Origin of the sequence: Streptomyces sp. NBC_00996 (assembly GCF_045162675.1) — a bacterium.
Classification (GTDB): Bacteria; Actinomycetota; Actinomycetes; order Streptomycetales; family Streptomycetaceae; genus Streptomyces.
The window spans coordinates 5,328,787-5,443,038 of the sequence record NZ_CP108723.1 but is presented as its reverse complement, the minus strand read 5'-3'; the positions used below and the strand labels follow the sequence as shown (position 1 = coordinate 5,443,038).

Sequence of the window (114,252 nt, the reverse complement as noted above, 5' to 3'; positions counted from 1 at the left end):
GGCGCGCAGCTGGGAGAAGAGGACCGCCGAGATCGCGGCCATGCCCGAGGGGAAGGCGAGCGTCTCGACGCCGTCCTGTCCGGGGGCCTCCAGCTCGCCGATGGCACGCTCCAGGAGCGTCCACGTCGGGTTCTCGTCACGGCCGTAGGTGTACGGGCCGGTGGGCTCGCCCGGCAGATGGAAGTGCGCGGCGAAGACCGGGCCCGGGAGCGTCGGCTCGTACTTGACGGGTTCGGGCAGTCCGGCCCGCACCGCGCGCGTGCCGTCACCTGTTCCCGTGACGAAATCCCCTGACGTCATGCCGCCCGTCCCTCCACTTTCTCCTGTATCGCGGCGACCAGTCCTGGGCTCGCCGCTACCACCATCTCAAGACACTCCTCGAAGCGGTCCATACGTCCGTAATACGGATCAGGGACGTCCAGGTCGTCGCCCGCAGCGGGGTCGTACGACCGCAGGAGCCGGATCTTGGTCGCGTCCTCCGGAGTAGGTGCGAGGCGGCGCAGCGCCTTCAGATGACCGGAGTCGAGGGCGATGACGAGGTCGAGGCGAGAGAACCACGAGACCTGGAACTGCCGGGCCGCGTGGTCGCTCTCGTAGCCGCCCGCCTCCAGTACGGCGACGGTGCGGGAGTCGGAGCCGTCGCCCTCGTGCCAGCCGCCCGTGCCCGCGCTGTCGACCTCGACCAGGCCATCGAGCCCGGCCTCTTCTATATGGGCCCGGAAGACGGACTCGGCCATGGGGGAGCGGCAGATGTTGCCTGTGCAGACGAAGCAGACTCGATAGGGCATCGTGCACTCAGTCCTTGCCGTCGGGCAACACGACGTTGAGCGCCCAGGACACGATGGAGATGATCAGGCCGCCGAGGACCGCGGTCCAGAAGCCCTCGACGTGGAAGCTCAGGTCGAGCTTGTCGGCCAGCCACGAGGTGAGCAGCAGCATCAGGGCATTGACCACCAGGGTGATCAGGCCGAGCGTGAGAATGAACAGCGGGAAGGTCAGCACCTTCACGACCGGCTTGACCAGGAAATTCACCAGGCCGAAGACCAGCGCCACGATCAGCAGCGTGCCGACCTTCTTGCCGGTGCTGTCGCCCGTCAGGGTGATCTTGTCGAGCAGCCACACGGCGACGGCCAGGGCCCCTGCGTTGGCGAGCGTCTTGACTACGAAATTCTTCATGTGTCTGATCGTGGCAGAAGAGATCGACGGGCGGACCAGGCTGGGGATACAGCCTGCGGCGTACGAGAGCGGACGAGGGCGATGAAGGCATTCCGGCTGGACGAACTGGAGGCGGAACGCGCCGCCAACGATGGCGCCTACCTGCAGTTTCTGCGCGAGCGGAACATGTCGGTGGGCCTGTACGCACTCGACGCGGGCGGCCTCGACCCGCAGAAGCCGCACCAGCAGGACGAGGTCTACTTCGTGGTGAGCGGGCGCGCATCGATCACCGTCGGTCTGGAGACCACCCAGGTGGCGCGTGGCAGCGTCGTCTACGTACCCGCCGGGGTCGCCCACAAGTTCCACCACATCACCGAGGACCTGAGGGTTCTGGTGGTGTTCTCTCCGCCGGAGAGCTGACCTCCGCCTCAGGGTTCCCTAGGGGAACGGTCAGGGGAGGACAAGGGGTGCGAGGCCCCCGCCCGGCCCCCTCTCGGCCTTAGCATCGAGTGCAGGACATCAACGCAGGACATCTGAGAACCCGTAAGCAGCGCTCCGGACTTGGGGCAACGGCAGAGAGGTAAGGACGAGGGCGATGCGAGAGATCTTCAACGGTATGCCGTGGTGGGTGAAGTGGGTCGCGGTGCCGGTCATCGCCCTGGTTGTGTTCGGCACGGTGATAGTCAGCGTGCTCAGCGTGGTCATCAGCCTGCTCTTCAAGGCCCTGGTCTTCGTCGCGCTGGTCGGCGGACTGATCTACATCGTGCGGAAGTTCATGTCGAGCTCGTCGTCGCGCAGTGACTGGTGAGGCTTCGCTCGGTGACGGGTGGGGCTTCGCTCGGTGACGGGTGAGACGCGAGAGGGTGAGCGACGGATAACGGGAACCTGAGGTTCCCTCGGGCGAGGGAAGTTTCCGGCGAGGCCGTCTGTGCGCGGTGGCAGGCGGTTAAAGTCCGGAATTCGACGCGGGGTCGACCCCCCGCGGGCAGCGCACAGCCCCCTCCCGTGTTCCCCCGCACGGGCGGTCCCCCTCGCGCCTTAGGGAGTGCCCCTTGGCCACGGTTGACACCGCACCCGCAGATTCCCCCACTCCGCCCGTCCAGCGATCGGGCGTGCCCGCGGGATCATGTGTCCCGCCCACCCAGCCGCGCACCACGCCCGGAGAGACATGCGCCCCGCGCACCTCTCCTGCGCAGGCCGCGCCCCTGGAGCCGCACGCCACGACCCTGATCGGCTCCGTGCAGCGCGCGATGCGTCTGCTGGAGGCCGTCGCTGCGCGCGATCACGGCGCCCCCGCCAAGCAGCTCGCCCGGGAGGCCGGGCTCGCGCTGCCGACGGCGTACCACCTGCTGCGCACCCTGGTCCATGAGGGCTATCTGCGCCGCGACAAGGGGCTGTTCTTCCTAGGTGAGGCCGCCGAGCAGCTGAGCAGCAGCGGAGCGCAGCAGAAACGTCGCAGCACGGTGAGCGACGCGCTCGCGCACTGGCGCGATTCGATCGGCGTTCCCGTGTACTACGCGATCTACCGCGACGGCGAGATCGAGGTCATGTGCGTCGCCGACACCCCGGGCAACCCCGCGGTCGAGGAGTGGGCCGACTTCCGGGAGACCGGGCACGCGCACGCGATCGGCCAGTGCCTGCTGTCCCAGTTGGACGAGAAGGCCCGCCGGGACCACCTCGACCGCTACCCGGTGCAGTCGATCACTCCGTACACGGTGCGTGACAATGACAGCCTGCTGCGACGCCTGGATCGGACGGGACGGATGGAGCCCGTCATCGAGCGCCAGGAATACGCGCTGGGCACCGTCTGCGCCGCGATCCCCATCACGGCAGGCTCAACTGCGGGGACGATGGCCATTTCTCTGCCTTCTCATCAGGCCGGGCGACTGCTGCCCGCCGCACGCCAATTGCAGAGCGAAATCGGCAAGTTGCTAGGGACACTCGCGATCTCTATCAGTATCTGAAAACTCACTCCTTGTGATCACTCGTGCACGTTGAGCAAGATTCCAGCAGTGTCAGGGGGACGATTCCTGGCCAGTCGACGGCAAACGACGGGGTAGGCGATGCGCGAGTCGGTACAGGCAGAGGTCATGATGAACTTCCTCGTGTCGGAGGAGTTGTCCTTCCGTATTCCGGTGGAGCTCCGATACGAGACCTGTGATCCGTACGCGGTGCGGCTGACCTTCCATTTGCCCGGAGACGCTCCTGTGACCTGGGCATTCGGGCGGGAGTTGCTGGTCGACGGCGTGGGCCGGCCATGCGGTGACGGCGATGTGCACATCGCGCCCGCAGACCCGGAGGCGTTCGGCGAGGTGCTGATCCGGCTTCAGGTGGGCGGCGACCACGCGCTGTTCCGGTCCGGCGCGGCGCCGCTCGTGGCATTTCTCGACCGTACGGACAAGCTGGTGCCGCTGGGGCAGGAGCGTTCCCTGGCCGACTTCGACACGCACCTCGACGAGGCGCTGGACCGTATTCTGGCGGAGGAGCAGAGCGCGGGCTGACGCACCGCCACCCTCCCAGTGGAGTAACGCTTCCTCACAAGGGGCGCGGCGCCGGATGCTCTCAGCGCTTGCGGCGACGGCCCTTCCCACTGCGTACCGGCGTCCTGGCTCCCGCGGGCTCCACAGGTCCGGCCTCGGTGTCCGTGCGGTCCGCGGATACCACCAGCGCGGCCAGCGCCGTGGTCACCGGCACCGAGGCGACCAGGCCGATCGAGCCGATCAGGGTGCGCACGATCTCCTCGGCGACCAGCTCGCTGTTGGCGACCGCGCCCACGCTGCTCTGCGCGATCGAGAAGAGCAGCAGCAGCGGCAGCGCGGCGCCCGCGTACGCCAGGACAAGGGTGTTGACGACCGATGCGATGTGGTCGCGGCCGATGCGGATGCCCGCGCGGTACAGGCCACGCCAGCCCATCGTCGGATTCGCCTCGTGCAGCTCCCAGACCGCGGACGTCTGCGTCACCGTCACATCGTCGAGCACACCGAGCGAACCGATGATGACACCCGCCAGCAGCAGACCGCTCATGTCGATGGACGGATACAAGCCGTGGATCAGGCCGGTGTTGTCGTCGGTGTTTCCGGTCAGCGCCGCCCAGCCGATGAAGACGGAGCCGAGCACGCCGATCAGTACCAGCGAGAGCAGTGTGCCGATGACGGCCACCGACGTGCGGGCCGAGAGGCCGTGGCACATGTAGAGCGCGATCAGCATGATGGCGCTGGCCCCGACGACCGCCACGATCAGCGGGTCCGAGCCGTGCAGGATCGCCGGCAGGATGAAGAAATTCAGGATCAGGAAGCTGATGGCCAGCGCGATGAGCGCCATGACGCCGCGCATCCGGCCCACCACCACGACGACCAGCGCGAAGATCCCCGCGAGCAGCGCCAGGGGGAACTTCCGGTTCACGTCGGTGACCGAGTACTGCAAGTCCTTGGGCGCGGAGGGCTCGTACGCGACCACGACCTTCTCGCCCTGGTGCAACTGCCGTGACTGGTCCGGCTGGACGATCTCGGTGAACGTACGGCCCTTGTCCTTGCCGGTGTCGATCCGAATCGTCGCCTTCTTGCAGTCACCCGTCGCCTGCTGCTGCGCGGAGGAGCCCTCAGCGGTGGACGTGTCACCGGTCGGGGTCTCCCCCGAGGCGTTCACGGACTTGCAGTCCACCTTGTCGACCTTGGCGACCGTCGCCTGCTGGGTCTGCCGGTCGAAGCCGACGCCGGTGCGCTCGTGGGACGGTGCGCCGCCGGGCCAGAGCACCACGAGCCCCACGACGACCGCCGTCGCGAAGGGGATCAGTACCGCGGCGATGACCTTGCGCAGGTGCTTGGAGACGGGCGTTGCAGGGCCGTGGCTGTGACTGTGCGAGTGGCCGTGCGCGCCGCCAGGACCGTGGCTGTCGCCGGGGCTCGGGCCATGGCCGCCACCGCCCGGTCCATGTCCGCGGCCGTCGCCGGAACCGTGTCCATGGCCGTCACCGGAGCCGGACCCGCGAGGCGGATCGGACGGTGGGAACGGAGGCTGCTGCATTGTGGTCACCGCCCGATCATCGCAAGAACGAAGGGGGCCCTCTGTTCAGCGCGCCAGATATGACGCTAGCGTGGAGGCACCTTTGCACACGCGGGAGCTCGGAGCACCGGGCTGAGAGGGCGCTGACCTTCGTCTCGGCGATGTTTCACATGAAACATCGACAGACGGAAGCCGCTGCGTCGACCGCCGAACCTGTTACCGGGTAATGCCGGCGTAGGGAGTAGGTCTCATGACCAACAAGGACGTACGCACGCCTGCCTCCAGCCAGACGGATGGGGCGCTTGCTCCGGCCGAGAACGGTGGGGCATCCGCCCCGGCCGAGAACGGCGAGGCCGGGAAGTCCATTGGCTGGCACAAGGCGTATGTCGGCGGCTCACGCCCTGATCTACGAGTGCCGGTCCGCCAGGTGCACCTCACAAACGGGCAGTCCGTCACGCTGTACGACACCTCCGGCCCGTACACCGATCCGACCGTCGACACCGACGTACGCAGGGGTCTGACGCCGCTGCGCGAGAACTGGATCATCGCCCGCGGCGACACCGAGGAGTACGCGGGCCGTCCGGTCCGCCCCGAGGACGACGGGGTCAAGCACACGTCGCCGCGCGGGGGGCTGCGCAACCTCGACGCGGTCTTCCCGGGGCGGCCGCGCCAGCCGCGCCGGGGCCGCCCCGGACAGGCGGTGACGCAACTTGCGTACGCCCGCCACGGTGAGATCACGCCCGAGATGGAGTTCGTGGCGGTCCGCGAGAACATCGACCCCGAGGTCGTACGCGAGGAGATCGCCGCGGGTCGCGCGGTGCTGCCCGCGAACGTCAACCACCCGGAGATCGAGCCGATGATCATCGGCAAGCGGTTCCTGGTGAAGGTCAACGCCAACATCGGCAACTCGGCCGTGACGTCCTCCATCGAGGAGGAGGTCGAGAAGATGACCTGGGCGACCCGCTGGGGCGCCGACACGGTCATGGACCTGTCCACCGGCCGCAACATCCACACCACCCGCGAGTGGGTGCTGCGCAACTCCCCCGTCCCCATCGGCACGGTGCCGCTCTATCAGGCGCTGGAGAAGGTCGACGGCCGCGCCGAGGAACTGACCTGGGAGATCTACAAGGACACGGTCATCGAGCAGGCTGAGCAGGGCGTGGACTACATGACGGTCCACGCGGGCGTGCGCCTGCCGTATGTGCCCCTCACCGCGAACCGCAAGACAGGCATCGTCTCGCGCGGCGGCTCGATCATGGCGGCCTGGTGCCTGGCGCACCACAAGGAGTCGTTCCTGTACGAGAACTTCGAGGAGCTCTGCGAGATCCTCGCGGCGTACGACGTCACGTACTCACTCGGCGACGGCCTGCGGCCCGGCTCCATCGCGGACGCCAACGACGCTGCGCAGTTCGCGGAGTTGAGGACGCTCGGGGAACTCAACACGATCGCCAAGCGTTTCAACGTACAGACCATGATCGAAGGGCCGGGACATGTCCCGATGCACAAGATCAAGGAGAACATCGACCTTCAGCAGGAGATCTGTGATGAAGCTCCGTTCTATACGCTCGGCCCGCTGACGACGGACGTCGCGCCGGCGTACGACCACATCACCTCCGGCATCGGTGCCGCGATGATCGCCTGGTGGGGCACGGCCATGCTCTGCTATGTCACGCCCAAGGAGCACTTGGGCCTGCCCAACCGTGACGACGTCAAGACCGGCGTCATCACCTACAAGATCGCCGCCCACGCAGCCGACCTCGCCAAGGGGCACCCCGGTGCGCAGGAATGGGATGACGCGCTGTCCGACGCCCGCTTCGAGTTCCGGTGGGAGGACCAGTTCAATCTGGCCCTCGACCCGGACACGGCACGGGAGTTCCACGACGAGACACTGCCGGCCGAACCCGCCAAGACGGCCCACTTCTGCTCCATGTGCGGGCCGAAGTTCTGCTCGATGAAGATTAGCCAAAGCATCACAGAGCAGTTCGGTGGTACAGCGGCTGCCGGGGCGTCTGCGGAGGAGGTCGCTGAGGGGATGCTCCAGAAGTCGAAGGAGTTCGCCGCGAGCGGTAACAGGGTCTACCTGCCGCTGGCGGACTGACTGCTGCAACGGCGGTGTTCCCTGGGGCAGTCGACCAAGGAGCGCCGCCGTAGTTCACTGTCGCTGGGCATTCCTGAGCCGCTCGACCTGCTTGTTGATCAAATCGGCGGGGAAGAAGGCGGGACTGCCACCCACCTTCATCGTGTCGAACGATGCGATGGTGGTACCGACTCGAACAACGAAGTATCGATCGATCCGGGGGACTGTCCTGTCTGGCCCGCCCTTCTTTGCCGGAGGGAGAGTGGCAGGGGTAGTCATGCGGAAGCGCACCGCTTCGTCGCCGATGTCCAGTGACTTCTCGGCAGTTATCTCCGCCTGGTACTTCCCGGTATAGCCCACCCCGGAGAAGGACTTGCATGTCTTGAGCCCGTTACGTACCTGTTTGAAGGCCTGTTGAGCCCCCGTGCCTTCGTAGGCCGCAAGTGTGGAGCCCCCTGGATAGATGTCGCCGTTCCAGTTGAAGATCTGGAGCACAACGGCAGACCTGGCCACACCGCTCGTGGAGTCAAACACCTTCTGACAGACAGGATCTGAGACAGGAGGGAACGACTCTTGTTCGCTCTTCGGGTGGGGCACCTGTATCGCTGTCCCGCCTTCATCGGCCTGAGGAACTTCTCCCTCTTGGAAGACAAGGGACTTCAACTGTTCCGTGGTCAGGGGACGTGCGGCGACTTCAGCCGAAGCTGATTCCCTTGCTGTCTCCTTTGAGGAGTGCGCCCCTTGATCCGTTCCGCAACTACAGATGGCTGGTGCGGCGGCGACCAGCATTGCGCTGGTCAGCTTCGGCCGCGATGAACCGGCGAGCATCTTCGCCCAGGGAGTGTGATCAGGGACGCAGACGCTACCGCGCCACCCAGCGCTTCGGCAGACGGTTTCAGGGTCCGACGTGCCGCTTCGCACCCAGGGTCGGCTCCGATCGGATGCGGGGTCTGCTCTTATCGGCCCATCTCAGGGGTGTGGTTGCCTTCGATGAAGATCTCGCAGGACATCCGCCGCGAGCACGGCGGTTCGCAGGTGGAGATCGAGGAGGACATGGCGCAGAAGTCCAAGGAGTTCGCGGCAGCGGGCAACCGGGTTTCTCTGCCGTTGGCGGACTGAGGCGCGCACGAGTGCGTGGTGTTCGGAGCCGTCCGAGGCTCGTGTATGTGCATCGGGCGGCTCCGGGACCGGGTTCTGTCGGCAGACTGGGCGCATGACAGCGACATCCATGAGCAAGGGCGCCAACCTTCCCGTGGCCGCCGAGGCTGTTGAGGTCGTGCTCGGCTGGGCCGGGGGGCCCGGTGCGCCGGACGCCGATGCCTCGGCGCTGCTGCTCGGTGCGGGTGGACGGGTGCGGGACGACGGGGACTTCGTCTTCTACAACCAGCCGCAGCATGCCTCCGGGGCCGTACGGCACCTCGGGAAGCGGCGGGACGGCGGAGCCACGACGGACTCGGTCGGAGTTGATCTGCGCGCCCTGGAGCCGGGCATCGAGCGGGTCGTCCTGTGCGCCTCGGCCGACGGCGGCACCTTCGGTCAGCTGTCCGGACTGATGCTGACGTTGCTCGACGCCGGGACGCGGCAGGAGCTCGCGCGCTTCGAGATGGAGGCCACGACGGAGACGGCGTTCATCGGTGGTGAGCTGTATCTGCGGGGCGGCCAGTGGAAGTTCCGCGCGGTCGGACAGGGCTACGCGTCCGGGCTCGCGGGCCTGGCCACCGACTTCGGGATCAGTGTGGACGACGAGGGTGGGGCCTCTGCGTCTGCCGCCGGCTCCGGATCCGGGGCGGGTGCCGCGTCGGCGGTGCCGCCCGCGGTGACTGCCGCGGGCCCACCGGTGGTGCCGCAGTCCGCGGGACCGCCCGTCGCGCCGCCTGTGGTCCCGCCCGCCCCGCAGGTTCCGTCGGCGCCCCCAGGACCCGTCCCCCGCCTCACCAAGGGCGAGGAGCAGTTGCCCGTGGACATGCGCAAGCGGCTCTCCCTGCGCAAGGAGCAGGTGGCGGTCAGTCTGCGCAAGCGGGGGGCGGAGGGGGTCATGGCGCGTGTCGTGCTGGTGCTCGATGCCTCCGGGTCGATGTCCTTCCTGTACTCGAAGGGCGTCGTGGCCGACGTGGTGGAGCGGATGGCCGCGGTGGCCGCGCAGCTGGACGACGACGGAGTGATGCAGGCGTGGACGTTCGCGTCCCATGCGGCCCGGCTGCCGGATCTCGGTCTGGGGGAACTGCCCGAGTGGCTGGAGCTCCACGTCCGGGTCGGTGAGCTGAGCCTGTTCCGACGGAGCAAGAAGCCGCGGAAGGGGCTGCGGCCGGGGCAGGTGGACATGCGCGCGGTCGGGATCCAGAACGAGGAGCAGAAGGTGATCGCCGAGGTCCGGACGTATGTGCGTGAGCACCCGGCCGCCGATCCCACCCTGGTGCTGTTCTTCTCCGACGGGGGTGTCTTTCGCAACAAGGAGATCGAGAAGGAGCTGCGGGAAGCGGTCGAGGAGCCGATCTTCTGGCAGTTCGTGGGCCTGGGCCGGTCCAACTACGGAGTGCTGGAGCGGTTCGACACACTGCCGGGCCGACGCGTCGACAACGTCGGCTTCTTCGCGGTCGACGACATCAGCAGCGTCCCGGACCCGGAGCTGTACGACCGGCTGCTGTCCGAGTTTCCGGCCTGGACGACCGCGGCCCGGCAGCTCGGCATCATCTGACCGTAGCCTTCCGGGTCGCGCGGCATCCGACCGGGTCCTGCCGGGCCGGGCATCGGCTGACGGCGCCCGGCCAGGGGGATTTCGGACGCGCCCGGCCAGGGAGCGTGCGGGCGTACGTCACTCACCGGTTCGGGCCCGCGCCCCATCAGCGCGGGCCCCCGGTTCCTCCCCGCATCCCGGCCCTCACCCTCGGTCATGGGCCACCCGGTCGGCCCGGGCGTCACTCCGGCTGGTGCTCCGGTCCTCCGAAGTCCGGGCTCGTGAAGTCCGGGCTGGAGAAGCTCGGGCGCGGGCCGGCCGCGGGTCCACCCTCGGGACTGCTGAACCCCGGCCGGTTGTAGCCGAGTTGCGGGATGCGGCTGGGCGTCGGTGCCGGACGGCCCAGTGCCGCCGAGCCCGGGTCGGCGAGGGCCTCCCGGAGGAACGGCAGGATGCCGCGCTCCAGCAGGGCCTCGTGCCAGGCTTCCCTGGCCCGGGCCACCTGTTCGTCCAGCTCGCCGCGCGCTCCGGCCTGGAGCGAGGACGAGCTGTTGCGCAGTGCTGTCAGCAGCAGTCCGACCGCGGCGACGAGAATCGCGGCCGCCGTGACCGCGCCGAAGACCCATCCGGTGGTGAGGAGGGTCTTGGCGAACGTCTGCTCGGGGTCGAGCATCTTCAGGAGGTACCCCACGAGCAGGAATATCGCCGCCGCTGTTCCGGCGAGGACGGGGGCTAGCACCGCGACGACGGCGATGGCGCCGGCACCGGCGGTCTCGGACACCTCCCCCACGGTGGCGGCGAGCCCGATCGCGGTCGCGCCCGGCTCCGCGGAGCCGGCTTCCTCGCTCACGACCCGGGTGGACGGCGCCGGCTGACGCAGTTCCTCGCGGACCCTCACGTAATGCTGGTATTCGGTCACCGCGGCCGCCGTGATGAGTGCGCTGGCGTTCAACGCCATGGTGCGCAGTTGTTCGGGGTTGAGCCGCTGGCCGACAGCGGCGAGTTCCGGACGGTGTGGTGCGGAGCGCAGCGCCTCATCGAGGATCCGCTCGTAATCCTGGCGGTCCTCGCTCAGCAGGTGCTGCGGAACGCTGTTCATGTGCATCCCCCGATGCTCCGTAGGGCTGGTGGCTCGCACGCTGACGAGCCGTCGGGCAGAAACGGAGGGGAGCCTGCTACGGATAAGCCGATGGTAGAGCGGTGACGGCACGCCGTGACAGGGGGTTTCCAGAAATTGCCCCCTGGCCAGCGCAGTCCTCCTGCGGGGACGCCTGCCCGGTGAACGCTCAGGTATCCAGAGGCAATTGCTGGACCAGTAGCTTTCCGGCCATGGTCACGCCGCCATCCATCGCGATGGCCAGCCCTTCGGCGTACAGATGCGGTCCCTCGACCACCGGACCGGCGCCGTCTTCGTCGTCCTCCGAGCCGACCTCACCCAAGAGGTACGGAATGGGGCTGTGACCATGGACGATGCGGGTGCCGCCGTACGCTCCCAGCAGTTCGCGGACGGCATCGGCGCCCCCGTCGTCGCGGAAGGCGAAGCGCTTGGTGAACTTGCGGAAGAGGTCCCAGCACTCGTCCGCGTCGTTGCGGGTGAGTGTCTCGCGGACGGTGTCGTTGACCGCTTCGATGGAGTCGCCGTAGTCGAGGTAGGCAGTGGTGTCGGAGTGCACCAGGAGGTGCCCGTCGACCTGCTCCATGGCATCGAGGCGGGCCATCCACTGCAAATGGTGATCCTGGAGGCGGTCCATGTCGGTCTTCTGGCCGCCGTTGAGCAGCCAGGCCGCCTGGAAGGTGGCGGTGCCCGCCCCGGAGTTGACGGGGGTGTCGCCGAACCGCTTGGCGCCGAGCAGGAGCAGCTCGTGGTTGCCCATGAGCGCCTTGCAGTAGCCGCCGGCCGCGGCCGCTTCGGCGGACAGCCGCATCACGAGGTCGATCACGCCGATGCCGTCCGGGCCGCGGTCGGTGAAGTCGCCGAGGAACCACAGGCGCGCGGTCCCGGCGGACCAGTTGCCCGCGGCGTCGATGAGGCCTTGCTCCTGGAGCGCGGCGACCAACTGGTCGAGATAGCCGTGCACGTCACCGACGACGTACAGCGGACCGGGTCCGTCGGTCGGCTGCGGGGCGGCCGCGGCGGCGGGGTCAACAGCGACCTCAAGCGTGTCACCCCGGTTGATGACGGGCAGATCGCGCCGGGTGGGGGTGTACGCCTCCGAGGGGTCCGCCGGGTAGGCAGGGGACTCCTCGGCGGGTCTGGTGCCCCCACCGTGGGGCGTGCTCTGCGCGTACGGACCGGTCTCGTGGACGTACGCGGGCACCCGGAAGTCGCGCAACGTCGCCGTCCGCACCGCCTCGGGTCCCTGACCGGCCCCCTGAGTCATCGACCCCTCCACCACCATCGCGCCGCATCTGCACCGGATCGGACTGCCTGGTCGCAGCGGCCCGCGGTGTCGTCCGCCCATCATAGGAATGCGGATCGCGCCATGTGATGACCCAGGGGTGGTGAATCGGAGGAGGAGCCCAGTTCACTGCTGTTTTCGCCCGAATTGGGCGGGGGCTTTCCCCGCCCTTTCTGCGCAGGGCGTCAACCCTCCTCGGGTGATCGGGGCGGACTGACTGTCGTACGGGGCGGACGGCGTTCGGAGGACGTCCGCACGATCAGCTCCGTCGGTATCACCTGCTGGACCGGTTGGTCCGATTCGACCCCCTCGATGGCGTCGATGAGGAGCTGGACCACCGCCGTGCCGATCCGGCGCGGCTTGAGGGAGAGCGTCGTGATGGGCGGCTCGGTGTTGGCGTAGACGGTGGACTCGCTGCAGCAGACCAGCAGCAGGTCGTCCGGTACGCGCAGGCCGTAGCGCCGGGCCGCGGCGAGCAGGTCGGTACCGTTCGGGTCGAAGAGACCGTAGACGGCGTCAGGGCGGTCGGGTCGGGCGAGGAGCCGGTCGGCGGCGACGGCTCCCGCGCACGGATCGTGCGCAGGATAGGCCTCGTACACCGGATCCTGGCCCACACGCTCGCACCAGCGCAGGTATGCGGTGGTGGAGAGGTGGGTGTACGTGTCGGTGGTGGTTCCGGTGAGGAGGCCGATCCGGCGGGCGCCGGCCTCGGCCAGGTGGTCGAGGATTCCCAGGACCGCGGCCTCGTGGTCGTTGTCCACCCAGGCGGTGACCGGGAGCGAGCCGGCCGGGCGGCCGTCGGAGACGACCGGTAATCCCTGCCGGACCAGCTCGCTGACGACCGGGTCCTGGTCGGACGGGTCGATGACCACGGTTCCGTCCAGAGCGACGTTCGACCACACGTCGTGGCGCGAGGTCGCGGGGAGGATGACCAGGGCGTAGCCCCGGGCGAGCGCGGCCGAGGTGGCGGCTCTGGCCATCTCCGCGAAGTACGCGAACTCCGTGAAGGTGAAAGGTTCATCCCCGTACGTCGTCACGGTCAGGCCGATGAGGCCCGACTTGCCGGTACGGAGGGTTCGGGCCGCGGCCGACGGGCGATAGCCCAGCCGGTCGGCGACCTCGCGGACGTGGCGTCGGGTGGCGTCCGGGAGCCGGCCCTTACCGTTGAGGGCATCGGACACGGTCGTAATGGAGACCCCTGCGGCCGCAGCCACGTCTCTGATACCCGCCCGGCCCGGTCGACCGCCTCGGCGGGAGGTCTCCGCCCGGCTCACCTGGTGCTTCCCTGCTGCTGTCATGGCGAGCCGATAGTAGGGCTCATGCGGTGGGGTAGTGCGGACGCATATGCACTCGTTGACAGGTACGTTTCTGCATGGTCGAAGGCAGTCAACTTCCTTGGAAATAAAGGTAGTTGAAGGATTCTACGGTAGTACGTGACTTGTCGGCGCGCATGGGCCTGCCAAGGGGGCCATGTTTCGAAGAGGTCTCAACTCACCTTCACGAGGGATGCGCGCCACGGCGTGAGCCACCGGCGCGTGCGCGGCCGCATGGCGCGCCCCCCAGTCGGTACGCCTTCGTATGTGGATGCCCGGCAGGCGGTACGAGGATGATCACCGAGGCGTACGAGGATCACCGCCACGCCGCGCGTGAGTGATCGCAGGGGCGCGGCCGGCAGTGGCCCGGTTACCGTTCGCTTGTCCACAGGCCATTCGCAGCGGCGCCGAATCCTCATAAGGTGAGAAGCATTGGTAGCCGGTGGTGGTCATGAGCCGGTGGTGGTCACGAGGAGGACTGCGGTGAGCGAGACGAACCCCAAGCTGCGTGCCGAGCTGGAGGGTATCCCCACCTACAAGCCCGGCAAGCCCGCCGCGGCCGCCGGTCCGGTGGCGTACAAGCTGTCCTCCAACGAGAACCCGTATCCGCCGCTGCCCGGTGTGATCGAGAGCGTGACCGCCGCGACCGGATCCTTCAACCGCTACCCGGACATGGCGTGCACCGGGCTGATGAGCGAGCTGTCGGACCGCTTCGGCGTCCCCCTCTCGCACCTGGCGACCGGCACCGGCTCGGTCGGGGTCGCCCAGCAGCTGCTGCAGGCCACGAGCGGGCCCGGAGACGAGGTCATCTACGCCTGGCGGTCCTTCGAGGCGTACCCGATCATTACGCAGATCAGCGGCGCGACCTCGGTGAAGGTGCCGCTGACGCCGGGCGAGGTGCACGACCTGGATGCGATGGCGGACGCGATCACCGACCGGACCCGGCTGATTTTCGTCTGCAACCCCAACAATCCGACCGGCACCGTGGTGCGCCGGGCCGAGCTCGAGCGGTTCCTCGACCGGGTACCCAGCGATGTGCTGGTCGTGCTGGACGAGGCGTATCGCGAGTTCATCCGCGACGTCGAGGTGCCGGACGGCGTGGCGATCTACCGCGAGCGGCCCAACGTCTGCGTGCTGCGCACCTTCTCCAAGGCATACGGGCTCGCCGGCCTCCGGGTCGGCTTCGCGATCGCCCATGAGCCGGTCGCCGCGGCACTGCGCAAGACGGCGGTCCCCTTCGGCGTGAGCCAGCTGGCCCAGGACGCCGCGGTGGCGAGCCTGCGCGCCGAGGACGAGCTGCTCGGCCGGGTCGGCTCGCTGGTCTGCGAGCGCCAGCGCGTGGTCGAGGCACTGCACGGTCAGGGCTGGACGGTACCCGAGACGCAGGCCAACTTCGTGTGGCTGCGACTGGGGGAGCGCACGCTCGACTTCGCCGCCCACTGCGAGCAGGCCGGTGTCGTCGTACGCCCCTTCGCCGGCGAGGGCGTCCGAGTGACGATCGGCGAGACCGAGGCGAACGACATCTTCCTGAAGGCGACGGAAGCGTTCCGCAAGGAGCTCTAGTCGCCCACGAGTTCTACGCGTACGGGGTCGCCGTCGCGCACGGTGGCGAGCGTGCGCGGGTCGTTGTCGAGGTGGCCGAGGACGTTGCACAGGCTCGCGAGGCGGCATTCGTCGCCCCGCGAGATCGGTGTGGGTCCGTAGGGGAGCGCGAGGGCGTCTCCGGCGGTCCAGAAGGCCACCGTGCCGTGCTCGACGACTTGCTGGGCGTCCGCCTCGGGGGCGACCGGGACGCCCGTGTCGAAGTAGACCTCCTCGCCCCAGGTGCGGGCGGTGGAGGCGAGCGGCAGTGCCTTGGCGAGGGCCCGGACGGTCGGGGTGTCGTCGAGGGTCGCGGTGAGGTGCCCCGCGGGCCAGGAGATCCGTATCTGCATGTGCGAATTCAACAATATGTTGAATATCTTGCCAAGGGTCCGGCCGGGTCGTTCTCGACGGCGGCCGCACGTGTGACCCGTCTCGCCACGCTTAGGCACCCCCGCCCGTCACCCCTCGAGCGGCCATGCGTCATAATTGCTTGTGAATGTGAACGCGTTCACAAACGTGTCCCGGTTGCTCCCGTGATGTACGTGACAAAGGGGGCAGACTGCCGCTGTACCACGGCGACGTAAGGAGACTGACGACGTGGAATTGGCTTTGGCGCCGGAGACTCTGGCGCGATGGCAGTTCGGCATCACCACCGTCTACCACTTCCTCTTCGTCCCCCTGACGATCTCGCTCGCCGGGCTCACCGCCGGCCTGCAGACGGCCTGGGTACGCACGGAGAAGGAGAAGTACCTCAGGGCCACCAAGTTCTGGGGCAAACTCTTCCTGATCAACATCGCGATGGGCGTGGTCACCGGCATCGTGCAGGAGTTCCAGTTCGGCATGAACTGGTCCGCCTACTCGCGATTCGTCGGTGACATCTTCGGTGCCCCGCTCGCCTTCGAGGCCCTGATCGCCTTCTTCTTCGAGTCCACCTTCATCGGTCTGTGGATCTTCGGCTGGGACAAGCTGCCCAAGAAGATCCACCTGGCCTGCATCTGGATAGTCTCGATCGGCACGATCCTGTCGGCGTACTTCATCCTCGCGGCCAACTCGTGGATGCAGCACCCCGTCGGCTACCGGATCAACAAGGTGAAGGGGCGTGCGGAACTCACCGACTTCTGGCACGTGCTGACCCAGAACACCGCGCTCGCCCAGGCGTTCCACACGCTCACAGCATCCTTCCTGACCGGCGGCGCCTTCATGGTCGGCATCGCCGCCTTCCATCTGCTTCGCAAGAAGCACATCTCCGTGATGAAGACCTCGCTGCGGCTGGGCCTGATCACCGTCGTCATCGCAGGACTGCTCACCGCGATCAGCGGCGACACCCTCGGCAAGGTCATGTTCAAGCAGCAGCCCATGAAGATGGCCGCCGCCGAGGCGCTGTGGGACGGCCAGAACTCCGCGCCGTTCTCGGTCTTCGCGTACGGCGACGTCAGCAAGGGACACAACTCCGTCGAACTGTCCATCCCGGGGATACTGTCGTTCCTCGCCGACGACGACTTCAGCTCGTACGTTCCCGGCATCAACGACACCAACAAGGCCGAGCAGGCGAAGTACGGTCCCGGCGACTACCGGCCCATCATCCCCGTCACCTTCTGGGCGTTCCGCTGGATGATCGGCTTCGGGATGGCGTCCTTCGCCATCGGCCTGGTCGGACTCTGGCTGACCCGCAAGAAGTTCATGCTGCCGCAGCACCTGAGGGTCGGCGACGACGAGGTGCCGCATCTCGTGCTCTTCAAGAACAAGGCGCTCGGCCCGACGCTCACCAAGTGGTACTGGCTCATCGCGATCTGCACCCTGGGCTTCCCTCTGATCGCCAACTCCTGGGGCTGGATCTTCACCGAGATGGGCCGCCAGCCGTGGGTCGTCTACGGCGTGCTGCAGACCCGGCATGCGGTCTCCCCCGGCGTCTCGCAGGGTGAGGTCCTCACGTCGATGATCGTCTTCACGTCGCTCTACGCGATCCTCGCCGTCATTGAGGTGAAGCTGCTCGTGAAGTACATCAAGGCCGGACCGCCCGAGCTCACCGAGGCCGACCTCAACCCGCCCACCAGGATCGGCGGCGACTCCGGTGACGCCGACAAGCCGATGGCCTTCTCCTACTAGGCCCAGGGAGCTGCTGAGTCATGGAACTTCACGACGTCTGGTTCGTGCTCATCGCGGTCCTGTGGACCGGCTACTTCTTCCTGGAGGGCTTCGACTTCGGCGTCGGCATCCTCACCAAGATGCTGGCCCGGGACCGCATGGAGAAGCGGGTGCTGATCAACACGATCGGTCCTGTCTGGGACGGCAACGAGGTGTGGCTGATCACGGCGGGTGGTGCGACCTTCGCCGCCTTCCCCGAGTGGTACGCCACGCTCTTCTCCGGCTTCTATCTGCCACTACTGATCATCCTGGTCTGCCTGATCGTGCGCGGTGTCGCCTTCGAGTACCGGGCGAAGCGGCCCGAGGAGAACTGGCAGCGCAACTGGGAGACCGCGATCTTCTGGGCCTCGCTGATCCCGGCGTTCCTGTGGGGCGTGGCCTTCGGCAACATCGTGCGCGGAGTGAAGATCGACCAGAACTTCGAGTACGTGGGCAACTTCTGGGACCTGCTCAACCCGTACGCGCTCCTCGGCGGTCTGGTCACGCTGACGCTGTTCACCTTCCATGGGACGGTGTTCGTCGGGCTCAAGACCGTCGGGGACATCCGGGAGCGGGCGCGGAAGCTGGCGCTGCGGCTCGGGTTGGCGACAGCTGTGTTGGCGCTGATCTTCCTGCTCTGGACCCAGGTCGAGAACGGCGACGGCAAGTCGCTGGTCGCGCTGGTCGTCGCCGTGGTCGCGCTGCTCGCGGCGCTCGTGGCGGTCAACGGCGGCCGTGAGGGCTGGGCATTCGCGCTGTCGGGGCTCACCATCGTGGCCGCCGTCGCGATGCTCTTCCTGACGCTCTTCCCGAACGTCATGCCGTCCTCGCTCAACGACGACTGGAGCCTGACGGTCACCAACGCGTCGTCGAGCCCGTACACCCTGAAGATCATGACCTGGTGCGCGGGGATCGCCACGCCGATCATCTTGCTCTATCAGTCGTGGACGTACTGGGTGTTCCGCAAGCGGATCGGCACGCATCACATCGCCCCGGATGTGGCGCACTGAGTCCGCAGGGCTGAAAGGCGCGCTGCGCACGGAGGTCCGCTGAATCGCAGGGCATGTTTCACGTGAAACGGTCGTTTCACGTGAAACATGCCGTATGAGCCAAGGGTGTGTTTCACGTGAAACCGATCGATCCGCGTCTGCTTCGGTACGCCCGCGCCACTCGCCTCTTTCTCGCGGCTGTCGTTGGGCTGGGGGCTGCCGGGGCGGCCCTGGTCATTGCTCAGGCGATGCTCATTGCCGAAGTAGTGGTCGGAGCCTTCCAGCACGGTCTCTCGGCCGGTGAACTCCGCACGCCGCTGGTGCTGCTGGCGGTGGTCGCGATCGGGCGGGCGATCGTCTCCTGGCTCACCGAGCTGGCCGCACACCGGGCGAGCGCAGCGGTCAAGTCGGAATTGCGGGGGCGGCTGCTGGAGCGGGCTGCGCTGCTCGGCCCCGGGTGGCTGAGCGGGCAGCGGACGGGCTCGCTGGTGTCTCTCGCCACACGGGGAGTCGACGTGCTCGATGAGTACTTCTCCCGCTATCTGCCGCAGTTGGGGCTTGCGGTGGTGGTGCCGGTGGCCGTCCTCGCCCGGATCGTCACCGAGGACTGGGTGTCGGCGGCGATCATCGTCGGCACGCTGCCGTTGATCCCGCTCTTCATGATTCTGATCGGCTGGGCCACGCGAGCCCAGATGGACCGCCAGTGGCGGCTGCTGTCCCGCCTTTCGGGGCACTTCCTGGATGTCGTCGCGGGACTTCCCACGCTCAAGGTGTTCGGCCGGGCCAAGGCGCAGGCCGAGTCGATCCGGAAGATCACCGGCGAGTACCGGCAGGCGACCATGCGGACGCTGCGGATCGCCTTCCTGTCGTCCTTCGCGCTGGAGCTGCTCGCCACCATCTCGGTCGCGCTGGTTGCCGTGACCATCGGGATGCGGCTCGTGCACGGCGAGATGGATCTGTACGTGGGACTCGTCATCCTCGTCCTCGCGCCCGAGGCGTATCTGCCGCTGCGGCAGGTGGGGGCGCAGTACCACGCTGCCGCCGAGGGGCTCGCGGCGGCCGAGGAGATCTTCTCGGTGCTGGAGGCCCCCGTACCGGCCTCCGGCTCGCTGCGTGCGCCGGTGGGGGAGATCCGCTTCGAGGGGGTCAGCGTGCGGTACCCCGGGCGCTCCGGCGACGCCGTCGCGGACGTCTCCTTCGCGGTCATGCCCGGTCAGACGGTGGCTCTGGTCGGGCCGAGCGGCGTGGGCAAGTCGACGCTGCTGAACGTTCTGCTGGGGTTCGTGGAGCCCGCCGCGGGTCGGGTGCGGGTCGGGGGAGTCGATCTCGCCGAGGCCGACCTGGCGGAGTGGCGCTCACAGGTGGCCTGGGTGCCGCAGCGGCCCCATCTCTACGCCGGGTCCATCGCCGAGAACGTACGGCTGGCGCGGGCCGACGCGGACGACGCGGCGCTGCGGCGGGCGCTCGTCGACGCGGGTGCGGCCGGCTTCGTGGACGCACTGCCCGACGGGGTCGACACGGTCCTCGGCGAGGAAGGCGCCGGCCTGTCGGCCGGTCAGCGCCAACGCCTTGCTCTTGCCCGGGCGTTCCTGGCGGATCGGCCCGTGCTGCTCCTCGACGAGCCGACGGCCTCGTTGGACGGAGCGACGGAGGCGGAGGTCGTGGAGGCGGTGCGGCGGCTCGCCGTGGGGCGGACGGTGCTGCTGGTGGTGCACCGGCCGGCGTTGCTGGGAGTGGCGGACCGGGTGGTGCGACTGGAGCCCGGGGCACCGGTCGAGGCGTCCGGTGCTGCGGAATCCGGCCCCGCCCAGCCGTTCCGGCCGGTCGAGCCGGAAAGCGTGCCTCTGAACGAGGGGGAAGAACCGTCTGCGGCGCCGCGTCAGCGTGGCGGTGTGCTCACCCGAGTCCGGGCCATGGCCGCTCCCCGGCGTGGACCGTTCGTGCTCGCTCTGCTCCTCGGCAGTCTCGCGCTCGGCAGTGCCGTCGGGCTGATGGCCACCTCCGGGTGGCTCATCTCGCGGGCGTCCCAGCAGCCGCCCGTGCTGTACCTGATGGTGGCTGTCACGGCCACGCGGGCCTTCGGCATCGGCCGGGCCGTGTTCCGGTACGCGGAGCGGCTCGTGTCGCACGACGCGGTGCTGCGGATGCTGGCCGACACCCGGGTCGCCGTGTACCGGCGCCTTGAGCGCCTCGCCCCCGCGGGGCTGCGGACAACCCGGCGCGGCGATCTGCTGTCGCGGCTCGTCGCCGACGTGGACGCGATGCAGGACTACTGGCTGCGGTGGCTGCTGCCCGCGGGTGCCGCGGTCGTGGTGTCCGCCGCCTCCGTCGGCTTCACCGCCTGGCTGCTGCCCGATGCCGGTGCCGCACTCGCTGTCGGACTGCTGGCGGCCGGCGTTGGCGTCCCGCTCATCACCGGCGCCGTGGCGCGCCGCGCCGAGCGGCGGCTGGCTCCCGCGCGCGGTGTTCTGGCGACCCGCGTGACCGACCTGCTCACGGGAACGGCCGAGCTGACCGTCGCGGGTGCGCTGCCCGCCCGAACTGCCGAGACACGGCAGGCCGACACGGTGCTCACCCGGATCGCCTCCCGGGCCGCCACCGCGACCGCGCTCGGCGACGGACTCACGGCACTCGCGTCCGGGCTGACCGTCGCGGCCACCGCCCTCGTGGGCGCCCAGGCGGTCGCTGCGGGACGGCTGGGCGGCGTGGCGATGGCCGTCGTGGTCCTCACCCCGCTGGCCGCGTTCGAGGCCGTCATGGGGCTGCCGCTGGCCGTCCAGTACCGGCAGCGGGTGCGCAAGAGCGCGGAGCGCGTGTACGAGGTGCTGGACGCCCCCGATCCCGTACGCGAACCGGAGCGTCCACAGCCGGCACCCGCGTCGGCGTTCCCGCTGTGCGTGCAAGGACTCCGGGCCCGCCACACCGGACGGGACCGGGACGCGCTCGCAGGGCTCGACCTGACTCTCGAGCAGGGCCGCAGGATCGCCGTCGTCGGCGCCTCGGGGGCCGGCAAGACCACGCTCACGCAGGTGCTGCTGCGATTCCTGGACGCGGGTACCGGGACGTACACGCTGGGCGGTGTGGACGCGTACGCGATGGACGGAGACGCCGTACGCCGCCTGGTCGGCCTTTGTGCTCAGGACGCCCACCTCTTCGACAGCACGGTCCGCGCGAACCTGCTGCTGGCCCGGAAGGAGGCGACCGAGGCCGAACTGCGCGACGCGCTCGCGCGGGCCCGGCTCCTCGACTGGGCGGACGGGCTGCCCGACGGACTCGACACACTGATCGGGGAGCACGGGGCCCGGCTGTCCGGTGGCCAGCGCCAGCGGCTCGCACTGGCCCGGGCACTGCTCGCCGACTTCCCCGTGCTCGTCCTCGACGAGCCCGCGGAACACCTCGACCTGCCGACGGCCGACGCGCTCACCGCGGATCTGCTGGCCGCGACCGAGGGCCGTACGACGCTGCTGATCACGCACCGGCTGGCCGGACTCGACGCGGTGGACGAGGTGATCGTGCTCGCGGAAGGGTGTGTGGTCCAGCGAGGCCGGTACACGGAGCTGGCGGCTGTGGCGGGTCCGCTGCGGGAGATGGTGGAGCGGGAGGCGGCGGGGGATCTACTGGTCCAGGCCGCATAGGCCGACTTTCCCTTGCAAATAGGACTAACTACGCTCAAGGCATGCCAGTAGCTCGCTCCTCGCCCGACCCGGACGGCAGTCCGGACGCGGCGACTCGGGCGACCCGGGACCTGCAAGGGTTGTCCACCGAGGTGACCGCGCGGGTGCCGCAGCTGCTGGGGGCGATGCGGTCGGTCGGATCGGGTCTGGAGCTGTACTCCACGCTGGACCGGATCTGCGAGACGGCGGCCGAGCTGGCGGACGCGCGGTACGCGGCCATCGGGGTCGTGGCAGAAGACGAAGAGGGCATCGCGGACCTGGTCTACTACGGGGTCGACGAGGGGACCGCCCGGCGCATCGGGCGGCTGCCCGACGGGCACGCGGGATTGCTCGGGGCGCTCATCCATGATCCGGAGCCGGTGCGGCTCGCGAACGTGGCCGACGATCCGCGCTCCTGCGGGTTTCCCGAGCACCATCCGCCGATGCGGAGCTTTCTCGGGGTTCCGATCCGGGTGCACGGGGAGATCTTCGGGAATCTGTACCTGACCGAGAAGCGCGGCGGCGGTCCGTTCGACGACGACGACCTCAATATGGTCCGGGTGCTGGCCGCGGAGGCGGGCATCGCCATCGGCAACGCCCGCCTGTACGAGGCCGCCCACCAGCGCGAGCGCTGGATCGACGGCTCGGTGGCCGTCACGACGGCGCTGCTGTCGGGCAGCGACGCCGAGGAGGCCCTCCAGGTCGTCGCCGAACAGGCCCGTCGGCTCTCCGGCTCAGCCGCCGGGATCGTGCTGCTTCCCGCGAAGGAGGGCGGCCTGGAGATCGTCGCCGTCGCCTCGGAACGCCGGTCGAAGGCGCTCGGCTTCGTCCTCCCGCCGGAGAGCGAGTTCGTCGCCGAACTCCTCGACGGAGAGGCGGTGTTCGTCGAGGACGCGACCAGCGACGCGCGCGTGCTCCCCGATCTTGCGCGCGACTACGGGCCGGTCATGATGCTGCCGCTGCAGAGCGACGGCCGACTGCTCGGGGCCCTCGTCCTGCCACGCACCCAAGGAGAGCGTTCGTTCACGAAGACCGAGCGCACCCTGGCCGCGCAGTTCGCCTCCCAGGCCGCGCTCGCGCTGATGATGGCCGAGGCCCAGCGGGACCGGGAGCGGCTCGCGGTGTACGAGGACCGCGACCGGATCGCCCGTGACCTGCACGACCTCGTCATCCAGCGGCTGTTCGCGACGGGGATGCTGCTGGAGAGCGCGCAGCGGCGGTCGGTCGTGCCCGAGGTTCAGGAGGGCGTCGGCAAGGCGGTCGACGAACTCGACGTCACCATCCAGGAGATCCGCACCGCCATCTTCGCCCTCCGCCAGGGCCCCGCCGAAGTGCCGTCCGGGCTGCGTACCCGCGTGCTGCGCGAGATCAACATGGCTGCGGTACCCCTCGGCTTCAAGCCGGGCCATCGCTTCATCGGGCCTGTCGACACGGTGGTCGGCGAACTCACCAGCAAGAACCTCATCGCCGCCCTGCGCGAGGCTCTCTCCAATGCCTTCCGGCACTCGGGGGCCTCCCGCATCGATGTCGTCGTCGACACGACCGTCCAACTGCCGGACGGTCGCCAGGCCGTGCGGCTCACGGTCGCCGACGACGGCATCGGCATCCCCCACGGCGGTCGGCGCAGCGGTCTGCGGAACCTCAAGCGGCGTGCCGAGTCGCTGGGCGGCGACAGCTGGTACGGGCCGGGGGTCGGCGACGAGGGGAGCGGCACGACGGTGGTGTGGCAGGCGCTCCCCTGAGTCTCACCGGGACCAGGCACCTGTTCGGCCCAGCCGACTGAGCCATTCGTGGCGACCGGTCCCCCAGGCGCGCGACGTGGACAAGACCGCGCCCGACGGCGCGGGGCACGATCGCTGCCATGCGCTCATCCCGCTGCCGTCCGCTGCTCGTGTCGGCGCTGCTGTGCGCGCTCGCCGTCCTCGCGGCCCGGCCCACGGCGGCCGAGGGCGGGCGCGGCCGCCCCATAGGAGGCGCGCTCGTGCTCCTACAACCTCTCGGCAAGGATCCGCTCGATCACGACCGCCACTCCGTCGTCGTTGTTGGCGACCGTGCGCCCGGAGGCCGCCGCGATCACCTCCGGGTGGGCGTTGCCCATCGCGTACGACTGGCCCGCCCACGTCAGCATCTCGACGTCGTTCGGCATGTCACCGAAGGCGACGACCTCCTCGTGGGAGATGCCGCGCTCGGCGCAGCACAGCGCGAGGGTGCTGGCCTTGGAGACGCCGGGGCCGCTGATCTCAAGCAGCGCGCTGGGGCTGGAGCGGGTGACGTTGGCCCGGTCGCCGATGGCCAGGCGGGCGACGGTGAGGAAGCCGTCCGGGTCCATCTCGGGGTGGTACGCGAGCACCTTGAGCACCGGCTGATCGGCGTCCAGGGCATCCTCGGCGAGGAGCTTCTCGGCGGGCGCGACGGTCTCCGGGGGCTCCATGTGCAGCGAGGGGTAGCCCGGTTCGAGATGGAGGCCGTACGTCCGCTCGACGGCGCACACGGTGCCGGGCGCCGCCGAGCGCAGCAGCTGGATGACGTCGAGCGCGATGTCGGGCGCCAACTCACGGATCTTCACGAAGCGGTGGGCGCCGGGGCCGCCATGCAGGTCGACCACGGCGGCGCCGTTGCCGCAGATCGCCAGGCCGTGTCCGTGGACGTGGTCGCTGACGACGTCCATCCAGCGAGCCGGACGGCCGGTGACGAAGAAGACTTCGATGCCCGCCTCCTCGGCGGCGGCAAGGGCGGCGATCGTGCGCTCGGACAGCGACTTGTCGTCGCGCAACAGGGTGCCGTCGAGATCCGTGGCGATCAGCCGGGGCGGAACGGTGGAGGCCGGGGTCTCGGGCTGTCGAGTCGCTGAGGTCACGCGCTCATTCTCCTGCATATGCGGGCACGGCCGTGCGGCGGTCCGCACACTTGAGTGGCTACCGTCCTCACCAGCACCGTTACGCCCCGTCGAACCGCAGACAGCTGAGCCGGACCCTCGGGACAGCTGAGCCGGACCCTCGGGCCGGCCGCGTCAGACTCCCGTGCCGGCCCGGGGCCGGGCTCCCGGGACAGCCGGGCCGGACCTCAAGGCAGCTGTGCCGCGGCCTCCATTGCGATCCGCTCGAAGACCTTCACGGCGGCCGCGAAGTCCGAGTCGGGGATCGGCCGGTGGATCACGATGTCGGTGAAGCCCAGCTCCGCGTGCCTGCCCGCGAAATCGACGAACGCGTCCAGGGATTCCAGCGGACGGCCGCGGTCCGGGGTGAAGCCGGTGAGCAGGATCTTGTCGAGCTCGTTCGCGTCCCGGCCGATCACGGCGCATGCGTCGGCCAGCTTGTCGGCCTGGTGGCGAATGGCCTGAATCGACTGGTCGGGGATGCCCGTTTCGTACAGCTTCGGGTCGCCGGTCGTCACCCACGCCTGCCCGTACCGGGCGGCGAGCTTCAGTCCGCGCGGACCAGCGGCGGCCACCGCGAACGGCAGCCGCGGGCGCTGGACACAGCCCGGGATGTTCCGTGCCTCGTGAGCCGAGTAGTAGTCACCGCCGTACGAAACGGAGTCCTCGGTGAGGAGCCGGTCGAGCAGCGGAACGAACTCGCCGAAGCGGTTGGCGCGCTCGCGCGGGGTCCACGGGTCCTGGCCGAGCGCCGTGGCGTCGAAGCCGGTGCCGCCCGCGCCGATGCCCAGGGTGATCCGGCCGTTCGAGATGTCGTCGAGGGAGATCAGTTCCTTGGCGAGGGTCACCGGGTGCCGGAAGTTCGGTGACGTGAACTTGTGCCTCCCGGCTTCCTGGTCTGGACGGTTTTCCTGGCGACTCACGGTGGCGGTCATATCTCGTTCAGGTCGGTGACCGCTGCTCCCAGACCGTGGTGAGTGCCGCGAGAGGGTCGGTGTTGGTTGGTGCCGCGGGCCACCAATTCGCCCTCGTCGTCCCGGAGGTGGGATACCAGCAGCGTCCTGGCCGCCCGGCGTCAGCCCGAGGGTCGCTAGTGTTGCCCCATGGGCGTGTTGGATACGGTCGAGCTTGAGGCCAGGATCGAAGAGGCGACTGTCGATGCCTACAACGAGGACGAGCAGCTGACCGGTCTGTTCACCATGCTTGAGGAGCACCTCGGCCTGCCCTTCACCACCGCGGTTCTCGGCGTCGAGGTAACCGTGGACGGCATCGACCTCACGCCGGACGGCAGGATCGTCGCTCTGTGCTCTCGCGGCGGCGTGCGGCAGTCGATTGGAATCCTGGAGCTGTCCTTGCCCCGCCCGGCGCCCGAGGGCGCGGAGTGGATCGAGGCGTACCGTCACTGGGCCGGTTGAGGCCGGGCACCTCACACCTCGCGCGGAACTGGCTTGTGTGGAAGGACTGAATGTGGCTGACGCCGTACATGGCACGCATCAGGGCGGCGGCGAACCGTCGCTGACCGACCTCATCGAGCGCAGTGCCGAGTTGAAAGGGCAGCTGGTCGCCTTCGGGCAGAGCGCCCGCTTCGACCGGTGGTTGACGCCCCTCCTGCTGGAGGCCGCAGGGCCTGAGCGGCAGTTGGACGAGGGCGAGGCGATCCGGATCATCGACCACTTCCTGCTGCGGTACCGCCTGCCGGACGGTTCGACCGTGGTGGACCGGTTCGTCGCCGGACGGAAGGACCTGACCGCGGTCGACCGGGAGACGCTGCTCGGCTGGCGTGACCCGGTCGAGGGCATCTTCGAGATCCAGCGCAAGGAGAAGGACGCCGTCGTCCTGCTGAACCTTGTCGACGACCTGGAGTACCGCACGTACTCGAATGTCGGGCGGGGAGCTTTCCGCGGAATGTCCAAAGGGGGCTTCCTCCACACCTGCCTGGTACCGGTCCACTCGGCCGGCGGGGCGTGGCTGGTGTCCGGGGCGATGTCGAGCTACCCCAAGTCCAGCGCCACCGAGATCGCCCAGGCCGCTCTCCACCTGGCCACCAGCCAACCCGAACTGGTTTTTCGCAACCCCGAGAAGATCGAGCAGGGATGGCAGCGGATGCGGGAGGACCGGGCGGCCTTCGTCGAGTTCTGCGGCGGCGACGAACTGGTCCTGCCACCCGCCGAAGCCGAGGACCTCCTCAACGCCTACTACCGCCACCGCCAAGAGGCAGCCGTCGCCGGACAGCCCGACCGTGCCCGGGGCAGGCGGCTGCCGGGCTTGGACCTGCCGTTCTTCGATCTGCCGCGAGAACTCGCGGAATCGGACACCATCGGTGTCATCTACGACCAGGTCGACGGGCTCAACTTCTACGCAGACTACGGAATGCTACGAGACCTCTTCGCGGACCCGGCCCTCGCGGGCCGCAGGCGGCACCAGGATCTGCTGCGCGCGTACCTGCGCGAGGAGTCGATCGCGCCACTGCCGATCCGTCGACTGACCGCCGCTCACTCGGAGACAGCCGACGCGGTGTTCCGGAAGCTGCTGCGGAAGCCCGGATTCACCTGGAGCGAGCACGGCGAGGCGCTGCTGCGCCGACGCAAGCCCTGGTACTACGCGAACAAGCCCCGCCCCGGTGTCTCCGTAATCGGCGACCGCCTCAGTGTGCTTGCTGCCGGCCGTCGATAGTCACCGTCCACACGGCCGCCACTGCCGCGCCACACTGCCCGTCCTCCGCCCATGCCGCGTTTCCGAGGACTCATCTCATCGAGGAAGCGCTCGGTCAGGTCGATGGCCACCTCTCACTTTCCGGTCTGCTGCCAGACCGAGGCGAGCGTGGTGACCGGGTGGGTGTCGCCCGGTGTCGCAGGCCACCATGCGCCGTCGTCGTCCTGCAGTAGAGGTACCAGCGGGCGTCGGGGCCCAAGCGAAGCTGAATGCGGCAGGTCATTCGGGTTGCCCGCGCCGGATCCGGTGGTCACCGTCGCGCAGGAACGCCTGAGGGTCCTCCAATAACTCTGCCGCCTGTCCGGGTGAGGCCGCGACTGCCGAATGGCCTACCCCAGCGGTTTTGAGCAGGCGTAGGCGGCCTTGCTGTTTACCGTCGCCCGAGGAGCAACTCCCGATCTTGATCATTCCGGGTCGGAGGGGTGAACCGGACAAAGCGTTCGAAGACCAGTAGCACTGCCATCGGAGAACGGGGTGCAGGGTGCCAAGGAGGTCGGCAATGGCGACGCCAGAGCTGCGGGCTGGCTGGGTACGAAGATGGACCCGCCGCACCGTCGGGGCCTGCATGCTCGCTGCGGGGTGTGTCGTCGCAAGCTGCGTGCCCCCTGCTGCGGCGAGTCCGCAAGCGGGCGACCACCTGTGCGCGACGGAGCCCTTCCCCCCGACAGAAAGTACCCCGCCCCCGATCCTGTCGGGCAGCGATGTGTGGAGCTTCATCTCGGAACCGGGCCTTCACCCCATGCGGGTGACCGTGACTGCGAACAAGCCGGGAACGGCTCGCGGAGACATCTTCGTGGGCCCGTTCAGTGCGGACAGGATGATCGGTCAGACCGGGGCGTTGATCAACGACAACTCCGGCGATCCGGTCTGGTTCCGCCCACTCCCCTCCACGAACCTCCAGAACGCCGACTTCAGGGTCCAGACCTATTACGACGCACGCAGGGACCGGGGACAACCGGTGCTGACCTGGTGGCAGGGAAGCCTCGCCCTGCCACCGGCGTACACGAACCTGCCGGCCGGTGCGCCGGAACCGGGCGGGTGCTACTACATCTACGACAGGAACTACCGCCTGCTCAAGACCGTCTTCGCGCATCACGGCTACTACCCGGACGAGCACGAGTTCACCCTGACCCGCAGGGGCACCGCACTGTTCATCGCGTCCAGACCCGTGCCCGTGGATCTCAGGCCCTACGGAGGCCCGAAGAACGGAGCCATCGAGAACAGCGAGATCCAGGAGGTCGACCTCGCCACGGGCAGACTCCTCTTCTCGTGGAACGCACTGGACCACCTTGACCCCGCGGATTCCGAGGAGCCGGTCTCCAGTGCGTCGTCGTCCGACGGGGTGTGGGATGCCTTTCACATCAACTCGGTCGACGAGGGCCCTGACGGCCAGTTGCTGATCTCGGCTCGGAACATGTGGGCGATCTACGACGTCACCAAGAGATCCGGGCGGATCCGCTATCAGATCGGAGGAAAGAAGAGCGACTTCACCTTCGGTCCGAACGCGGACTTCTTCTGGCAGCACGATGCCCGATTGCGGCCGGGAAACCGGATCAGCATGTTCGACGACGGCTGTTGCGACCTGCCCGACGGCGCCCCCGAACAGGTGTCGCACGGCCTGATCCTCAGGCTCGACTTCCGCAGCCGGAGGGCGACCGTGGACAGGACCTACTACCATCAGCCGCCGCTGGAGTCGCCGACCCAGGGAAACACCCAGGCCCTTTCTAACGGCAACGAATTCATCGGGTGGGGCCAGAGCCCGTACTACTCGGAGTACGCGGGCGCGGGGAACACTGAAGGCAACGGCTTGCAGAACCTGCTCTACGACGCGCAGCTGCCGGGCTCCAACATCTCGTACCGAGCGTTCCGGAACGAATGGATCGGCACTCCGTACTACCCCCCGAGTGCCGCTGCACGGGCCGACGGCAAGGGCAGCGTCGTCTACGCCTCCTGGAACGGCTCGACGCAGACCAGAGCATGGCGGGTACTCGCCGGGTCCGACCCCCACTCCATGTCGGTCATTGTCAGGCACGCCCCACGGTCCGGATTCGAGACAGCCGTCACCACGAACGCCCACGGACCGTATTTCCAGGTAAAGGCGCTGAATGCGCAGGGCAAGGTCCTTGGGGCCTCCCACGTCGTGACGCTCTCCGGCCAACGGTTGACGAGGGAGACCATGAAGGAGTCGCGGCATGGCTGAAGGGTCCGAACCACACCCCGATCCCACCCGCCGACCCCACCTGGGAATGCATGCCGGCGAACTCGACGGCAAATGGTACGCCAAGTATTGGAGCCCGGTGATGGCGCCGCTACCGGAGCACATCAAGGAAGCGATCGGTCTCGGCCCACAAGCACCCCCCTTGTGTCTGAGCCCGGACAATGCGGGAACGCTGAGCGACGTCGGCTATCAGGAACTCGAGAACGGATACAGTCTCTTCGACGACGGCTCCATGCACGTCGCCACACTGACCTGTATGCCGAGAGTGTCCCCGGCCATGGTGGACTGGTGGTTTTGGTGGCACGCCACGGAGGCCCAACGGTACAAGCTGTGGTATCCGCGTGCCCACCTGTACGCGGAATGGTCTGCAGGCGCGACGGATCAGAGTGCTCCCTACCGCGACAGGTATATCGGGGGTACATCGTTCGTCGATGAATACGTCGGCAGTGCGCTTGGCAAGCTCGCTGTCCGCTTCGTCCATCCCGGCAGGCTGGGATTCACCGATGACAGCCTCGATCCGGACGCGGCCACCGCGATCTGCGCCACTGTCGGGTTGTCCCGCGTCCCGCTCGACTGGGGCCATCTCGTCCACCATGTACGCCGGGTGAAAGGCGGCGCCGAGATACGCTCACGCTTTTGGATGGGCGGGAAATACGTCGCCCCACGCGCAGGAGCCTCCCTGACCGGTGAACTCGAAACGGTCGCAGAAGGTCTGCGACACCTCGGAGACGGGCACGCCCGCGCCATGGTCGTGCACTGCTCGCAGGAGATGAACCATCTCGCAGCGTTTCTCCCAGATATTTTCGACGAGTTCCGGCGATCTGAATAGGTCAGCCGCCTGGCCGGGCCGCCTGTTCTGCCGATAGGTGGAGGCCGGTCGGGTGGGCCAAACCTTCGGCGCCTGCTTCTTGTGTGAATTTCAGTCCGTAACGGTTGCGCCAGTGTACGAAAATCCTGAATGGAGAGGGCATGCCGACCCGGATCGAAGGCAGGGTGTTGCGCCGAGGGGACTACCGCTACGAAAGCCGACGTCGTGAGGCTTGCTGGCACGCCGGGGTGCCGGACCGCTATCCCGAGGTGATCGTGCTGGCGAACAACGAGGACGATGTCGTCGCCGCGGTGAAGCTCGCCAGGGCGGAAGGTCTGCAGATCGCGGTGCGTTCCGGTGGCCACAGTTGGTCGGGGTCGCACCTGCGCGACGGCACGGTGCTGATCGACCTGTCGAACTTGCGGCACGTGGCGGTCGACAAGGAGGCGATGACCGGCACCGCCCAGCCCGGCATCAAAGGATCAGAGCTCAATGCCATCCTGGCTGAGCACAACCTGTTCTTCCCCACGGGACACTGCACGGGTGTCTCCATCGGTGGGTACCTGCTGCAAGGCGGGTTTGCCTGGGCCGGGCGGGACTACGGACCGGCCTGCATGTCGGTCACCGGCATCGACGTGGTCACGACGAACGGCGAACGGATCCACGCCGACGAGACGCAGAACGCCGACCTGTTCTGGGCGGCTCGTGGCGCCGGCCCCGGCTTCTTCGCCGTGGTGACCCGGTTCTACATCACGCTGTATCCGCGCATGCGGGTCACGATGAACAGCGGCTACTTCTGGCCGGCCTCGGCCGCACAAGACGTCTACCGGTTCGTCCACGAGATCGGCCGTCAGACCCCGACGGAGATCAATCTCGTGTGCGGCCGCGACCCGATGACGAACGACGAGCCGCTCATCTCACTCAACGCGACGGCCTTCACCGATACCGAGGAAGAGGCCAGGGAACAACTGTCGATCTACGAGTCCTGTCCCGCACGCCCTCAAGCGCTCACCACTCGGCTCAACGAGGTGACGGACACCGGAACCCTGAGCCGCTTCGGCACCGATGCACGCTACGACGAGACCAAGCGCTACCTGGCCGACAACATGTGGACCCATGCCTCCTTCAATGACCTGTGGCCCAATTTCGAGGACATGCTGAAGACCTTTCCACCCGCGCCGTCGCACCTGGTGGTGTTCAACTGGGGAGGACACGAGGGACAGCCCGAACGCCCGTCGATGGCGTACTCGGTCGAAGACGAGCTGTATTACGGGCTGTATGCGGCCTGGACCGATCCAGCCGACGACCAGACGTACACGAACTGGGTAACCGACCACATGCGAGCGTGGGAGCCGTATGCCAGCGGCATCCAGTTGGCTGACGAGAACCTGGTCAACCGCCCGTATCGTTTCGTGTCCGTCGAGAACCTCCGGCGCCTCGACGCCCTCCGCGCCAGTTGGGATCCCGACGGGTTGTTCGTGTTCTGGCTGGGCCGACCTGAACTGCGAACCGATGCCACAGATACCGAGGAAAGCCCGGTCGCCGGCCCGAGCGAATGATCGGAAAAGCCTGCGGATGGCCCTGCTGATCTCCCAGCAGGAGCCGGCCACGTCCGCGGACATGGCCGAGTGCCTCGCGCGATCAAGGTGGAACTGCCGGTCGCGGCAGGGGGCGGTTCGGAGTCCCGTGGGTCTCGGGTTCGCCGAGCACCGCCGTAGGCTCTTGGGCATGAGTCTGCGCCTGAGCACCGTGATCCTGCCGTACCGCCGCTGGAATGAGGGGGGCCGTGCGGCCTGGCATCGCGCGGAGGAACTCGGCCACGTCCGCGGACATGGCCGAGTGCCTCGCGCGATCAAGGTGGAACTGCCGGTCGCGGCAGGGGGCGGTTCGGAGTCCCGTGGGTCTCGGGTTCGCCGAGCACCGCCGTAGGCTCTTGGGCATGAGTCTGCGCCTGAGCACCGTGATCCTGCCGTACCGCCGCTGGAATGAGGGGGGCCGTGCGGCCTGGAATCGCGCGGAGGAACTCGGTTTCCACGCGGCGTACATCTACGACCATCTGTCCTGGCGCAGCTTCCGCGACGGGCCCTGGTTCGGTGCCGTCCCCACCCTGACCGCTGCTGCGGCTGTCACCCAGCGCATGCGGTTGGGAACGCTCGTCACGTCGCCCAACTTCCGTCACCCGGTCACCCTCGCAAAGGAGCTCGTCTCCCTCGACGACATCTCCGGTGGCCGGATCACGCTGGGAGTCGGCGCGGGCGGCACCGGCTTCGACGCCACCGTGCTCGGCCAGGAGCCCTGGACCCCGCGCGAGCGTGCCGACCGGTTCGCCGAGTACGTCCTGCTGCTGGACCGGCTGCTCACGGAGCGCTCCGTCTCGTACGAGGGCGACTACTACACCGCGCACGAGGCCCGCAACATCCCGGGCTGCGTCCAGCGCCCCCGGCTGCCCTTCGCGGTGGCCGCCACCGGTCCGCGTGGGTTGAAGCTCGCCGCGCGGTACGGACAGGCATGGGTGACGACCGGCGACCCGAAACTGTACGAAACGGGCACTCCCGAGCAGTCGGTCCAGGCTCTGCGAGACCAGGTCGAGAAGCTGGGCAAGGCGTGTGCGGACATGGGGCGTGACGCTGACGCCATGGACAAGATGCTGCTCACCGGCTTCACCCCGGACCGCGGCCGTCCGCTGGGGTCCCTCGACGCGTTCGTCGACTTCGCGGGCCGGCACGCAGAGTTGGGTTTCACCGACCTGGTGATTCACTGGCCCATCCCCGACTCCGACTTCGCGGCGGACGAGAAGGTCTTCGAACGCATTGCCACCGAGAGCCTGGCTCAGTTGCGCTGAGGCACTCCTCGGAAACAACCGACCGGGGTGGCACGACGTCCTGCGTACATGCCACGAGCCTTATCGCGCCTTAACTTCCTGCGTTGACGCAGGTCACAGCTCGATAGGCGAAAAAGGCTTGACTGAGGTCACGAGCGTGCCGAGGCGGAGGCGCTCGGTGACGGCGGCCGCCGCGGTCAGCGTCGGGACGGCCCCGAACCACGGGCCGTCACGGAAGGTCCGCCACGACAGATGGTCGTACGTGAACGCGGTGTGGAAGCCGAGCTGCTCCGCACGCTGCCAGGCGGTACGCCCGCCCTCGTGCCGGCGGACGTACGGCAGGATCACGGTGCTCGGACGCAGACTCATGCATCGAGCGTCAGGGGAATCGCGGAGTGGTCGCGGCCACCGCATGATCACCGCACTGCCTGCCCGTGATCACCCGCACTGCCTGCCCGTGATCACCCGTACTGCTTGCCTGTTCAGTGCCCCGAGGGAAACCGCAGGTACTGCGGGGGTACGGCCTGGGTGAGCCAGACTCCGTTCGCGCTGACCCGGAAGACATGGCCGTCGCGGTGCATGGCGGCGGCGTCCACGGACAGCACGACCGGCCGGCCGCGGCGGGCGCCGACGCGGGTCGCGGTCTCCCTGTCCGGCGAGAGGTGCACGTCGTGCCGGTTCATGGGGCGCAGGCCCTCGGCGCGGATCGCGTCCAGATTGCGGGCCACGGTCCCGTGATAGAGGTACGCGGGCGGGGTCGCCGGGGGCAGTCCGAGGTCGACCTCTACGGAGTGGCCCTGGCTGGCGCGGATCCGGGTCCCCTCGATCGCGAAGCGCCGCTTGTCGTTGTGGGCCACCACGTGGTCGAGCTCCTCGCGCGTGAACCGGAAGCCATGCGCGGCCGCCGCGGCCATCAACGTCTCGATCTCGACCCACCCGCCCTCGCCGAGCGTGAGCCCGATCCGCTCGGGCTGGTGCCGCAGATGCTTCGAGAGGTACTTCGACACCTTCACGGTGCGTCTTTCATCCATCCGTTCGTTCATCTCTCCAGCGTGCCTGGCGAGAGACGGATCACGCATTTGATTTTGATTCGGAGGTTTGATCCACAGCCAAGTCCTGTTATCCACAGGGGAATTGACGATTCTGTGGACAACTCGCAAGCGCTTTAGGTCGTTTCATCAACTTTGCTTCTATTGCCTTGGTTTGATGCGAGACGGTTCAAGGTGCGGGCCTGCACCTCCCGTTCAGCGGCGGCCGCGACGAAGGCGGACACGTGTTCCACGCCAACCAGCCCCTCTACAGCCCGCATTGTGTCCACCGGAATCTCCACCGTGTGCGTCTCATTGCGGTGTTCCACCGCCTGCCCCGCGCCAAGGTGTTGATGCAGGTATCTGGTGGCGAACAGCCGCATGGCTCGGGCCAGTTCGGCGTCCACTGTCTGCTGCGCGAGCGGTCGCAGCCGTCGTACGAGCGAGGCCGCCTCGGCCGCGTCCGCGTCGGTGGGCGGGTGCTCCCCCAGATAACGCGCGAAGACGTGCTCGGTCGTGAACTCCAGGAAACGGGAGGCGATGTGCTCCACCTGACCCCTCAACTCCCGCAGATGGCCGGAGATCGCGGACAGCGGAACTCCCGCCGCGTGCAACTCGGCTGCCACGGCCAGCTCTTGAGGGCTCGGGACGAGGAAGAAGTCCTCGTCCCCGGGAATCGTCTCCAGCACGCCGAGCTCCACGGCGTCGGCCACCGCGGCGTCGTCCGGGCTGCCGCCGAACCGCTCGTCGAGCTCGGCCCGCGAGATCCGGGCCGCCTCCTCGTCGGTCCACGGCCCGTCGACCTCCGCGACCAGGCCCAGGATCCCGCCGAGGCCCCGACCCGCGTCCCAGGCCTCCAGGAGCTCCTTGATGGAGGCCAGCGTGTAGCCGCGGTCGAGGAGATCGGCGATCTGCCGCAGCCGGGCCAGATGGGCGTCCGCGTACACATTGGCGCGGCCGCGCCGCTCTGGGCGGGGGAGCAGCCCGCGGTCCTGATAGGCGCGGATCGTGCGGACCGTGGCACCGCTGTGGTGTGCCAGGTCCTCGATCCGGTAGGTGACACCGACCGACTCGTCGCTCACGCTTCCTGCCCTCCCACAGCGTCGGGCGACATCGCCACGCGATCGCCGTCCGACCGATCGCCCCCGCCGCCGACCGCGCCGCCGGCGACTGCGCCAGACCCCCAGTCGAAGGACACCCGCCTCGGGGCGATCGCGTAGTGGCCGTCGCCGGCGGAGTCGCCCACCGAGTCGCTCGGCATCTCGTTCACAGCGGTGGCTCCCATCGCGCGATCGCGCGCAGCGCCTTCGGCGTGAAGCGCGACATGAGGTGGGCGCCTCGCGCCTCCGGGGTGACCGGCACGACCGCCTGGTTGCGGACCACCGCGCGCAGGATCGCGTCGGCCACCTTCTCCGGCGGGTAGTTGCGCAGCCCGTACAGCCGCGCAGACTTCTTCTGGCGCCGCTTCTCCTCGAGGGCGTCGACCCCGGCGAAGCGCGCGGTCGAGGTGATGTTCGTGTTGACGAAGCCGGGGCAGATCGCCGAAACGCCGATGCCCTGCCCCGTCAGCTCCGCGCGCAGGCACTCGCTGAGCATCAGGACGGCCGCCTTGGAGGTGCTGTAGGCGGGCAGGGCCTTCGACGGCTGGTATGCCGCTGCCGACGCGGTGTTGACGATGTGGCCGCCCTGGCCGCGCTCGGCCATCTGCTTCCCGAAGAGCCGGCAGCCGTGGATCACGCCCCACAGATTGACGTCGAGGACCTTCTTCCAGTCCTCGGTGGTCGTGTCGAAGAAAGATCCCGACAGGCCGATCCCGGCGTTGTTCACCAGCACGTCCACCACGCCGTACTCGGTGGCGACCTTCTCGGCGAACTTCTCCATGGCCTGCTCGTCGGAGACGTCGACCGTCTCGGCCCAGGCTTCGGGGGAGCCGATCAGCCGGGACATCTCCGCCGTGCGGGCCGCGCTCTCGGTGTCCCGGTCGACGGCGATCACGCGCGCGCCCGCCTCGGCGAACGCGAAGGCGGTGGCCCGTCCGATGCCACTGCCCGCGCCGGTGACCAGCACGAGCTGGCCGCCGAAGCGATCCGCGTACTTGCCGGTGGCCACGGTGTCCTGCACGGGCACCCCGTCCTCGTTGGCGTGGACGAACTCCGTGATCCAGGCAGCCAGTTGATCCGGGCGTGTACGCGGAATCCAGTGCTTGGCAGGAAGCGTACGGCGCACCAGCTGCGGGGCCCACTGCTCCAGCTCGTCGTAGAGCCGCTCGGAGAGAAACGCGTCCCCCAGGGGCGTGATGAGTTGCACGGGCGCGTGCGCGTACGCGTCCTCGCGCGGTCGGTTCAGCCGGGCCCGTACGTTGTCGCGGTAGAGCCAGGCGCCGTGCGCCGCGTCGGTCGGCAGCGACGGGGTCGGGTAGTCGCCCGAGGGCACCTTCTCGACCCGCTGGAGGATCTTCGGCCACTGCTTGCCGAGGGGGCCGCGCCAGGCCAACTCGGGCAGGACGGGCGTGTGCAGCAGGTACACGTACCAGGATTTGGCGCCCTGGCCGAGGAGCTGCCCGACCTTGCGCGGGGTCGGCCGCTTCATGCGGTGCTTGATCCAGTGCCCGAAGTGGTCCAGGGACGGTCCGGACATCGACGTGAAGGACGCGATCCGGCCCTCGGTGCGCTGGACGGTGACGAACTCCCACGACTGCACCGAACCCCAGTCGTGCCCCACCAGGTGCACCGGCTTGTCGGGGCTCACCGCGTCCACGACCGCCAGGAAGTCGTCGGTCAGCTTCTCCAGCGTGAAGCCGCCGCGCAGCGGCTGTGGCGCCGTCGACCTGCCGTGTCCCCGTACGTCGTACAGCACCACGTGGAATCCGCAGCGGTCGGCGAGGCGCGTCGCGACCTCGGACCACACCTCCTTGGAGTCCGGATAGCCGTGCACGAGGACCACCGTGGGCTGCGTTTCGTCGCCCAACTCGGCGACGCACAGCTCGACTCCGCCCGTCCGCACCCAGCGCTCGCGCGCGCCCTGGAGACTCACTTGTCCTCCGCCCAGCGCCGCACGTGCGGCAGATCGTCGTCCAGCCAGAACGCGCTCGCTTCAGGGTCCTTGGAGTCGGTGACGACCAGGATCTCCTCGAACTTCGCGCCCGTACCCCGGAAGCCGAGGTGCGGTTCGACCGCCCACAGCCCCGGCCGGGGCGGATGGTCGGAGAACCTGTAGGGCGACCACAGCGGCGACCAGCCGTCGCGGTGCCCGTGGATCGCGTCGCTCGCCAGCCCCTTCAGGGACTGGGTGCCGAACCCGAACAGATGCGGCGACCAGGGGCGTTCCTTCACGCGGTCCACCTTGTGGGCGATCACGCCGAAGGGATACGCCCGGTGCCGGTTCGCACAGCCCTGGCGGACCATGAGGCGGTCCACGTCCTGGTAAATCTCGCGCAACGGCCGCCGCTCGCGCACCTCGCGCAGGATCAGCTCGCGGTGCGCCTCCAGGTCGGCGAGCAGCTTGTCCTGCACGGGGTTGAGCCCGAGCGAGCCCGAGTAACCGATGTCCGCCGTAAAGCCCTTGTGGACCGGGGCCATGTCGAGGATGAACGGCATCCCCGGCTCCAGGCGGCGGTTGGTGGGGAAGAACTGCAGCGGAATCCGGAAATTCACGAACGCCGTGCGGTCCCCGAACCAGGCGAAGGGCAGATGGAACCAGTCCCGCACCCCGCGCTCGCGCAGCCGCTCGCGCTGCATGCGTGCCGCCTCGCGCTCGGTCACACCGGGCTTCAGCTGCGCGGCCACGGCCTCCGCGCACTCGTACGCGAGGCGCTGCACCTCCCTGAACCCCCGCAGTTCCGCGGAGAGTTCACCTGTCACTGCCGTCGTCATGCCACCGTCCCACCCTGTGTCCACGCTGACTGCGGTACGTGCCCGTAACTTGACACTGGTGAATGTGACAGTTGTTAGAGGCTGCGTCAATAGACCCGCATGACGCCTGTGGACAACCGAGTCGGTGTGGATAACGGACCGCCGGTTGTTCGACCTCAGGGGGACCCCTACGGGCCCGTACGACTGGAGTCTGATGCGGATCCAGCTCCGTGGTCTGACGACCGCTGTGGCGTGCGCCACTACCTTCGAAGCGTGACTGTGATCGCGACCGAAAGCCTGAGCAAGCGGTTCCCCAGGGTGACCGCTCTTGACCGGCTCTCCGTGGACGTCGGGCCCGGTGTAACCGGACTCGTCGGAGCCAACGGAGCCGGCAAGTCCACACTGATCAAGATCCTGCTGGGTCTGTCCCCCGCCACCGAGGGCCGCGCACAAGTGCTCGGCCTCGACGTCGCCACCGAAGGCGGCGCCATCCGCGAGCGGGTCGGGTACATGCCGGAGCACGACTGCCTGCCGCCCGACGTCTCGGCCACCGAGTTCGTCGTCCACATGGCGCGCATGTCCGGGCTCCCACCGGCCGCGGCCCGCGAGCGCACCGCCGACACGCTGCGCCATGTCGGCCTGTACGAGGAGCGCTACCGCCCCATCGGCGGTTACTCGACGGGCATGAAGCAACGCGTGAAGCTCGCGCAGGCCCTCGTCCACGACCCCCAGCTGGTCTGCCTGGACGAGCCGACCAACGGCCTCGACCCGGTCGGCCGTGACGAGATGCTCGGCCTGATCCGTCGCATCCACACCGACTTCGGCATCTCGGTCCTGGTCACCTCGCACCTCCTGGGCGAACTCGAGCGCACCTGCGACCACGTCGTCGTCATCGACGGCGGCAAGCTGCTGCGCTCCAGCTCCACCACGGACTTCACCCAGACCACGACGACCCTCGCCATCGAGGTCACCGACACCGACGAGCACCCCGACGGCACCGGCGCCGTGCGCGACGTGCTCCACGCGCGCGGGATCGAGACCCACGACGGCAGCGGCCTGCCCGGTGCCGGACACATCCTGCTGCTCACCGCCGAGGGCGAGGAGACGTACGACCTCGTCCGCGACGTCGTCGCCGACCTCGGCCTCGGCCTGGTCCGGATGGAACAGCGCAGGCACCACATCGCGGAGGTCTTCAAGGACAGCGACGAACAGCGGGCGCGAGACGAACAGATGACGGGCGACGACCAGCGGAAGGAGGCGGTCGGTCATGGCGGTTGAGCACTCCCTCACCCAGCCCGGTGAGCAGACTCGTATCCACAACATCGGCTACCGCAACTACGACGGCCCGCGCCTGGGCCGCGCCTACGCCCGCCGCTCGCTGTACTCGCAGTCCCTGCGCGGCGCCTACGGACTCGGCCGCTCGGTCAAGTCCAAGGTGCTGCCGATGCTGCTCTTCGTAGTGATGTGCGTCCCCGCGTTGATCATGGTGGCCGTCGCGGTCGCCACCAAGGCGAAGGACCTGCCCGTCGACTACACGCGCTACGCGATCATCATGCAGGCCGTCATCGGCCTGTACGTCGCCTCCCAGGGACCCCAGTCCGTCTCGCGCGACCTGCGCTTCAAGACCGTCCCGCTGTACTTCTCGCGCCCTATCGAGACCGTCGACTACGTACGCGCCAAGTACGCGGCGCTGGCCTCGGCGCTGTTCATCCTCACCGCCGCGCCGCTGATCGTGCTCTACGCAGGGGCGCTGCTGGCCAAGCTCGACTTCGCCGACCAGACGAAGGGATTCGGACAGGGGCTGGTCTCCGTGGCGCTGCTGTCGCTTCTCTTCGCGGGCATCGGCCTGGTCATCTCAGCGGTCACGCCGCGCCGCGGCTTCGGCATCGCGGCCGTCATCGCCGCCCTGACCATCTCCTACGGGGCGGTGTCCACCGTCCAGGCCATCGCGTTCGAGCAGTCCAGCACGGGAGCAGTCCCGTGGCTCGGCCTCTTCTCGCCGATCACGCTCATCGACGGAGTGCAGACGGCCTTCCTCGGCGCCACCTCCGCCTTCCCCGGAGGGGAAGGCCCCTCGTCCGGGCAGGGTGTCGTCTACCTCATCGTCGTCCTGGGTCTCATCGCGGGCTGCTACGGCCTGCTGATGCGCCGCTACCGAAAGGTCGGGCTGTGACCACGCTCAACATCGACCACGTCTCGCGCTGGTTCGGCAACGTGGTGGCGGTCAACGACATCACGATGACGATCGGCCCCGGAGTCACCGGCCTGCTGGGCCCGAACGGCGCCGGAAAGTCCACCCTGATCAACATGATGGGTGGCTTCCTCGCCCCCTCCACGGGCACCGTCACCCTCGACGGCCGGCAGGTCTGGCGCAACGAACAGATCTACAAGCACATCGGCATCGTCCCCGAGCGGGAAGCCATGTACGACTTCCTCACGGGCCGCGAATTCGTCGTCGCCAACGCCGAGTTGCACGGCCTCGGCGTCAAGGCGGCCCAGAAGGCGCTCGCCACGGTCGAGATGGAGTACGCGCAGGACCGCAAGATCTCGACGTACTCCAAGGGCATGCGGCAACGCGTGAAGATGGCGTCCGCGCTCGTCCACGACCCCTCCCTGCTGCTGCTCGACGAGCCCTTCAACGGCATGGACCCGCGCCAGCGCATGCAGCTCATGGATCTGTTGCGGCGGATGGGCGACGAGGGCCGCACGGTGCTGTTCTCGTCCCACATCCTCGAAGAGGTCGAGCAACTCGCCGCGCACATCGAGGTGATCGTCGCCGGACGGCACGCGGCGAGCGGCGACTTCCGGCGCATCCGCCGCCTGATGACGGACCGCCCGCACCGCTACCTCGTCCGCTCCAGCGACGACCGGGCGCTGGCCGCCGCGCTGATCGCCGACCCGTCGACGTCCGGCATCGAAGTGGACCTGGCGGAGGGCGCGTTGCGCATCCAGGCGGTCGACTTCGGACGCTTCACCGCCCTGCTGCCGCGCGTCGCGCGTGAGCACGGCATCCGGCTGCTCACGGTCTCGCCGTCCGACGAGTCCCTCGAGTCCGTCTTCTCGTATCTCGTCGCGGCGTAGGAGGCCCAAGATGTACGACCCCACAGTCGCCCGGCTCACCTATCGGGGCCTGCTCGGCCGCCGCCGGGCCCTCATCCTCGGCGCCCTGCCCGCCCTGCTCATCGTCATCGCCGCGGCCGTACGCAGCTTCTCCGGAGCCGACGACCAGGTGGCCTCGGACGTGCTCGGCGGGTTCGCGCTCGCCACGATGGTCCCGATCATCGGCGTCATCGCCGGCACAGGCGCGATCGGGCCCGAGATCGACGACGGCTCGGTGGTGTATCTGCTGGCCAAGCCCCTGAAGCGGCCCGCGATCATTTTCACCAAGCTGATCGTCGCGGTCGCCGTCACCATGGCGTTCTCGGCGGTGCCGACGTTCATCGCGGGCATGATCCTGAACGGCAACGGCCAGCAGATCGCCGTCGCCTACACCGTGGCCGCCCTGGTCGCCTCGATCGCGTACGCGGCGCTGTTCCTGCTCCTGGGGACGGTGACCCGGCACGCCGTGGTCTTCGGGCTCGTCTACGCGCTGGTCTGGGAGGCCCTCTTCGGGTCGCTGGTGTCCGGGGCGCGCACCCTCAGCGTCCAGCAGTGGGCGCTCGCGGTGGGCCACAAGGTCACCGGTGGCGACCTCGTCACCTCGGACGTGAGCCTGCCCACCGCGACGGTGCTGCTGGCCGCGGTCACCGTGCTCGCCACCTGGTACGCCGGGCAGCGGCTGCGGTCGCTGACACTGGCGGGCGAGGAGTGAGCGGGGGCTCCACGCGTGCGTGCCGGTGGTCGCCGCGCACGCACGCGTGGAGCCCCTCTTTCTTGACAGCGGCTTCACGTGTGTCGGGGCACACTGAGCAAACGGGGACGTACGGCCGGGAGGAACGGGGATGGCATCCGAGGAACCACGAGGTGACGGTCGCGAGCAGTCCGGGGACGTCGGTGACGTCTGGGACGACCTCGTACTGGACGAGAGCTTCATACGCTCCGCGGAGACGACCGAGCCGTCGGCCCGTGCGCGTATGCTCGCCGCCCGCTGGCGCGAGGGCGGACCCGATCCGCAGCCCTGGCGGTCCGACGAGCCGCCCGCGGGGTGGTTCTTCAGCAAGGGACGTCGGCGCAGGTGGCGCCGCCGGTGACCCCAGCGGGGGCGGTCTTTGATCAGTGGCGCCCAAGTCGGTGTACGTGCACAGTGGGTTGTGCACGTACGCCGAGCCGGGCGCCACATTCTGGGAGAGAAGCCCGCAGCGGGCTCCGGAGTAGTTACCGTTCCTTGGCAGCAAGCAGGAGCAAGTCCCCTCACCGGCACACCCCGAACGGTCTTGGGCGCACTGGTCGTCCGCTTTCGCATCCCGGGCGGCGACACGGATCGTGTCCGTGGTCCGAGCCGGGCGGGCGGATCCCCTGACGACCTGGCTCGCCGAGTGCGGCCAGAGGCGAGGGGAAGGCCCTGAACATCTCTCCGGTGGAGCAGGCGTCCCGCACGCTGGCACCGCAACCGGCTTTCCAGATCGCCCAGTTACGCCATTCCGGCCCCCGCGTCGCTCCGCAACCCTGTAAGCCGACCATCACACGATCGAGCTAACCGAGCAACCGCTCCAGCACTACCGCGATGCCGTCCTCCTCGTTCGAGGAAGTCACCTCGTCCGCGACCGCCTTGAGCTCGTCGTGGGCGTTGGACATGGCCACGGCGTGGGCGGCCCAGGCGAACATCGGGATGTCGTTCGGCATGTCGCCGAAGGCGATGGTGTCCGCGGCCTTCACACCGAGCCGGCGGGCCGCCAGGGACAGTCCCGTCGCCTTGGAGAGCCCGAGGGGGAGGAGTTCCACTATCCCCGCGCCGGCCATCGTGACGCCGACGAGTCCGCCCGCGACCTCCGTGGCCACCGAGGCCAGCTCGTCGTCGGAGAGCGTCGGATGCTGGACGTACACCTTGTTCAGGGGCGCCGACCAGAGGTCGGAGGCGTCCCTGATCGGGACGACCGGCAGCGGGCCGTCCTGCACCCGGTAGCCGGGGCCCACCAGCACCTCGCCGTCGAGCCCGTCGCGGCTCGCCGCCAGCAGCAGCGGGCCGACCTCCGCCTCGATCTTGGCGAGCGCCAGACCGGCCAGCTGCCGGTCCAGGGTCACCGAGGTGAGCAGCCGATGCTCCCCCGCGTCGTACACCTGCGCGCCCTGACCGCACACCGCGAGGCCCTCGTAGCCGAGGTCGTCGAGGATGTGCCGGGTCCAGGGCACCGCGCGCCCGGTCACGACGATGTGTGCCGCGCCCGCCGCGGTGACCGCGGCGAGCGCGGCACGGGTGCGTTCCGAGACCGTCTCGTCGGAGCGCAGCAGCGTTCCGTCGAGATCGGTCGCGACGAGCTTGTAGGGGAACGAGGCGGTTGCCCCGGTCGACCCGGTGGTGCCGGTCACTTGGAGATCGGCTCCAGGACCTCACGACCGCCCAGGTACGGACGCAGCACCTCCGGCACCCGCACGGAGCCGTCCGCCAGCTGGTGGTTCTCCAGGATTGCCACGATCGTGCGCGGTACGGCGCACAGCGTGCCGTTCAGCGTCGCGAGCGGCTGGACCTTCTTGCCGTCGCGCATGCGCACGGACAGCCGGCGGGCCTGGAAACCGTCGCAGTTCGAGGCTGAGGTCAGCTCGCGGTACTTGCCCTGGGTCGGGATCCACGCCTCGCAGTCGAACTTGCGGGTCGCGGAGGAGCCGAGGTCGCCCGAGGCCACGTCGATGACCTGGAAGGGCAGCTCGAGGCCGGTCAGCCACTGCTTCTCCCACTCCAGAAGCCGCTTGTGCTCGTTCTCCGCGTCCTCGGGAGCGACGTACGAGAACATCTCGACCTTGTCGAACTGGTGCACGCGGAAAATGCCGCGGGTGTCCTTGCCGTACGTGCCGGCCTCGCGGCGGAAGCACGGGGAGAAGCCGGCGTAGCGCAGCGGCAGCTGCTCGGCGTCGAGGATCTCGTCCATGTGGTACGCCGCGAGGGGAACCTCGGAGGTGCCGACCAGGTAGTAGTCGTCCTTCTCCAGGTGGTAGACGTTCTCCGCGGCCTGGCCGAGGAAGCCGGTGCCCTCCATGGCGCGCGGGCGGACCAGCGCCGGCGTCAGCATCGGGATGAAGCCGGCCTCGGTGGCCTGCGCGATCGCGGCGTTGACGAGGGCGAGCTCCAGGAGCGCACCGACACCTGTCAGGTAGTAGAAGCGGGAGCCGGACACCTTGGCGCCGCGCTCGACGTCGATGGCGCCGAGCGCCTCACCGAGCTCCAGATGGTCCTTGGGCTCGAAGCCCTCGGCACCGAAGTCGCGGATCGTGCCGTGCGTCTCGAGGACGACGAAGTCCTCCTCACCGCCGACCGGGACGTCGGGGTGCACCAGATTGCCGAGCTGGAGGAGGAGCCGCTTGGCCTCCTCGTCCGCCTCGTGCTGTTCGGCGTCGGCCGCCTTGACGTCGGCCTTGAGCTGCTCTGCCTTCTTCAGCAGCTCGGCGCGCTCGTCCGGGGAGGCCTTGGGGATCAGCTTGCCGAGCGCCTTCTGCTCGGAACGCAGCTCGTCGAAGCGGACGCCGGACGACCTGCGCCGTTCGTCGGCGGAGAGGAGGGAGTCGACGAGGGCGACGTCCTCTCCACGGGCGCGCTGGGAGGCGCGAACACGGTCGGGGTCCTCACGGAGCAGGCGAAGGTCAATCACCCCTCAAGGCTACCGGTGCGCGGTTCCGGCCAACGACTCGATATTCCCGTCCGTCGCTTTTGTTGCGTTATGAGTGAAACGCCGGATTGAATCCCTTGATCGCCAATGAGGTCTCGACGGACGGTCGAGAGGTGTCAATAAAAAGGGCGCTACTCCCTGAAACGGGGCAGAGGGGAGTCTACCGGTTGACTGGATCTCCTTGTGGGGAGCGGGACTTGGGAGGGGGTTGTCCACAGGGATTCCCGCCTCGGCGAAGTTATCCACAGGCTGTGTGGAAGATCTGTGGATTGCGGAAGTGATCATTCCGAAAGCCGCATGTGGGGCAAGGAATTCCCGGTTCAAACCATCCCTACACCCACGTTCGAGTGGAAATGCTTCGCTCCAAAGGATTGATCAAGGGAAAAGAGTGGACGAGGGGTGACGTGCGGGTCTGTGGACGAAGTTGGGGCCTGTAGGGCGATTTGTCGACGATGTAGTGCTTCGTTGTCGACTTGTCCCCAGGTCGAGAAGCGCACCTGTGGATAACACCTGTGGATGACGAAAAATCAGCAGGTAGGACTGGTGGAAATCGGCCGCGTCACTGACGTGAGACCTGCTGGGAACCGGCCATGCCAACTCGGACAGGCCGTCCTGCACGGAGCCCATCGAGCCACTCGGACCAGCCGCGTACTCAGCGCCGACTGAGCTACTCGGACCAGCCCACGTGCTCAGCGCCGACTGAGCCACTTGGACGAGCCGCCCGCTCGGAGCCGACCGAGCCATTCAGACAAGCCGACTGCTCAGAACCGCCCGTCCTGGCAACGCGCCAGCCAGTCGGACGCGGCCGAGAACTCGCTGTCCGAGGTGCCGGCCCGGGGCGCGCGTACGTCCTTGGGGTCGACCTCGGCACGGGGGTACGAGCCGAGGAAGCGCACCTGTGGGCAGACCCGCTTGAGCCCCATGAGCGCCTCGCCCACTCGGCGGTCCGAGATGTGGCCTTCGGCGTCAATGGCGAAGCAGTAGTTGCCGATGCCCTCGCCGGTCGGCCGGGACTGCAGCAGCATCAGGTTGACGCCGCGCACCGCGAACTCCTGGAGCAGCTCCAGCAGGGCACCGGGGTGGTCGTCGCGCTGCCAGATGACCACGGACGTCTTGTCCGCGCCGGTCGGCGCCGCGGGCCGGGCCGGCCGGCCCACCAGTACGAAGCGCGTCTGCGCGTTCTCCGCGTCGTGGATCCCTGTCTCCAGCGGCTGCAGACCGTACTTGGCCGCTGCGAACTCGCCCGCGAAGGCGGCGTCGTACCGGCCTTCCTGGACCAGTCGTGCGCCGTCCGCGTTCGAGGCGGCGGACTCCCAGAGCGCGTCCGGCAGATTGTTCTTCAGCCAGTTGCGCACCTGCGGCTGCGCGGCGGGGTGCGCGGTCACCGTCTTGATCTCCGACAGCTTTGTGCCGGGCCTGACCAGCAGTGCGAAGGTGATCGACAGCAGCACCTCGCGGTAGATCATCAGTGGCGAGCCCGCGACCAGCTCGTCGAGGGTCGTGGTGATGCCGCCCTCCACCGAGTTCTCGATCGGTACGAACGCGGCCTCCGCCTCGCCGTTGCGGACGGCGTCCAGCGCTGCGGGAACCGACACCATCGGGACGAGCTCCCGGGTCGCGGCCTCCGGAAGCGTGCGCAGGGCGACTTCGGTGAAGGTGCCTTCTGGGCCGAGATACGCATAGCTGGCTGGCATGACCTCACCCTAATGGGCCTTGCACAACCCGGCTCCCGCCTGTGGAAACCGCGGCCCCGAAAGGCGCCCCCCCCGGCCGACCCGGAACCGCGTCACCGGAGGGTGCCCCCGGTCGACCAGCAGCCCCGGCCCCGGGCGACCGTCAGCCCTCCAGCAGCCGCTGCCCCACGTACTCCCCATTCGCCGCCCCACCCGGCACCGCGAACAGTCCGCTCGACTCGTGGCGGATGAACGTGGAGAGCGCGTCGCCGCGGTCGAGCTTGCGCTGGACGGGGACGAAGCCGCGCAAGGGATCGGCCTGCCAGCAGACGAAGAGCAGGCCCGCGTCGGGCACCCCGGCCGTGTCGATGCCGTCGTGGAAGGAGAACGGGCGGCGCAGCATCGCGGCGCCGCCGTTCTGGTCGGGCCGGGTGATCCGGGCGTGCGCGTTGATGGGGACGACCAGGTTGCCGTCGGCGTCGGTCTTGTCCAGGTTCATCGCGGTCGTCTCGGTGCCGCCGGACAGCGGTGCCCCGGTGGACTTCCTCCGTCCGATGACGTCCTCCTGGGCCTTGCCCGAGAGCTTCTCCCAGTCGTCGAGGAGCATGCGGATGCGGCGTACGACGGCGTACGAGCCGTTTGCCATCCATGCCGGGTCGGCCGAACCCGATGCGGGCACGAAGATCCGCTTGTCGAAGTCGGAGTCGGTCGGCTTCGGATTGCGGGTGCCGTCGATCTGGCCCATCAGGTTGCGGGCCGTCATCGGTTGCGCCGTGGCGCCGGGCGAGCGATTGAAGCCGTTCATCTGCCAGCGCACGCGGGCCGCGCTGCCCGTGTCCTTCTGGACCGCGCGCAGGGCGTGGAAGGCGACCAGGGCGTCGTTCGCGCCGATCTGCACCCACAGGTCGCCATTGCTGCGCGCCTTGTCGAGGTGGTCGGAGGAGAAGTCGGGCAGCGGGTCCAGGGCGACCGGGCGCCGCTTCTCCAGACCCGTACGCGCGAAGAAGCTGTGCCCGAAGCCGAAGGTCAGCGTCAGGGACGACGGGCCCGCGTCGCGGGCGACGTCCGTGTCGTCGTGCGTGGCGGCCTCGCCCGCCATCAGCCGCTGGGCCGTTGCCGACCAGCGGCGCAGCAGCGCGGCGGCCTCCTTGCGGCCGGCGCCCGCCGCCAGGTCGAAGGCAACGAGATGGCCGCGGGCCTGGAGGGCGGTGGTGATGCCGGGCTGATGTTTCCCGTGAAACATCACCGCGTCCGCGCCGAGCGAGGTCAGCGGTGTGGCCTTCTCGGCGGAGGGCGCCGCCGAGTATCCCGCGGCGCCTCCGGCCGCGCCCAGGGCGAGACCGGTGGCACCCGCGGTGCCGAGCAGCCGGCGACGCGAAAACACGCCCTTGGGGGAGGTGCCCTGGGAAACGTCGTCCCTGGGGAAGGTGTTTTCCGAAACGACCTCCCCGGGAGAGGTCACCTTGCGAGAGGTCTCCCGAGGGGACGCCTTACGAAAGGACGTCCCCGAAGAGGGGGTCTCCCGAGAGGACACCTTCGGGGAAGACTCTTTCGGAGAAGACGCGTCCGAAGAGGACGCCTCCGGAGTGGTGTGGTCAGCCATTGCGAGGTTCAGCCGATCTGCGCGTTCTTGTTCACGGTCGTCTGGTCGATGTCGGAGGTGCGCACGGTCACCGCGATCTTCCAGTCGCCCGCCATGGGGATCTGCACCCCGCTCGCCGACCAGTGTCCGGTGGCGATGCGGTCGGGGGTGACGGGCAGCGGGCCGATCTGCTTCGCGGCGAGAGTGAAGGCGACCTTCACCTCGGGGACGTCGAAGGCCTTGCCGTTCGGCCGCTCCACGAAGACGTGCATCTCGTTGCCGCCGACCCGGGCCGGGTCGAGGGTGAGCTCGACGGTGCCCTTGCCGTCCTCATCGCCGGTGTCGAACGGCATCTTCAGGGACAGCGGTCCGGACCGCTGGGAAGCGGTCGCGGTGGCCTGCTGGGCGGACTCCTCCGTACGCCCCGGCTCGGTCGTCGTCAGCACCGTCGTGACCGCCAGCAGGACGATGGCGACGCCCGCCTCGGCCAGCACCGAGCGGCGCAGCCCCGCGCGGTGCGGGTCGGCGTCACGGATGCGCTTCTCGCGGGTGGTGGCCACGGCGGCCCGCTGCCGGGCGAGCTGGGCGGCACGCCGGGAGTCCACGGGAACGGTCGCCCGCGCCTTCTCGCGCCGCGCGACCACGGTCGCCGCCACGGACTCCGGAGCGGCGACCTCCGACAACTGCGCGGTCCAGCGGCGCGAGATCGACGCGATGCCGACCAGGACCGCCACCAGGCAGATCTTGACGAGCAGCAGCTGCCCGTACGTCGTGTCGGTGAACGCCGACCAGGAGCCGAGCTGGCGCCAGGACTGGTAGATCCCGGTCGCTACCAGCGCGAGGACGCTGCCGAAGGCCAGGCGCGAGAAGCGGCGTACGGCCGCCGCGCCGATCTGCGCTTGCGCCGGCGCCCTGAACAGGGCCGTCAGCAGCGCCGAAAGACCGCCCAGCCAGATCGCAACGGCCAGCAGGTGCAGGACGTCGACGGGCATCGCGATGCCCGGCTGCAGGCCGGTCGAGGCGTGCTCGGCCATCGCCCAGGTCGCGGCGAGGCCCGACGCGACGACGGCACCGCCGATCGCGAGCCCGAACGCGAGGTCCTTCTTCTCGGCGGCGGCCTCCTTCTCGGCGGCGTCCTCGTCGGACTCGTGAGACCCGCCGGGCCCGCCGGACGCATCGGCCTCGTCCCGCTTCACATACGCCCCGAAGAGCACCGCGATGAACAGCGCCGCCGCGGCGAGCAGCAGCAGCCGCGACACCAGCGCCGCGCCCGACTTGGTCTGCAGCACCTGCCCGAGCAGGGTCAGGTCGAAGATGTCGCCGACCTTGCCCGAACCGACGTACGCACCGCGCAGGAGCAGCAGCGCGAGCGTGGCGCCGGTCAGAGCGAGCCATCCAGTGACCACGAGCCGCTGCACCGGCCGGACCCCGGCGCCGCGCTGCCAGCAGGCCAGCACGAAGGTCGCGCCGCCGACGAGGAGGATGAATCCCGCGTACGAGACATAGCGGGCGGTCCCGTAGAGCACGCCGACCACTCCGCCGCCCGCCGCTTGGCCGGACAACGAGACGGAAGTCTGCGAGGGCGCGCCGATGGAGAAGGTGAAGGCGCCCGAGACGGGGTGGCTGTCCGCCGACACCACCTGGTAAGTGACGGTGAACGTGCCGTCGGGCAGCCCCGAGTGCAGCTTCACGCCGTACGTGGTGCCGCTCAGGTTGGTCGCCCCGCCGGTGTCGACCCGCTTGCCCTTGGGGTCGAGCACGCGCAGCGAGCCGTCGTTCATCGCGACCTTCTCGGAGAAGGTGAGCGCGACCTGGGTGGGCGCCTTGTCGACCACCGACCCCTGCTTCGGGTCGCTGCCGGTCAGCGCGGCGTGCGCGGAGGCGGGCGCCGCGCCGGCCAGGAGCGCGCCGGAGACGGCGAGGAACAGCAGCAAGAGTGTCCGGAAGTTCCTGAGGCTCTGGAGGTTCCGGAAGCGGGAGGCGATGGTCTGCGTCAAGGTGATCCCTCCCTCAGTGCCCGGTCTCAGGGGTGTACGTCGCGGACTCCACCGGCATGGAGATCTTCACCGTGCCGGACTTGGCGAAGTGCAGCTCCACGGACACCTTCTCGCCCTGCTTCGGCTTGTGGGTGAGCTTTTCGAACATGAGATGGTTGCCGCCGCTCGCGAAGTCGAGCCTGCCGTCCGCGGGTATCGCGAAGGACTTCTCCTCCTCCATCGCGCCGCCGTTGGTGGAGTGCAGCGTGACGTCGTCCGCGAGGTCGCTGGTGACCGAGGTCAGGGTGTCGGCGCCACCGGAGTTGGTGACGGTGAAGAAGCCGGCCGCCATGGAGTCCATGCTCGGGGCGGGCATGTAGGCGCCGGTGACCTTCAGTTCGGGCTCGGCCGAGGAGTCCTTGTCGTCCGAGCCGCAGCCCGCCAGCGTCACCGCCGCGGCTATGGCCATCGCGCATCCGGCGAGAGACCGCGAGGGACGGCCGGGACGCCTCACGGGTTCTCCCCCCTGATGATCTTGGGGAGATCCTTGGTGTAGTCGTCGACGGTGGCGCCCTCGCCGTACAGCACGTAGCCCCCGTCGGTCTTCGGCGAGAACGCGATGACCTGGGTTCCGTGCACGGAGACGAGCTTGCCGTTCTTGTCCTTCGACGTCGGGTCGATCGAGATGCCCAGGGTGCGGGCACCGGCCTGGATCGTGGCGAAGTTGCCGGTCAGGCCGACGAAGTCGGAGTCGATGCCCTTGAGCCACTTGCCGAGCGCGGAGGGCGTGTCACGGTTCGGGTCGGTGGTGACGAACACGACGCGGAGCTTGTCCTGCTGGGCCTTGGGCAGCTGCTTCTTGGCCACGGCGAGGTTGTTCATCGTCAGCGGGCAGACGTCGGGGCAGTGGGTGTAGCCGAAGTAGATCAGCGTCGGCCGGCCCTTGGTCTGCGCGCGCAGGTCGTACTTCTTGCCGCTCGTGTCGGTGAGCACGAGGTCCGGCTTCTCGAACGGCTTGTCGAGGATCGTCGCGGCCTTGCCGGAGTCGGCCTCGGCGGACACGTCGGCGATCGGCTTGTTGCTGTCGTCGCCGCTGCCGCAGGCGGAGAGGGTCAGAGCGGCGGCGGCGAACAGGGCGGCCGCGGCATACGTCTTCTTGCGCATAGAAAAATGTCCCAGATGTGAGAACTCCGGTGCGCACCGGGGTCGTACGACGCCTGACGGCGAGGTCGTACGCCGCTCGTCGCGGAGATGTCGTACGACGTCCCGGTGCGCACCGAAAGCGGTAGGGCCTCAGGCGTTGGTACGCCGACGGCCGGCCACGACGCCGAACGCCACGCCCGCCACGCCGACGACGACGCCCACGACGCCGAGCACGCGCGCGGTGGTGTCACTGCTGTCGGAGGATGACGCTGCCTCGGTGGTGTCCTCGGCGGCCGCCTTGGAGTCCTCGGCGGTCGACGAGCCGTGGGAGTGGCCTCCCTCGGAGGCGTCGGACAGCGTCAGCACCGGAGCCGGGTTCGCGGGCTCCTCGGCGCCCTCCTTCTGCGGTTCGATCCAGCGCACGACCTCCTTGTTGGAGTAGGTCTGGATCGCCTTGAAGACAAGTTCGTCCGCGTCCTCGGGCAGCGCGCCGACGGAGAGCGGGAACTTCTGGAAGTAGCCGGGCTCGATGCCCTTGTCGTCGGCGGTCCAGGTGACCTTGGTGACGGCCTCGGAGATCTTCTTGCCGTGCATCTCCAGCGGCTTGTCCAGCTTGGACTTGGTGACCTTGACGGTCCAGCCGTTGATCGGCTGCGGCATCACCGAGGCCAGCGGGTGGTCGGTCGGGAAGTTCACCTCGAGCTGGGTGGTCGAGGCGTTGTCGCGCTCGTTCGGGACCTTGAAGTCGATGACCGCGTAGTCGCCCTTGGCGGCCGTGCCTTCCGGCTGCACGCTGACGTGCGCGAAGGCGGGGGCGGACAGGACGAGCACGGTCGAGGCGGCGGCGACACCGGCGGCGGCGATACGAGAAGCCTTCATGGCAGGGAACACTCCACTTTGAGCGATGAGTCCAGCGAGAAAGAGGGGTGCGCGTGCGAAACGGTGCCTCTGGGGCGTACGAAAAACGTCTCCGTGAGCGGGGCACCGAAAAAGGCAGGCACGCGCGCGTGCCGCACGACGGCAGCCCCTCGGTGGAGTGGCTCGTCGTGTCAGGCGGCGAGGGCGAGTGCGGTGGAGGAGGGCGGCCCGCGCCGGATGACGGTGTGGTGAAGCGCGGTCGTACGCGGCTTCGGGGGCGCGAGGAGCGCTGTGCAAGGGGTGGGCGCCACGTCGGGCGCACCCGGAAGGCCCGTGCGCAGGGCGCGTACGAGAGCGAACGCGGCGCGCAAGGACCGTACGAGCGCCCCTTCCGCAACCCCGTGCGCGGACAGCCGCATGAGACCCAGCAACGCCATGTCCCCGCGGCGCAGCACCCATCCGGCGGCGACGGCCGCGACGACGTGTGCGAGCAGCATCGGCAGGGAGGGCAGCACCGACATCGAGGCGCCCGCGGTGGCCGACATGGCGTCCGCGGGATGGTGCATGGACTGCGTCATGGCCGTGTCGATCCGCGCGTCGGCGAGGATCTTCTGGGCCTGCGCGGGGCTGATCGCCGCCGCAGTCGTGCCGCACACCAGGCGTGCGGCCCGCTCGACGAGCGAGGCGTCGGACATCGACATGCCCGAAGCCATGGACCCCATGGACGACGTACCGCCGAGCCTGCCGAGTCCGAAGAGCGTGTGCAGCACGGTCTGTCCGACCGCGAGGAGTGCCACGATGCCCGGCAGCGCACGCTCACGCCCCGCGAGCGCGACGGCGACGGCGAAGACCGCGAGGAATCCGGCGCCCAGCGTCCACAGCGGGACCGTGGCGCAGGAGGCGAGCCCATGACCGGCCGCGGCCAGCACGACGCAGACCGCGGCGAACACCGCGGCCCGCAGAATCCGGAGATCGCATCCGGAGCGCATCGTCCGGAGACCGTGTCCGGAGCGCGCCGCGCGCTGGTGGGGGGCAGTCATGGCGGGCTCATCATCGCACTGGCCCCACCCACTCCTGACGGCAGGTCCGCAAGGTGACGTTCAACCCGCAAGATCACTATATGCGGTGAGCCGAACGCACATACACCGATTTCTGTCGCGCGCGCATCCGCCGTATGGGCGGTATCACGTCAAGTGGGCGATTGCGCACGGGTGCTTGCGGCAATACGTAACGGTATGTCGAGCCGCGGCCGGGAGGCTGGAGCATGAGCATCTGGTGGTCACTCCATTTGCGGCGCGAAGCTGCGAGCGTTCCGCTCGCCAGACGCCTGCTGCTCGGCACGATGGAGAGCGCGGGCGTCGACCCGGACGTTTCCTACGACCTCTCCGTCGCGCTCACCGAGGCATGCGCGAACGCCGTCGAGCACGGCGGGGACGTGGCGCACGGCGCATCGGCCGAGGCCTACCGGGTGACCGCCTACCTCGACGGCGAGAAGTGCCGCATCGAAGTCGTCGATTCCGGCCCCGGTTTCCCGGTCGGCCGTGCCCGCACCCCCCTGCGTCCGGCGCGCGGCGATGCGGAGCACGGGCGCGGCCTGTGTCTGATCCAGGAGCTCGCCGACCACGTCCACATCGGCAACGAGCCGGGGCGGGGCGGGGCGGTGGTCAGCTTCGACAAGATCCTCAAGTGGAAGAAGGACCCTTCTTTGCTGACGGCCTAGGGCTCTGAGCGGCGGTGGAGCCCCCACTGGCGCCGCCCGCCCAAAATGGAAGACAACTTTATATTGGTAGTGGACTCTCATTTGGTAGTAGCCTCTCGTTAGGTTGCTCCCTCTTGGAGGTCCGCATGTCCTTGCCCAACCTGCCTGCCCTGCCTTCGTCCGCTCCCGTGTCGCCCCGCCGTTGGCTGGCCCTGGCCGCCCTCACGCTGAGCGTGCTGATCGTCGGGCTCGACGGCACGATCATCAATGTCGCCCTGCCGACCCTGGCCTGTGATCTGCGTGCCGACAGCGCGCAGTTGCAGTGGATCGGCGGCGGCTATCTGCTGGCCCTGTCCGTGGCGATGCTTCCCGTCGGGCTGCTCGGCGACCGGTACGGCCACAAACGGCTGCTGCTCTCGGGGATAGCGCTGTTCGGACTCGCCTCGCTGGGCGGCGCGTTCGCCGACTCGCCCGGGACGGTCATCGCGGCTCGGGCGGTTCTCGGCCTCGGCGCCGCCACGATCATGCCGTTGTCGATGGCGATCCTGCCGCGCGTCTTCGCCAAGCAGGAGCTGCCGAAGGCCATCGCCGTCTGGACTGCCGCCACCGCTCTGGGCATGCCGGTCGGCCCGCTCGTCGGCGGCTGGCTGCTCGACCACTTCTGGTGGGGCTCGGTCTTCCTCTTCAACGTGCCGGTCACGCTCCTCGCCCTGGCCGCCGGTCTGTGGCTGCTGCCGAGCGACAACAAGCGCGCGGCCGCCGACAGGGAGTACGCGGTGGCCGACCAAGAGCGCACGGCCGCCGACAGAGAGCGCGCCGCCGGACCCTTCGACGCCCTCGGCACCGCACTGAGCGCCCTCGGCATCACCGCACTCGTCTACGGAACGATCCTGATCCCGCGCGACGGCTGGACCGACCCGACCGTCCTCGCCACCCTCGTCGCCGCGGCCGCCCTGCTCACCGGGTTCGTGCTGCGCGAGCGGCGCCACCCGCACCCGCTCGTCGACCTGAAGCTGTTCACCGACCGCCGCTTCCTGTGGGGCACGTTGATCGCGGTCTTCGTCAACTTCGCGGTGATGGGCATCCTGTTCGTCGTCCCGCAGTACCTGCAGGTCGTGCTCGGCCACGACTCTTTCGGCACCGGCATCCGCGTACTGCCCCTGATCGGCGGGCTGATGGCCGCCGCCACGGCGAGCGAGGCGCTCGTGCCCCGGCTCGGCGCCCGCACCGTCGTCCCGCTCGGCATGGCCATCCTCGCCGGCGGAGTCCTCCTCGGGGCGACCACGGACCTTTCCAGCGGGTACGGCTTCACCGCCCTGTGGCTCTCCCTCACGGGACTCGGCTTCGGCCTCGCCGTCGTGCCCGCGACCAGCCTGGTGATGGGCTCGCTGCCGGACGGCAACGCCGGGCAGGGGACCAGTCTCCTGGAGACCGTCCAGCAACTCGGCGGAGTCCTCGGCGTGGCCGGCCTCGGCAGCCTGCTCGGCTACGGCTACCTGGCCCGGCTCACCACCGACGGTCTCCCGGCGCCCGCGGCCGACGCGGCCCGCGATTCGGTGTCCGGCGCGGACGAGGTCGCCCGGCAACTGCACGACACAGGTCTCTCAGTCAGCGCCCACGAGGCCTTCGTGCACGGCATGAACCTGGTCCTGACGGCCTGCGGGATCATCTCCCTGCTGGCCGCCGTACTCGCCGCGATCTACCTGCCGAGCCGGTCGACGGCGCCCCGGAAGGTGGCCGAGGACGCGCCCGAGCACGCAGAATCGATGGCATGACGAAGCAGGAGAGCATGGCATGACGACGCAGGAGACCTCGGCCGCGCCTCTCGGTCTGCGGGAGCGCAAGAAGCAGAAGACCCGCGACCGCGTCCGGCGCGAGGCGTACCGCCTGTTCGCCGAACACGGGTACGAGGCGACCACGGTCGACCAGATCGCGGAGGCGGCCGAGATCTCCCCGAGCACGTTCTTCCGGTACTTCCCCACCAAGGAGGATGTGGTCATCCAGGACGAGTACGATCCCGCGCTCGCCGAGGCACTGCGCGCCCGTCCGGCCGACGAACCGATCGTCGACTCGATCCTGCAGGCCCTGAGGGGCCCCCTGGGCCGGATGCTGGACCAGGACCGCGAGGAACTGCTGCTCCGCACCCGGATCACCTTCACGGACCCCGCGATCCGGGCCCGCTCGGTCGGCGAACAGGAACGCAGCGAGCAGGAGATCGCCGCGATCATCGCGGAGCGCAGCGGCCGGAACGCCTCGGACCTCGACGTGAAGTGCGCAGCCGCGGCGATCATCGCCGTCTTCACGACCCTCGTACGGCACTGGGTCGAGGGCGGCGGCACGGAGGACCTCGCGCAGTTGTACGAACGGCATCTGCCGCTGCTGTCGAACGGCCTGGAGTTCTAGGGCAGGCCGTCGCGCGGTCTCCCGCCTACTTCAGCTTTCTCAGAGTCCACAGGTCAATCACAGTGCACCCCCATGTCTTTGAGGGCTGACGTTCCTAATTTCCCCAGCATGACGGGAAGCCACAAAGACAGGTCGATCACCCGGCGCCGCGCCATCGCGGTGACCGGAGGCACGGTCGCCGCCGGAGGCCTCGCGGTCGCCGGATACCAGGCGGCGTTCGCCGACGAAACGACCACGACCGACGCGCAGGCCACCGCCTCGGCGAGCTCGAGCAGCGGCACCTGCGCGCTGATGTCCAGCGTCACCGAGGGACCGTACTACCTGGACGGCGCCCTGGTGCGGAAGGACATCACCGAGGGCAAGAGCGGCGTTCCCCTGACGCTGCGCATCACCGTTCAGGACACCACCGATTCCTGCAACCCGGTCCCCGGCGGCGCCGTGGAGATCTGGCACTGCGACGCCTGGGGCTACTACTCCGACTACACCACCGCCGATCCCGGCGGCTCCGCGCCCGCCGAGAGCGAGGACGGCTCCACCGCCAACGACCGGCCCACCCGCCTGGACCACTGTTCCCTGCGCTGGTCGGCCAAGGCGCTGGAGCCCGGCCTCGCGGCCATGGCGGCCGCCGCTCGCCGCACCGGTCAGCCCACGCCCGAGCTCCGTGCGGAGCTGGGGGCGATCGGCCGGTCCACCGAGCACTCGGTGGCCCTGGCGGGTGGTGGCCACCGCGGCGCCCTGTGGGCCCTCGGGCTCCTGGTCGCGGGCGCGGCCCTGAACCCCTGTGCCAGGGGGAACGACGTCGCCGCGACCGCCAAGCGGATAGCGGCGCACGCCGACCGGCGGGCGCCGCGGCGGCCCTCCCGGGGGTCGTCCGTGTCGGCGAAGTACGGTGCCGCCGGGGCGCGGGGAGAGGCGCGAGCGGGATTCCCCCACGTACGGCGGGCGTTGGACGCGCTTGCCACGGCCCGCACGGCAGGTGCGCCCGAACCGTACGCCCGGCTCGACGCCCTGCTCACCGTCGTGTCCACCCTCCAGGACACGGAGTTGCTGTACACCGCCGGGCCCCTTGGGCTCCGTCATGTCCAGGCGGGTGCCCGTGGGGTGCTGGAAGCAGGCGGGACCTTCACGGAGGCGGGTCGCGAGGCGCTGTCCGCGTTCGACGACGACCTCCACGCGCGCGCGTGGAGTCCGCGTGGGAGCGGGGCGCTTCTTGCCGGGGCGCTGTTCGTGGACTCGTTGCCGGTGGTGGTCAACTCAGCGGTGCGGGCTGCCTGAGGGGGGGACCCAACGCTGGTGCTGAGCTCGGGGCGGGTGCGCTTGCCGGTGCTGACAGGGTGCCGCTGCGCCCACCCGTGCCGCCCCGGCGGCACGATTGCCCGCAGCTGGGACGGGTGGGTCGGTGTCCCAGCGGCACGATTGCCCGCAGTTGGGACGGGTGGGTTGGTGTCGCGGCGGCACGATCGCCCGCGGCTATGTACGGGCGTTCGCCGACCCGCCTCGTGGCAGCCCACCTCGTTGCCGGCCCCGTCCCATACGAAGCCCCCACCATCAAGCCCCCCAGCAGCAGCCACCCCGGAGTCCCCCAGCTCACCAGCAGGGTCGTCAGAACGAGCGGGCCCATGGTGCGGGCCACGGTGACGCCGGTGCCGAAGAAGCCCTGGTATTCACCCATGCGGTCCGACGGGGCGAGGTCGAAGGCCAGTTGCCAGGAGCCCGCGGACTGCTGCATCTCGGCGACGACTTGGAGGACCGCGCCCACCACGAGGATCCCAGCGGCGACAAGCGGGGAGGCGCCGGACGACAGGGCGAAGACCGTGCAGGACGCCAGCATGACCCACCCGGAGCGGCGTATTGCGCGTGTGGCGGTGGCGAGGCCCGTGACACCGCGGGCCATCCGTACCTGGAAGACCATCACCGCACCCGTGTTGAGAACGAACAGCGCGGAGACCAGCCAGGCGGGCGCTTCGGTGCGCTCGGTGATCCACAGCGGGATGCCGAGGCTCAGCAGCGGCATCCGCAGCAGCAGCACGGTGTTGAGGAATGTGACCAGCACGTACGGGCAGTCGCGCAGGACGACGAGTCCTTGTCCCCGGCGCACGGCCACGGGTGCCGCGTCCGGCACCGAAGGCAGCCGCAACAGCAGTGCCGCGCACAACAGGAAGCTCACCGCGTCCAGTGCGAACACCCCGAGATACGCGGCCCGCGTGCCGAAGTGCAGCGCGAGTCCGCCGAGGCTCGCGCCCACCGCCAGACCGGCGTTGAGCGTCGACTGGAGATGGGCGAGCAGCCCGGTCCGATCCCCGGCCGGCACCAGTCGCGCGAGCAGCGCCTGCCGGGCCGCAGCGAGCCCTGACTGCGTCGACGCGTACGCGCATGCCGCGAGGACGAAGGGGACGAAGCCGCGGACGACCAGGAAAGACGCCACCGCCGCAGCGGTCGCCAGCGCCAGCAGTATCGCCGTGCCACGCGGCCCGCGCCGGTCGGCGAGCCGGCCCAGCGGCACTCCCACCAGCGAGCCGACCGCCCACGCGACGGTCAGCCCGAGCCCCACGCGTGCGGGGGCGAGTCCCACGACATGCGTGAAGTACAGAGCGGACGTCACATAGTAGGCACCGTCCCCCACGGAGTTGCCCAATTGAGCAAGGGCGAGGACGCGCTGCGGGCCGGCCGGCGGAACGAGGCGGCTCGACGTGGGACGTGCTGCCGGATTCTTCATGCCTTCGACGCTACGGGCCGAGTGGACCGCTCAACAGGCCCATTCATCACGCCTTTTCATGACCCAATCCATGGTCGTCACATGACATCCGTCAGCTCCGGCTCGGACTGGGCTCACACCCCGTCGAGCACCCGCCCCAACACCTCCAACGCCTCGGGATACAGCCGCTCCCGAGGCGTCCCGTACCCCACGACCAGCCCCTGCGGCCGCCCCTGACCGGGCGCGTGCCAGTGGTCCCCGAGACGGCCGACCGCGAGCCCCTCCTCCTGCGCCCGCGCCAGTACCTCGGCCTCGTCCGCCACCTCCACCAACGCGTGCAGCCCGGCGGCGATCCCCCGTACGCTCCTGCGCGGCCCCAGCCGATCCAGGAGCTGGTCCCTGCGCCGCCGGTACCGCAGTCGGCACGCGCGCACATGGCGGTCGTAAGCGTGGCTGTCGATCATCTCGGCGAGCGCCAACTGGCCGATGGACTCGGTGTGATGGTCGCTGTGCAGTTTGATGTCGGCGACCGCGTCGACCAGGTGCGGCGGCAGCACCATCCAGCCGAGGCGCAGCGCCGGCCCGAGCGTCTTGGAGGCCGTCCCCAGGTACACGACATGGCCCGACGCCATCCCCTGCAGTGCGCCGACCGGCTGCCGGTCGTAGCGGAACTCCCCGTCGTAGTCGTCCTCGACGATCAGTCCGGCACGCGCGCGTGCCCAGTCGGTGAGTGCCCGCCGCCGCTCGGGGTGCAGGGTCACGCCGGTCGGGTACTGGTGCGCCGGCGTGACGACGACCGCGTCCGCGCCAACGGCAGCCAACTCGCCCGCACAGGCGCCGCGTTCGTCGACCGGCAGCGGCACCACGGTTCCGCCGCTCTTGCGCACCACATCCCGGTGGAACGGCAGCCCCGGGTCCTCCATGGCGACCGTCCCGCCGTCCAGCACCCGCGTGAGGAGCGCGAGCCCCTGTACGTACCCGGAAGTGACGACGATCCGCTCGGGTGGCGCGATCACCCCGCGTGCCCGCCCCAGGTAGCCCGACAGCGCCGTCCGCAGTTCGATCCGGCCGCGCGGATCCCCGTAGTCGTACGCCAGGGAGGGTGCCGTCGCGATCGCGCGGCGCAGGGATCGCAGCCAGGCCGCCGCCGGGAACGTACCGACGTCCGGGCTGCCGGGGCGCAGATCGAAACGCGGTGCACGCGTGCGTGCACGCCCGTCCGGCGCCTCCAAGGAGGTGGTCGGCAACCGGGCGACCTCGGTGCCCGAACCCTGCCGCGCGGTCAAATACCCCTCGGCGATCAGCTGGTCGTACGCCCCCTTCGCCGTCCCGCGCGAGAGGCCCAGCTCGGCCGCGAGCCGTCGGGTCGCGGGCAGTCGGGTGCCCGGAGCGAGCCGTCCGTCGCGCACGGCGTCCCGCAGAGCGCGCTCGAGCCCGGCCCTGCGCCCCGCCGCGGCGTCCGGTTCCAGATGCAGGTCCACGCCGACGCCGGACCAGAAGTCGTCCACGAAAAGCCGCCCCCTAGGCACACCAAAAACGCGGGGGCCACAGGAACCCCCCTGGACACACCAATGGCCGGGTACCCAGAAGGGCACCCGGCCAGCAGTCTTGTATCAGCCCTCGCCGGGCACTATGTCAGCCCTTCAGGGATGCCATCCAGGTCTCGACCTCGTCGGAGCGGCGCGGGAGCCCCGCCGACAGGTTCCGGTTGCCGTTCTCGGTGACCAGGATGTCGTCCTCGATGCGGACGCCGATGCCCCGGTACTCCTGCGGAACCGTCAGGTCGTCCGCCTGGAAGTACAGGCCCGGCTCGACGGTCAGGCACATGCCCGGCTCCAGCGTGCCCTCGACATACGTCTCGGTCCGCGCGGCGGCGCAGTCGTGGACGTCCATGCCGAGCATGTGGCCGGTGCCGTGCAGGGTCCAGCGGCGCTGCAGGCCAAGGTCCAGGACGCGCTCGACCGGGCCCTCGACCAGACCCCACTCGACGAGCTTCTCGGCCAGCACACGCTGCGCCGCGTCGTGGAAGTCGCGGTACTTGGCGCCCGGCTGCACGGCCGCGATACCAGCCTCCTGGGCCTCGTACACGGCGTCGTAGATCTTCTTCTGGATCTCCGTGTACGTGCCGTTGATCGGCAGCGTGCGCGTGACGTCGGCGGTGTAGAGCGTGTGCGTCTCGACGCCCGCGTCGAGCAGTAGCAGGTCGCCGGAGCGGACCGGGCCGTCGTTGCGCACCCAGTGCAGGGTGCAGGCGTGCGGCCCGGCGGCACAGATCGAGCCGTACCCGATGTCGTTGCCCTCGACCCGCGCGCGCAGGAAGAAGGTGCCCTCGATGTAGCGCTCGCTGGTCGCCTCGGCCTTGTCCAGGACCCGTACGACGTCCTCGAAGCCGCGCACGGTCGAGTCGACGGCCTTCTGCAGTTCGCCGGCCTCGAACTCGTCCTTGACCAGCCGCGCCTCGGAGAGGAAGACGCGCAGCTCCTCGTCGCGCTCGGCGGTCACCTTGTCGGTGAGTGCCGCCTCGATACCGGCGTCGTAGCCGCGCACGACACGAACCGGACCGGTGGCTTCCTTCAGCTTGTCGGCCAGCTCGCGCACGTCCGAGGCGGGGATGCCGTACAGCTGCCCGGCCTCGGCGAGGGAGTGGCGGCGGCCGACCCACAGCTCACCCTGGCCGGACAGCCAGAACTCGCCGTTCTCTCGGTCGGAGCGCGGCAGCAGGTAGATCGTCGCCTTGTGGCTGCCCCTCCCGTCCGGAGAAGTGGTCGGCTCCAGGACCAGGACGCCGTCCTCGGTCAGGTTGCCGGTGAGGTACGCGTAATCGACCGAGGCGCGGAAGGGGTACTCCGTGTCGTTCGAGCGGGTCTTCAGGTTGCCCGCGGGGATCACCAGGCGGTCGCCCGGGAAGCGCGCGGAGAGCGCGGCGCGGCGGGCGGCGGTGTACTCGGCCTGTGCGATCGGCTCCAGGCCGCGCAGCTCCGTGTCGGCCCAGCCGGACTTCATGTTCTCGGCCAGCTCATCGGACACGCCCGGGTACAGGCCGTTCTTGCGCTGCTTGATCGGCTCCTCTTCGCCCGCTTCGTCAGCGGCGTCGTCGAGTACGGCTTCCGGGGTCTCCGGGTTGAGCGCCTCCGACACGGTCTGCCTCCTAGATACGACTCTGGACCCCCACCATCGTACGGTCGTGCTGAAGGGGGCCCAGGGCCGGAAGACCTGTTACGTACGGCTCACTCGAATCGTGCCGCCAGGAGTACGACGTCCTCCTGGCTGTCGGCCTCGTCGAGCCCGTCAGGCAGCACACTGCGAAGGACGTGGTCGACGATCGCGCCGGGGTCCTCGCGCAGCGCCCGGGGGACGCTCGCCGCCGCCGCGTGCAGCCGGGCGAAGGCGCGGTCCATGGGGTCACCGGTGCGGTGCAGCAGGCCGTCGGTGTAGAGCAGCACGGTCTCGCCGGGCCCGGTGGTCAGTTCGACGCTCGGCGCCTCCCAGCAGGCGAGCATCCCCAGCGGGGCCGACAGCGAGGTCTCCACGAACTCCGTGCGCCGCGCGCCGATCACCAGCGGCGGGCTGTGTCCGGCCCCGGCCAGCGTGAGCTTGCGCAGCGCGGGCTCGCAGTACGCGAAGAGAGCGGTCGCGGAGCGGGCGGGCTCGGTCAGCCGCAGCAGCAGTTCGAGATCGGACAGGACGGCGACGGGGTCCTCGCCCTCCATCACGGCGTACGCCCTCAGGGATGCCCTCAGCCGGCCCATCGCGGCCACCGCGCTGGGCCCGCACCCGGTGACCGAGCCGACGGCGAGGCCGAGCGCGGCGTCGGGCAGCGGCAACGCGTCGTACCAGTCGCCACCGCCGCGCGGCCCCGTGCGGTGCCGTGCGGCGAGCTGGACGCCGGAGACCCGGGGAAGCCGTGGGGGGAGCAACTCCTCGGAGATCGTCGTCATGCACGCGCGCGTGCGCTCCAGTTCCACCAGGCGTGCCAAGTGCTCGGTCGCGTAGCGGGCGTAGAGGCCGATGAGATGGCGCTGGCGCTCGACCGGTTCGGCGGGCTCGTCGTAGAGCCATACGGCGGCGCCCAGTCGGCCGGCCGCCTCGGTGGCCAGAGGGAGTGCGTAGCTCGCGGCGTAGCCGAGCCGGGCGGCCACCTCGCGGTGGCGGGGGTCGAGGCCGTCCTCGGAGAAGAGATCGGGCTGGGCGATCTCGCCCTCGCCGCCCGGTAGTCCGTCCAGGATCTTTCCGTACGACATGGAGCTGCGCGGCACGGTCTCGATGTGGCCGAGATCCGCCCGGGCGAGGCCGAGGCCGATCGTGGTGTCGGGGCCGAGTCCGTCGCCCGGTTCCAGGACGACGAGGCCGCGCCGGGCGCCTACGAGGGCGGCTCCGGCGCGCAACAGTTCCTGCAGCGCGTCGCTCAGTGTCGCGGTGCGCGCCAGGCGCTCGGTGAGTTCGTGGAGCGTGGTGAGATCCGAGACCCAGCCGGCGAGGCGATCTTGGAGAACGGCTCCGGCGCCGGTGGAGCAGGTGGCCGAGGAGGCACCCGTGGCGGCAGGCGTCGGCGTGACAGTGTGTGCGGGCGAGGGAACCGTTGAATCGATTCCAGCCACTTTCGGAAGGTGAGGGGCGTTCATGGCGTCCGGCTTTCCGACCGGTGCGTATTGCTCAATAGCATCGCAAACCCCCATGTCGTTCTGCGCCGCTAGCAGTGTCTCCACATGTACACGCACTCGTGAGGGGATGTCCAGCATTGTCCTGCTGGGATTCCTGGTGTCCATGAGACCGTCGGTAACCCTTGCGGGAAAGCAAAGTTGGCTTAAAACTGACTCGGGCAACGGCTTATTGAGGTCGACTGGCCTAGTTCGACGGAGCGTCACAGCGGTCGTGATGGGTACGTACTCGGAGAAGGCCAGGGGTGGTTGAGATCAGCCCGGAACCTGGCAATGGACCCGGGCGTCTTAACCACCGACGACCGTGCCCCATCCTCCCGTGGCGGAGGCGGCAAGAAATACGCGGGACAGTAAAACGCCAGGCGCCGCCACCCCACGCCATGCCCATGCTTTAGATAGACGCAGTATGGACGCGGACGCAGCCAAACGCTCGGCCCAGAGGGGTTCCCCTTGCCTCCAGCAGGGGTGTGATGCGCCAGCAGGTACGCACAGTGAAGTGATCGACACATGGTGTGATGTGGTCCTCGGTGTTGCCAGGCGTGCAACGGAAAGGAACGAGCGCTCATGCGCGAGATCCTCGGAAGGCGACGCAGGCTCCTGTCCAGGCGAAACAATGGGAGGCCTGAGGTGCTCGGCGCGGCCCTGACCTTCGCGACCGAATGGCGGTGGCCCGTACTCCCGGGTGTGGCGGCGGACCCGCAGGGGCGCGCCCGCTGCGGATGCCCCGACCCGGAGTGCACGGTGCCCGGCGCCCATCCCTTCGACCCCGGCCTCCTCGCGGCCACCACCGACGAGCGCATGGTGCGCTGGTGGTGGACCAACCGACCGTCGGCATCCATCGTGCTGGCCACCGGCGGCACGGCCCCCTGCGCGGTGAGCCTGCCCGCCCTCGCGGCGGCCCGCGCCCTCGACGCCCTCGACCGCAAGGGCATGCGCCTCGGCCCCGTCGTCGCGTCCCCCACGCGCTGGTCGATCCTCGTCGCGCCCTACTCCATGGAGCAGCTCGGCGAGCTGCTCTACGCCAAGGACTTCGTTCCCGGCTCCCTCCGCTTCCACGGCGAGGGCGGTTACATCGCGCTGCCGCCCTCCGAGACCGGCCAGGGACAGATTCGCTGGGAGCGCGCCCCGTTGCCCGGCTCGGCCGCCCCCTGGGTGCCGGATGTCGAGGCCGTGGTGGACGCCGTGGTGGAGGCCCTCACTCGTACGGGTGTGAGCGCACCCGAGTTGTAGGGGTGTCGGGCGCGCGGCGAACCGAGCGCCCGCTCCCGCTCGTTATCGTCCGCCCTATGCTGCGTCATTCCGGGGGGTGGCCCCCAGACCCCCGAAGAGTTCGCCTGGCGGCGCTGGTAGGCGTCGTGGCGTTCATCGTCGCCCTGCCACTGGCTGTGGCGTCCGCCGGCCCCGTGGGCGACGCGGACCCCGGAGACGTACGCAGGTCCGCGCGTGCCGATGACCGACCGCAGACTCCCGAGCCCACGCGCTCCCCCCTGCTGGTCGGTCTCGGCCTCGCCACCGCCGCCCGGTGCGGACCCGAACTGTCCTCGCCCGACGGTATCGAGGCGCAGACCTGTGTCCTCACGCAGGGTGAGGACACCTGGGCACGCACCTACTACCGCAACGCGACCGGCGACGAGCTGAGCTCCGTGCTGAGCGTCATGGGACCCGGTGGCCGCACGGTGCAGATCAACTGTGCGGTGGGGGCTGACGACGATCCGGGGGTGTGCGAGACGCCCAGGGAGCGGACGACGGGCGATGCGGGGGCCTACACGGCGGTCGCGGAGTTCGCGAAAGGCAGCGGGACCCGTGGGCCGCTGTTGCTGCGCTCGGGGAGCAACTCGGGCCAGTAGCAAGGCCGTTGACGTCGCAGGGGATGCCGCACATGGAAAGACCCGGTTGCTGGCGACGGGGGATGCACCAGCAACCGGGCTACTCGAACCGTAACAAGAGATCGGCGGTTCGCAAATTCGATCTCGGCTATTCGGACACGGATTTACCTGTCGCAACGGGGAGTTGTGACAGGAGTCACCCGTTTGTGAGGTCCTGACCGGCTGACCGGCCGGTCAGTTCCCCCGTCTGTGTGTCAGCTGAGAGTCACCTGTCGGTTGGTGAGGCCGCCGCGAGCGCGGCGCTCCTCCGCGGTGAGCGGTGCGTCCGTGGCCAGAGCAGTGGCGAGGCGCTCGGCGAACTCGGCCGCCGGCTTCTCGGTGTCGTCCGCCGTGACGCCCGTCGGCAGGTCCCAGACCGGCACCGTGAGCCCGTGCGCACGGAAGGAGCCGACCAGCCGGGTGCCCTCTCCGAGGCTCGACCGACCGGCTGCGTGCAGCCGGGCCAGCGCGTCCAGAAGCTGCTCCTCCGGGTGGGGCATGACCCAGCGGAGGTGGTTCTTGTCGGGGGTCTCGCACCAGTAGGCGGCGTCGACCCCGGAGAGCTTCACGGTCGGGATGGCGGCGGCGTTGGCCCGCTCCAGAGAGGCGGTCACCTCCGGCGTCGCGTTCTCCGCGTCCGGGACCCAGAATTCGAAGCCCGCGTGCACAACTGGCTCGAACGCGCCTTCGGGGTCGAGCAGGTCCTGCAGCCGCGGACCGTCGGCCGGGGCGCGGCGGCCCTCCACCGGAGTGCCGGGCTGCGCGGTGAGTGCGCGCTGGAGGGTGTCGGCCAGGTCGCGGCTGATGTCGCCGGACGCCGTGTCGTTCTGCAGGCCGAGCAGGACCGAGCCGTCGTCGCGGCGCAGCGCGGGCCACGCCATCGGCAGGACGGTGGCGAGCGTGACCGAGGGGACGCCCTCGGGAAGCTTCTCCTTGAGCTTCAGCTCGACCGTCGCGGCGGGCACCAGCTCGCGCAGCGCGACCCAGTCGCCCTCGCCCGGCAGGCCCTCGAAGGGGCGGTGCACCAGCTCGGTCACGGCGTGCGCGGCCGCTCGGCCGTGACAGGCCTTGTAGCGGCGGCCACTGCCGCAGGGGCAGGGCTCGCGAGCGCCGACAACCGGGATCTCGCCGCCGTCCTTCAGCTGCGGCTGCTTGGCCTTCGTCTGGGGTCGCTTCTTGGCCATCGTGGGTGTCTCCCGATCACGGCTCGTCTCGTACGGGCGCGAGCCTAGCCGTTCGTGCGAGGGCCGACGGGACCCTGTGGACAACGCACCGAGTCGTCCCGGAACGGACGCTTCGGCCGAGGTCGTTGTCGTGGCGAACCGAGCCCGCTCGGCGTGGCGCGGTCGGGTTCAGTCGAGGTCTTCGAAGGCGTCCGCGAAGTCCAGCTCGGGTATCGCCGACACGGTCGGTGACGCGACGCGCGTAGCGAAATCGTCACGCCGACGCGCGGCTGCCGTGTCGCTCACGTCTTCCTGCACGACGACCCACACCGTGACCTCGCCACGGGCGTCGTCCCGTACGCCCCAGTCCTTGGCCAGCGCCCTGATGATGTTCAGCCCGCGGCCGCCGTGTGCGGTGACCGAGGGCGTGGCCGGAACCGGGCGGGTCGGACCACCGCCGTCCGTCACTTCGACGGTGAGTCTTCCGGACGGATCGATGCGCCACGCGGCCCGCACGTCGCCGTCGCCGGCAAGGGCGTCGCCCAGTGGCCTGCCGTGTCTGCACGCATTGCTGAGCAGTTCGGAAAGGATCAGTACGGCATCGTCGACGACCGATTCCGCCACGCCACCGGAGCGCAGCTGATCACGCATCCGGTGTCTTGCTTTCCCCACGCCCGCAGGGCCATGGGGTACGGCCATGCTCGACGACGTGGGCACCTCCTGTGCCACCACCAACGCCACCCCCGAGACCTCCTTTGCCCCACGCCACGGTGTGGATGCCCCTTTGGACTGGACCGGAAACCGGCCAATCCACGTCTGCTGACGCACTCGTAACGATCGAACACGGAACGAACGCGCCGGTGCACTCCCTGTAATGGTGTGGCCCGAATTCGACGACGGATTAGGGGATTCCGAAGGCGGCTTCCTGGAAGCGGTGCGCCGGAGTCAGCTGCCCAGCTGGCGCAGCACCGCGCGCGGGCGGTTGGTGATGATGGCGTCGATGCCCAGCTCAACGCAGAGATCGACGTCCTCGGGCTCGTTCACGGTCCAGACGTGTACCTGGTGTCCGGCTCGTTTCAGCCGTTCGACGTACGCGGGGTGACTGCGCACGATCCGCATCGAGGGGCCCGCGATCCGGACACCCGCCGGCAGCCGTCCATCGCGCAACCGGGGCGAGATGAACTGCAGCAGATAGACCGTGGGCAAGGTCGGGGAAGCGGCGCGGACGCGCGACAGCGAGCGTGCCGAGAAGCTCATGACGCGTACGGGCGACTCGGCGGCGGACTCGGGGGCGTCCAGGCCGAAACGCTTCAGCAGAATCAGCAGCCGCTCCTCGACCTGGCCCGCCCAGCGGGTCGGGTGCTTCGTCTCGATGGCCAGCTCGACGCGGCGCCCCGCGTCGGCGACGAGTTCGAGCAGCCGCTCCAGGGTGAGGACGGAGGTGTCCTGTGGGTCCCCGGGGCCGTACTCCCAGTCGGGGGACTCGTCGCGGTTCTTCCACGAGCCGAAGTCCAGCGCGGCGAGCTCGGCGAGCTCCAGGGCCGAGACCGCTCCGCGGCCGTTGGACGTACGGTTGACGCGGCGGTCGTGGACACAGACGAGATGGCCGTCCGCGGTCAGCCGTACATCGCACTCGAGGGCGTCCGCACCGTCCTCGATCGCTTTCTTGTACGCGGCCAGGGTGTGCTCGGGGGCCTCTTCGGAGGCACCCCGGTGGGCGACGACCTGAATCGGGTGCTTTCGTGCGAGGGTCACCGCGTCATGGTGCCACCGTCGCGGGGTGGATGTGAGGTCCGAGACATCATGAATGCATCCATTTCGCCAGACGTGTCCGTTATAAAGGATGGCCCCGGACCCACAGGCACCGCTTATGGTGCTCTGACGTCCGGTGGGAAAAGCTGACGGCGTACAAAAGCACATGCACAGCTGAATCGCGCCGGACCGTCGACAAGCGTGAGTGAGCGTGACCGAGTGCGACCGAGAACAACAGCCGTGGATCGAGGAGAAGAGCTGTGAGCACCGAGAACGAGGGCACTGCAGTACCCCCGGCCCCGTCCGCACCTCCTGTGCCGGTGGAAACTCCCGCTGCTTCCGCGCAGAACGTTGCGCCCGACGGGGGCGCACCGACCGCCCCGATCCCGGCGGTGCCTCCGAGCGCCCCCGGCGCGCCGGAGCAGGCACCGGCGCTCGCGGGGCAGCCGGCGTACGCGTCCGTCGGGGCCGGACAGGGCGCCGACCCGCACGCACAGGGCACCGGAGCCCCCGGCTCCGCGGCCGAGGCGGCCTGGCCGCCTCCGCCGCCCGCCGTTCCGTCGTACGCGGACGGCGGCGGCTCGGGGGCCGGTGGCTGGGGTTCCTCCTACCAGCAGCCCGCGCCGAAGCCGAAGAACGGGCGCGGCGGCCTGGTCGCCGCGATCCTGGTGGCCGCGCTGGTCGCGGGCGGTGTCGGCGGCGGCATCGGCTACTCACTGGCCAAGAACAACGACAACCCCACCGACTCGACGACGGTCTCCGCCCCGAGCAGCAGCGGCGACGTGAAGCGCGCCTCGGGCACGGTCGCGAACGTGGCCGCCAAGGCGCTGCCGAGCACGGTCACCATCGAGGCCGAGAGCACCAGCGGCGAGGGCGGCACCGGCACCGGCTTCGTGTTCGACACCCAGGGCCACATCCTCACCAACAACCACGTCGTGGCGGACGCGGTCGACGGCGGCAAGCTCACCGCTACCTTCCCCGACGGCAAGAAGTACAACGCCGAGGTGGTCGGCCACGCGCAGGGCTACGACGTCGCGGTCATCAAGCTCAAGAACGCCCCGTCGGACCTGAAGCCGCTCGCCCTCGGCGACTCCGACAAGGTGGCCGTCGGCGACTCCACCATCGCGATCGGCGCGCCCTTCGGTCTCTCCAACACGGTGACCACGGGCATCATCAGCGCCAAGAACCGCCCGGTGGCCTCCAGCGACGGCAGCGCCAGCAGCAAGGCCTCGTACATGAGCGCCCTGCAGACGGACGCCTCGATCAACCCGGGCAACTCGGGTGGCCCTCTTCTTGACGCACAGGGCGCGGTCATCGGCATTAACTCGGCGATTCAGTCGTCGAGCGGCGGCGGCCTCGGCGGGACCAGCCAGTCCGGCTCCATCGGCCTCGGCTTCGCGATCCCGATCAACCAGGCCAAGCACGTGGCCCAGCAGCTGATCAAGACGGGCAAGCCGGTCTACCCCGTGATCGGCGCGTCGGTCTCCCTCGAAGAGGGCACCGGCGGTGCGAAGATCACCGAGCAGGGCGCGAGTGGTTCGGACGCGGTCACCCCGAACGGGCCCGCCGACAAGGCCGGCCTCAAGCCCGGCGACGTCATCACCAAGCTCGACGACCAGGTGATCGACAGCGGCCCGACCCTGATCGGCGAGATCTGGACCCACCAGCCCGGCGACACCGTCAAGCTCACCTACACGCGCGACGGCAAGACCCACACCGTGGACGTCACCCTGGGACAGCGCGAGGGCGACCGCTGACCGGCTAGTCTTGTCCCCGCGCCGTCGACGATCGTGGGCGGCGCGGGGTGGGTTGCCCGAGCGGCCTAAGGGAACGGTCTTGAAAAACGTGAGGACGCGAAAGCGTCTCCGTGACTTCGAATCCCACCGCCTACACAGGTCAGCAGACGTACAGGTCAGAAGGGGTGTCTCTCATGAGAGACACCCCTTCGGCGTGCAGGCTGTCTCACCTTGATATTGGTCTGTCACGCCGTAGATCAGTGCGTGTGGACCACGTGTGGACCAGATTCGTGCCGACGCCCGACAGCTCATCAGGTGCACCCTTGGCCAGCCAGCTCAGGCGCTCGCGGGCCAGGCGACAGCGGTCTGCACGGGACGGAAGTCAGGCCGACGTGTCGTTTTCACCCTCCTGGCGCGTCCAGTGCGGATGTAGCTCGCTGACCCGCTCATATGCCTTCCTCACGCGCTCAGGATTCGAACCGCGCTCAAACACCGAGATCAGCAGTTCTTCCCGAGCTTTGGCTGAGGTCTGCACCTTGCGCGCGCTTAGGGCGCCAAACTCCGGGACGCTCATCCCCGCCTCGTACGCCCCCTTGATGGCAACCTTCACACACTCGAACAGGTAGTCCTCGCCGCCGCAGAATTCGAGCTGCCCCCGTCGTGCAAGCTCCGCAGCGACTTGAGGTACGCCTACTGGCTTTCCTGCCTTGTGGAGGTCGACGATCGCCTCGTAGATCAGCCGGTTCCGGCTGACGAACGCGCCAGGAAGGAAGGTTGAGCCAACGCTGTCAGACCCGGACGCTCGTTCGCTCGTTGGCGATGGCTCTCGATCATCAGGAACCGGTGGGAGCACCGAAGTTGAGGCATGAGCCTTGTCCCAAAGGGCCTTGAAGCGGATGACTTCCGCTTCCGACACAAGGCGAGGGCGAGCCAGGTGAGCTAGTTGCTCGACAACCACTTCGACCACGCCCCACGACGGCAGCATTGGTTTGATGAAGGCGTGGTGGATATTCGTATGGCTGACGACCTTGTTCACGGCCAGGTAGAGCCTTCGAGCCGAGGGGTACCCCGCATGGCCATGCAGAGCGTGGAGCTCGCGGTTGAAGGTCAGTAGGGGCCCCTCGGAAAGTTTTGGCCTCAGCCACTGCGCCACGTGATACCCCCTCGTCGTATCCCCATATGACCCGCTCATGATGTCACCTAGCGTCATGGCGTGTCAGAGGCTGTAAAAGATCACGAGGGGCTGTCAGAAACCGTCAACCGAGACAGAGGAGCGCTGACGCTGGATCCAAGTCACCTACTTGGAGAGGGCAATGAAACACATCAGCACGCGCACCGTTCTGCTCATGCTCGTCGGGGTCGTCACCGTTTATTTGGTGTGGAACCACCCGGCTCTGGGGGCAGCCCTTGGGGTGGCCGTCGCCGTCGTCACCCTTCTGCACGAGCTTCTGCGGAAGTAGCCCGCGCGTCGGGTTGGTCCATCTCGAAGCCTTGGGCCACGTAAAGGGTGAGTGCCAATCCGAGACATAAAGGCGCCGCCTCGCCAGAGATGGCTAGAGGCGGCGCCTTGTGATGAAAGGTTTCCTACTCCTCGTCGGCAGCGCCCAGGGCACGCTCGATCTGCTGGTTCGCCCGCTGCTGGTTGCGGTGAATCGCCTTGGCGTAGAAGCGGAACAGGACCGCGATGCTGTGGCCTGCCCGGCGTGCGACTTCGGCCGGGGAGACGCCGGACTCAAGCCAGAGTGAGACGCCCGCGTGGCGCAGGGAGTACGGCACGTCAGCCAGCGGCGAGGCCGCCTCGGACCCCGTCAGCGCGGCGAGCCGGGCGGCCTTCCACGCCTCCCCGTATTCCTTGGAGAGGAGGAGGCCACCCTGGGCCGCACGAAAGAGCCGGCCATCCTCCGCGGTGCCGAACTCCTTGACGTGCTCGCGGACCAGGCGCACGAGAACCGGCGGAATCGGCACCGGCCGGGTCGCCTTGCGGGCCCGCTTCTTCAGGCCGCGCGTATCGAACGGCTCGCCCGTGTCGGTCCATCCGGAGCCGACTCGGGGCATGCTCGTGGAGAGCAGGACTTCACCCCAGCCCTCTTCGGGAAGGGTGAAGTCATCCGCACGGAGACTGGCCGCCTCGCCAGGTCGGTTGGCCGCGTAGTAGAGGCAGCCGAAGAACGCCATCAGGTGCCGTCCGCGTTCGCCCTGCTCACCGACAGCGTCTATCAGCGCCTTCTGAGGGGCCACGAAGTTTCCGGACAGGGACCCAATAGGGCTGTCCTGAACAGGAAATGAGGAAGCAGTGGCGCCACCCAGCAAGTACTCACCGGAGTTCCGCGAGGAAGCCGTCCAGATCGCGTTGAGGTCGAGCAAGACGATCTCCGAAGTCGCCCGGGAGCTTGAGCTGAACCCGGAGACGCTACGCGGCTGGGTCAAGAAGCACCAGAAGCAGCAGGAACCGGCCCCCGACTCGGAACTGACAGTGAACGAGCGGGCGCGCCTGAAGGAACTCGAACGACGCAACCGCGAGCTGGAGATGGAAGTTACCTTCCTGAAAAAAGCCGCAGCGTACTTCGCGAAGGATCCCCGGTAGCAAGCAAGTACGAGTTCATCGACGAGATGCGGCTCGACACCGAGGAGTACGCATACAGCGTCGAGTTCATGTGCGGCCGACTCGGCGTATCCAGATCCGGCTACTACGACTGGCGAGCCCGCCCGGAAACCGCGACCGGCCAACGGCGCGACGAACTGAAGCTGCTCATCGAGAAAGCCTTCGATATGTCCGACAGCACCTACGGACATCGGCGCATCCAGGCCCAGCTGCACCGCTGGGGCGTCACCGCCGGCCTGGAACTGGTCCGCCGGCTCATGCGCGAGCTGGGCCTTGAGCCCTGCCAGCCGCGGCCGAAGAGGTTCAGCCTCACCCGGGCCGCGGCCGGTCAGGTGCCGGACCTCGTCGGCCGCAACTTCACCGCTGACGCGCCCGGCGAAAAGCTCGTCGGCGACATTACATACATCGCGACTGGGGAAGGCTGGCTGTACCTCGCAACGGTCATCGACTGCTGCACGAAGGAAGTCATCGGTTACGCGATGGACGACCACTACCAAACCCCACTGATATCCAGGGCGATCCGCAACGCGGCACGGAACAGGAACCTCTCGGCCGGCGCAATATTTCACTCCGACCGCGGAAGTAACTACATGTCAGCCGAGTTCGGGAAGACGCTCGACCGGTTCGGGCTCCGCAGATCTTCCGGCCGCACCGGGATCTGTTTCGACAACGCCATGGCCGAATCATTCTTCGGCGCACTGAAGAACGAGCGTGTATCAAGGGTGACTTACCTGACCCGCGAGGCCGCCCGGCAGGACATCACTCGCTACATCGAATTCTGGTACAATCGCAAGCGCCTCCACTCGTCGGTGGGTTACCGCCCTCCACGCGAAGTCCACGCCGAGTACGAGAAGTTGCGAATCGCCGCGTGAAATAGACGGTCAGATACCTGTCCGGAAAACGCGAGGCCCCTCATTCGCCAGCTTGGGGCCGGGGACGAACCGGAAGTCGATCTCGCCGTCCGTCTCGGGCGGGGTCCAGTCGACCTTGTCGAGGGGCAGAGTCGTCAGCAACTCCCGTTCTACCGCGTACCGGAGACAGTTGCTGAAGACCGTCCGCTTGCGGTTCACCGTGTTCTCGGCAGCGGCCGTGCCGTCCTGCTTCAACTTCAGTGCGTCGAGTGCCGTCCGCACCACCGAGGGCGTGTTGAGGTCGGTGATGTCCACGGACTTCCGGCCGATCCAGTCCAACGCGGCCATGATGTCGGCAGGCGGCTCTTCGACGTCGAGACGCGGCCTCAGCGTGCCGTCGTCGCCGAGGATGAACCGGTAGACCCACGAGTAGAGCGCGATCCGGAGCACCTTCGGAACCGGAGCCCCGCGGTTGTCCTTGACCAGCTTCGGCGTGATGGTGGCCAGCGTGTCAGCGATGCTCGCGCGGTGCTTGGCCGAGGCGCCAGGCCACTTCATCTCGGCGTACGCGCGGGTGTGGGCATACCAGGTGGAGGAGTTGAGGGCCTGGACTTCTGAGGCGGGCAGGCCGGTTTCCGTGTCGAACTGCTCGCGGTTGCGTAGGGCGGTCAGCAGCTCGGAGCGTCGACCGTCAGCCTGGGCCTTGATCTTGTAGCTCTTGGAGAAGGGCTGGGGGCCAACGCGCCACCGGAGCTGATAGGCCGCCGCACGGTTGGGCCGCTTGCGGATGCCCCAGATCTGAACGTCGTAGGTCAGCACGCTTCCTGCACCTCGCAGGCGTCGAACCAGGCGTCGAGGTCTGCTCGACGTATGCGGATCTGACCGTTGGGCAGCTTCAGGTGCCTGGGCGCCTGGCCCCGAGCGCGCATCCGGTAGAAGGCGGCGCGGGACACCCCGATCTCATCCAGCGCTTCGACCAGCTTCAGCGTCTGCTTGTCGGCCTTGGTCGGAGTGGTCACAGCCAGAGCTCTCCTTCGGACTTCGTGCGTTGGACGTGGGCTAGGTCGTGGCGAACCTGGGCGGCGAGAAGTTCTTCGCCGGGGCGGTAGCCGCTGCTGAGGTAGATCCACGAGGACGCGGTGACGAGGGTGGTGTTCTCGTCGTCCACGGGGAGGCCGGCCAAGGCACGAGCGCGGTCGGCTTGTGCGGAGCGCCAGGCGCGGCGTACGTCGCGGAGTGCGCCGAGGGTGGTGGAGTAGGCGCGGGACTTGCTGGAGAAGTGGCCGCGGAAGCCGAGCATGTGGGCCCACTTCCAGAGCTTGAGGTGGGCGAACTCGGGGAGGTGGCCGAGCGCCCAGGCGGTGCGGATCATCTGCCGGGCGTGCTGCTGGACGGGCAGGTCGGTGAGGGGTTCGGCTTGGCCGGTGCCGTCGCAGTCGGCGCAGAGGTCGCGGAAGCCGTCGGGGCCGCGTACATAGCCGCGTCCGGAGCAGGGGCGGCATACGAGGGTGCGGTCCACGGTGCCCGCGCCCTCGGCGTTCTTGGTGGCGTACTTGGCGACGTACCCGGCGACCTTGGCGTCGGTGAGTTCGCCGTCCCCCAGGGCGGAGATCTGGTCCACCTTGAACCGGTCGCCCCACCTGATGACGCGTTCGCCGACCGCGTCCGACTCGACGGTGAGCCGGGCACGCTCGACCGCCAGGCCGACGGCGATGCGGAGGGCATCGAAGGTGGCCCAGGCTGGGGGCGAGGTGGTGTGACCGTCGGGACCGTCGGGACCGTCGAAACGGACGACCGCGTGGAAGTGGACCAGGCCGCGTTGCTGGTACTCGGCGACCTTGGCGAAGGAGACGCGGAGGGCCGCGTTGAGTGCCTTCTGTGTCATGCCGAGGTGCTCGGCGAGGGCGCGGCGCAGGTAGGTGGTGAAGCGCGCCCACAGGGCCCCTGCGTGAGCGTTCCACAGCACGGCGCCGGTGTAGTCGTAGCTCGCGGGATGCAGTGGGGTGCCGAGTTCGGGTGCGTCCTGGGGGTGGCTTTCGCCGCACGCGCAGGGGCGGGGCTTGCCCGCGTTGGTCGTGGGGCGGTTGTGGACGGGGCCGAAGGAGGGGGCGGTGAGGGTGACGAAGGCGCGGGGGTGGTCGCGGACGGCTTCGGCGACGTTCTTGCCGCCGGACAGTCCGGCTTTGATGAGGTGGTACGTGTCGGCGGCGTAGAGGCGGGAGCAGGCGGGGCAGCGGGAGGCACGGCGGTTGCCGCAGGTGGTGAGGAGGCGTCCGGAGGGTTCGTCCTCGGAGCGGTAGGAGCGGACCACTTGCTTGGTGGTCTGGTCGGTCGTGACCGTCCAGCCGTGCAGGTTGACGGGGCTTGAGCAGCCGCGCAGGTTGCGGACCTGCTCGGTCACGCGGTCGAAGTCGTCCGTGTTGGCCAGTTCGACCAGGTCCCGCAGGCCGGGGCTGATCACGTGGCGCAGGTCGAGGGAGCGGCGCATGAGTGGCGGGGTGTCCCTTCTGGCGTGAGGGTGGGCCCGCGGGCAGCAGCGATTCAGTGCGCTCGGGCTGCTGCCCGCAGGCATGGCTGATCGGGCCCAGGGGCGGGCGAGGGTGGGAGGTGCCGGGGAGGGCGGCGGAAGGGGGCGGCCCTACAGGGCGGCGTGGAGTGCGGTGGCCATGGGCAGGCCGATGCCGAGTCGCATCTTGAGCTGGGCCGCCGTGATGGGTTCGCCGTGCTCGGTGTGGTGGGACGTGGCGATGGAGCGGGCTTCGGTCAGTAGCGGCTCAGGCACCTTCACCGCAGGCGAGGCGGGAGCCCGGTCGATGTGAGGAGTGACCGGGGCCGGGGCCGGCATGGTGAGCGGCATCGCAGGGAGGGCTGTGGCAGAGGCTGTCTCAGGCTCCGACTCGATCTCGTCCGGCGAGGGCGGCGCTTCTGCGGGGCGCGCAACGGTGTGGAAGGCGCGGAGGAGCTGAGGGCCGACCGCGCCCCAGCCGAGGAGGAGCAGTGGGGCCACCGCGTCAACGGCGGCGCGACCGTAGTGTCCGGCGACGATGGGTTCGGCGACGTTGAGGGCCAGGGTCAGCAAGCCGGAGAAGTGCATCAGACGGGTCGCAGCCGTCATCTGTTCGGCGGGCAGGCCGCGCAGTGAGAGATAGCGCAGAGCGACCAGGAGACCGACCACGGACAGGTCCACCATCGGAGCGATGAGCGGTGCGATCGGGCCGGGGACGCCGAGGCGCAGAGCGAGGGACCAGACGTTGCCGAAGGAGAAGACGAACGCCAGCGCGGCAATGACGATCATGACGGCGGTGATGGTGCGCTGAGTGATCCGGTCCTCTGTCATGGGTGTTCACCTCCTTTCTTTCGCTTGGCGTCGTGAACGTGCAGGGCGGTCGGTCAGGCCACTTCGGCGTCGGCCTTGATCAGGTCCAGGTCTCCCACGGGAGAGCCGAGGACGGATTCGAGGAGGGCATAGGGGTCGGCGGTGAGGTGTGCGGTCTGCTCGGCGACGCGGGCCGCGTCCGCGTCCGGCACGTACGGCGTGCGGATCCGGGTGAAGCCGGGTTGGGACTGGTGGTTCATGGACGCGACGCCGACATAGGTGGGGTCCTGGAGGTTGATCGGGTTGGCGTCCGGCCATTCCCGGATCTCCTCGCCGAGCGCGGCCACGGCGGCTTCGGCGGTCTTCTGCGCGAAGCTCAGGCCCACGGGGCACACGTCGCGGATGAAGGTCGGGATCGCGTCGCCGGTGGACTTCTGGGTGGTGAGGATGACGAGCAGGCCAACGGAACGGCCCTTCTTCACCAGGTCCTCGACGAGCCGGGCGTTCTCCGCGGCCAACGCGGCGAGCTTTTTGGTTTTCGGGTCGCTCCCCTTGTGGTCGCGGAAGTAGGTGTGGGCTTCGTCGACGATGAGCACGACGAGCGGCCAGCTGTCGGACGGGCCGATGTCCCACATGGACTTCACTCCGAGCACCGTGCGTACTGACGCGGACCGTGCGCGCCGCAGCTCCACCAGCCGACGGAACAGCCTGTTGGCCTCTTCCAGGTCATCGCCCACGAAGGCGAACATGCGCTGGACCCAGTCGGCATAGTCGCCTTCGTACGCAGCCGACACCTTGCCGTCGGCGCAGGCGAACTGCACCGCATGCGAGGGTGCCCAGTCCGAGAGGAGTCGGTTGACCAGGCTGGTCTTACCGAAGCCGGGAAGGCCGGCCACGGTCACGCCGGGCACCTGTGTGAGGTTCACCGACACAGGCTGTGCGTACTCGTCCAGGCCCAGATCCCATCGGGCTGTCTCGTCCGGCCCTTCACCTGTGGGGTGGTGCTCGGTGGGGAACTTCAGCGGATCGAGTCGCACACCGCGGATGACGACCTGCCCAGGCTTGTCCTGGGTGACTGCGACCCGTGTGCAGCGCCACGCGTCCGCGAGGTGCGGGGCCGCCCGCTGGAATTGTTCGAGCCCCACGCCGGGCAGGCAGTTCGCCCTAGCGATCACTCCGTACGCGTCGTGCTTCACCCTCAAAGCGGGTATGAGGACGCGCGGCTTGATGGGCTTGCCGTTCGTGTTCGCCAGCGACGCCAGTGTGGACGGGGTCTTGTCCGTGGCCGACAGCTTGAGCATCGGTGCGAGACGCTTCCAGCCCCACCGCACACGTACGGCCTGCCGGATCGACTGTCGGGTCATGGCGTCGGCGCGCAGGTAGCGGACCACCCACCACACCGCCCATCCGACGAGCACGGCAAGCGCCAGGTCGACGACGAGCGGGCCGTAGTCGAGGGCGCCTACCGCCGGGGCGTTCGGATCTTTCATATGCGCTTCTCCAACGGGTTGTAGAGGAAAGCCACGAGGGCCGATTCGAGGGCCGTCCGATCCGCCGAGGCGTCGAGGCGGGGGTAGCCGTTGCCGACGAGCACGGCCGCTACCGAGTTCACGAGCGATTCGGTGAACCGGGCATCCGGCCCGGCGTGAGGCAGCGGGTAGCTGCGCTCAGCGCCGGACCGGTGAGCCGTGCCGCTCACGCCGACTCAGCGGTCGGGGACACCAGGTCCAGCCGACCCGCGCGGTAGGCGATGCCGTCCGAGAGCGAGCCGTTGAAGATCCGCGCCCACGGGGTGGCGAACAGTTCGATCGGCATGACCGGGACACCCGGCCGAAGGCCGTTGGGCAGACCGGTCTCCGGAACGGTGATCTTCAGAGCCTCGGCACGGTCCTCCTCCATCAAGAAGAGGGTGATCGTGTAGAGCTTCGCGCCGGTCTCACGGTCGGTCGCGAACTGTGTCTTCTCCTGGTCCGCGTACTTCGGCACCGGCAGGGTGCCGACCATGAACGACGAGGTGGGGAGCAGGCCAACACGGATGCGTGCCATGGGAGTTGATTCCTTCCGATTGCGCTCCACCAGGGCGGCGGGGCGTGATCACCATTGAACATAGCTGACCTAGCAGTGTCAAGTGAATCGGGTGAGCTAGGTATCAGCTGACATAGGCCACCTATGTCAGTGGGGTGTGCTAGGGGTGCTAGGAATCGCTACTCTTGGGCCATGAGCCCCGCGCCAGAGAGCAAGCAGGACCGCCGGCCGCCGTATCAGCACGCTGCCGACGAGCTTCGGCGCGACATCTTGCAGGGGCGGATCAAGCCGGGCGAGCAGATGCCGTCCATTCGCGAGCTACAGGAACGCTTTGGCGTCGCCAACATGACCGCGAGGGCCGCGCTCAACGTGCTGCGCGATGACGGCTTGATCTACACGATCCATGGTCGGGGCAGCTTCGTCGCAGACCACGATGCCGGTGGCGAGTTCTCCGCGAACTACAACGCTCCAGCCTGGTACTTGGCGAACAAGGACGGGAAGCCCCATCAGGAGCAAGACGGGGAAGGAGGACCCGACGACGCCGAAGCCGCCGGGGCCACCCTCACTGAAATGCTCACAGCGCTACGCGACGAGATCCGTGCCCTCAGCGCTGATCATCAGGAGTTGCGCCGTGAGGTCGAGGAGCTGAAGGCTGCTCAGCAGTCGAAGCCGTAGTCCTGAGCTGGGCCACTTCCTCTCGCAACTCCTTGGTCTCCCGGCTGAGGCGGCCGATCATGGCCCGCATCTCCCTGATCAGCGCGGCCATCTGATCCGTGTCCCCGACGTGAATGCTGGTCGACCCCATTTCGTTGTCCGGTATGTGCTCGGTCATCGCTCCCCGCTTGCCGCCGTGCCGTCGTTCCGTACCGCGCTTGCTCGAACCGTCGGGGCTTGCCCGCGGGATCCGTGTGTCTCTCAGGTTGATCGCCCGCTGCCCTGCGGAGCTGTTCAGAGTTTCTTTACTGGATCAAGGCGGCCCGCCTACGGCGGTCCGCGCGCGCTGGCGGCCACGGGCCGCCGCCGCTCCCTGTCTCCGCCACCGCTCCGGCGGCCCCCGGCCACTCAGCGCGCAACACCGCCAAGGCGGACAGCCAGAGCAGGAAGCAACCCGACCGGCCCGAGCACCAGGACCATGCCGAGACGCGCTGAGAGCGACCACACCGTCCCATCGGCCGCCGTTCTGCAACCGGGACCCGAGGCTGCGCCAAGCACCGTGCGTGGGTCGACAACGCGCAGGCCGGAAGGGGCGCGGTCTGTGACGTATTCGGGAAGCGTGGCTGAGGCCGGTACGGGGTTGCTGGAGACACACGTGACGGGTGCTCGTTCGGCGCACCCACCGCTATGGCTGACTTTCGGTGGCTGAGGCCAGAACCGCGTCGCCGTCGGCCGTACTGCAAGGGTCGTCCTCTCCAACTCGACAACAGGAAGCCAGGGTTGTAGCCGCACCCGCATCCGAGCACGCCGACCGCCCCGGTACCATCGGCACCGGGGTCCTGATCAGGGATTCCACGACCGGACCACCCGGAATGCTGTCCAGGCTGAGGGGTGGTCCGGTCTTTTGTTGTTGGCTTTCGCCGCGTGAACGGCGCCGGATATACCGGGGCTTCGGGATCAGCTCAGGGCCTTGCCCACTTCGTAGATCGTCGGGCGATCCTCCGGGGCATGGCTGAGCATCGCGTCGATCAGCTCGCCCAGTTCACCGGGCGCCTTCACGGGACGACGCCGACCGTTCGCCACTGCCTCTCTCTGCACGGGGCGCGGAGCGTCGTCGGGGTACTCGACCGCCCGCCAGCCCGTGGCAGAGATGAGCAGGGAGGCGCCGAGTGCGTAGATGTCGGCTTCCTGCGTCGGTTCGGCTTCCCCGGTGGCGAGCACGCTGCGCGCGATCTCCGGTGCCTCGTAGTGGACGAGGCAGCCGCGGAACGGGAAGTCGTACCCCTCGGGCACCTGTCCGCCCCGGGCAAGGGCGAGGTCGATGAGGTGCGTCCGATCCGGCCCGACGATCAAGTGGGCGGGCTGCACATCACCGTGTGCCCAGCCCTTTGCATGGAGTTCGGCCAGCGCTTCCGCGCATCCCAGCGCCACGCTGGTGTGCGGTGCGATGGACGAGTCTCGCCCACGGCATGGCTCCCACAGCCTGTACAGGTCAGGCCCTTCGTGCCACGGCTGGAAGTTCCACGTTCCGTGCTCCCATTCGCCGTACGCGATCTCGTCGAAGCCGAGGCGATGCAGCACGGCACCCTCGCGTGCGGGCGCGAGTGCAGTCCAGGGCTGAGCAGGCCAGTCGGCGGTGGCCTCGATGGGATAGCCGAGCTTCACGGCGTAGTGGCCCCGAGGGCTCTCAACCTCCCAGACGGTGGAGCCCCGTCGGTTGATGACCAGGTGCTGAGCCGTGGGCATGAGTGCGTCGAGCACCACGATCGGCAGTTCAGCGGTTGAGCCGGGCAACGTCTCTTCTCCTTCCGAGCGAACGCGGCCGACCACGAGGCGAGGCCGGCCGCGTCGCTGTTGTCGTGTGCTACGCCTGACCGTACGGGCGGCCACAGTCCGAGTCGCACTGTGCGAGATTCGCGCCGTTGACGGTCCAGAGGTCGTCGAAGACCGTGAACCCGGCCGCCTTCATCGCGTGTGCCGAGGCGGCGACCTTCTCAGGATCACGGGCCCCTCCACCCGGCATCGGGCTGTGGTGCAGGAAGCGGCCCGCGTACTTCTCGCACAGTTCGGCGTACTCCTTCGTGTGCAGGATGAGCGCGTGGAGGCCGAGATCCACATCGTCCGAGGGGACCATGGGCACGGTGGCGGTGGCCGCAGTGACCAGGAACGCGACCGCCTGGTCCGCGATCCGCTTGGCACGCTCGGACGACTGCCCGTTGTGGATGATCACGAAGTGGGCGAGGCTCTCGAACAGCTCCTCACCAGCCACTGCGCGACCGGTCTTCTGATCGTTCGCCGTTGCCGTCATGTGCAATCTCCTCGTGTGAGGTGGTGCATGGCATTTACCTCCCGCCCCCAGTCGCCGAGCTCGCCTCATAGACGACCGGGGAGCGGGCTTGGATGGCCGACCCCGAACGGGTTGGGGAGCCGGGGAGTTGGCACCCGTCCGGGGGCGGCCGGTCTACGGGCTGGTACCGAGGGCCATGCCGATCACCAAGCCGCATGAACCGCTGATGCAGATGATGAACAGGACCCCGGCGTACCGGCCGATGGCGCGCATCACAGCCCGACCTGACTGTTGCCGTTCTTCACGGCCAGACGTGCGCTCAGGTCTTCTCGCGCACTGAGCGCCACCACGTTGTCCGGCATGGCATCCCACTCCCTGCCGCCACGGATCGGCCTCATCTGTACACGGCCGCCGATCTCACCCATCACGACGCCGATACGTCCTCCGGCGCTATCCTTCGCCAGTTCACCGCTGCCTGGTCTGGTCTGCTGATTGCTCGCCATGCACAGGAGCATCCCGACCTGGGGGCCGTCGCCAAAAGGTCAGGCTGATTACCCAACTTGGGTAACATCGCGGGAAGTAGAGAATCAGCGACGTTGCGTAGCCCTCGCAGTGTGGGAGCTTGCCCAATGCCCGAAGCCGACCGGCCGCAGGAACTGCCTGCCAGGCTGCTCACCGATCCCGAGATGCTCCATGCGTGTCGGGTACGGGACTTCGCTAGAGTCTTCCGACTGGTGAAAACGAGAGCGGGCATCTACCCATCGATGATCGCCAGGCGATGCGAGCTGACTCCCAGCCGAGTTGGTGAAGTCATCGCAGGCCGTCGCCAGTTGCTCCACATGGACGTCGTCGAGCGCATCGCGGACGGCTTGCGCATCCCAGGTCACATGCTCGGGCTTGCTCGGCGGTCTTGGGAGACACCGCAGGCTCTCGTAGTCACCGAGCGCGAGGCACCGCAAGAGCCCGATCCGGAGAAGCAGACACCCGCTTCTCTGCCGGGGCCAGACGTGGACAGCATCCTCGCGATGGCCACGCGAACGAGCCTCAGCACAGCCACACTCGAAGCGTTCAGGTCGTCCATCGAAGACTACTGGCGACGGGACGACCAGCACGGCGGCGAAGCTCTGAGGCCGGCCATCGTTGGCCAGCTCCGGTATGTGGTCGGGCTCCTGAAGGAGAACCGACCGTCGTCCATCCAGAACGGCTTGTACGGAATCGCGGCCGAACTGGCGCGCCTCACCGGCTGGACCTACTTCGACGCCCGCCAGTACAACCAAGCCCGCGCGTACTTCGCCGAGGCGCTCCAACTGGCCAAGGAAAGTGACGACCGGCAGTTTATGGCCAACGTGCTTGCCTGCATGAGCTTGCAGGCGACCTACCAGGACAAGCCCGCGGACTCTCTGGCTCTCGTGACCGCCGCCCAGGATCAGGCCCGCTCAGCCCTGGGCACCACCCCACGCGTCCTGTCGATGCTGTCCATGCGCGAAGCGTTCGCCCATGCCACCCTTGGCAACCGGGACTCCACTCATCGGGCGATCGGGGAAGCGCACCGCCATTTCGAGCAGATCGGGGCGAGTGATCCGGACCCGTCATGGGTGAACTACTTCGATGAGCCGAAGCTCATCGTGGACACGGGCATCGCCCACGGCCGACTGGGCGAGGCGGCGACTGCCGAACCCTTGATCGCGGACGCTTTGCGGCGGGAAGACCGCACCAACCAGCGCGGCCGTGCGTTTCACGCGTTCTGGCTGGCTCGTACGCAGTTGGACCAGGGCAAGCTTGATCAGGCGTGCGACACCGCCACGCAAGCTCTGGAGCCCGCGTCGGCGGTGGCGTCCGAGCGAGTCTCGGGCCATCTCAGGGAGTTCTACGACCAGTTGGCCCCGCACAGGCAAGAGCCCGTAGCCCTGGCCTTCGAGGCGCGGCTACGGGAGCTCCTCCCACCGGTCAGCGGATCGCTTCATCCATGAGCAGGTACAGCAGGCCGACGAGCGATCCACTGCTCACGATCTCGCGGCGGTCGATCATGCCCCGGACCTCCGAGAGGGGAATCCACTCGATGCGGTCGGACTCGTTCTTCTCCGTGGGCGGCCCGGCGTGGGTCGCGCCATCCGCGCGGAAGACATGGTGCTGCGAGTCGGTGATCCCGTTGGCCGGCTCGGCGTAGATCAGGGGCTTGATGGGGCCAGGGCGCCAGCCTGTCTCTTCCAGGACTTCGCGGGCCGCCGCCTCTTCCGGGGACTCGCCGTCCTCGACCAGGCCCATGGGCAACTCCCAGGCCCACGAGTCCGTGATGAAGCGGTGCCGCCACATCATCAGGACTTCTTGGCGGTCATTTACCACGGCGGCCACGGCCAGGTGCCGGAGGCGAACGACGTGGTACTCCCACCTGCGCCCGTCAGGCTGCTGGACGTCGACCAAACACAGATTCACCCACTTGTTGGTGTAGATCTGACGCTCACCGTGGGTCTTCCACTCCATACCTGCGGCCCCTCTCGATCGGTCTCCAGGATCTCAGACTGATCCGGAGGAGAACGCAAGTTCGGCCCTTTTGCGTCAACATGACGAGATAGCCTACGGGCGGACCGCATGCCGACTGGTGGTTCGTTCTGCCTCCAGAGTGACCGAGTTTTCAAGGGCGGCCCGCTTGAGGTGTCCGCGTCCCCCTTCAGGAATGACACTTCCCCTCGCTGCTTGTGGTGCCGGTGGCTGGCCTCTGGCTATTGCGCTGATGGCGTCGGAGTCTCACCAGGGCTAGTGCGCAAGCGGCCAGGGCAATGACTCCGGCGGCTGCGACGTAGAGGAGTGTGCGAGATCTGGCCTTCTCATTGGTGAGCGTCACGGTTGCCGTGCTCGTCCGTTCCACGGGTCCGCTCCGCAGCGTCAGCTTGGCTTTCCAAGGACCGTCGGGCAGGCGTGGATCAAGGGCAACGGTGACGGTGCCCGTTCCGTGCGGGGCGAGTGTGATACCGGAGTCCAATGGGAAGGGGCCTGCGCTGATTCCGCCGGGGCCGTCGCGTAGGTCGAGCGTCCCGTTCAGGTCCACCGCTCGGCTGCCGAGGTTGCGGACGGCTGCGGTAGTGCTGGGACGGCCGTGTTTGTCACGCGCGCCTTTCATCTTCTCGATCTTGAAGTCGGCGAGGGGCTCTCCGCCGGGCCCGATGTCCAGGTAGATCCGCAGTCCTACGCGGGTGATGCTGCCGATGTTGTGGGTGGCGTCCGCTGCCACGCGGTTTTCGGCCCATACGACGGCGTACCGCTCTCCGGCCCGGGCGAACCGTGACACATTGATCGTGATTTTGGCCTTGGCTTTCGAGTGCGGACGCAAGTTCGCGAAGGGGGGTTCGACGCGAGTCCACCGGGTCAGTTCGTTGGGCGTGCCCTTCGCGGCGAAGGTGAACCCGTTGTTCTCGATGGAGGCGGCGGCCGCGTACAGGTCGATGCGGCGTGCGGCGGACGACTTGTTCGAGATCTCGATACCGCGCTTGATCGTCGTGCCTGGTTTGAGGTGGTCGACGATGTACATCCGTGCCCGTGGGTCGTTCCGCCGTGCGACGGGTGCTTCGAGGAGCCGGATGCCGATGGATCCCGGCCCCTTGTCCGCTGCCCTCGCTGAGGTGATGCCGACCGGAGCCAGGACACCCACGGCGATCGCCGCCACGGCAAGAGCCGTGGCGACGATCAGGGTGAAGCTTCGGTGCTGGGGCGACGGTTCACGCCACAGAATGGGTCACCGTCCCGGTGTAGACGCCGGCGACCGCGGACGCGGGCACGGCGACGTCCAGGGTGGGGTTCCAACTGACGGAGTTGTTACCGGAACCGCTCGGCTTGCTGAACGCGGTCCGGGCGGAGGCGAGTGTTCCCGCTGTGCCCGCAGTGAACGGTCCGTTGACGGCGGAGGTTGCCGCTCCGGGTGTGTAGGTCGTGGCGCTGCCGGTGATGGGGCTGCCGCCAGGGGTGGTGAAGGCATCGGTCAGTGAGGCGGTGGCCACCCAGCTGGCATCGGCCAGCGAACGCTGGTCGTCCACCGTGACCTGGCCGAGCTGGCCGGTGGCGGTATTGCCCGGGGTGACCGAGCTCAAGGTGGCCGACGCCGGAACGGCAATGGTCAGGCCGTCCGTGGGGGTGACCTGGAATGTGGTCACCGCGCCCCCTTGGTCCGGGGAGGCCGCCGCTCCTGCCGGGCTGCCGCCGACGGTGAGGCGGGTGGCGCTGGCCGTGTCGGTGCTGGTGTCGATCACAGACACGTTGTTGGATTTGTTGTTGGAAACGTAGGCCTTGGCGCCATCCGCGGTGACGGCGACCCCGAGCGGGCCGGTGCCGATGTCCGTCGTGATGGTGGTGGAGACGGCGTCAGTGGTGGTGTTGATCACCGACACGCTGTTCGAATCGTTGTTCGTGACGTAGGCCTTGGCGCCATTGGGAGTCACGGCCACCCCTCGGGGTCCTTGGCCGACGGCGATGGGGGTGGCGCCGACACTGTCGTCGGCAGTATTGATCACCGACACGTCGTTCGAGCCTCCGTTGGTGACGTAGGCCTTGGCGCCGTTGGGAGTCACGGCCACCGCGTCGGGAAGCGTGCCGACAGTGATGGTGGAGCTGACCGCGTCGGTGGAGGTGTTGATGACTGAGACGGTGCCTGGGGCGGTGCCCGAGCCTGCGTTGGTGACGTAGGCCTTGGCGCCGTTGGGGGTGACGGCCACGCCGATGGGATTCGTGCCGACAGCGATGGGAGTGGCACCAACGGTGTCGTTCGTGGTGTTGATCACCGAGACGGTGCCATCGGTGGAATTGGTCACGTAGGCTTTTGTGCCGTCAGGGGTGACGGCCACCCCCTGGGGTCCGCCGCCGACGGCGATGGTGGTGCTTACGGTGTTGTTGGCGGTGTTGATGACCGACACGTTGTTCGAGCCGCTGTTTGTGACGTAGGCCTTGGTGCCATTCGGGACGATGGCTACGCCGATGGGATTCGTGCCGACAGTGATGGGAGTGGCACCAACGGTGTCGTTCGTGGTGTTGATCACCGAGACCGTGCCATCGTCGTAATTAGCCACATAGAGGAAGTTCGACGGGGCGGCGGTTGCAGGAGGCGCAGCGGCCATGGGCAGGGCCAACGAGGCCAACGCCATCAAACCCACCATGGCCCGTCGCCCAGCCGATACGGGTTCACCCCCCCTTCGTCGTCCGAACCATCTCCCAGGCCGCCCTCCGGGGCGGCCACCCATTTTCGGCCGACAAGCCCAATATCCGAGCACGGAGACCTCCGCGTCCACGATGAAGACGCCCGGCATGCGCCAAGACGCCAAGATCATCTATGATGACTCGAAGATCAATTTAGGGGTATTGTTGCTGCGTTACTGCGATATCCGAAATTGAAATCACGCGTGTCGTATTCTTATTGTATGCGTAATCGGTTTCCTGGTGTTCCCTGCAGGTCTGGAATGAATTTCCTGTGTTCTGGAAAACCGGAACAGAGGCGGCCCGCTGACGGGCTCAAGCCACTGAATGCGTCACCACGCCTCGGTAGACGTCGGCCACTCCGGCTTCGGGCACATGGACCTTCACGGTGGGGTTCCAGGCGACAGAGTTGCTCCCGTAACCACTGGGATGACTGAACGCCATACGGAAGGTGGCGAGGGTCCCGGGGTGGCCGGGGGTGAATGGTCCGTTGAACGGATCGATCGCCGCTCCGGGGCGGTACAGCACATGTCGTCCGGAGATCCCCTGATGGGGGCCAGGTGAACCGGCGGCCCTGAAGTCCTGACTCACGGTCACTGTGGCAATCCAACTGGCATCCCGCGCGGCCCGCTCGTCGGTGACGCGAACCTCACCGAGGCGGCCAGATGCCGTGCCCCCCGGAGGTGCATCGGACAGCACGGCGGCGCAGGGAGCGGATACATACAGGCCCCCTGGCGCGACTACCTCAAACCTCACCCGGGTGTCCGCGCTGTCTGCGGCGTCACCTGCGCCGGCTGGCGCAGCACCGAGCGCAGCGATCGCCCCAGCCGCGAGGATGGCGCCTCTCATCAGTGACATCCCACTGCTGCTGCCGCTTGTCATACGTGCACGATAAGTAGCAACAGCTAATTATTCATACTTTACTTCGCCGAATGGTGGAGTCCGGTGCCCCAGCACCAGTCATTGGCCTGCAGCGCCGCTGCAATTTACAGTGATGGGGCGCTACCTGCGGCTGGTGGCCGAGGTTTCAGAGGAAAGTGGTGCGCGGCAACGACGTAGGCTCCGTCACGTCGTCGCGACCGGGACCCATGCCGGTCGGAGTGTTGGCAATGGTGAGCGGAAACAGCGCCAGTGGACCCTGTGTGGACCACGGACCCCGCGAGACGCTGGAGGCCGGTACGCTGTACCCGCTCCGCCCCAGGTGGCCCGGGGCATAGGTGGGTTGCCCGAGCGGCCTAAGGGAACGGTCTTGAAAACCGTCGTGGCGCGAGTCACCGTGGGTTCAAATCCCACACCCACCGCAATGGTTGAGAGCCTTTGACCGGGAATCCGGTCGGAGGCTCTCGCTGTTTCCGCGCCTCTGATGGAGGCCGGCCGGGTAGCGGCCGATTCGCAGGAACGCACCCATCACTTCTGTCACTGCTGACCCGTTTCCTCCAGGAGCACGCGATGGGACCGGCGCGCCGAGCGTCACCGGCACCGGTGCCACCAGCTTCCACCTGGGCACCCTCGGCGGCCCGGTCGGTTGCGGCAACTTCGGCTACCGCTTCGCCGGCTGACCCGCCGGCCGCCGCATGGCTCCGGCCGAGGCCGGCGTGGCACTGAGCCGCGCCGGCCTCGGACGTTGGGTGGTCAGCCGCGGTGGCGGGGCGACGGGGCCGTCATCCGCGCCGCCGACGCGATCGTCGAGCGAGCCTCGCGTTCGGTGAGGCCCGTCTGGACGGCGGCTTCGACAAGGGGGACGGTCAGTTGGGGGCCGATGCCGTTCTCGTAGGCGCGGCAGGCGGCCCAGAAGAGGCGCGTGTTGCGCTGGCCCTCGCGGGCGGCGAGCACGAACTGGACCAGCCCCTGGCCGTGTTGGCCGGTCGTGGCGGGCGTGGAGTGGTGCGCACGGGGCGGGGGCATGAGCAGGCGCAGCAGTTCGCGCGGGCAGGACGCCGGTGCCAGATGCGCGGTGCCGGGAGCGGTGGCGTACACGCCGTGTTCGGTGCGTGAGCCGGGGCCGACGAGGTAGCCGCCGGCGCCGCGGATGTCGATGCCGGGGGCCAGGCGGCTCGCCGAGTTGGGGACGATCACGTCAGGCGGTCCGCTCAGCCAGAGGTGGCGGCCGCCGCTGGGGGTCATGACCACGATCGTGGCCGGGATCGTGAAGAGGTGGCGGAGCGCGAGTTCGCGCAGGGCCGCCGAGGAGTCCGTACTGGACTTGGTGTCGAGGTCGATGCCGATGAGGTGGTGCGGATGGAGTCCGCAGGCGATGCCGTAGCCGGTGGCCCAGGGGGCGGCGGCGAAGAGTTCGCGGATGCGCCGGGGGTCGGTCGAGGCGTCGTACACACCGTGCCCGAAGCGGCCGCATTCGCCGTGGCAGGGGGAGGGATCGGGGTCGTCGTGGTGGGGGGAGCGCAGGGCCGGGAGCTTCGTTCGGGACAGCGGGATCACCGCCAGTCCGCGCTCGGCTGCGGACAGGGCGTGGGCCAGGGCCAGGGTCGTGGCCTGCCGGTCGGTGGTGGCCATGCCTCCATGTTCGTACGAGTGTTCGAAAAAAGAAAGGGCTCGCCGGACACGCGAGAGCGCGGGGTGGGCGGCAGGTGAGATTGGCCGAAAATGTGCCGGAACGCTTCGGCCCTTGCGGCGCCTGGGTTGAGTCGCCCGCCGGGGGCTGAGCAGGGGATTTGTGGGGCGGAGTGAGTGTGAAGGGGGTTTATCGACATGTCATCACGCTTGAGGGCGAATCGTGGCTTCCGGGGTGGTTCGCCGGGGATTCGGTGGGCAACTCTGGACTCGCGACGTCGTGAACAACTCCGAGGCGGTCGGCCAACTGCCTCGGAACAAGCCGTATTTCACGTACATCCCGGTTCACCGCCGGTGCGTACAACCGGTTATGGAGGAATTCACATGGCAAGCATCCGTTCCGCCCGCGTTCTCGCCGCCGTCGCGGCCCTGCCCCTCGCGGCCGCCCTCTTCACGGGTGTCGCGGCGGCGGACAACGGCGCCTTCGCGGACGACGGATCGAACGCGGGAGTGGCGACCATCAGCGGCAGCGGGGTCGGCAACGACAACTACGGCAACTCCTCCACCACTCAGCAGCAGACGGTCGGCTCCCATGCCTCGAATCAGAGCAACACGGCTCAGGTGAACGGCTCCTGGTTCACGGCCATCGACCAGTCGAACACTGTCGTCAACTTCACCAACCTCTGGTGAGCTGAGGGCCGGTGCGCTCACACCGGCCCGGAAGCCCCCTGTGCGGGGTTGTGCTCTGTGGGGTGGTGACGCGTCTGCGCGGCGGTACTTCGGTGCCGCCGCGCAGACGTGTTCGCGAGACGGCGGACGCGCTTGCGGGCGGGCGACGTGGGGCGCCTCCGACGACCTTGACAGGCAGCGATATCTGACGGACAGTCAGAAATCATCGCTCGTACGAGGTCCGGGAGGGCCGCCGCTGTGCACCTCGCCCCCACCGAGCGCCAGCAGCGGCTGCGCGCCGAGCTCCGTACGTACTTCCGGGACCTGATGCCCGAGGGCCCGCCGCCCGCCGACGACCACGGACGGCAGCGTGCCCTGCTGCGCCGCATCGGCGCCGACGGGCTGCTCGGGCTCGGCTGGCCGGTCGTGTACGGAGGCCAGGGGCGCGGCGCGGACGAGCAGTTCGTGTTCTTCGACGAGGCGTACCGGGCCGGCGCGCCGGTGTCCATGGTCACGCTGAACACCGTCGGGCCGACACTCATGAAGTACGGAAGCCGGCAGCAGAAGGACCTTTTCCTGCCGCGCATCCTGAGCGGGGAACTCGTCTTCGCCATCGGGTACTCGGAGCCCTCCGCGGGGACGGACCTCGCCTCCCTGCGGACACGCGCCGTGCGGGACGGCGATCGCGGGGGTGACGGCGACTGGCTCGTCGACGGGCAGAAGATCTTCACCTCCAACGCCCAGAACGCCGACTGGATCTGGCTCGCCTGCCGCACCGACCCGGACGCGCCCAAGCACCAGGGCATCTCGATCCTTCTCGTGCCCACGGACGCGCCCGGTTTCTCGTGGACGCCGATCGAGACGGTGGGTGGGCTGACGACCACGGCCACGTATTACGACGGGATCCGCGTCCCGGCCACGAACCTGGTCGGCGAGGAGAACGGCGGCTGGGGGCTCATCACCAACCAGCTCAACCACGAGCGGCTCGCGCTCGCCGCGATCGGGATGCAGGCCGAGGACTTCTACGCGGCCGCGCTGGACGCGGCGCGTACACCCGATCCGGCGACGGGGCGGCGCCGGATTGACGAGCCGTGGGTGCGATTCCGGCTGGCTGAAGTGCACGCCCGGTTGGCGGCATCACGCCTGCTCAACTGGCGTTTGGTGGGCGATGTGGGGGCCGGTCGACTGGCGCCGGGCGACGCGAGCGGCGTGAAAGTCGTGGGAACCGAATCCGCGGTCGCGGTGTACCGAATGTGTCAGGAAATTGTGGGAGCCGACGCGCTGGTGCGTTCCGGTTCGCCGGGGGCGTTCGGGGACGGCGAGCTGGAGCGGATGAACAGGGCGGCACAGATCAACACGTTCGGGGGCGGGGTGAGCGAGGTGCAGCGGGAGATCGTGGCGACGATGCGGCTCGGGATGAAGAGGGGGCGGCGGTGAGCGAAGAATTGGACGAACTGGCGGTGCGGTTGAAGTCGTACGAGGGGCAGACCGCGGCCGTCGGGGGCGTGGGCAAGGACCCGGTCAACGAGCCGATGATCCGGCACTGGTGCGAGGCGATGGGCGACACGAATCCCGCGTATGCAGGGCCCGACGCCATAGCGCCGCCCACCATGCTCCAGGCCTGGACCATGGGCGGCCTCTCCGGTCATGCGGACCGCTCCGACGCGTACGACGAGCTGCTTGGGCTGCTCGACGACGCCGGGTACACCTCGGTGGTCGCCACCGACTGCGAGCAGGAGTACGTCCGCCCCCTGCGCCCCGGGGACGAGATCACCTTCGACGCGGTGATCGAGTCGGTTTCCGAGTGCAAGACGACCAAGCTGGGGACGGGGCACTTCGTCACGACGCGGATGGATGTGCGCGCGGGAGGTGAAGTGGCCGGGACGCACCGCTTCCGGATCCTCAAGTACGCGCCGGCCCGCCGCAAGCCGAGGACCACGCGGCCGAGGCCGGTCGTCAACCGGGACAACGCCGGGTTCTGGGAGGGCGTCGAGCAGCACAAACTGCTCATCCAGCGGTGCGAAGGGTGCGGGAGCCTGCGGTTTCCCTGGCTGCCGGGGTGCGGCGCGTGCGGCTGCCTGGAGTGGGACACGGTCGAGTCGAGCGGCCAGGGGGCGGTCTATTCGTACGTCGTTATGCACCACCCTCCCTTCCCGGCCTTCGACCCTCCCTACGCGGTCGGGCTGATCGAACTGGCGGAGGGCGTGCGGATCGTGAGCAACGTGGTCGGGGTGCCGTACGACAAGGTGCGGATCGGGATGCCCGTACGGCTTCAGTTCGAGCGCTACGACGATGAGTTGGTGCTGCCGGTCTTCCGGGCCGGCGAGACCGATGGCGGGGGGAGCTGAGATGGACTTCACGCCGACCGAAGAGCAGCAGGCCGCCCGTGACCTGGCCGCGCGGATCTTCGGCGACCTCGCTACGCACGAGCGGCTCGCGGCGGCCGGAACGGGCAGCGATGCCGAGCTGTGGAACGAGTTGTGCGCGGCCGGGCTCGTGTCGGCCGTGGCGGACATAGGACTCCTCGGCCTGGTGCTCCTCCTGGAGGAGCAGGGGCGCACCACGGCCCAGGTGCCGTTCGCGGTGAGTTGTGTGTACGGGCTGCTGACGGTGGCGGCGCACGGTTCACGGGAGCAGCGGGAGTTGCTGTTGCCCGCGATCGGGGACGGCACGGTAGTGGTGAGCGGGGCCCTCTCCGATCCGGGGGCCGTGCGGGAGGAAGCGACGGGGCGGCTGAGCGGTGTGGTCCCCGTGGTGCCCTGGCTGCGGGACGCCACCCATGTGCTCGTCGCGGACGACGAGCGCCGGCTCTGGCTGGTGCGGACCGCCGAGGCGGGGTGCGAGCCGGTGGAGCTGACGGCGCCCTGGTCGGCGGGACGGCTGACGCTCGACGGGACGCCGGGCGAGCGGCTGGGTGCGTCGGCTGGGCGGGAGGAGCCGCCCGTGGGCGAGTCGGCTGGGCGGGAGCAGGCGCCCGCGGGCACGTCAGCCGGTTGTGAGGAGGGTTCCGCGGGCACGTCAGCCGGTCGTGAGGAGGGTTCCGCGGGTGCGTCAGCCGGGCGCGAAGAGCGCTCCGTGGATGCGTACGACGACGTGCTCGCTCTCGCGCGTACCGCCTTCGCGGGGCTGCAGGCCGGGGTGTGTGCGGGGTCGCTGGCGCGGGCCGTGGAGCACACCAACACGCGGGAGCAGTTCGGACGTCCGCTCGCCGCCAAGCAGGGGGTTCAACTTCGGGCCGCCGACGCGTACATGGACACCGAGGCGATACGGGTGACGACATACGAGGCGGCGTGGCGGCGCGACGAGGGGCTGGCGTATGCGACGCACGCCCTGACCGCCGCGTGGTGGGCGTCCGAGGCGGGACAGCGAGTGGTGCACACGGGCCAGCATCTGCACGGCGGGACGGGAGCCGACCTGGAGCACCCCGTGCACCGGCACTTCCTGTGGGGGCGACAGCTGGACGCCTATCTGGGATGCGGGGGCGAAGTGCTCCAGGAATTGGGGGAGTTGATCGTGAGCGGGGAGGCGCAGACATGAGGGTCGGCGACGCACTGCCGCCGCTGGAGATCGAGGTCACGCGCACACTGATCGTGGCCGGCGCGATCGCGTCACGGGACTACCAGGACGTGCACCACGACGCGGAGCTGGCGCGCCAGAAGGGTTCACCCGACATCTTCATGAACATCCTGACCACCAACGGCCTGGTCGGGCGATACATCACCGACTGCCTCGGACCGGACGCGGTGCTCCGCAAGGTGGCCATACGCCTCGGCGCGCCCAACTACCCGGGCGACACCATGGTGTTGACCGGCTCGGTGGAGGAGGTCGTGGGCGACACGGCGACGGTGCGAGTGGTCGGGGCGAACGGCATCGGCAGGCATGTGACCGGGACAGTCACGGTCACCCTTCCGCCCGGGGGTGCCCGATGAGTGTACGGACGAGGGACCGCCTCGGCGGAAGGGCGGCGGTCGTCGGGATCGGGGCCACCGAGTTCTCCAAGGACTCGGGGCGCAGTGAGCTGCGGCTGGCCGTGGAGGCGGTGCGGGCCGCGCTCGACGACGCCGGGCTGACGCCGGGAGACGTGGACGGGATGGTCACGTTCACGATGGACACCAGCCCGGAGATCACCGTCGCCCAGGCGGCCGGAATGGGGGAACTCTCCTTCTTCTCACGGATCCACTACGGGGGCGGGGCAGCCTGCGCGACCGTCCAGCAGGCGGCACTCGCGGTGGCCACCGGGGTGGCCGAGGTGGTGGTCTGCTACCGGGCGTTCAACGAGCGGTCGGGCAGGAGATTCGGTTCGGGCGTGCAGCAGCGGGAGCCGTCGGCGGAGGGCGCGGCGCTGGGCTGGTCACTGCCGTTCGGGCTGCTCACGCCCGCGTCCTGGGTGGCCATGGCGGCCCAGCGGTATCTGCACACGTACGGACTGACGCCCGAGGCGTTCGGCCATGTCGCCGTCGCGGACCGGAAGTACGCGGCGACGAACCCTGCCGCCTACTTCCACGGCAGACCGATCACTCTCGCCGAGCACGCGGCCTCGCGGTGGATCGTCGAGCCACTGCGGTTGCTGGACTGCTGTCAGGAGACGGACGGCGGCCAGGCACTGGTGGTCACCTCGGTGGAGCGGGCCCGCGATCTCCCGCATCCGCCCGCGGTGATCACGGCCGCCGCCCAGGGTGCGGGTCGGGCGCAGGAGCAGATGACCAGCTTCTACCGGGACGATCTGACCGGGCTTCCGGAGATGGGCGTGGTGGCCCGGCAGCTGTGGCGGACAGCCGGGCTGACCCCGGCGGAGATCGACGTGGGGATTCTGTACGACCACTTCACACCGTTCGTGCTGATGCAGCTGGAGGAGTTCGGGTTCTGCAAACCCGGGGAGGCCGCGGACTTCGTCGCCGAGGAGCGGCTTCCGCTCAACACTCATGGAGGCCAGCTCGGGGAGGCGTATCTGCACGGGATGAACGGGATCGCGGAAGCGGTACGACAGCTCCGGGGCACGTCCGTGAACCAGATACCGGGGGCCGGCCGCGTCCTCGTCACCGCGGGCACCGGGGTTCCTACCTCGGGGTTGATTCTCGGGACGGGTGGGTGAGGGCCTCCGAGTGCGCGCGGGGTTCAGCCCACCGCACCGAGGTTCGGTGTACCGCCCCCGGTTCCCGCCCGCGTGCCCCCGGTCCCAGCACTGCCGCCGAGGCCCCTGCACCGCCCCCGAGGTCCCGCCCACTGTCACCAGGTCCCGCCCACTGTCCCTGCCCACTGTCCCTGGGTACTGCCCACTGCCTCTGGGTACTGCCACGGTAGTCGTTCCTCAGGGATGAACCCTCAGGGTGCAGGCGCTGCTCATCCACCCTCAGGAGGTGGGGGCAACCCCCGTCCTACAACCTGAGGGGGACATCGCTTCGGGACCTGCGGCCGATCCGCGAGAGTAGGGGGCGAACCTAGCGTGGAGCCATGACCACACCCGTCTGCACCAGCGCTTCGAACGTCGCGACGCGGACCCATCCGTACGCGCCGTACTCATCGTTCGCGTCGTATGTGAAGGCCCGCCAGCCGGTGCTGCTGCGTACCGCCCGGTCGCTCACCGCCAACCCGAGCGACGCCGAGGACCTGCTGCAGACCGCGCTGACGAAGACGTATGTCGCATGGGACCGTATCGAGGACCACCGGGCGCTGGATGGCTATGTACGCCGGGCGCTGCTGAACACGCGGACGTCGCAGTGGCGCAAGCGCAAGGTCGACGAGTTCGCGTGCGAGGAGCTCCCGGAGCCGGAGGGGCTGCCCTCCTCGGACCCGGCCGAGCAGCAGGCGCTGCACGACGCGATGTGGCGGGCGATCATGAAGTTGCCGGCCCGGCAGCGGGCGATGGTCGTCCTGCGGTATTACGAGGACCTGAGTGAGGCTCAGACGGCGGAGGTGCTCGGGGTCTCGATCGGGACGGTCAAGTCGGCCGTCTCGCGTGCGCTGGGCAAACTGCGTGAGGACCCTGAGCTGAGCCCTGTGAGGTAGGTCGCACCGCCCCTCGCAGGGCTCCCGCCCGCCTCCCGTCCCACGCACGTGTAAACAACGCCCCCTCCCGTCCCACGCACGGCAAACTCACGCCCGGCTTCTGGTCGAACGCCCGCCCGGCCCCCTGCCCGCCGGAGCCCATGAGGCGTCCTGACCTGATCGATCATCTCGGCCCCTAGTGACATACCAAGCGGTATGTGCGCAGAATCAGCGCAGCCCACTACTACCGCGTAGGCAATGTCGCCCCGGGAGGACGCCGTGCTGAGCACGATGCAGGACGTACCGCTGACTGTGACCCGCATTCTCGTGCACGGGGCGCTCGTGCACGGTTCGTCGCAGATCACGACCTGGACCGGGGAGGGCGAGCCGCACCGGCGCAGTTTCCGGGAGGCCGGGGTGCGCGCCGTTCAGCTCGCCCATGCCCTGCGCGACGACCTCGGTGTGACGGGCGACGAGCGGGTCGCGACGCTGATGTGGAACAACGCCGAGCATGTGGAGGCGTACTTCGCGATCCCCTCCATGGGCGCCGTCCTGCACACGCTCAACCTCCGCCTGCCCGCGGAGCAGCTCGTCTTCATCGTCAACCACGCCGCCGACCGCGTGGTCATCGTCAACGGCTCGTTGTTGCCGCTGCTCGCGCCGCTCCTCCCCCATCTGCCCACGGTGGAGCACGTGGTGGTCTCGGGTCCCGGTGACCGTTCGCTGCTCGACGGCGCGGCCGTGCGGGTGCACGAGTACGAGGAACTGCTCGCCGGGAAGCCGACGACCTACGACTGGCCGGAGATCGACGAGCGTCAGGCCGCGGCCATGTGTTACACCTCCGGCACCACCGGCGACCCCAAGGGCGTGGTGTACTCCCACCGTTCGATCTACCTGCACTCCATGCAGGTCAACATGACCCAGTCGATGGGGCTCACCGACCGCGACACCTCCCTCGTGGTGGTCCCGCAGTTCCACGTCAACGCCTGGGGTCTGCCGCACGCGACCTTCATGTCGGGCATCAACATGCTGATGCCGGACCGTTTCCTCCAGCCCGCGCCGCTCGCCGAGATGATCGAGAGCGAGCGCCCGACGCATGCCGCCGCCGTCCCCACCATCTGGCAGGGCCTGCTCACCGAGCTGCGCGCCAAGCCGCGTGACGTCTCCTCCCTCACTCAGGTCACCATCGGCGGCTCGGCCTGCTCGCCCTCGCTGATGGCGGCCTTCGACGAGCTGGGCATGCGGGTCTGTCACGCCTGGGGCATGACCGAGACCTCGCCGCTCGGCACGATCGCCCGGCCGCCGGCCCATGCCGAGGGCACGGACGAGGAGTTCGCGTACCGCCTCACCCAGGGCCGCTTCCCGGCCGGCGTCGAGGCCCGGCTCACCGGACCCGGCGGCGAGCGGCTCCCCTGGGACGGCGAGTCCGCGGGCGAGCTGGAAGTCCGTGGCCCCTGGATCGCGGGCGCCTACTACGGCGGCCAGGGCGCCGAACCGCTGCGCCCCGCCGACAAGTTCAGCGAGGACGGCTGGCTCAAGACCGGTGACGTCGGCACGATCAGCACCGACGGCTTCCTGACCCTCACCGACCGGGCCAAGGACGTCATCAAGTCGGGCGGCGAGTGGATCTCGTCCGTCGACCTGGAGAACGCCCTCATGTCCCACCCGGACGTCACCGAGGCCGCCGTCGTCGCCGTCCCCGACGACAAGTGGGGCGAGCGGCCGCTGGCCACCGTCGTCCTGAAGGCGGGCTCCACTGCCGACTTCGAGTCGCTGCGCGCCTTCCTTGCCGACGAGGGCAAGATCGCCAAGTGGCAGGTCCCCGAGCGCTGGACGATCATCGAGTCGGTTCCGAAGACGAGCGTCGGCAAGTTCGACAAGAAGGTGCTCCGCAGGCAGTACGCGGAGGGTGAGCTCGACGTGACGAAGCTCTGACCGACGCCGACGCCGACGCCGACGCCGACGCCGACGCCGACGCCGACGCCGACGCCGACGCCGTCACCGACCCAACAGCGGCACAGAGGTACGTCGGGTGCGGAGCCCCACGGCTCCGCACCCGACGTCCACCGAGTCCATCGACGTCCATTGACGTTCACCGGCGTCCATCGGCGCACCGCAAGTCATCGCCGAGCGGACGCCGATGGCCGCCGTACGGACGTCGTGGTCCACCCCAGCAGCAGCCACACCCCCGCCACCGTGCACACGCCACTCCATCCCCACTGCGCGAAGGCACTCCCCGCCACGGCCGAGGCGAGTGCGCCGCCCGCGAAACCCGCCACCACGTAGGCGGTGTTGGCGGTCGCCGGGGTCGAGGTCGTCGTCAACGCCAGGGTCTGGTTGGCGACATGGCTGGTCACCAGGGCCGCGTGGACCAAGACCGCGGCGGCGCACAGCGCCCACAGCGTGCTCCCGCCGAGCCAGAACAGCGGTACGGACACGGCCGCGAGCAGATACGCGGACCGTACGACCTTGGCGGCGCCGAACCGGTCGACGAAACCGCCCGCGAGCGGCGCCACCGCGCTCGCGGCCAGGCCGAAGAGGCCGAAGAGCCCGGCCGCCGCGGTGGACAGCCCGTACCCTCCATCGCCTGTGAGCAGCAGCGCCAGCGAGGTCCACAGCGCACTCCAGGCCCCGTACATCCCGGCCTGTCGCAGGCAGGCGCGCCACAGGTCCGGAGAGGTGCGTACGACGGAGGGCAGGGCCCGCAGTCCCGCGAACAGCGGGCCCGTGCGGGGGCGGGATTCCACCGGGAGAGCCCAGGCGGTGGCGAGCCCGAGTGCGGCGGTCAGCGCCGCCGCACCCACGAAGACGACCCGCCAGCCGAAGGCCTGGCCGATCAGACCGCCGAGGACACGGGCCGCGACAATCCCGGTGAAGAGCCCGGCGATGACGGCGGCGACGTGCCGGGCCCGCCGGTCCACGGGGGCGCGTGCGGCGACCAGCGGCACCAACAGCTGCGGTACGACGGTGGCGGCGGCCGCGACGAACACGGCGACGGCCAGCATGGCGGTCCCGCCCGAGAGGGCGCCCAGGGTCAGTGCCGCCGCCGTGACCAGCGAGAGGGCGGCGACCAGACGGCGCCGGTTGACGCTGTCGCCGAGCGGGGCGAAGAAGAGCAGCCCGGCCGCGTAGCCGAACTGTGCGACCGACGCGATCCAGGCCACGGCCGAGGGCGCCGAGCCGAAGTCGTGCGCGATGAGGGGGAGCAGCGGGGCCGCGAGATAGATGTTGGCGGCCGTGACGGCCGTGCAGAGGGCGATGAGGGCGAGGAAGAGGGAGGGCGAGAGGCCGAGCGTCCCGCGGGCGCCACCGCGGGACCGCGCGGGTGTCTTGACCTCGCGAGCGGCTGTTGACGTGGCTGACGGCATGAGCGGCATGACTCCTTGTCGAGAGCTGGTGGCACCGAGAGCTGATGGCATCGATCTGGCGGCGTCGATCGGGTGGCGGCCGGCAGCCGACCCCAGATCAACCAACTGGTTGGTTGGCGAGGTGGTGCGAGTCTGCCCCGCATCCTCGGTGCTGTCAACCAAATAGTTGGTTACTTATTCCGCTACCCTGTCTCCATGGCAGTGAGAGTCAGGGACCCCGAGGCCACCAAGGCCCGGATCTTCGAGGCGGCGGTCGCCGAGTTCGCCCGGTACGGCATCGCCGGCGCCCGTATCGACCGCATCGCGACCGAGGCCAAGGCGAACAAGCAGCTGATCTACGCCTACTTCGGCAACAAGGCGGAGCTGTTCGCGTGCGTCCTCGAGAAGCGGATGCTCGACCTCGCCATAGCGCTACCCGTCGACGGCGACGACATCGAGGGCTGGATGGACCGGGTGATGGACTACCACGCCGCCCACCCCGAACTGCTTCGCCTCTTCTTCTGGGAGGGCATCGAATACGGCACGGCCGAACTCCCCGACGAGACCGAGCGCCAGGACCACTATGCCCGCAAGGCCGCCGCCATCGCCGACGCGCAGGCCCGCGGCGTCATCAGCGACGAGATCCCGCCCAACGACCTGCTGTTCATGCTGCTCGCGCTCGCGGGCTGGTCCACGGTCGTACCGCAGATGCGCCGCATCCTGACCGGCAGCGAGGACGCGGACAGGGAGCGGGTACGAGCGTCGGTCAAGGCGGCGGCACGACGGCTCACCGCCAAGTGACGCAGGGCTGGTCGGTAGTGACGCACGGCTGATCGGTGCCGATGCGCGCCGCCTTACGCGTACCGATACGCGCTCGCTGGCTCGTACCGAGGCACGCCCACTGGTTCGTACGGATGCACGCTCACTGATTCGTACCGATACGCGCTCGCTGGCTCGTACCGATACGCGCCCATTGGTTCGTACGGATGCACGCCCACCGGCTCGTACCGATACGCGCCAACTAGTTGGTACCGATACGCGCCAACAGGTCGACGATCCGGTCCTGCACCTCGGCGCTGGTCGAGCGTTCGGCGAGGAACAGCACCGTCTCCCCCGCCGCCAGCCGCGGCAGTTCGGCGTTGTCGACGGCGGCCGTGTAGACGACCAGCGGCGTGCGGTTCAACTGGCCGTGCGCGCGCAGCCAGTCCACGATGCCGGCGCGGCGGCGCCGTACCTGCATCAGGTCCATCACGACCAGGTTGGGCCGCATCTGCGAGGCCAGCGTGACGGCGTCCTCGTCGGTCGACGCCCGCGCGACCTGCATTCCGCGCCGCTCCAGCGTCGCGGTCAGCGCAAGCGCGATCTCCGCGTGCTCCTCGATGAGCAGTACGCGCGGCGGGTGCTGCTCGGAGTCCCGGGGCGCCAGGGCCTTCAGGAGTACGGCGGGGTCGGCGCCGTACGCCGCCTCGCGCGTCGCCTGGCCGAGTCCCGCCGTCACGAGGACGGGCACCTCGGCGGCGACGGCGGCCTGACGCAGCGACTGGAGCGCCGTGCGGGTGATGGGCCCGGTCAGCGGGTCGACGAAGAGCGCGGCCGGGAAGGCGGCGATCTGTGCGTCGACCTCCTCGCGCGAATGCACGATGACGGGCCGGTAGCCGCGGTCGCTCAGCGCCTGCTGGGTCGTCACGTCCGGCGCGGGCCAGACGAGCAGCCGCCGCGGGTTGTCCAGCGGCTCCGGGGGCAGCTCGTCGTCCAGGGGACGCGGCTGCGGCCGGTCGGCGACCTCGACGGCACCGCCGGGACCGTCGAGCGGCTCCGGGCCCTCGTCGGCGTTCTCGTCCGGTGCTCCTATGGCGTACGACCGTCCGGCGCCCTCAGTGGCTCCGGGCAGCCGGGGCTCGGAGGCCGTCTGGGCCTGTCCGGCCTGCGGGTGCGGACGGGCCGCCGTCTCCGGGGGCTCGGCGGGGGAGGGCTCGGGGGGCGTACCGAGCTTGCGGCGACGGCCGCCGCCATTCGTCTGGTGCGGCGGAGGCGTGGGGGCCTGGGGCTGGGGGGAGGGCTGGTTCGGTGCGGGCTGGCGGGCGAACGGGACGCCCTGGCCGAGCGTCCGCACGCTGATCGCGCGACCCTGCGTCGAGTTGGGGTCGACGGGGGCCGCGGCCTCGGCGGGCAGGGGCTGTGCGGCCCGCGGCTGCGCCGGGAGCTCGGGGGGGAGCGGAGTGCCCTGGGCGGGGGTCGGCTGAGCGGTGGCGGGGGCCCCGCTCTGTGCCGGGGCTCCGGGCTGTGGGGACGCGGCCGCGGGGGGCACGGCGGCCGGAGTTCCCGCGCCCGACGTGTCGTTGGCGGCGGCGGTGTTCGCGTTCGGCCACGGCTGCGGCGCCGGAGCCGCGGCCGGGACCGGTGCGGGTACCGAGGCACCGGTGGGCGGCTGGGGCTGGGCCGGCGTGCCGGCGGCCGGGGTGGCCTGGGCGGCGGCAGCGGTCTGCGGTGTCGGCGCGGTCTGCGTCGTCTGTGGTGCCTGCGCTGTCTGAGCCGTCTGCGCGAGAACCGGTCGGCCGGCGACGGCCGCACCCGGAACGCCTTGCGCGGGAACGCCCTGCGCGGGCACGGTCTGACCGGGAACCCCCGGCGCCGGAACCGCCTGCGCCGGAACCCCCTGTGCGGGCGTCCCCACCGCATCCGGCTGACCCGGAGTACCCGGGGCACGGCGAGCGCGCCGCCGTCCCGTCGGAGTGGAGACGGGGTGCGGCTGCGGCGGAGTGTGATCGTCGGCGGGGTCGTGCAGCATCGCGTCATGACGGCCGTCGTCGCCCTGCTCGTGCCCGACGAGACCCCTGTCGGCCCGCTGGACCTGGACCTGGCCCTGCGCCTGGGCGTACTCGGGTGAGCGGTCCGCGTCCGCGGGCGGCAGCGCGAACACCGTGCGGGCGCCCGCCTCCTGCGCGGCGGCACGCTCGGCCGCGGCGGCCAGCGCACGCCGGCGCCGCCCGGTCGGCTGCACCGCGTCGGCGGAGCCGCCGGCATCCGATGCGACGGGCGTACTGGGCGCCGCGGGCAACGCGGGCGGCAACGCGTGCTGTTCGCCGTCCCGTCGCGCGCGCCGGCCGGAGGGCACCGGCACCCCCTGCGGAGGCACCGTCCCGCCGAGCCCCGTGCCCGCGGCCGCGGTCCCCGCCGCGTGCTCGCCCGCCATGACGACCGCACCCTCGGAGACGCCGCCGTTCACGTCGGAGGGCGTGTTCTCGGCCGGACTCGGCCGTCCCCGCCGCCGCCCGGTACCACCGGAACCGGCGGTCCCGCCGTCACCGGGCCCCTCGACCCCCGACGCCTGGGCGGGAACGGACACCTCGCCGTCCCCCGCACGCCGGCGGCGCCGCCCCGTGGGAGCGGCTCCGCCCGTCTCGACAGCCGTGGTGTCGGACTCCCCGGCCACCTCGCTCTCCAGGAAGGCGTCCACGGAGGACCGCCGGGCACGCCGCCTGCCACCGCCCTGATGCGAGGCCTGCTCGGGCAGGGCGACCTCGGCACCGGGAGTGTTCTCGGGAACGGGAACCGTCCCGGCCCCCCCTCCGATCGGCACCTCGAGCACGAACGCGCTGCCGCTCATCCCCGGCACCTCGTGCGTCTGCAGCACACCGCCGTGCGCACGCACGATCCCGCGCACGATCGGCTCGTGCACCGGGTCTCCCCCGGCGTACGGCCCGCGCACCTCGATACGGACGCCCTCACCGCGCTGAGCCGCCGCCACCACGACGGTGTTGTCCATGTAACCGCCCGCCGACACCGGCGCGTTGCCGGTCGCGTCGACTCCGGCGACGTCCGCGATGAGATGCGCGAGGGCGTTCGCGAGCCGCGTCGGGTCGACCTCGGCCTCGATCGGCGGCGCGTGCACGGCGAACTGGACGCGTCCGGGCCCGATCAGCTCGACGGCCCCGTCGACACCGGCCGCGACGACCGCGTCGAGCATCACCTTCGTACGGGAGATCTCCTCGGTCCCGGAGTCGAGCCGCTGATAGCCGAGGACGTTGTCGACGAGCGTCGTGATCCGCGAGTAGCCGGCCGCGAGGTGGTGGAGCACCTGGTTGGCCTCGGGCCACAGCTGTCCGGCGTCGTCGGCGGCGAGCTTGGAGAGTTCGCCGCGCAGCTGGTCGAGGGGCCCGCGCAGGGACTGGTCGAGCACCGCGAGCAGCTGATCGTGCCGGGCGGTCAGTGCCTCGTAACGATCCTTCTCGCGCTCGCCGAGCGCCGCGTACCGCTCGTCGCCGGCAGCGAGTTCCTCCTCGTGCTGCTCGCTCAGCTCGGCCAGCTCGGCCGCGTGCCGCTCGCGCAGCGCCTTGAGCTCCTCGGCGTGCTCGTCGGCGATGCGTTCGAGCTCCTCGGCGTGCCGGGTGGCCTCGGCGTCCTTCTCCTCGGCGAGGGTGTCGTACGGCCGCCGGTCGGTGAAGGTCATGACGGCGCCGACGAGCTGGTCCCCGTCGCGCACCGGCGCGGTCGTGAGGTCGACCGGCACCTTGGCTCCGGCCTTCGACCACAGCACCTGTCCGCGCACCCGGTGCTTGCGCCCGGAGCGCAGGGTGTCGGCGAGCGGCGACTCCTCGTACGCGAAGGGCTCGCCGTCCGCGCGCGAGTGAAGGATGAGGGCGTGCAGATCCTGGCCGCCGAGATCGCTGGCCCGGTAACCGAGTATCTGAGCGGCCGCCGGGTTGACGAGGACGACCCGCCCGTCCGTGTCCGTCCCGACCACGCCCTCGGCCGCGGCGCGCAGGATCATCTCGGTCTGTCGTTGCGAACGCGCGAGTTCGGCCTCGGTGTCGACGGTGCCCGACAGATCGCGTACGACGAGCATGAGCAGCTCGTCAGGGGTGGGGCCGTAGCTGTCGTAGGCCTGCTGGCCGTCCTCCAGATTCGCACTGGTGACTTCGACCGGGAACTCGGTGCCGTCGGTCCGCCGCGCGATCATCCTGGTCGGCTTGGTCCGTCCGCGCTGGTCGATGGTGTCGGGCCGCCGCATGGATCCGGGGATCAGCCGGGAGTCGAACTGCGGCAGCAGATCGAGCAGGCCCCGGCCCACCAGAGCCGTGCCCGGAGTCTCGAAGGCCTCCAGGGCGATGGTGTTGGCGTTGACGACGGTCCCATTGGCGTTGACCAGCACCAACGCATCGGGCAGCGCGTCCAGTATGGCTGCGAGGCGAGCAGCGCCTCGGGATGGCCTGCTGCTCACGAGACGCTTCCTCCCTGTTACCGCACCTTGCCGACCGCGGATGCCATCTTGCCAATCGGTCCGCAGCGTGTCACGCGAGGGAGTCTACGGGCAGTGGTTGCGCTCGCGACGCCGGATGAGAGGGAGGTCGCACGCGGAAGTGACGCAGAAGAGACGTAGAACCTGTGACCGCGCATTTCACCCCTCGAATCCATCCTGGAACCATGAGGTCGCCGTGACCCCGCGGTGTCTTCTATACGTGGGTTTCCGGCAGCAGCGGCACCAGCGCGTCCCAGCGCGCGATCTCGCACCCGTCCGCGCGGTCGAACTTCGCGTCGACGGGCCGCCCCGCCCAGGTCCCCGTGACATGCGCGGTGGCCGGACCGCCGTACAGCATCGTGCACATGGTGCCCGGCGGCACCGGAGCGAAGGGGTCCTTGCCCCAGGTGGTGCCTTCGTCCAGTTTCTGGCAGGCCCCGCTCACATCGGGGTGACTGCCGCCGCCGGGATGACACCGCAGTTCGTGCGTCCCGTCCGCATCGCCTCCCGCGTCGTGGACGGTCACGGTCAGCCGGTCCCCGGAGTCCTCGACGGAGGCCGGCGGGGGCATCCGGGTCAGGCTCCGGAGAACCGATTCGCCGTACGCGGTGGTGGCGAGCCCGGTGGCCGACGCGGAGGCGGGTACTGCGGATGCGGGGCCGGCGGGCGCGGCGGACGCGGCCGGTACGGCGGACAGCGCGGCCGTTGCGGACGCGGCGGCGGTGAGAACGAGACGGTGCGGCATGACCTGACTAACGCCACACGCCCCGCCGGGTTGCGATGCGGCAATGGACTTTGCTCTGCGGCCCGTCTGCCTAGTACCGTGGGGGGCGATTGGTGACACCACGCTCTGCTGTGTCATCATCTGCACGCACCACTCGCGCTCGCGCGAGCGGCTGTGCGGGAGGCGTCGCCTAGTCCGGTCTATGGCGCCGCACTGCTAATGCGGTTTGGGACTTCAATCCCATCGAGGGTTCAAATCCCTCCGCCTCCGCGCCAAGATCCGAAGCCCCGGTCCACCAGGACCGGGGCTTCGGCATTTGGGGGCGCCGCAGCGCGTTCGCCCAGCTCACAAGGGGTGCGGCAAACGGATTTCACATGGCGGCGGCAGTCATGTAATGTTCTTCCTGTCGCCGCGAGCGGGCCGAAAGCCCGGGAGCGTGACAACAACAAAACAAGCACTCGTAGCTTAACGGATAGAGCATCTGACTACGGATCAGAAGGTTGCAGGTTCGAATCCTGCCGAGTGCACACAGGTGAGAGGCCCCGGAGAGATCCGGGGCCTCTTGCGTTTCAGAGCCGTACAGCAGCGAAGTGCAGCAACCGGGTCAACCGGTCCCCCATCGTGTCCGACAGCTCGCTGATCGCAGCACGCGCCTGCTCCTCGCTCGCTGCGGAGTGGACCTCCATCGTCATGGCGATCTCGAGTGCCACAGGATGCGCTGTGCCACCTCTGGGTGGACCTGGACCTCGAGGGCGACCAGGAGCGAGCTGCATGTGTGCCGGGTGTTCCGCAGGGGGGATGACCCGGAGACCCGCGCGACGGACCCGCAGGGCCGCGCCGTCAGGCGCGTCCGAACTGTCCTTGGGCTCTGGGGTATCGAGGTTTCGACGCCGGCAGCCCGGAAGGATCTGTGGCGATCCCGACGTTGAACGGGGCGCGGGACCACGGCGCGCATGCGGACGGGGTCGCAGGTGGCGCGCTGCTCCCCCTTGCGGTGCCCTTTCTGCGCGGGCCGGCGCCGGTGCATGTCTTCTCGCCGTACAGTGCGGGCGCTTGGCGCCGGGGCGGAGGGGGAAGAACCGGACGGTCCGTGAGGGCAACGCGGTCAACGGCGGGCCGTGGGTCTCTGGGTGGCTTGCACAGCGGGCCGCGCGTCCGGCAGACCATGGATTCACGGACCGAACGCCACCGCCCGCTCGGCTCCCGTTCGCGGCCTGAGACCGAGTTGAGTCCACGCGGGACCCCTCCGGCTCGGAACAGGCTCGGGTGATCGCCTGCGGCGGTTCATCCAGGAGAGATCTGCTCCACTCCTGCTCGCGGATGCACGCTATGACCGAGGCTGAACGGCGCTGCTACTCCCCGGGTTGCGGCCCCGACTGAGTGTCTTGTCCAACGGGTGACTGAATGTCGTCCACTGGAAAGGGATCCAGGTCATCGTATTCCGTTGAGGGCGCGTAACGTGCTGCGATGCCTCGAATTCTCTCTTTCTCACCCGCGGTCATCTCATTAGGAGACCCAGTGCGACGGGAGCCAATGCGTCGAGTGGAAGCTTTGAAGTGGCGCGACCTTTCCCCGTCTTCTCGAGAAAATTGCATACCATTGGGCGCGATCCCATAAGCGTCGCTAACGGCGCTTTGCGCGACCTGCGGACGGGATGAACTAGTTCGGCCGCACCAGGTCGGATGGGTTTACATCTATTCGGACTGGCAGTAATAATTCGATTCCAATTCCGATGCCTGGCGAATTGCAGCTGGGATCGGCCCAATGAGTGGCTTTCCCAGACCGGACCAGTGTGCTGCAGCAACGTTCCGAACCAGTCCTGTATCCCTTCAACGCTACGTGAGACCAGGGAAGGCTGGAGACGATGATTGAGCGAAGGAAATTCCTCATGGCCGGTGGTCTGGGGGGTGCGGCCATGCTTTCGCGGGGTGTTCTGGGAACGCGGGCGTATGCGGCGCCGGCTCACCCGCCGGCAGGGTGTGAGGACCCCAAGGGGACGCAGAACACCCCGCCGCTGGAGAAGTTCGTCGACCCGCTGCCCAGGCCGATGACAGCCATCTCGGATCCGTCCGTCTATCCGGGCGCCGACTACTACGAGCTCACGATGCGGCAGGGCTCGTGGCGCTTCCACCGGGATCTCGGACTGTCACGTGTGTGGGGTTACTGGGCCACGAACCCGCACGATCCTCATAATCCGATCGGCATGGGCTATCTCGGGCCGACCTTCAGCGTGACCAGGGGCCACCCGACGGTCGTCAAGTGGCGCAACGAGCTGCCGACCACCCACATGTTCCAGACCGTGATCGACATGATTCGCAACAAGAAACCCGTCGTCGCCCCGATCCCTCCGCCTCCCTACAAGTACGTCCCGCAGTTCCCCGATGACGTCAACGTGTGGAACGTCGTACACCAGCACGGCGGTTACACAGCACCACAGTCCGACGGTATGCCGCTGCAGTCGTTCAGCCCGGACGGAATCCACGCCGAGTCCTACACCACCCTGGACCCGAGCCGGGTCAAACCCAACGAAGCGATCTGCGCCTACACCAACCACGACCATTCGTGCATGCTCTGGTATCACGATCACGGCATGGGAATGACCAGCCTCAACGTCTATGCGGGCCTTGCCGGTCTCTACCTGATTCGTGACCCCGCCGACGAGCGGCTCGGGCTGCCGCGAGGCGAATTCGAGGTCCCCCTCATCCTGCAGGACCGGACCTTCTACGAGGACGGCTCGCTCGCCTACACCATGACCGCGAGGGAAGGCGAGGACACCCCGGTCGTCAACGGGAAGGCATACCCTTTCCTGGCCGTCGAGCCGCGACGCTACCGGCTGCGCATTCTCAACGCTTCGAACGAGCGTTTCTGGCGGCTGAGGTTCGACGCCAAAGATGCACTTCTGCAGCCCCAGCTGCCGTTCTGGCTGATCGGCACGGACGGCGGCTTCCGTGCTCCGTTGCAAATGCTCGATTTCCTGATCAGTCCGGCCGAGCGGTACGACCTGATCGTCGACTTCAGTCGGGTACCCCCCAACACGAAAGTCACATTGACGAACTACCCAGGAACGCAGGCCCACTTCCCCGGCGTCATGGGCTGCGGACCTGAAATCGCGGAAATCATGCAATTCCAGGTCACCAAGCCACTGTCCGGAGGCGGGGACAGGACGACGCCGCCCGACAAACTCAAGCCGTCGGCGGTCGCACCCATCAAACCGAAACCGCACACCCGTCGGCGGGAATGGGTCGTGTACCAGCACGAGCTCTTCAGGACGATGACGTTCAACGCGATGCCCTTCATGGAGCCGTCGCAGGACTTCATCAAGGAGGGCTCGACCGAGATCTGGGAGTACATCAATCCCAACCACGACGCCCACCCGATGCATGTCCACCTCGTCAACTTCCAAGTGCTGGACAGGCAGCCGATCGATTCGGCCGCCTACCAGACGGATTACGAAAAGTGGATCTCCGGTGGCCGCAAACCGCAAGACCTACCGGTGTTGGCGAACTACTTCACCGGCCCACCGATTCCGCCGGACCCGGACGAAGCGCTGTCCTACAAGGACACGGTCAAGGCCTATGCGGAGATGGTGACCAGAATCATCATTGAGGAATTCGTCCCGCCGAAGGATGAGATCGCGTCGATTCCGGACAGCGGCGCCACGCTCCCGGCGACGTACATTCACCACTGCCACCTCCTCGAACACGAGGACGACGACCTGATGCGCCCGTGGACGATCGTCGACGGCGACCACGACAGTGGCGGCCACGGCCACTGACGGATCGATTGCCCGCGTCTGCCGGTCCGCGCCCAAGGGGCCCGGACCGGCACTGACGCCGTGCCCCGGCCGGTCAAGAGCCCCGTTCCGGTCTTCGGAGCGGGGCTCTTTCGTGCTGTGTTGTAGGGGAGTACGGCAACGGGCGAGAGCATCAGGCCGTCAGGGTGGACCTGCGTGAAGTCCTACGTGGTCTTTCCCGTGGCCTGGTTTCTTTCGCGCAGCTCTTCCAGATAGTCGCTCGTCAGTTGGCCCGAGCGGGTGAACCAGTCCTGCAGGACGGTGACTTCGGCCGGGGTGTAGCCGGCGAGGAGTTCGGCCAGGCGGGCGTAGTAGGGCTCGTAGAGGGCCAGGACACGGGTGACCGCGGCCGGTTGCGCGGCGATGCGGACACGGCGGCGGTCCGTGGGGTCGGGGCGGCGGGTGACGTAGTCCGCGCGTTCGAGGCGGTTCAGGATGCCCGTGACGGCGCCGGTCGTGACGCGCGCGTGCTCCGCCAGGTTCCCGGCGGTGAGCAGGTTGTCGCCCGCCTTCAGGACGCAGGTGAAGCACATGAGGTCGGTGAGGTTCAGGTTCAGCCGCTGAGCCATCTCCTGCTGGGCCCGCATGTTCGTCGCGATCAGGTGGTCCATGGTGGAGATCACCTGGGTCGGCGTCGCGGGCGGCTGGGGGCGTGAGCGTGGTGGGCCGCCCTGCTGCATCGATTTCCCTTAGCGCGTGAGAGGTTTCGGTGTTTAATTTCTTAGGTAGTGAGGGGTTGGGAGAAGTCTAGTCGTCGGAGCAGGAGGGGGTCGTACATGAGCCAGTACGACGAAGGGCACACCGTCGCCGGGTGGACCGGGTTCGGGATCGCCACCGTCGGAGTAACGGGGATCGGGTTCGGCATCTGCGCCGGGAACGCCCTGGCGGTGTGGGGCGGGCTGGGTGTCGGGGTGATCAGCGCCCTGGCCACCTGGGCGCTGCACCTCGTCGGCTGGAGCAAGCCGCCCGGGCGCCGGCCCGTCGGGCAGTGGGGCATGCGGGTCAAGGACCTCAGTGCGCGGGAGGGGCACCCCGGGTGCCTCGGCTGCCGGCTTGCGGGGCGGGGGCGGCCCGCGGGGCTTGCGGTACGGGCGAACGCCGAGTCGGGCACGGGTGAGCCGGTGACCGAGTCCGTCGGCTGAGCTCTTCGGCTCCGTTCTTCCTCGTCAGCGGCGACATGGCTGGGCAGAGCCATTGTCAGTGCCGCCCTCTAATGTCATGGGAGTGCGGCGGGTCTGGAGATGTTCGGGGCTGCGGTGGTCGGTCGACGGCCCCGTGTTGATGTGGGGTGACGGGCGAGGCAGTCCGCTGGCCCGGGGGAAGCGGGTGGCGTTCGGGGTCGTGGACGGGGGTGTGCGGACATGCGTGGGGGCTCGGGGACATGAGTGTCCCGTGCGGGCCGTCGTGCCCGGGCGCGGTACGGGCGCGCGGTGCGAAGAGTGCGCGCGGCTGGACCGGGCGCACTCCGTGGCCGCCGACACGATGGCCGATGACCCGCGGCCGTACCACGTATATCTGGCGTGGTTCGGGCCCGGGATGGTGAAGGTCGGGATCACCGCGGTCGAGCGGGGGTCCGCGCGGCTCCTGGAGCAGGGTGCCGTCACCTTCGGCTGGCTGGGGCAGGGGCCGCTGATGGCCGCTCGGCGGGCCGAGGAGTTGCTGCGGGCCGCCCTCAAGGTGCCGGATCGGATTCCGTACGCCGACAAGCGGGTCGTGCGGGCCGGCCTGCCCGGGCCCGGCGAGCGGGTGGCCGAGATCGCGGAGCTGCACGCGCGCGTCGGGCGGCTCGATGCCTGGCCCGAGTCGCTGCGGCGTGAGCCGTTCGAACCGGTCGACCACACCGAGGTGTTCGGGCTGGCCGGGCTGCCGCCCGCGGTGGGGGTCGTGAGCGAGCTCGTCGCCGGCGGCGTGGTGAGCGGGGAGCTGTGCGCTGCCGCGGGGCCCGATCTCCATCTCCTCACCGGGCGCGGAGTCGTCGTACTCGATACGCGGCTGATGACCGGCTGGGAGCTGACCGCCGTCGGTGCCGGGGATCCGGGACTCACCGTTCCGGTAAAGGAGTTGAGAGACGGCGGCGTGCAGGACGGGCTCTTCTGAGGCCCCCTTGTGAAGAGCTCTTCCGGGAGAGGGGAAAACGTCGCCGGGACGGTCAAGACTTCGATCCCTTTTGGATCCCGTGCGGAAAGGTGCTGGACGGACCCGTGCGCCCGAGCCCAGAGTGGCGGACATGAGCGATCATCAGAATGCGCCTGTCGCACCCGTCGCAGCCCATGAACCGCCGTACTACGCCGTCGTGTTCACCTCCGTGCGGACGGAAGGCGACCATGGGTACGGCGAGACGGCCGAGCGCATGGGAGAGCTGGTGAAGGAGATTCCCGGGTACCTCGGGGAGGATGCCGCCCGTACGCCCGGCGAGCTGGGGATCACCATCGCCTACTTCCGGGACCTGGCCGCCATCGACGTGTGGAGGAATCATCAGGAGCACAGGGCGGCGAAGGAGTACGGGCGTGCCCACTGGTACGAGCGCTACACCCTCCACATCGCCAAGGTCGAGCACAGCCACGGCTTCGAGCGCAGCGACGGGTCCGAACCTGAACGGGGCGGACGTGGCTGACGGGGCGGACGTGGCTGAGGCGGCGGAGGTCCGGGGATTCTGGGAGCGGCTCGGGCTCCCCGGGCTCGTCGATGTGCACACGCACTTCATGCCCGAGCGCGTGCTGCGCAAGGTGTGGGACTACTTCGACGGGCTCGGACCGCTGACGGGCGGCGTCGAGTGGCCGATCACCTATCGCGCGGACGAGGACGAACGGCTCGCGGTGATCAGGGGGTTCGGCGTGCGGGCCTTCACGGCCATGCTCTACCCGCACAAGGCCGGCATGGCCCAGTGGCTCAACTCCTGGGCCGTCGACTTCGCCCGCCGGACCCCCGACTGTCTGCACACCGCCACCCTCTTCCCCGAGCCGGGCGTGGAGACGTACGTGCGGGAGGCGGTGGACTCGGGGGCGCGGGTCTTCAAGGCGCATGTGCAGGTGGGGGCGTACGACCCGGGCGATCAACTCCTGGATCCTGTGTGGGGGTTGCTCGCCGAGGCCGGGGTCCCCGTGGTGATCCACTGCGGGTCCGGTCCCTCGCCGGGCAAGCACACCGGGCCCGGGCCGATCGCGCAGGTACTCGCCCGGCATCCCCGGCTGCGGCTCGTCGTCGCGCACATGGGGATGCCCGAATACGAGGACTTCCTCGACCTCGCCGAGCGGTACGGGGAGGTGCGGTGCGACACGACGATGGCGTTCACGGACTTCAGCGAGCGCCTCGCGCCGTTCCCGCGCGAGGCGCTCCCCCGGCTCGCCGACCTCGGCGACCGGGTCCTCCTCGGCACCGACTTCCCGAACATCCCGTATCCGTACGTGCACCAGCTGCACGCCCTGGAGCGGCTCGGGCTGGGGGACGACTGGCTCAGGGCGGTCTGCTACGAGAACGGCGCGCGCCTCTTCAAGATCGCCTCCGAGGCCGCTCCCGGCACCGCACCCGGGTGATCTTCCAAGGAGTTCCCTGAGAGGTGCCTGTGTGTTTCTCAGGAAAAACACAGGCACCCGAAAGGATGTTCTCAGCGGTGCCCACCAAGGTGTCCGCTATGACCACGACCTCGCCCCAGGGGCGCACCGAACTGCTGAGGCCGGACGGGAGCCCCGTCCGAGTGCTTGTGGTGGACGACGAGCTGTCGATCACCGAGCTGCTCTCCATGGCCCTTCGCTATGAGGGCTGGCAGATCCGCAGCGCGGGTGACGGACAGGGTGCGGTGCAGACCGCCCGCGAGTTCCGGCCCGACGCCGTCGTTCTCGACATGATGCTGCCCGACATGGACGGGCTGGCCGTCCTCGGCCGGCTGCGTCGTGAGCTGCCCGACGTGCCGGTGCTGTTCCTGACGGCGAAGGACGCCGTCGAGGACCGGATCGCCGGGCTCACCGCCGGTGGCGACGACTACGTCACCAAGCCGTTCAGCCTCGAAGAGGTCGTGGCCCGGCTGCGCGGGCTGATCCGCCGTTCCGGTGCCGCCGACCGGCGCTCCGACTCCGTGCTGGTTGTCGGGGACCTCACCCTCGACGAGGACAGCCACGAGGTGTCGCGAGCCGGCGAGAACATCCACCTCACCGCGACCGAGTTCGAGCTGCTGCGCTTCCTGATGCGCAATCCGCGCCGGGTGCTCAGCAAGGCGCAGATACTCGACCGCGTGTGGTCGTACGACTTCGGTGGCCAGGCCAACGTGGTCGAGCTGTACATCTCCTACCTGCGGCGGAAGATCGACGCCGGCCGTGAGCCGATGATCCACACCCGGCGTGGAGCCGGTTATCTGATCAAGCCCGCGGCGTCATGAGCCGGCGACGACGGCCGCGTACGCAGAAGAGGCGAGGACGACAGCCGCGCACGCTGCGGACGCGGCTCGTCGTCGCGTCCGTGACGCTGATCGCGGTCGTGTGCGCGGTGATCGGCACGGTGACCACGATCGCGTTGCGCTCACACCTGTACGACCAACTGGACAAGAACCTGGGTGAGGCGTCGATGCGCGCCGCGGGTGGCCCGGTGGGCAGCGACGGGCCCGTGCGCCTCCCGAACGGCGATGACATCGTCAAGGATCCCCTCGAATTTGTCATCCGTGGCCCGCAGGGCATGGGCGCCATCGGCGCGATCGTCAAGGACGGCGAGGTCACCAAGGGCATCGTCAGCGTGGGGAAGAAGGACTCCGGCGGGGTCAAGCAGCCCACCCCGGTCCAGCTCAGCGACAGCCAGCTGGCTGTCCTCGCCTCCGTCGCGAAGGACAAGCGCCCGCACACC

101 protein-coding genes, 3 tRNA genes, 4 pseudogenes and 1 riboswitch (2 of these 109 cut by a window edge) are annotated in these 114,252 nt (G+C 69.0%); of the genes and pseudogenes, 53 read left to right on the top strand and 55 right to left on the bottom strand.

Annotated features, from left to right (window positions below):
- The 3 genes in view from OG390_RS25660 to OG390_RS25650 are tightly spaced (at most 7 nt apart) and all read right to left on the bottom strand, a layout consistent with a single transcriptional unit that may run on beyond the window.
- Positions 1-300 carry the 5' end (the start) of a cystathionine gamma-lyase gene (locus OG390_RS25660; protein ID WP_406171383.1) on the bottom strand. It extends 846 nt beyond the left edge of the window, so the window shows 300 of its 1,146 coding nt (coding positions 1-300); the start codon lies at positions 298-300; its stop codon lies beyond the left edge, outside the window.
- Positions 297-788 carry a low molecular weight protein-tyrosine-phosphatase gene (locus OG390_RS25655; protein ID WP_406171381.1) on the bottom strand — a complete coding sequence of 164 codons (492 nt, stop codon included), beginning with the start codon at positions 786-788 and terminating at the stop codon, positions 297-299. Before OG390_RS25655 ends, OG390_RS25660 begins: the two co-directional genes overlap by 4 nt.
- A 7-nt stretch (positions 789-795) precedes the next feature.
- Positions 796-1,176: a phage holin family protein gene (locus OG390_RS25650; protein WP_399083087.1), complete on the bottom strand. Its 381-nt coding sequence runs from the start codon at positions 1,174-1,176 to the stop codon at positions 796-798.
- Positions 1,177-1,257: 81 nt separating this feature from the next.
- Here OG390_RS25650 and OG390_RS25645 point away from each other — a divergent pair, with 81 nt between their 5' ends.
- From OG390_RS25645 to OG390_RS25630, 4 genes are all read left to right on the top strand, one after another.
- Positions 1,258-1,575: a cupin domain-containing protein gene (locus tag OG390_RS25645; RefSeq protein WP_399083083.1), complete on the top strand. Its 318-nt coding sequence runs from the start codon at positions 1,258-1,260 to the stop codon at positions 1,573-1,575.
- A 175-nt stretch (positions 1,576-1,750) separates the two neighbouring features.
- Positions 1,751-1,963 carry a DUF5326 family protein gene (locus tag OG390_RS25640; RefSeq protein WP_189187169.1) on the top strand — a complete coding sequence of 71 codons (213 nt, stop codon included), beginning with the start codon at positions 1,751-1,753 and terminating at the stop codon, positions 1,961-1,963.
- A 244-nt stretch (positions 1,964-2,207) separates the two neighbouring features.
- Positions 2,208-3,119: an IclR family transcriptional regulator gene (locus OG390_RS25635; RefSeq protein WP_406171378.1), complete on the top strand. Its 912-nt coding sequence runs from the start codon at positions 2,208-2,210 to the stop codon at positions 3,117-3,119.
- Between the two features lie 99 nt (positions 3,120-3,218).
- Complete coding sequence (locus OG390_RS25630; protein ID WP_399083077.1) at positions 3,219-3,656, top strand: SsgA family sporulation/cell division regulator; 438 nt, start codon at positions 3,219-3,221, stop codon at positions 3,654-3,656.
- Positions 3,657-3,717: 61 nt separating this feature from the next.
- Here the strand turns inward: OG390_RS25630 and OG390_RS25625 are convergent, their stop codons facing one another.
- Positions 3,718-5,187: a YibE/F family protein gene (locus tag OG390_RS25625; RefSeq protein ID WP_406171375.1), complete on the bottom strand. Its 1,470-nt coding sequence runs from the start codon at positions 5,185-5,187 to the stop codon at positions 3,718-3,720.
- A 71-nt stretch (positions 5,188-5,258) separates the two neighbouring features.
- Positions 5,259-5,415, top strand: a riboswitch (TPP riboswitch).
- On the opposite strand from OG390_RS25625, the gene thiC reads away from it, so the two are divergent.
- Positions 5,408-7,255: a phosphomethylpyrimidine synthase ThiC gene (gene thiC / locus OG390_RS25620; RefSeq protein WP_406171373.1), complete on the top strand. Its 1,848-nt coding sequence runs from the start codon at positions 5,408-5,410 to the stop codon at positions 7,253-7,255. Its footprint overlaps the riboswitch before it by 8 nt.
- 54 nt (positions 7,256-7,309) lie before the next feature.
- Here the strand turns inward: thiC and OG390_RS25615 are convergent, their stop codons facing one another.
- A complete protein-coding gene (locus tag OG390_RS25615) occupies positions 7,310-7,897 on the bottom strand; it encodes a hypothetical protein (protein WP_406171371.1) in 588 nt (195 codons plus the stop codon).
- 318 nt (positions 7,898-8,215) lie between these two features.
- Between OG390_RS25615 and OG390_RS25610 the strand changes: the two are divergent.
- Together OG390_RS25610 and OG390_RS25605 are read left to right on the top strand one after the other, a co-directional pair.
- A pseudogene (locus OG390_RS25610) lies at positions 8,216-8,353 on the top strand (thiamine biosynthesis protein ThiC); the annotation flags it as partial.
- A gap of 94 nt (positions 8,354-8,447) precedes the next feature.
- Positions 8,448-9,929, top strand: a complete 1,482-nt coding sequence (locus OG390_RS25605) for a VWA domain-containing protein (RefSeq protein WP_406171369.1) — start codon at positions 8,448-8,450, stop codon at positions 9,927-9,929.
- A gap of 220 nt (positions 9,930-10,149) precedes the next feature.
- On the opposite strand, the gene OG390_RS25600 is transcribed toward OG390_RS25605, so the two are convergent.
- The 3 genes from OG390_RS25600 to OG390_RS25590 all read right to left on the bottom strand — a co-directional run bounded on the left by OG390_RS25600 (position 10,150) and on the right by OG390_RS25590 (position 13,605).
- Positions 10,150-11,013 (bottom strand): hypothetical protein, encoded by an 864-nt coding sequence (locus OG390_RS25600; protein WP_406171367.1) that lies wholly within the window; start codon positions 11,011-11,013, stop codon positions 10,150-10,152.
- 181 nt (positions 11,014-11,194) lie between these two features.
- Complete coding sequence (locus OG390_RS25595) at positions 11,195-12,289, bottom strand: metallophosphoesterase (RefSeq protein ID WP_406171365.1); 1,095 nt, start codon at positions 12,287-12,289, stop codon at positions 11,195-11,197.
- 203 nt (positions 12,290-12,492) lie between these two features.
- Positions 12,493-13,605, bottom strand: a complete 1,113-nt coding sequence (locus OG390_RS25590) for a LacI family DNA-binding transcriptional regulator (protein ID WP_399083058.1) — start codon at positions 13,603-13,605, stop codon at positions 12,493-12,495.
- Positions 13,606-14,103: 498 nt separating this feature from the next.
- Between OG390_RS25590 and hisC the strand changes: the two genes are divergently transcribed.
- Positions 14,104-15,183: a histidinol-phosphate transaminase gene (hisC, locus tag OG390_RS25585; protein WP_406171362.1), complete on the top strand. Its 1,080-nt coding sequence runs from the start codon at positions 14,104-14,106 to the stop codon at positions 15,181-15,183.
- Here the strand turns inward: hisC and OG390_RS25580 are convergent.
- Positions 15,180-15,554 (bottom strand): cyclophilin-like fold protein, encoded by a 375-nt coding sequence (locus tag OG390_RS25580; protein ID WP_406171360.1) that lies wholly within the window; start codon positions 15,552-15,554, stop codon positions 15,180-15,182. The two genes, hisC and OG390_RS25580, sit on opposite strands and share 4 nt — an antisense overlap.
- 247 nt (positions 15,555-15,801) lie before the next feature.
- Here OG390_RS25580 and OG390_RS25575 point away from each other — a divergent pair, with 247 nt between their 5' ends.
- From OG390_RS25575 to OG390_RS25560, 4 genes are all read left to right on the top strand, one after another.
- Positions 15,802-17,310 (top strand): cytochrome ubiquinol oxidase subunit I, encoded by a 1,509-nt coding sequence (locus OG390_RS25575; RefSeq protein WP_406171358.1) that lies wholly within the window; start codon positions 15,802-15,804, stop codon positions 17,308-17,310.
- A 20-nt stretch (positions 17,311-17,330) separates the two neighbouring features.
- Positions 17,331-18,338, top strand: a complete 1,008-nt coding sequence (cydB, locus tag OG390_RS25570; protein ID WP_406171356.1) for a cytochrome d ubiquinol oxidase subunit II — start codon at positions 17,331-17,333, stop codon at positions 18,336-18,338.
- A gap of 116 nt (positions 18,339-18,454) precedes the next feature.
- Positions 18,455-21,952: a thiol reductant ABC exporter subunit CydD gene (cydD, locus tag OG390_RS25565; protein WP_406171354.1), complete on the top strand. Its 3,498-nt coding sequence runs from the start codon at positions 18,455-18,457 to the stop codon at positions 21,950-21,952.
- Between the two features lie 41 nt (positions 21,953-21,993).
- Entirely contained in the window at positions 21,994-23,712 is a 1,719-nt protein-coding gene (locus OG390_RS25560; RefSeq protein ID WP_406171352.1) for a GAF domain-containing sensor histidine kinase, read from the top strand.
- Positions 23,713-23,957: 245 nt separating this feature from the next.
- Here OG390_RS25560 and OG390_RS25555 read toward each other — a convergent pair whose 3' ends face one another.
- Together OG390_RS25555 and OG390_RS25550 are read right to left on the bottom strand one after the other, a co-directional pair.
- The gene (locus tag OG390_RS25555) at positions 23,958-24,845 is read right to left on the bottom strand and encodes a Cof-type HAD-IIB family hydrolase (protein WP_406171351.1); all 888 of its coding nucleotides are present in this window, start codon (positions 24,843-24,845) and stop codon (positions 23,958-23,960) included.
- Between the two features lie 188 nt (positions 24,846-25,033).
- Positions 25,034-25,717: pseudogene (locus OG390_RS25550) on the bottom strand (LLM class flavin-dependent oxidoreductase); the annotation flags it as partial.
- A gap of 231 nt (positions 25,718-25,948) precedes the next feature.
- Between OG390_RS25550 and OG390_RS25545 the strand changes: the two are divergent.
- From OG390_RS25545 to OG390_RS25520, 6 genes are all read left to right on the top strand, one after another.
- The gene (locus OG390_RS25545) at positions 25,949-26,260 is read left to right on the top strand and encodes a hypothetical protein (RefSeq protein ID WP_406171349.1); all 312 of its coding nucleotides are present in this window, start codon (positions 25,949-25,951) and stop codon (positions 26,258-26,260) included.
- A 52-nt stretch (positions 26,261-26,312) separates the two neighbouring features.
- The gene (locus OG390_RS25540) at positions 26,313-27,518 is read left to right on the top strand and encodes a hypothetical protein (protein ID WP_406171347.1); all 1,206 of its coding nucleotides are present in this window, start codon (positions 26,313-26,315) and stop codon (positions 27,516-27,518) included.
- A gap of 790 nt (positions 27,519-28,308) precedes the next feature.
- The gene (locus OG390_RS25535; RefSeq protein WP_406171345.1) at positions 28,309-29,757 is read left to right on the top strand and encodes an arylsulfotransferase family protein; all 1,449 of its coding nucleotides are present in this window, start codon (positions 28,309-28,311) and stop codon (positions 29,755-29,757) included.
- Positions 29,750-30,604 (top strand): DAPG hydrolase family protein, encoded by an 855-nt coding sequence (locus OG390_RS25530; RefSeq protein WP_406171343.1) that lies wholly within the window; start codon positions 29,750-29,752, stop codon positions 30,602-30,604. The genes OG390_RS25535 and OG390_RS25530 overlap by 8 nt, the downstream gene beginning before the upstream one ends.
- A gap of 140 nt (positions 30,605-30,744) precedes the next feature.
- Entirely contained in the window at positions 30,745-32,142 is a 1,398-nt protein-coding gene (locus OG390_RS25525; protein ID WP_406171341.1) for an FAD-binding oxidoreductase, read from the top strand.
- 380 nt (positions 32,143-32,522) lie between these two features.
- Entirely contained in the window at positions 32,523-33,425 is a 903-nt protein-coding gene (locus OG390_RS25520) for an LLM class flavin-dependent oxidoreductase (protein WP_406171339.1), read from the top strand.
- 96 nt (positions 33,426-33,521) lie between these two features.
- Here OG390_RS25520 and OG390_RS25515 read toward each other — a convergent pair.
- From OG390_RS25515 to OG390_RS25490, 6 genes and pseudogenes are all read right to left on the bottom strand, one after another.
- Positions 33,522-33,773: pseudogene (locus tag OG390_RS25515) on the bottom strand (LLM class flavin-dependent oxidoreductase); the annotation flags it as partial.
- 113 nt (positions 33,774-33,886) lie between these two features.
- Complete coding sequence (locus OG390_RS25510; protein WP_406177855.1) at positions 33,887-34,435, bottom strand: RNA 2'-phosphotransferase; 549 nt, start codon at positions 34,433-34,435, stop codon at positions 33,887-33,889.
- A gap of 134 nt (positions 34,436-34,569) precedes the next feature.
- A complete protein-coding gene (locus OG390_RS25505) occupies positions 34,570-35,514 on the bottom strand; it encodes a MerR family transcriptional regulator (RefSeq protein WP_406171337.1) in 945 nt (314 codons plus the stop codon).
- Positions 35,511-35,702 carry a hypothetical protein gene (locus OG390_RS25500; RefSeq protein ID WP_406171335.1) on the bottom strand — a complete coding sequence of 64 codons (192 nt, stop codon included), beginning with the start codon at positions 35,700-35,702 and terminating at the stop codon, positions 35,511-35,513. The genes OG390_RS25505 and OG390_RS25500 overlap by 4 nt, the downstream gene beginning before the upstream one ends.
- Complete coding sequence (locus OG390_RS25495) at positions 35,699-37,465, bottom strand: SDR family oxidoreductase (RefSeq protein WP_406171334.1); 1,767 nt, start codon at positions 37,463-37,465, stop codon at positions 35,699-35,701. Before OG390_RS25495 ends, OG390_RS25500 begins: the two co-directional genes overlap by 4 nt.
- The gene (locus OG390_RS25490; RefSeq protein WP_406171332.1) at positions 37,462-38,304 is read right to left on the bottom strand and encodes a M24 family metallopeptidase; all 843 of its coding nucleotides are present in this window, start codon (positions 38,302-38,304) and stop codon (positions 37,462-37,464) included. The genes OG390_RS25495 and OG390_RS25490 overlap by 4 nt, the downstream gene beginning before the upstream one ends.
- A gap of 258 nt (positions 38,305-38,562) precedes the next feature.
- On the opposite strand from OG390_RS25490, the gene OG390_RS25485 reads away from it, so the two are divergent.
- The 5 genes from OG390_RS25485 to OG390_RS25465 all read left to right on the top strand — a co-directional run bounded on the left by OG390_RS25485 (position 38,563) and on the right by OG390_RS25465 (position 42,473).
- Positions 38,563-39,561 carry an ABC transporter ATP-binding protein gene (locus OG390_RS25485; RefSeq protein WP_406177853.1) on the top strand — a complete coding sequence of 333 codons (999 nt, stop codon included), beginning with the start codon at positions 38,563-38,565 and terminating at the stop codon, positions 39,559-39,561.
- Entirely contained in the window at positions 39,551-40,456 is a 906-nt protein-coding gene (locus OG390_RS25480; protein ID WP_406171330.1) for an ABC transporter permease subunit, read from the top strand. Before OG390_RS25485 ends, OG390_RS25480 begins: the two co-directional genes overlap by 11 nt.
- The gene (locus tag OG390_RS25475) at positions 40,453-41,364 is read left to right on the top strand and encodes an ABC transporter ATP-binding protein (RefSeq protein ID WP_406171327.1); all 912 of its coding nucleotides are present in this window, start codon (positions 40,453-40,455) and stop codon (positions 41,362-41,364) included. Before OG390_RS25480 ends, OG390_RS25475 begins: the two co-directional genes overlap by 4 nt.
- Before the next feature lie 10 nt (positions 41,365-41,374).
- Entirely contained in the window at positions 41,375-42,094 is a 720-nt protein-coding gene (locus tag OG390_RS25470; protein WP_406171325.1) for an ABC transporter permease, read from the top strand.
- Between the two features lie 130 nt (positions 42,095-42,224).
- The gene (locus tag OG390_RS25465) at positions 42,225-42,473 is read left to right on the top strand and encodes a hypothetical protein (RefSeq protein ID WP_406171323.1); all 249 of its coding nucleotides are present in this window, start codon (positions 42,225-42,227) and stop codon (positions 42,471-42,473) included.
- Between the two features lie 442 nt (positions 42,474-42,915).
- On the opposite strand, the gene OG390_RS25460 is transcribed toward OG390_RS25465, so the two are convergent.
- From OG390_RS25460 to OG390_RS25420, 9 genes are all read right to left on the bottom strand, one after another.
- Complete coding sequence (locus tag OG390_RS25460) at positions 42,916-43,749, bottom strand: HAD family hydrolase (RefSeq protein ID WP_406171321.1); 834 nt, start codon at positions 43,747-43,749, stop codon at positions 42,916-42,918.
- Complete coding sequence (gene serS / locus OG390_RS25455; RefSeq protein ID WP_406171319.1) at positions 43,746-45,023, bottom strand: serine--tRNA ligase; 1,278 nt, start codon at positions 45,021-45,023, stop codon at positions 43,746-43,748. Before serS ends, OG390_RS25460 begins: the two co-directional genes overlap by 4 nt.
- A 779-nt stretch (positions 45,024-45,802) precedes the next feature.
- Positions 45,803-46,735, bottom strand: a complete 933-nt coding sequence (gene pheA / locus OG390_RS25450; RefSeq protein ID WP_406171318.1) for a prephenate dehydratase — start codon at positions 46,733-46,735, stop codon at positions 45,803-45,805.
- A gap of 142 nt (positions 46,736-46,877) precedes the next feature.
- A complete protein-coding gene (gene efeB, locus OG390_RS25445; protein ID WP_406171316.1) occupies positions 46,878-48,317 on the bottom strand; it encodes an iron uptake transporter deferrochelatase/peroxidase subunit in 1,440 nt (479 codons plus the stop codon).
- Between the two features lie 8 nt (positions 48,318-48,325).
- Positions 48,326-50,293 (bottom strand): copper resistance CopC/CopD family protein, encoded by a 1,968-nt coding sequence (locus OG390_RS25440; protein WP_406171314.1) that lies wholly within the window; start codon positions 50,291-50,293, stop codon positions 48,326-48,328.
- Between the two features lie 13 nt (positions 50,294-50,306).
- The gene (locus OG390_RS25435; RefSeq protein ID WP_406171312.1) at positions 50,307-50,741 is read right to left on the bottom strand and encodes a copper chaperone PCu(A)C; all 435 of its coding nucleotides are present in this window, start codon (positions 50,739-50,741) and stop codon (positions 50,307-50,309) included.
- Positions 50,742-50,782: 41 nt separating this feature from the next.
- On the bottom strand, positions 50,783-51,436 hold the full coding sequence (locus tag OG390_RS25430; protein ID WP_406171311.1) for an SCO family protein: 654 nt from the start codon (positions 51,434-51,436) through the stop codon (positions 50,783-50,785).
- Between the two features lie 129 nt (positions 51,437-51,565).
- Positions 51,566-52,294 carry a YcnI family protein gene (locus tag OG390_RS25425; protein WP_406171309.1) on the bottom strand — a complete coding sequence of 243 codons (729 nt, stop codon included), beginning with the start codon at positions 52,292-52,294 and terminating at the stop codon, positions 51,566-51,568.
- Positions 52,295-52,464: 170 nt separating this feature from the next.
- The gene (locus OG390_RS25420) at positions 52,465-53,313 is read right to left on the bottom strand and encodes a hypothetical protein (RefSeq protein ID WP_406171307.1); all 849 of its coding nucleotides are present in this window, start codon (positions 53,311-53,313) and stop codon (positions 52,465-52,467) included.
- A 224-nt stretch (positions 53,314-53,537) separates the two neighbouring features.
- Here OG390_RS25420 and OG390_RS25415 point away from each other — a divergent pair, with 224 nt between their 5' ends.
- The 4 genes from OG390_RS25415 (at position 53,538) to OG390_RS25400 (ending at position 57,650) form a co-directional block, all read left to right on the top strand.
- Positions 53,538-53,993 carry an ATP-binding protein gene (locus OG390_RS25415; RefSeq protein ID WP_399082977.1) on the top strand — a complete coding sequence of 152 codons (456 nt, stop codon included), beginning with the start codon at positions 53,538-53,540 and terminating at the stop codon, positions 53,991-53,993.
- A 125-nt stretch (positions 53,994-54,118) separates the two neighbouring features.
- The gene (locus tag OG390_RS25410) at positions 54,119-55,747 is read left to right on the top strand and encodes an MFS transporter (RefSeq protein WP_406171305.1); all 1,629 of its coding nucleotides are present in this window, start codon (positions 54,119-54,121) and stop codon (positions 55,745-55,747) included.
- Between the two features lie 19 nt (positions 55,748-55,766).
- Positions 55,767-56,375 carry a TetR family transcriptional regulator gene (locus tag OG390_RS25405; RefSeq protein ID WP_406171303.1) on the top strand — a complete coding sequence of 203 codons (609 nt, stop codon included), beginning with the start codon at positions 55,767-55,769 and terminating at the stop codon, positions 56,373-56,375.
- Between the two features lie 108 nt (positions 56,376-56,483).
- Positions 56,484-57,650, top strand: coding sequence for a triphosphoribosyl-dephospho-CoA synthase (locus tag OG390_RS25400; RefSeq protein WP_406171301.1), 1,167 nt, complete (start codon positions 56,484-56,486; stop codon positions 57,648-57,650).
- Here OG390_RS25400 and OG390_RS25395 read toward each other — a convergent pair.
- From OG390_RS25395 to OG390_RS25380, 4 genes are all read right to left on the bottom strand, one after another.
- Positions 57,625-59,091, bottom strand: a complete 1,467-nt coding sequence (locus tag OG390_RS25395) for an MFS transporter (RefSeq protein ID WP_406171299.1) — start codon at positions 59,089-59,091, stop codon at positions 57,625-57,627. The genes OG390_RS25400 and OG390_RS25395 overlap by 26 nt on opposite strands.
- A 113-nt stretch (positions 59,092-59,204) precedes the next feature.
- Positions 59,205-60,578: a PLP-dependent aminotransferase family protein gene (locus OG390_RS25390; RefSeq protein WP_406171297.1), complete on the bottom strand. Its 1,374-nt coding sequence runs from the start codon at positions 60,576-60,578 to the stop codon at positions 59,205-59,207.
- Between the two features lie 127 nt (positions 60,579-60,705).
- On the bottom strand, positions 60,706-62,208 hold the full coding sequence (locus OG390_RS25385) for an aminopeptidase P family protein (RefSeq protein ID WP_406171295.1): 1,503 nt from the start codon (positions 62,206-62,208) through the stop codon (positions 60,706-60,708).
- Positions 62,209-62,297: 89 nt separating this feature from the next.
- Positions 62,298-63,809: a PP2C family protein-serine/threonine phosphatase gene (locus OG390_RS25380; protein ID WP_406177852.1), complete on the bottom strand. Its 1,512-nt coding sequence runs from the start codon at positions 63,807-63,809 to the stop codon at positions 62,298-62,300.
- 483 nt (positions 63,810-64,292) lie between these two features.
- On the opposite strand from OG390_RS25380, the gene OG390_RS25375 reads away from it, so the two are divergent.
- Both OG390_RS25375 and OG390_RS25370 read left to right on the top strand, forming a co-directional pair.
- Positions 64,293-64,958: a bifunctional DNA primase/polymerase gene (locus OG390_RS25375; RefSeq protein WP_406171293.1), complete on the top strand. Its 666-nt coding sequence runs from the start codon at positions 64,293-64,295 to the stop codon at positions 64,956-64,958.
- Between the two features lie 56 nt (positions 64,959-65,014).
- A complete protein-coding gene (locus OG390_RS25370) occupies positions 65,015-65,575 on the top strand; it encodes a hypothetical protein (RefSeq protein ID WP_406171291.1) in 561 nt (186 codons plus the stop codon).
- 233 nt (positions 65,576-65,808) lie between these two features.
- Here OG390_RS25370 and OG390_RS25365 read toward each other — a convergent pair whose 3' ends face one another.
- From OG390_RS25365 to OG390_RS25355, 3 genes are all read right to left on the bottom strand, one after another.
- Positions 65,809-66,777, bottom strand: a complete 969-nt coding sequence (locus OG390_RS25365; RefSeq protein WP_406171290.1) for a DUF5926 family protein — start codon at positions 66,775-66,777, stop codon at positions 65,809-65,811.
- A gap of 168 nt (positions 66,778-66,945) precedes the next feature.
- Positions 66,946-67,584, bottom strand: a complete 639-nt coding sequence (locus OG390_RS25360) for an ATP-binding protein (RefSeq protein ID WP_406171288.1) — start codon at positions 67,582-67,584, stop codon at positions 66,946-66,948.
- Positions 67,585-67,701: 117 nt separating this feature from the next.
- Positions 67,702-68,511 (bottom strand): glycerophosphodiester phosphodiesterase, encoded by an 810-nt coding sequence (locus tag OG390_RS25355; protein WP_406171287.1) that lies wholly within the window; start codon positions 68,509-68,511, stop codon positions 67,702-67,704.
- Positions 68,512-68,768: 257 nt separating this feature from the next.
- On the opposite strand from OG390_RS25355, the gene OG390_RS25350 reads away from it, so the two are divergent.
- Positions 68,769-70,265, top strand: coding sequence for a trypsin-like peptidase domain-containing protein (locus OG390_RS25350; RefSeq protein ID WP_406171285.1), 1,497 nt, complete (start codon positions 68,769-68,771; stop codon positions 70,263-70,265).
- A gap of 361 nt (positions 70,266-70,626) precedes the next feature.
- Here OG390_RS25350 and OG390_RS25345 read toward each other — a convergent pair whose 3' ends face one another.
- Positions 70,627-71,280 (bottom strand): DnaB-like helicase N-terminal domain-containing protein, encoded by a 654-nt coding sequence (locus OG390_RS25345; RefSeq protein WP_406171283.1) that lies wholly within the window; start codon positions 71,278-71,280, stop codon positions 70,627-70,629.
- Between the two features lie 277 nt (positions 71,281-71,557).
- Here OG390_RS25345 and OG390_RS25340 point away from each other — a divergent pair, with 277 nt between their 5' ends.
- Positions 71,558-71,704, top strand: a complete 147-nt coding sequence (locus tag OG390_RS25340; protein ID WP_381999873.1) for a hypothetical protein — start codon at positions 71,558-71,560, stop codon at positions 71,702-71,704.
- 124 nt (positions 71,705-71,828) lie between these two features.
- Here OG390_RS25340 and OG390_RS25335 read toward each other — a convergent pair whose 3' ends face one another.
- Positions 71,829-72,482, bottom strand: coding sequence for a hypothetical protein (locus OG390_RS25335; RefSeq protein ID WP_406171281.1), 654 nt, complete (start codon positions 72,480-72,482; stop codon positions 71,829-71,831).
- Between the two features lie 55 nt (positions 72,483-72,537).
- On the opposite strand from OG390_RS25335, the gene OG390_RS25330 reads away from it, so the two are divergent.
- Positions 72,538-73,718, top strand: a protein-coding gene (locus OG390_RS25330; RefSeq protein WP_406164501.1) for an IS3 family transposase whose coding sequence is annotated in 2 segments (ribosomal slippage) — positions 72,538-72,802 and positions 72,802-73,718 — 1,182 coding nt in all. Because the reading frame shifts where the segments join, the coding sequence is not laid out codon by codon here.
- Between the two features lie 9 nt (positions 73,719-73,727).
- Here OG390_RS25330 and OG390_RS25325 read toward each other — a convergent pair.
- From OG390_RS25325 to OG390_RS25295, 7 genes are all read right to left on the bottom strand, one after another.
- Complete coding sequence (locus tag OG390_RS25325) at positions 73,728-74,516, bottom strand: hypothetical protein (protein WP_406171279.1); 789 nt, start codon at positions 74,514-74,516, stop codon at positions 73,728-73,730.
- Complete coding sequence (locus tag OG390_RS25320; protein ID WP_225900371.1) at positions 74,510-74,716, bottom strand: AlpA family transcriptional regulator; 207 nt, start codon at positions 74,714-74,716, stop codon at positions 74,510-74,512. The genes OG390_RS25325 and OG390_RS25320 overlap by 7 nt, the downstream gene beginning before the upstream one ends.
- Positions 74,713-76,185 (bottom strand): replication initiator, encoded by a 1,473-nt coding sequence (locus tag OG390_RS25315; protein WP_406171277.1) that lies wholly within the window; start codon positions 76,183-76,185, stop codon positions 74,713-74,715. The genes OG390_RS25320 and OG390_RS25315 overlap by 4 nt, the downstream gene beginning before the upstream one ends.
- 150 nt (positions 76,186-76,335) lie before the next feature.
- Positions 76,336-77,034 carry a DUF2637 domain-containing protein gene (locus OG390_RS25310; protein ID WP_406171275.1) on the bottom strand — a complete coding sequence of 233 codons (699 nt, stop codon included), beginning with the start codon at positions 77,032-77,034 and terminating at the stop codon, positions 76,336-76,338.
- A gap of 53 nt (positions 77,035-77,087) precedes the next feature.
- Positions 77,088-78,503: a cell division protein FtsK gene (locus OG390_RS25305; protein WP_406171273.1), complete on the bottom strand. Its 1,416-nt coding sequence runs from the start codon at positions 78,501-78,503 to the stop codon at positions 77,088-77,090.
- The gene (locus OG390_RS25300) at positions 78,500-78,712 is read right to left on the bottom strand and encodes a hypothetical protein (RefSeq protein WP_406171271.1); all 213 of its coding nucleotides are present in this window, start codon (positions 78,710-78,712) and stop codon (positions 78,500-78,502) included. The genes OG390_RS25305 and OG390_RS25300 overlap by 4 nt, the downstream gene beginning before the upstream one ends.
- Entirely contained in the window at positions 78,709-79,059 is a 351-nt protein-coding gene (locus OG390_RS25295) for a hypothetical protein (RefSeq protein WP_406171269.1), read from the bottom strand. The genes OG390_RS25300 and OG390_RS25295 overlap by 4 nt, the downstream gene beginning before the upstream one ends.
- Positions 79,060-79,230: 171 nt before the next feature.
- Between OG390_RS25295 and OG390_RS25290 the strand changes: the two genes are divergently transcribed.
- On the top strand, positions 79,231-79,713 hold the full coding sequence (locus OG390_RS25290; protein WP_261688587.1) for a winged helix-turn-helix domain-containing protein: 483 nt from the start codon (positions 79,231-79,233) through the stop codon (positions 79,711-79,713).
- Positions 79,714-80,649: 936 nt separating this feature from the next.
- On the opposite strand, the gene OG390_RS25285 is transcribed toward OG390_RS25290, so the two are convergent.
- The 3 genes from OG390_RS25285 to OG390_RS25275 form a co-directional block, all read right to left on the bottom strand.
- Complete coding sequence (locus OG390_RS25285) at positions 80,650-81,438, bottom strand: protein kinase (protein ID WP_406177850.1); 789 nt, start codon at positions 81,436-81,438, stop codon at positions 80,650-80,652.
- 118 nt (positions 81,439-81,556) lie between these two features.
- Positions 81,557-82,000, bottom strand: coding sequence for a glycine-rich domain-containing protein (locus tag OG390_RS25280; RefSeq protein ID WP_406171267.1), 444 nt, complete (start codon positions 81,998-82,000; stop codon positions 81,557-81,559).
- Positions 82,001-82,251: 251 nt separating this feature from the next.
- The gene (locus OG390_RS25275; RefSeq protein WP_406171265.1) at positions 82,252-82,482 is read right to left on the bottom strand and encodes a hypothetical protein; all 231 of its coding nucleotides are present in this window, start codon (positions 82,480-82,482) and stop codon (positions 82,252-82,254) included.
- Between the two features lie 126 nt (positions 82,483-82,608).
- On the opposite strand from OG390_RS25275, the gene OG390_RS25270 reads away from it, so the two are divergent.
- A complete protein-coding gene (locus tag OG390_RS25270; RefSeq protein ID WP_406171264.1) occupies positions 82,609-83,949 on the top strand; it encodes a helix-turn-helix domain-containing protein in 1,341 nt (446 codons plus the stop codon).
- Here OG390_RS25270 and OG390_RS25265 read toward each other — a convergent pair.
- The 4 genes from OG390_RS25265 to OG390_RS25250 all read right to left on the bottom strand — a co-directional run bounded on the left by OG390_RS25265 (position 83,927) and on the right by OG390_RS25250 (position 87,754).
- The gene (locus tag OG390_RS25265) at positions 83,927-84,460 is read right to left on the bottom strand and encodes an NUDIX hydrolase (protein WP_351709437.1); all 534 of its coding nucleotides are present in this window, start codon (positions 84,458-84,460) and stop codon (positions 83,927-83,929) included. The two genes, OG390_RS25270 and OG390_RS25265, sit on opposite strands and share 23 nt — an antisense overlap.
- A 187-nt stretch (positions 84,461-84,647) precedes the next feature.
- Positions 84,648-85,640 carry a peptidase gene (locus OG390_RS25260; protein ID WP_406171262.1) on the bottom strand — a complete coding sequence of 331 codons (993 nt, stop codon included), beginning with the start codon at positions 85,638-85,640 and terminating at the stop codon, positions 84,648-84,650.
- Between the two features lie 52 nt (positions 85,641-85,692).
- Complete coding sequence (locus OG390_RS25255; RefSeq protein ID WP_406171260.1) at positions 85,693-87,108, bottom strand: beta-propeller fold lactonase family protein; 1,416 nt, start codon at positions 87,106-87,108, stop codon at positions 85,693-85,695.
- A 364-nt stretch (positions 87,109-87,472) separates the two neighbouring features.
- Positions 87,473-87,754 carry a hypothetical protein gene (locus OG390_RS25250; protein WP_406171258.1) on the bottom strand — a complete coding sequence of 94 codons (282 nt, stop codon included), beginning with the start codon at positions 87,752-87,754 and terminating at the stop codon, positions 87,473-87,475.
- 619 nt (positions 87,755-88,373) lie between these two features.
- Between OG390_RS25250 and OG390_RS25245 the strand changes: the two genes are divergently transcribed.
- Positions 88,374-88,458, top strand: a tRNA-Ser gene (locus OG390_RS25245).
- Positions 88,459-88,789: 331 nt separating this feature from the next.
- On the opposite strand, the gene OG390_RS25240 is transcribed toward OG390_RS25245, so the two are convergent.
- Positions 88,790-89,668, bottom strand: a complete 879-nt coding sequence (locus OG390_RS25240; protein WP_406171256.1) for a bifunctional DNA primase/polymerase — start codon at positions 89,666-89,668, stop codon at positions 88,790-88,792.
- A gap of 381 nt (positions 89,669-90,049) precedes the next feature.
- Between OG390_RS25240 and OG390_RS25235 the strand changes: the two genes are divergently transcribed.
- The 8 genes from OG390_RS25235 to OG390_RS25200 all read left to right on the top strand — a co-directional run bounded on the left by OG390_RS25235 (position 90,050) and on the right by OG390_RS25200 (position 98,254).
- Entirely contained in the window at positions 90,050-90,355 is a 306-nt protein-coding gene (locus OG390_RS25235; RefSeq protein WP_406171254.1) for a hypothetical protein, read from the top strand.
- A gap of 237 nt (positions 90,356-90,592) precedes the next feature.
- A complete protein-coding gene (locus OG390_RS25230; protein WP_406171252.1) occupies positions 90,593-91,771 on the top strand; it encodes an acyl-CoA dehydrogenase family protein in 1,179 nt (392 codons plus the stop codon).
- A complete protein-coding gene (locus OG390_RS25225) occupies positions 91,768-92,682 on the top strand; it encodes a bifunctional MaoC family dehydratase N-terminal/OB-fold nucleic acid binding domain-containing protein (RefSeq protein WP_406171250.1) in 915 nt (304 codons plus the stop codon). The genes OG390_RS25230 and OG390_RS25225 overlap by 4 nt, the downstream gene beginning before the upstream one ends.
- Before the next feature lies 1 nt (position 92,683).
- Positions 92,684-93,871 carry an acyl-CoA dehydrogenase family protein gene (locus tag OG390_RS25220; protein ID WP_406171248.1) on the top strand — a complete coding sequence of 396 codons (1,188 nt, stop codon included), beginning with the start codon at positions 92,684-92,686 and terminating at the stop codon, positions 93,869-93,871.
- Positions 93,868-94,263 carry a MaoC family dehydratase gene (locus OG390_RS25215; protein WP_406171247.1) on the top strand — a complete coding sequence of 132 codons (396 nt, stop codon included), beginning with the start codon at positions 93,868-93,870 and terminating at the stop codon, positions 94,261-94,263. Before OG390_RS25220 ends, OG390_RS25215 begins: the two co-directional genes overlap by 4 nt.
- Positions 94,260-95,426: a lipid-transfer protein gene (locus OG390_RS25210; RefSeq protein WP_406171245.1), complete on the top strand. Its 1,167-nt coding sequence runs from the start codon at positions 94,260-94,262 to the stop codon at positions 95,424-95,426. Before OG390_RS25215 ends, OG390_RS25210 begins: the two co-directional genes overlap by 4 nt.
- A 359-nt stretch (positions 95,427-95,785) precedes the next feature.
- Positions 95,786-96,340 carry a SigE family RNA polymerase sigma factor gene (locus tag OG390_RS25205; protein WP_399082898.1) on the top strand — a complete coding sequence of 185 codons (555 nt, stop codon included), beginning with the start codon at positions 95,786-95,788 and terminating at the stop codon, positions 96,338-96,340.
- A gap of 237 nt (positions 96,341-96,577) precedes the next feature.
- On the top strand, positions 96,578-98,254 hold the full coding sequence (locus OG390_RS25200; RefSeq protein WP_406171243.1) for a long-chain fatty acid--CoA ligase: 1,677 nt from the start codon (positions 96,578-96,580) through the stop codon (positions 98,252-98,254).
- A gap of 185 nt (positions 98,255-98,439) precedes the next feature.
- Here OG390_RS25200 and OG390_RS25195 read toward each other — a convergent pair whose 3' ends face one another.
- Positions 98,440-99,687, bottom strand: coding sequence for an MFS transporter (locus tag OG390_RS25195; RefSeq protein ID WP_406171241.1), 1,248 nt, complete (start codon positions 99,685-99,687; stop codon positions 98,440-98,442).
- 195 nt (positions 99,688-99,882) lie between these two features.
- On the opposite strand from OG390_RS25195, the gene OG390_RS25190 reads away from it, so the two are divergent.
- On the top strand, positions 99,883-100,467 hold the full coding sequence (locus OG390_RS25190; protein WP_406171239.1) for a TetR family transcriptional regulator: 585 nt from the start codon (positions 99,883-99,885) through the stop codon (positions 100,465-100,467).
- Positions 100,468-100,687: 220 nt separating this feature from the next.
- Here OG390_RS25190 and OG390_RS25185 read toward each other — a convergent pair whose 3' ends face one another.
- Positions 100,688-104,887 (bottom strand): PAS domain-containing protein, encoded by a 4,200-nt coding sequence (locus OG390_RS25185; protein WP_406171237.1) that lies wholly within the window; start codon positions 104,885-104,887, stop codon positions 100,688-100,690.
- 232 nt (positions 104,888-105,119) lie between these two features.
- Complete coding sequence (locus tag OG390_RS25180) at positions 105,120-105,650, bottom strand: SSI family serine proteinase inhibitor (RefSeq protein WP_406171236.1); 531 nt, start codon at positions 105,648-105,650, stop codon at positions 105,120-105,122.
- Positions 105,651-105,808: 158 nt separating this feature from the next.
- Here OG390_RS25180 and OG390_RS25175 point away from each other — a divergent pair.
- Together OG390_RS25175 and OG390_RS25170 are read left to right on the top strand one after the other, a co-directional pair.
- Positions 105,809-105,899, top strand: a tRNA-Ser gene (locus OG390_RS25175).
- A gap of 184 nt (positions 105,900-106,083) precedes the next feature.
- A tRNA-Arg gene (locus OG390_RS25170) sits at positions 106,084-106,156 on the top strand.
- Positions 106,157-106,198: 42 nt separating this feature from the next.
- Here OG390_RS25170 and OG390_RS25165 read toward each other — a convergent pair.
- Positions 106,199-106,462: pseudogene (locus tag OG390_RS25165) on the bottom strand (hypothetical protein); the annotation flags it as partial.
- Between the two features lie 1,055 nt (positions 106,463-107,517).
- Here OG390_RS25165 and OG390_RS25160 point away from each other — a divergent pair.
- Positions 107,518-109,404 (top strand): multicopper oxidase family protein, encoded by a 1,887-nt coding sequence (locus tag OG390_RS25160; RefSeq protein WP_406171234.1) that lies wholly within the window; start codon positions 107,518-107,520, stop codon positions 109,402-109,404.
- Between the two features lie 182 nt (positions 109,405-109,586).
- Here the strand turns inward: OG390_RS25160 and OG390_RS25155 are convergent, their stop codons facing one another.
- Positions 109,587-110,033 carry a MarR family transcriptional regulator gene (locus OG390_RS25155; protein ID WP_406171232.1) on the bottom strand — a complete coding sequence of 149 codons (447 nt, stop codon included), beginning with the start codon at positions 110,031-110,033 and terminating at the stop codon, positions 109,587-109,589.
- Between the two features lie 165 nt (positions 110,034-110,198).
- Here OG390_RS25155 and OG390_RS25150 point away from each other — a divergent pair, with 165 nt between their 5' ends.
- The 6 genes from OG390_RS25150 to OG390_RS25125 form a co-directional block, all read left to right on the top strand.
- Positions 110,199-110,564, top strand: a complete 366-nt coding sequence (locus tag OG390_RS25150; protein ID WP_406171230.1) for an HGxxPAAW family protein — start codon at positions 110,199-110,201, stop codon at positions 110,562-110,564.
- 82 nt (positions 110,565-110,646) lie between these two features.
- Positions 110,647-111,519 (top strand): DUF2797 domain-containing protein, encoded by an 873-nt coding sequence (locus tag OG390_RS25145; protein WP_406177849.1) that lies wholly within the window; start codon positions 110,647-110,649, stop codon positions 111,517-111,519.
- 130 nt (positions 111,520-111,649) lie between these two features.
- Positions 111,650-112,036: an antibiotic biosynthesis monooxygenase family protein gene (locus OG390_RS25140; RefSeq protein ID WP_406171228.1), complete on the top strand. Its 387-nt coding sequence runs from the start codon at positions 111,650-111,652 to the stop codon at positions 112,034-112,036.
- A complete protein-coding gene (locus tag OG390_RS25135) occupies positions 112,029-112,955 on the top strand; it encodes an amidohydrolase family protein (RefSeq protein ID WP_406171226.1) in 927 nt (308 codons plus the stop codon). Before OG390_RS25140 ends, OG390_RS25135 begins: the two co-directional genes overlap by 8 nt.
- A gap of 98 nt (positions 112,956-113,053) precedes the next feature.
- Complete coding sequence (locus tag OG390_RS25130) at positions 113,054-113,794, top strand: response regulator transcription factor (protein ID WP_179332490.1); 741 nt, start codon at positions 113,054-113,056, stop codon at positions 113,792-113,794.
- On the top strand, positions 113,791-114,252 hold the beginning of the coding sequence (locus tag OG390_RS25125) for an ATP-binding protein (protein WP_406171224.1). 1,128 nt of this gene lie beyond the right edge of the window; the window shows 462 of its 1,590 coding nt (coding positions 1-462); its start codon is at positions 113,791-113,793; its stop codon lies off the right edge, out of view. Before OG390_RS25130 ends, OG390_RS25125 begins: the two co-directional genes overlap by 4 nt.

Coding starts and splice junctions, on each gene's coding strand:
- OG390_RS25220 (WP_406171248.1), top strand. CDS start 92,684: ATGGACTTCACGCCGACCGAAGAGCAGCAGGCCGCCCGTGACCTGGCC.
- OG390_RS25580 (WP_406171360.1), bottom strand. CDS start 15,554: ATGCAGATACGGATCTCCTGGCCCGCGGGGCACCTCACCGCGACCCTC.
- OG390_RS25340 (WP_381999873.1), top strand. CDS start 71,558: ATGAAACACATCAGCACGCGCACCGTTCTGCTCATGCTCGTCGGGGTC.
- OG390_RS25315 (WP_406171277.1), bottom strand. CDS start 76,185: ATGCGCCGCTCCCTCGACCTGCGCCACGTGATCAGCCCCGGCCTGCGG.
- OG390_RS25655 (WP_406171381.1), bottom strand. CDS start 788: ATGCCCTATCGAGTCTGCTTCGTCTGCACAGGCAACATCTGCCGCTCC.
- OG390_RS25490 (WP_406171332.1), bottom strand. CDS start 38,304: ATGACGACGGCAGTGACAGGTGAACTCTCCGCGGAACTGCGGGGGTTC.
- cydB (WP_406171356.1), top strand. CDS start 17,331: ATGGAACTTCACGACGTCTGGTTCGTGCTCATCGCGGTCCTGTGGACC.
- OG390_RS25415 (WP_399082977.1), top strand. CDS start 53,538: ATGAGCATCTGGTGGTCACTCCATTTGCGGCGCGAAGCTGCGAGCGTT.
- OG390_RS25470 (WP_406171325.1), top strand. CDS start 41,375: ATGTACGACCCCACAGTCGCCCGGCTCACCTATCGGGGCCTGCTCGGC.
- OG390_RS25605 (WP_406171369.1), top strand. CDS start 8,448: ATGACAGCGACATCCATGAGCAAGGGCGCCAACCTTCCCGTGGCCGCC.
- OG390_RS25640 (WP_189187169.1), top strand. CDS start 1,751: ATGCGAGAGATCTTCAACGGTATGCCGTGGTGGGTGAAGTGGGTCGCG.
- OG390_RS25265 (WP_351709437.1), bottom strand. CDS start 84,460: ATGGAGTGGAAGACCCACGGTGAGCGTCAGATCTACACCAACAAGTGG.
- OG390_RS25210 (WP_406171245.1), top strand. CDS start 94,260: ATGAGTGTACGGACGAGGGACCGCCTCGGCGGAAGGGCGGCGGTCGTC.
- OG390_RS25555 (WP_406171351.1), bottom strand. CDS start 24,845: ATGCAGGAGAATGAGCGCGTGACCTCAGCGACTCGACAGCCCGAGACC.
- OG390_RS25190 (WP_406171239.1), top strand. CDS start 99,883: ATGGCAGTGAGAGTCAGGGACCCCGAGGCCACCAAGGCCCGGATCTTC.
- OG390_RS25410 (WP_406171305.1), top strand. CDS start 54,119: ATGTCCTTGCCCAACCTGCCTGCCCTGCCTTCGTCCGCTCCCGTGTCG.
- efeB (WP_406171316.1), bottom strand. CDS start 48,317: ATGGCTGACCACACCACTCCGGAGGCGTCCTCTTCGGACGCGTCTTCT.
- OG390_RS25545 (WP_406171349.1), top strand. CDS start 25,949: ATGGGCGTGTTGGATACGGTCGAGCTTGAGGCCAGGATCGAAGAGGCG.
- OG390_RS25270 (WP_406171264.1), top strand. CDS start 82,609: ATGCCCGAAGCCGACCGGCCGCAGGAACTGCCTGCCAGGCTGCTCACC.
- OG390_RS25160 (WP_406171234.1), top strand. CDS start 107,518: ATGGCCGGTGGTCTGGGGGGTGCGGCCATGCTTTCGCGGGGTGTTCTG.
- OG390_RS25395 (WP_406171299.1), bottom strand. CDS start 59,091: ATGAAGAATCCGGCAGCACGTCCCACGTCGAGCCGCCTCGTTCCGCCG.
- OG390_RS25380 (WP_406177852.1), bottom strand. CDS start 63,809: ATGCTGGACATCCCCTCACGAGTGCGTGTACATGTGGAGACACTGCTA.
- OG390_RS25215 (WP_406171247.1), top strand. CDS start 93,868: ATGAGGGTCGGCGACGCACTGCCGCCGCTGGAGATCGAGGTCACGCGC.
- OG390_RS25205 (WP_399082898.1), top strand. CDS start 95,786: ATGACCACACCCGTCTGCACCAGCGCTTCGAACGTCGCGACGCGGACC.
- OG390_RS25240 (WP_406171256.1), bottom strand. CDS start 89,668: ATGGCCACCACCGACCGGCAGGCCACGACCCTGGCCCTGGCCCACGCC.
- OG390_RS25235 (WP_406171254.1), top strand. CDS start 90,050: ATGGCAAGCATCCGTTCCGCCCGCGTTCTCGCCGCCGTCGCGGCCCTG.
- OG390_RS25590 (WP_399083058.1), bottom strand. CDS start 13,605: ATGACAGCAGCAGGGAAGCACCAGGTGAGCCGGGCGGAGACCTCCCGC.
- OG390_RS25420 (WP_406171307.1), bottom strand. CDS start 53,313: ATGACTGCCCCCCACCAGCGCGCGGCGCGCTCCGGACACGGTCTCCGG.
- OG390_RS25285 (WP_406177850.1), bottom strand. CDS start 81,438: ATGCCCACGGCTCAGCACCTGGTCATCAACCGACGGGGCTCCACCGTC.
- OG390_RS25275 (WP_406171265.1), bottom strand. CDS start 82,482: ATGGCGAGCAATCAGCAGACCAGACCAGGCAGCGGTGAACTGGCGAAG.
- OG390_RS25150 (WP_406171230.1), top strand. CDS start 110,199: ATGAGCCAGTACGACGAAGGGCACACCGTCGCCGGGTGGACCGGGTTC.
- OG390_RS25405 (WP_406171303.1), top strand. CDS start 55,767: ATGACGACGCAGGAGACCTCGGCCGCGCCTCTCGGTCTGCGGGAGCGC.
- OG390_RS25295 (WP_406171269.1), bottom strand. CDS start 79,059: ATGGCACGCATCCGTGTTGGCCTGCTCCCCACCTCGTCGTTCATGGTC.
- OG390_RS25180 (WP_406171236.1), bottom strand. CDS start 105,650: ATGCCGCACCGTCTCGTTCTCACCGCCGCCGCGTCCGCAACGGCCGCG.
- OG390_RS25130 (WP_179332490.1), top strand. CDS start 113,054: ATGACCACGACCTCGCCCCAGGGGCGCACCGAACTGCTGAGGCCGGAC.
- OG390_RS25310 (WP_406171275.1), bottom strand. CDS start 77,034: ATGACAGAGGACCGGATCACTCAGCGCACCATCACCGCCGTCATGATC.
- OG390_RS25480 (WP_406171330.1), top strand. CDS start 39,551: ATGGCGGTTGAGCACTCCCTCACCCAGCCCGGTGAGCAGACTCGTATC.
- OG390_RS25255 (WP_406171260.1), bottom strand. CDS start 87,108: ATGGCGTTGGCCTCGTTGGCCCTGCCCATGGCCGCTGCGCCTCCTGCA.
- OG390_RS25195 (WP_406171241.1), bottom strand. CDS start 99,687: ATGCCGTCAGCCACGTCAACAGCCGCTCGCGAGGTCAAGACACCCGCG.
- OG390_RS25595 (WP_406171365.1), bottom strand. CDS start 12,289: ATGACTCAGGGGGCCGGTCAGGGACCCGAGGCGGTGCGGACGGCGACG.
- OG390_RS25305 (WP_406171273.1), bottom strand. CDS start 78,503: ATGAAAGATCCGAACGCCCCGGCGGTAGGCGCCCTCGACTACGGCCCG.
- OG390_RS25650 (WP_399083087.1), bottom strand. CDS start 1,176: ATGAAGAATTTCGTAGTCAAGACGCTCGCCAACGCAGGGGCCCTGGCC.
- OG390_RS25510 (WP_406177855.1), bottom strand. CDS start 34,435: ATGGATGAAAGACGCACCGTGAAGGTGTCGAAGTACCTCTCGAAGCAT.
- OG390_RS25140 (WP_406171228.1), top strand. CDS start 111,650: ATGAGCGATCATCAGAATGCGCCTGTCGCACCCGTCGCAGCCCATGAA.
- OG390_RS25155 (WP_406171232.1), bottom strand. CDS start 110,033: ATGGACCACCTGATCGCGACGAACATGCGGGCCCAGCAGGAGATGGCT.
- pheA (WP_406171318.1), bottom strand. CDS start 46,735: ATGCCAGCCAGCTATGCGTATCTCGGCCCAGAAGGCACCTTCACCGAA.
- OG390_RS25370 (WP_406171291.1), top strand. CDS start 65,015: ATGCTGCGTCATTCCGGGGGGTGGCCCCCAGACCCCCGAAGAGTTCGC.
- OG390_RS25200 (WP_406171243.1), top strand. CDS start 96,578: ATGTCGCCCCGGGAGGACGCCGTGCTGAGCACGATGCAGGACGTACCG.
- OG390_RS25365 (WP_406171290.1), bottom strand. CDS start 66,777: ATGGCCAAGAAGCGACCCCAGACGAAGGCCAAGCAGCCGCAGCTGAAG.
- OG390_RS25425 (WP_406171309.1), bottom strand. CDS start 52,294: ATGAAGGCTTCTCGTATCGCCGCCGCCGGTGTCGCCGCCGCCTCGACC.
- OG390_RS25435 (WP_406171312.1), bottom strand. CDS start 50,741: ATGGCCATAGCCGCGGCGGTGACGCTGGCGGGCTGCGGCTCGGACGAC.
- thiC (WP_406171373.1), top strand. CDS start 5,408: ATGACCAACAAGGACGTACGCACGCCTGCCTCCAGCCAGACGGATGGG.
- OG390_RS25375 (WP_406171293.1), top strand. CDS start 64,293: ATGCGCGAGATCCTCGGAAGGCGACGCAGGCTCCTGTCCAGGCGAAAC.
- OG390_RS25560 (WP_406171352.1), top strand. CDS start 21,994: ATGCCAGTAGCTCGCTCCTCGCCCGACCCGGACGGCAGTCCGGACGCG.
- OG390_RS25525 (WP_406171341.1), top strand. CDS start 30,745: ATGCCGACCCGGATCGAAGGCAGGGTGTTGCGCCGAGGGGACTACCGC.
- OG390_RS25400 (WP_406171301.1), top strand. CDS start 56,484: ATGACGGGAAGCCACAAAGACAGGTCGATCACCCGGCGCCGCGCCATC.
- OG390_RS25465 (WP_406171323.1), top strand. CDS start 42,225: ATGGCATCCGAGGAACCACGAGGTGACGGTCGCGAGCAGTCCGGGGAC.
- OG390_RS25530 (WP_406171343.1), top strand. CDS start 29,750: ATGGCTGAAGGGTCCGAACCACACCCCGATCCCACCCGCCGACCCCAC.
- OG390_RS25290 (WP_261688587.1), top strand. CDS start 79,231: ATGAGCCCCGCGCCAGAGAGCAAGCAGGACCGCCGGCCGCCGTATCAG.
- OG390_RS25520 (WP_406171339.1), top strand. CDS start 32,523: ATGAGTCTGCGCCTGAGCACCGTGATCCTGCCGTACCGCCGCTGGAAT.
- OG390_RS25630 (WP_399083077.1), top strand. CDS start 3,219: ATGCGCGAGTCGGTACAGGCAGAGGTCATGATGAACTTCCTCGTGTCG.
- OG390_RS25645 (WP_399083083.1), top strand. CDS start 1,258: ATGAAGGCATTCCGGCTGGACGAACTGGAGGCGGAACGCGCCGCCAAC.
- OG390_RS25600 (WP_406171367.1), bottom strand. CDS start 11,013: ATGCACATGAACAGCGTTCCGCAGCACCTGCTGAGCGAGGACCGCCAG.
- OG390_RS25430 (WP_406171311.1), bottom strand. CDS start 51,436: ATGCGCAAGAAGACGTATGCCGCGGCCGCCCTGTTCGCCGCCGCCGCT.
- OG390_RS25280 (WP_406171267.1), bottom strand. CDS start 82,000: ATGACGGCAACGGCGAACGATCAGAAGACCGGTCGCGCAGTGGCTGGT.